Raw genomic sequence first — 115,343 nt, 5'->3', positions numbered from 1 at the left:
GAATACCTAATACAACAAAAGAAAGACTTCCTTTTTTTAGCTGTGAAATCCATTTGTCAATAAATTCTTTGTTCATGGAAGTAAATATATAACAAAATACATAGTAATACAATGTATTGTTTTAAATTTTTAATATACCTCCTTATGAAGGAAAGTGTCCTAATTAAAAAAGATGGGGAAGTGGATTTGATGTTACTTTGATTGAGTTTTTTCTAAAAAAAAAACACTTGAAGTGGGGAACTTCAAGTGTTTAACCTAACCAATTATTAACCTAAATTTATGAAAAGTATACTTTCTCAAGTATAACAAACTATGTTCAATATCTGTGCCATTCTATTTGTTAGTTTTATAATATTTTTCTTTGTGTTATTTTTGTTACGTATTATCTCCGGATTTGGTTGATGTTATATCTTATTTGGTAATATTTTTATGTTTTTAAAGATATTCAACAGCCTAAAAAGTGCTGAGTTAATTTTATATACTATTTTTGACTACTTTATTACCCAAATTGTCCTTTTGTGTATATAAAAGAAAACAGCGGCTGTCCGAAAATAGGGTAATTGTAGTTATGGAGCGTAATATTTGAAGAGGTCTTTCCACTCATCATCCAAATTACCTTTGTATACGTTTTGTTTGGCACGACGATACCAATATTCTGCATTCCATTGATCGCCTTCTTTGCGATGTAAATAAGCATGAACATGTGCTGCGTCAGTTCCGCCCAATTGATCGATCAGGTCATGCGCGGTTTTCCAATTTCCTTTTAGATCATACCAAAGTGACTTTTGTACCGCTGTCCAATGCTGAAGCGGAGCTTCAAGAGATTGAAATTCTTCTATTGTCATATTTTATTCTGTTATTTCTTTGCTCCAGATTTCATAAATATCGTCTCCTTTCGAACTTTTTCCTTTATGATGCCATGCGCCATTCAGGATTTCACCATCAAAGGCCAGTTCTTGCCCAACTCTATTATTGTCTCTCGAAAAGAACTGTATTTTTTCAGTATACCGATTATTAGTGTACTGATAGTCACCTCCGCCTGTACCATAGAAACCTTTTTGAGCAGGATTAATCGCTACCCATTGAAAATATCCATCAACCAATATTTTGATTGTTTTACGATCTGCTTTGGGAATATCTTGCATTTTGCCTTCTTGCTGGCGACCAGTGATCCGCCAAAGTGCATCAAGGTCTTGTGGAACTTTTTTCTGCTTGATATAGAGGTGGTAGCTATCGGCAGTTTTTAGTCGAAGGGAGTCTGCATCAATCCGATAAGGTAATTGGGTTGTTTTGCCAATGGCAGCCGAATCCTGTGAGTTATACTCGACAGCGATAGTGATCAGATTATGCTTCTTATCAAGTGCGCCGCCCCAGGTATGCTGAAAACGTTTTCTGACGTCATCGTAACTTATAAATGAAATATAATGGTCTTTAACGAGCATTAAATGTTTATTGATGCCATCCTGGTACAGGTAGGCCCCGTCGTGAAGTTGCTGCTGTGCCTGGATTTTAGAAAAATAGATTCCAAAAAACAGAAAGAATAGGAGGGTACAATTTTTCATAACGGGTCTAAACTTGTTTCCCTTAAAGATACAAAATAAAACAGCGACACGGACGACGAACATTGGATTTAATCGAATCAAAAAAAGCTGACCAAGCGATGCCTTGCCTCCAAAAAGTTAGACACTTTTCTTGGCAGTTCAGCGAACGGTCAGCTTTTTTGATTCGGAGCTAAATGTATCTATTTGAACTTACTCGCCAATGCAGCGAGCTTGCTGGCCATATCCGTTTGTGGTTCGGCCTGCTTTTTAAAATCATTTTTTTTGTTTTTGGGTAGCGCAGGCTTCTCATCTGTTTTCATTGACAATGCTATGCGACTACGTTTTTCGTCTACTTCTGTTACCGTTACCATGACGTGTTGCTGTACTTTGACGACTTCATGCGGATCGGATATATAGCGATTAGATAATTGGCTTAGGTGTACCAAGCCATCTTGATGTACGCCAATATCAACAAAGGCTCCGAAATTCGTAATATTGGTTACGATTCCCGGCAGTTTCATGCCAACCCGTAAGTCGCCAATACTGTTGACTCCATCCGTGAATGAGAATGCTTCGAATTTTTCCCTTGGATCTAATCCAGGTTTTGCTAATTCATGAAGAATATCATTCAATGTCGGTAATCCAACTTCCTCTGAGATATAATTTTTCAAAGGAATAGATTTTCTCAGGTCAGCGTCAGTTAGTAGGTCTTCTACTTTTTTGCCGAGGTCTTTAGCCATTTGCTCAACTAAAGTATAGCGCTCAGGATGCACAGCCGACGAATCGAGTGGATTGGCAGCATGTCGGATGCGTAGAAAGCCTGCTGCCTGTTCGAATGCTTTATCGCCAAGACGGGGAACTTTCTTTAGCTCGCGTCTGGAGGCGAAAGGACCGTTTTCATTTCTATATTTTATAATCTGTTGTGCTAGGGAAGGACCTAATCCAGATACATAGGCTAAAATTTGTTTGGAGGCAGTATTCAGTTCAACACCGACAGCATTTACACAGCTGATAACAGTGTCGTCCAGAGAAGTTTGGAGTTTATTTTGATCTACGTCATGTTGATATTGTCCGACACCGATCGATTTTGGATCAATCTTAACAAGCTCAGCCAATGGATCCATCAATCGTCTACCAATAGATACTGCACCACGTACCGTAACATCTTGATCTGGAAATTCTTCACGAGCAGTTTCGGAAGCCGAATAAATAGAGGCTCCACTTTCATTGACCATAACGATGGTAACGTTATTTAATCCGAGTTTCCGTACAAATTCTTCCGTTTCGCGACCAGCGGTTCCGTTGCCGATTGCGATGGCTTGGATATCGTATTTCGAGACTAAATACTGAATTGTTTTTTTTGCCTCTGCCAGTCCATTGGCACCCGTATGTGGAAAGATAGCCGTATTTTCTTTGAGCTGTCCCTGTTCATCCAGAACAACCGTTTTACAGCCTGTACGAAATCCTGGGTCGATCGCAAGCAGCCTTTTCTGCCCTAGTGGAGCGGCTAGAAGTAATTGGCGAACATTGTCGGCAAAAACTTTGATGGCCTCTTCATCGGCTTTTTGACGTGTCAATACACGAATTTCAGTCTCCATGGAAGGTTTTAACAGACGCTTGTAGCTATCGACCAAGGCGAGTTTTACCTGAGCTGCGGCATCGTTGGCACCCTTAACATAGATGGATTCGATACGGGGTAGAATTTCTTCTTCATTGATCGCTATATCTAAGTAGAGCAGCTCTTCTTTTTCCCCGCGGCGCATGGCCAGCACACGATGGGAAGGTGCATCCTTCAAAGATTCAGACCATTCGTAATAATCTTTATATTTTAGGGCAGCTTCTTCTTTTCCAGGAACTACTTTTGAAACAAATGCGCTTTTTTCGAGGAATATCGCTCTCGATTTGGCTCTCACTGTCGCATCTTCGGCAATGACCTCTGCAATGATATCGCGGGCACCTGCTAGTGCCTCCTCAGTATTTTTTACGCCTTTTTCTTCATCAATTAGACTGTCGGCAAGGGCGAGGAAATCGCCCGTTTCTTGCGCCAAAATAAGGTCCGCTAAAGGTTGCAGACCTTTTTCACGTGCCACACTTGCGCGAGTTTTACGCTTAGGTTTGTAAGGCAGATAGATATCTTCAAGACTGGCCATGGTTTCGGCATTCAAAAGCTGCTGTTCAAGCTCCGCTGTCAATTTCCCCTGATCGTTGATAGATTTAAGAACAGCTTCTTTACGTTTATCTAAATCGCGCAGCTGCTGGAAACGATCTCTGATATTGGTGATTTGAACTTCGTCCAAACTACCAGTCATTTCCTTGCGGTAGCGTGAGATAAACGGAACGGTAGCGCCTTCGTCTAATAGTGCTATAGTCGTGCGAACCTGTTTTTCGCTAATAGAAAGCTCGTTAGCAATAGTAATTTCGTGTGTTGATAAGCTCATTGTCGGTTTAATCTTAAAAAGTAGAGCTGTTGAATCACCATTCAACAGCTCTAAGTATATCTAATTATAAACTAAAGTAGTAAAATTAAGCAGGTTTATTGGTATTGTCCTGCTCAGGAACTTTTTTATCTTCTACCTCGTTGTTTTTAGTTTCAGCAAAATGATCGTTATATCCGTACGTGATGTGGGATGGCTCTTCGCCGTAATCGGGTTGTTTATGCGGATTATGTTCGACGACACCGGCAGGTGTTGTGAATTCATATTTTTTCTTAGGCTGCTCTGTTTCTGAACCTTCTACGGTTTCCTGCGGCTTAGCCTCTTCTTCGTGTGCTGCTTGAGCCTTCTCTTCAGCTAAACGCACATCATTAGGAACAGCTTCTTCTTTTACTTCTGTTTTAACGTCTATGTCTTTCTCGAAATTATTGATTTGATCTGAAATTTCACGCTTGATACCTTCTGATGCATCTTTGAACTCACGTATTCCTCTTCCTAAACCTCTCGCCAATTCAGGAAGTTTTTTGCCTCCAAAAAGTAACAAGATTGCAAAAACAATTAAGATCATCTCTTGTGTTCCGATGTTTAGAAATGCTATTACTGGATTGTACATACTCTTTTTCCTCTTCTTTTGATTACTAACTAGATGCTAAGGTACATTTATATTTCTATAGTTCTTAGACCCAAAAGTAAATTTAAGATAATTTTAAGGTATTTGAAACATAAAAATTACTTAACAAAGTGCGGTTATTTGATGGGTATAAATTGTTATATTTTTGCTAAATATTTTTTAATATGACGATAGGTTAGCAATATCTTCGTATTTTTGTGGCTATTTTTTTAGGGAAATCGATTATGTTGGGAAAATTTAAAACATTTAAACCGTATTACAAAAGTACGATGGTATTGGCGGGGCCAGTGGTGATCTCACAATTGGGACATACACTGGTGCATACCGCAGATAGTGTAATTGTTGGACATTTTGCAGGAACCATTCCATTGGCCGCAGTTTCGTTGGTACATGCTGTTTTTATGGTTGTTATGGTTATCGGCTTGGGAATTGCTTATGGCATCACGCCGTTGATTGCGCAGGAGAATGGCCGTGATAATAAAAAAGAATGTGCCATATTGTTGTCCAATAGCTTTTGGTTAAATATTATCGCAGGACTCTTGTTGTTCGCTTTAGTTTATTTTGGTTCGATGTTGGCTATCGATCACCTCAACCAAGATCCGGCCGTGGTAAAGGAGGCAAAGCCTTATTTACTTATTCTGAGTTTATCGATGCTTCCGTTGATGGTGTTTAGCACATTTAAGCAATTTGCCGAAGGCTTGGGCTTTACAAAGCAAGCCATGAATGTGACTATTTGGGGGAATGTACTGAACATTATTTTGGCGATCGTCTTTGTTAAAGGGATGTTTGGTATTAGCCCTATGGGGGTCAAGGGAGTCGGATACAGTACATTGATCGACCGTGTGTTAATGATGTCTGTGATGATGACCTATGTATTGCGATCGCAGAAATTTAAAGAATATATTCAATACTTTAAGGTGACATTGGTAGATCGGCAACGATTGCTTAAGATCGTGCGGATCGGGGCACCCGTGGCTATGCAATATGTATTTGAAATTGGGGCTTTTGCAGGGGCCTCCCTATTAGCCGGTACGATAAGTGCTACAGCGCAAGCTTCTCATCAAGTAGCCATCCAGCTGGCTGCGATGACGTATATGATGGCGAGTGGTATCGCTGCTGCTGCAACAATCAAGGTGGGTAATAGTTATGGTAATAGAAACCTTTTTCGCCTCGAACGATTTGCCATCACCTCGTATCAATTGGTGTTGATCTTTATGATGATTACAGCGTCTTTGTTTGCGTTGTTGAATAATTATTTACCTTATATCTTTACCTCAGATCATGCTGTGGTGATTATTGCTTCTCAGCTGTTGATTATTGCGGGACTTTTCCAATTGTTTGATGGTACGCAAGTTGTCGGTCTGGGTGTGTTACGTGGTATGGGGGATGTGAATATTCCAACCATTATCACATTTATTGCTTATTGGATTATAGGGCTACCAAGCGGCTACCTCATGGGAGTGGTATTTAACTGGGGTATCAAGGGGATTTGGTATGGGCTGACATTAGGTTTGTTAACCTCTTCGCTTTTACTTTATCTGCGGTTTCAATTGGTGATCAAGAAGAAGAAAATACAATTCGAACAAAGTATGTTTAAGTAACAAAAAATATATTTTAAATAATAAAAAAGGCTCGGTTATAAAAATGCCCCAAAAAGTTAGACACTTATTTGGGGCATTTTTATTATTTATCGATTTTGATTGTTAGATCACTCTATTGCTATCCCAATTTTCCAGGTAGTCCGCCACACGTTTTAAGAAGGTACCTCCGAGGGCACCATCGATTGCACGGTGGTCGTAAGAAAGTGAAAGATACATCATATGTCTAATACCAATCATATCACCATACTCTGTTTCTATGACTGCTGGTTTTTTCGTAATTGTACCTACAGCCAAGATTGCAGCTTGCGGTTGGTTAATGATAGGAGTTCCCATAATATTGCCAAAAGCGCCGATATTGGTGAATGTAAATGTGCCATCTTGTGTGTCGTCAGGTTTTAATTTATTTGCCCGTGACCGTTGTGCGAGGTCGTTGACACTTTTACTTAAGCCTACTAAGCTTAATTGATCTGCATTTTTGATAACAGGAACGATGAGATTGCCATTAGGCAATGCTGCCGCCATACCAATATTGATGTTTTTCTTCTTGATGATATTGTAACCGTCGATCGAGATATTGACCAATGGAAAATCTTTGAGCGCCTTGCTAATCGCCTCGATAAACAAAGGGGTGAACGTAATGTTTTCTCCCTCGCGTTTTTTATAGGCATCTTTAACTTTATTGCGCCACAAAACTAAATTGGTTACATCTGCCTCAACAAAAGAACATACATGGGGAGAGGTTTGTACACTTTTGACCATATGGTCTGCAATCAACCTTCGCATGCGGTCCATTTCAATGATTTCATCACTGCCATTGGCCACAGTGTGAACATGCGATGGAGCAGTGGAGATTATTTTCGGAGATTCTGTAGCCGTGTTCGTGTGCTCTGCCGGAATAGACTTTGGTGTTTTTGAGGATGAATCTCGATGTGTTACATACGTTAAAATATCTTCCTTTGTCACTCTTCCCTCTGCTCCAGTACCCTGGATACGGTCAAGTTCATCTTGGGACAATCCTTCGTGACGTGCGATATTCTTTACTAAAGGTGAATAGAAACGAAGGGTATTCTCGTAGGGAGAAGACGAAATTTCAGCCGCTACATTTGGCAGCTGGTCTACACCAGGGATATTCAACTCTATGATCTCTTCGTGAATTGTCGCTGAAGGAACTGTATTTTCTTGTGCTTGAATCGCAGGTTCTTCATTTTCGCCCTCAATTTCTATAATTGCAACGACTTCACCAACTTGGACAGTCTGGTCTACGGTATAGCAATGCTCTTTTAAAACACCTTTTACAGGGGAAGGTACCTCTGAATCAACTTTGTCCGTTGCGATTTCCAATAAAGTGTCATCTTCATCAATCAGGTCACCAGGTTGTTTTAACCATTTTGTGATTGTTGCCTCGGATACACTTTCTCCCATTTTTGGGAGCAAGAGTTTATATAAAGCCATATTTTTTAGCAATCTCGTTATAGAAAAACGAAGTTAAATAAATTGTGGTTTACTTTCAACAATTTAAAATATTATTCCTTAAATAACTTGTTTTTTGAAATATTATTTTACTTTATTGTGTATCTTGTTCTTTTTCTTTTACAAGCAACTTCCACAAAAGTAATAAAGCATTCATACGGGTACGTTCGATGTTGATCAGTCTTTCGTTATTAAACTGAAACTTCTTGGTTAAAATTTCTTTTTTTCCCGCAACAGCTACCCAGATAGTGCCAACTGGTTTCTCATTTGTTCCACCACCTGGCCCCGCTATCCCAGTTGTCGCAATTGCATAATCCGACGAAAATGCCTTTTTTGAACCGGAAGCCATTTCAATAGCAGTCTGCTCACTTACTGCGCCATATTGGATCAGTGTTTCTTCTTTGACGTTCAACAATTGTTGTTTTAAAGCGTCGGAGTAGGGGATAGTACCACCAAGGAATATAGCGCTGCTTCCTGCTACTGCGGTTATTGAAGCGGCAAGGCTACCACCTGTACAGCTTTCTGCGGTAGTCAATGTAGCACCTCGGCGGCTAAGCTCTTTAATTAAATAAGGTTCGATGCTGGTATCATAATCTGCAATGACATATTGTTGTAAACGATGGAGTAGCTTTGTTTTAAAAAGGGCAACCTGGAGCATAATGTCAGATTTATTCCTGCTTTTACCAGAGAGTCTCAATCGTATAAAGGCCAAGGTTGGTAGATAGGCCAATTTTATGCTTGACGGAAGTTCTGATTCGATATCCTTTATTTCTTCTGCCAAATAAGATTCTCCGATTCCGCCGACCAAAATTGTCTCATGACAGATAAATAAGTCAGGATCCTGTTTGGCTAATAAAGGCAGCACATGTTTTTCCATCAGAAATTTCATCTCAAATGGCACTCCAGGCATAAAAATAAACTTCTTTTGGTTCTGGTGTACCAGCATGCCGGGTGCAGTGCCATAGTCGTTAAATAGGACTTCACAATTTGCCAAAACATCGGCCTGCTGCAGATTGATGTCGAGCATTTTTAGATTGCGCGATTCAAATATGTTGGTCACGTGCCGAAGTACATGCTCATCCCGTATCAAGGTGGTTCCAAAATACGCTGCAGCAGTTTTTTTTGTCACATCATCTTTCGTCGGGCCCAGACCTCCGGTGATTAAAATAAGATCTGCTCGAGCAGAGGCCTCTTTCAATGTCGTTGAAATAGCCTCTTCAGTATCAGGGATCGATGTCATTTGAACGATATCGACTTCGAATTGGAGCAGTTGCTTGGCAATCCAGCCTGAATTGGTATCAATGATCTGCCCGATGAGGATCTCATCGCCTATGGTAATAATCTCTGCTTTCATCTTTAAAATAATTATGCAACCACCTCCCTACTTTGAAAAATGCATCTGTGGGGGATAGTGTTGGATTTTCTCAATCTTTTGGTGTTAAAATTTCCATGCGCTAGCGCCTAAAAAATGAAAATTCAATACCAGAAGATTCAGGATATAAACTTACATAAAATTGCGGCACAGCGAAATGGTAAAAATGTATTTGATGGAAGAAGTTTTTTGAAAAGAAACTGAGGGTTCTGCTGACCAATACAAGTACGGCATTTCAAAAAAAAGCAGTTATTTTAAAAATAACTGCCTCCTGAACTGGCTCTTTTTGTGAGCTTAAGATCTTGTAAGATCGATGCCTTTGCGCGAATGGTGACGTTATAGCTTCGGAACCGCCCAAAAGGCATCCAGCCAAATGACATATCCCAACAATGCAGATCTCGATAGATATTGAAAGAGGTCATGACCACTTCCTTCTGTTTGAAATCGTATCCCGATTGAAAGGTGACTTTCCATTTTGGTGTAACACTGAAGTCGCCATGCAAGTTCAAGGTGCTCGTGATCTGGCTCTGCATTCTTCGTGTACTGGAGTTGAACGATTTTGCCATATTGAAACTGAACGATGCCGCAAGGTTCCATGGGATATTAAAGTCCACAAATGCGTTTGGATCTGAGCTGATTCGAGCCAAGGCCTGTGCTTGCTCAGGAGTCATACCTGCTCCAGACATTTCTTTTCTTAAAGAATCGATATTGTTATTACGTGATTTCGCAGCCTTAGGATTCAGACTATAGTCAAAGGAAAGACCAAAGTTTGTCAGACGAGCAAGGCTACCGTCTTTAATGGCATAGCGATTTACGCGGACACCATTTTCATTGACCGAATAGGGATCAAATGTACCGTTGAAGTTTACATTCATCTTTTGGTCGAAGAAAGCTGTACGGCCAGAGAAAGTAATTGGGGACAACTTTAACGAGTCGGCAACAAAGTTGTAATTTCCGCTGAACGTCAGACCTTGAAGAATAGGGATTTTCTTCATACCGCCATCCGTGGTATCGGATTTACTTTTGACCTTTGCTTCGATGTTATTGTCAATGGAAAAGCCTATCCCCGCAGATTTTCCTGCAGAAGGAGATCCGTAGACACCCTGACTAAAGATTGAGTATACATTTCTGTTTCCATATTGATCGTTATAATGCTGATAGAAGCCATATCTTGGATCTGAAAAATCGGGTCTATAGTTTAGGTTGATCGACGGTGTAACGACGTGTCTGATCTGCTTAAGATTACCTATTTTAGGGAAATAATTACCATAAACCTTGGTCGAAAGTCCGGTCGAAACAGAGTAATCGTATGCACGATTGAATCCCTGAACGGTATCGATACGTTGTTTATAACCTGCTGCAGTATTGTCGATGCTTTGTCGTGTACTTTGTAAATACCAACGCTCGGTATAATTTACACTGGTATTGAACTGAAAATATTTAAAAGCATTGAGTGATAAACTGATTGGAATATTGTGTTGGAAGCCATTTTGGAATTTCTTGAACCCTCCTGGTTTAAATAACAATGTATCAATGGTGCTTACCGAGTTTTGTGCTTGGAAACTATAACCGACATTGATTCGTTGATACCATTTTTGTTCACCGACACGGTCTTTGCTGTCAAATGGATTGAAAGAGGATACGTTTAAGCTGATATTTGGTAAACTCATCTGTATACTGCGCGTAGCCATATCCTGATTATGCGTTAAGCTGGCCGTGAGGTTTACCTTGCCATCGGCAAATACTTTTCCATAACTGATGGACGATCCCATACGGTTACGTGCAAGATTTTCATAGGTGTTTTGTGTACTTCCGGTTCCGGTATTTTGAAAGAAAGAACTTGTACCAAAGTTAACACTTGCTGAGAAAGATGTTCCTGGATTGGCTTCCTGGCGCTGGGTATGGTTCCAAGTGACATTAAAATCCTTATTGGAGCCATAATTAGATGTTCCTTCAATACCCGTTTTGGTATTGGCGTAACGGATATTAAAACCACCGTTAAATTTATAGTTGACGGTATAGCGCGTATTGATGGAAGCTTCCCATGAACCTTTTGAATACAAGGAACCTCTAATCTCACTATCCCAATAATCGTTGAAGGCCAAATACCAACCGATATCCCGCATCGAAAATCCTCTGGTATAATCTTCCCCAAAAGATGGGAAGAGAAATCCAGATGCTCTTTTATCTGGTTTTGGGAAAAATGCAAATGGAAATGCCACGGGCATAGGCACACCCATCACCACAAGATAAGCCGGACCAGAAATAATCTGGTTTTTAGTAACAATTCCTTTGGTGATATGAATGCCAAAATGGGTATGCGGATAGGGTAGATTACAGGTACTATATAATCCCTTGTATATCGACATTTCGTCGTAGATATTCTTTCGCACAATATTGGCCTGGATAAATCCACCATCAACTTCGGTCATAATACCATAGGTATTTCCCTCTTGTTTCTCGTAATCGTAATAGAGTGAGTCTACCGTTTTCGGTGATTCACCATTTCCCATAATGACGATCGGACGCCCCACATACTTCCCCGTTTTGTCATAGATCCCCGAAGCAAAAATCTTTTTCTTGTTTCGGTCCAGACGGATATAATCGGCAGAAAGTTCAAAATCTTGATACTTTACCTTCGCTCCGCGATAAAGGTGACTGATATTCTTGGCAACTTCAGATTTCTGCGAGTCAACCGCAATAATACTCACTTCGGCCTGTAAGCCACTTCCTTTTTTCTTGGTCGTATCGCTTACAGATTTGGTCGTATCTACAGTTTTGGATTTACTCGTATCTTGCGATTTATTGGTCGCCGAAATAGGATCTTTACCTTGAAGTCCGTTCTGTTTTAATGGAATATTACTTTGAGCAAAGCTAGAATTGCTCATTGCAAGAATGATAAATAGTGTTAAAATGTTGATTAACGACTTCAAAATTAAAGACAAATGTTATTTTTGTGAAATAATGTTAAACTTTGAGAGACAAAATTAGTCAAAAAAGCAATAGAAAATATGTTAAATATCGTTATCTATTAAAGAAATAATATAGACTCATTTTGATTCGTTTATAGTAGAGCAAATAATTATTCAATGAAATCAGATTTAAGAATTAGAAAATGGTGTAGCGTTGTGTTTGCTACTTTGGGATTTTTTTTATTGAATTCTTTCAAATTAAACAATGGACAGCCCGAGCCTCCAGACTATCAAATAAGGACAATTGTAATTGACGCTGGCCACGGTGGTAAAGATACCGGAGCACAGGGAAGACGATCTTTAGAAAAAAATGTAGCCTTGGATGTTGCTTTAAAATTGGGAAAGCAGATTCAGAAAGATATTCCAGGTATCAAGATCATCTACACAAGAACGACGGATGAATTTGTTGAGCTTTATAAACGGATCCGTTTAGCGAATGCCAATAAGGCAGACTTATTTATTTCGATACACTGTAATTCAAGTGGCGCTAGTGCACATGGTACCGAAACACTGGTTTCTGGTTCGCATCGTTTGGGACAGCAGGATGCTGCAGTTCGTGAAAATGCTTCCTTGTTATTGGAATCAAACTATAAAGAGAATTACCAGGGATTTGATCCAAAAGATCCTGAAAGTGCGATCATCTTCTCCTTGATGAAAAACCGATTCCGTGAAAAAAGTATTCGTCTGGCGCAAATGATCGAAGGCGAGTATGTGAAAGCAGGTCGATACAGTAGAGGGTTCTGGGAGAAAGGTTTAGCTGTACTAGCAGAAGCAGGTATGCCTGCTGTATTGACAGAAATTGGCTTTATTAGTAATAGAGAAGAAGAGAGCTATCTATTGTCCGATGAAGGACAACAGGAGATTGTTGATAATTTGGTTTCAGCTCTAAAAATTTATAAAAATTCTGTAGAACGCTAAACAGATTTGCTTTTATGCTGTTTTAAACTTAAATTAATGATCATTACTAAATAGATTATTTGTGAAAATTTCAAACGAGACAAAAGTCGGCATATTAGCAACAGTTGCAATAGTTTTATTATTTATAGGATATAGCTTTCTAAAAGGAAATGATGTTTTTAGTAGCGATAATACTTTTTATACGACCTATACGGCTGTAGATGGTTTAACTCCCTCCAAGCCTGTCCTAGTCAACGGCTATCAGATTGGGCGTGTTTCAAAAATGATTTTACAAGCAGATGGGAAGATCAAAACCGAGTTCAAGATCCATTCTCATTACGATATACCAAAAAATACAGTAGCGAGAATTTCTAGTACAGATTTATTGGGCGGTAAAGCGATTGTTTTCGAAATGGGCAATAGTAAGGAATTGGCAAAGGATGGTGATTTTTTAGCTTCAGGTGTTCAACCGAATATTATGGATAAGGTCGAACCCATTCAAAAAAGGATCGAAACCATTACTATTAAACTAGACTCGACGCTATCAGTCGTTAATAGTGTCTTAGACAAACAGTTTCAGGACGACTTTAAAAAGAGTATCCATAGTATCTCCACTTCTTTGAAAAATGTGGAAGGCATCACCAAAGACGTCGAAGGTCTGGTCGGGGATGAAAAGGGAAGACTGAATAGAATCATGGCTAATCTGGAATCAATCACTTCCAATTTTTCACAAAATGGTGAAAAAATCAATGCGATTATGTCTAATCTGAATAATATAACCGATAAGGCTGCACGATTGGATTTTGAACACACCATGAACAAAGTAAATGCTGCAGTCAATGATTTTCAGGAGATCACTGGAAAAATTAATAGTGGTAAGGGATCTATCGGTTTATTGCTCAATGATGAAGCTTTATACAATAATCTCAATAATGCTTCGAAGGAAATGGATAATTTGATGAAGGACGTTAAAGAGAAGCCAGGGAAATATATCAAACTTTCCATCTTTGGGAAAAAAGGCGAGAAATAGATTTTAGAAATCAGATCCAATGATATACATAAAAAGCCTGCATATAGCAGGCTTTTTTGTTTTCATAAGATAACCTTTGGACGTTGGAATTTGTCGGCGGTCCAATACCTTAAATTTGCTCCCTTGGTCTATGCTTTACCGACCAGTACTTTCCTGTAACCAAGTTTATACGATGTTCTAAATTAGCAGCGTTTTAACTGCCTTTTAACAGGGGTTTTACAAGGGGTTAATAGGGGTCTACCCCTGTTGACCCCTTGTTATACCCCTGTTAACCCCCTGTAAAACCCTAGTAAAACTAGAACTTGATATTAATCATTGGTTAATAGGAGCATGATACGGTCAATTATGAGTTGAAATAGAAACGCCACTCATGGAGTGGCGTTTCTAATCTGCTAAATTCAGCACTTTACGAGCGACTTTATTAGTCGCGAAAGTAGATGATCTTCCAATCCGATTTCACCGTATTTTCTATAAGGTTTCTTTAAGCCAGGTAAAGAATTCTCTTTGCCAAACCTGTGCGTTTTGTCCGGACAGAACCCAGTGATTTTCATCCGGTAGGTAGACCAGACGGCTCTTAATTTTTTTGAGCTGGGCCAATTGGAATGCCGCCAGTCCTTGTCCGATTGGAACACGATAATCTCTTCCACCCTGAAAGATCAAAATTGGTGTGTGCCAATTATTTGCTTTTTCAATCGGGTTGAATGCGGTATAGGATTTCTCATTTTTGCTATCCCAGTACGCTCCGCCCAGTTCGTGGTTGGCGAAAAAGAGTTCTTCTGTGGTACTATACCAGCTTCTCATGTCGAATAAACCATTGTGCGCAATGAAAGTTTTGAAACGGTTTTGATGCACGCCAGCTAGCTGATAAACAGAGTATCCACCATAACTTGCTCCAATCGCCGCGCGGCGTGTTGTATCTACATAAGATTCTTTGGAGATATCGTCTATGGCTGTTAAGTAATCACGGATTGGCTGACCGCCCCAGTCTTGGGAAATAGCTTCATTCCATTTTACCCCCCAGCCAGGCATACCTCTACGGTTTGGGGCGATGACAATATAACCTTGTGATGCAATCAATTGTAAATTCCAACGGAACGAGTAAAATTGTGTCAGAGCGGATTGAGGGCCGCCTTCACAGTAAAGTATGGTTGGATATTTTTTTGCAGGGTCAAAGTTTGGCGGATAGATTACCCATGAAAAAAGATCTGCTCCATCGGATGCCTTTGTAATACGCTTCTCAATTTTGTTTTCGCTGATGCTTGCATATTTTGCATCGTTGACTTTGGTGACCGGAGTTAAAGATTTGTTTTTTAGATCAAAGCTGAAGATCTCTGTTGCACGGGTAAACTTTGTCGAGCTAACGATTAATTTGTCCGCTACTTGGCCTACAATACCGGTGATGTCAAAGTCACCTTCAGAAATTTGATGTATTTTTGGTAAACTTTTAGCTTTGATATTGGTCGGTACTTCAAGTTCAAATAGTTGAACGGTACCCTTCGTAGCAGCTGTAAAATAGATTTTGCGATTGTCACTGCTCCAGATAAAACTATTGACCGTACCATCCCAATGTGCTGTTAGATTTAAACGAATTGAGCTGTTTTTGTCAAATAGCATGATGTCATTTTTGTCCGATTCATAACCATCGGTCTTCATGCTGAGCCAAGTTAGGCTTTTTCCATCGGGAGAGTAGGTTGGAGTTGTATCATACCCATTCATGCCTTCTGTCAGGTTAGAAGTCGTTCCGGTAGCGATATCATAGCGATAAATATCGGTATTGGTACTGACGGCATAGTCTGTTCCGAATTTCTTTTTACAGACATACAGCACTGCTTTGCTATCTGGAGACCATGCAAAATCTTCGGCGCCACCAAATGGTGCCTGAGGGCTATAGAAGGCTTGGTCCTTCAATAGGTCTACCGGCTCACCAACTTTACCGTCAATAAAACTCGCCACAAAAGGATGACTGAACTTACCATCATTGAAGGTATCCCAGTGCCTATAATCTAAGTTGTCATAGATATAAGCGTCTGACTTTGGCAATTCGGGGTATTTATCTGTACTGTGATATTTTTTTACCAAAACGGACTGGCTGAAGAGTATTTGCTTACCATCGGGCGAAAATTTAACATTTTCTAAGGCGATATCGCCATTTGTCAATTGAAGTGCTTCACCCTTAGATAGGTTCTTCTTCCATAACTGCCCCTTTAACAAATAAATTACGTCGCCGTTGGGTTCGATCTGAACGACTGTTTCACCGCCTTTTTGGTCGGTGAACTGATGGTTGGTGCCATTGGCCAGTGAAATCGTATATAGATTTTTTTCACTTGAATTGCTTTCCAAATTATAATTGGAAACACCATATACCAATGTTTTGCCATCTGCAGAAAGTCCTTCGGCCGAAACACGACCAAGATCCCAAAGTGTACTTGGGTTGATCGGTTGTGGCGATTCCGACACTAATTTAAAATTGCTTTTTCCACCTTTGCTTTCTTGCGCATTGCTTAGGTTGCACGCCATAATCGCTAATGTAAGTATTGTAAGTTTTTTCATCTGTTTAAACATATCTATGCCGCTGAAAAATTTCTTCGCAAGTTACAGAATTTGGTCATAAATGCTAAGTCAAGTCAAAAAAATAGCCATCTCTTTCATTTAGAAATGGCTTATGAGAATTGTAAATCCCTATTTTTTAAGTAATATCTGAATCAATACCCAATAAAGTCGAAGATGTTGTCTATTGATCCACATGGCTATTGTCAAATTGATACCAGTTTATTTTTGTCGAAACGCGCATCAAAATCGCCAAAATGATAAAGATGCCAATTGTTCCAGCGACAAGGGAATAATCCCGAAGTTGCATAAGGATATAGATAAAGAGATAAAATAAAGCCAGAATTGAACTGAGCAACAGCGCCGATTTCTGATCTTTGGTAATAGATTTAATAAAACTGCCAATCAGCATAACTGTCGCCACGGAAGCGGTTAAATAAGCTAGATTAAATCCAATATGCTCGGATAGCGCGAGTAGCAATGTGTAAAAAAGAACCATCGCTGCTCCAATTAGAATATATTGAATGATATGGATCCGTTTTTTCTTGATCACCTCGGTGAATAGGAGCGAAGTAAAGGTCAGGAGAATGACTAAAATACCATATTTGGCAACCCGTGTTGTTTTTTGATAGTTGTTGATATCTGGTAAGAAGTTAATTGTAATCATGTCCGTGTTATCCAATAGGTTATTTGCAGAGGCAAGTGTAGTGGTGGCGGTTTGAGCCGCTTTGTGCTCATTGCCCTCATTTCCATTTTCGAGGTTGTTATCGAACTGATAGATTGAACGGGCATCGCCAGTCCATTGTTGTGGCAGCTTCCGACTGAAAGATGGGATTTCCCATGAAGCCGAAAAATTGGATGTTTCGGTATTACGTTTGCTCGGTAAAAATGCACCAGTGAAACTTGGATTAGCCCAGTTACCCTTAGCCTGGATGTTTGTCTGGTCACCAAGAGGGAGGAAATTCAATGATTTGGATCCTTTTAGATTTAGTTTTATCTTGAAACGATTGTCCGTTTTCTGCGGATCCAAAGATACCGGACAGACTAAATTTTGAGTAAATAATTTGAGATTATTAAAGTCTGGATCGAAAGTTAACTCGTTTCCATCCCAATTCAAGGATGGGCGCTTGCCTAAGCCTTTAAAATCCTGGATACCGAAAATAAGCTTGCTGCCTTTCCAGTCAATTTGCTCATGAGGGATCTCGAGTTTTTCTAGGGATATTTTGTCAAAAGAACCTTCTAATGTTATGTTGCTGTTGTAAACTACCGCATTATAAATACCTCTGGAGAGATGTTGTGGCGTTACATCTGTTGCGATATTGGAAGTTTTGGGTAAGACAAATATCCATTTCAGCTCTTCTCTAAGGTTAGATTTTTCGGCTTTTTCGGCAGAAAGTGGGATAGTCTCGCGATAGGGGATGGCGAGAACAGGGCTTGAAATAACCTGATCCTTTCCCCAATTTAATGTAATTCCATCGGATACTTCCTGTTCGCGGTTTTTCCGCTCTTCAATCAAATCGCTGATTAAGGCTAGCGGAATAAGTAGTATGAGGGAAAGAAAGAAAATGACAAATAGCTTTAGGACAGTAGAATTACTGATTTTCTCAAAAATTGAGGATTGCTCTGTCGGAGGTAAATTGTTGTAGTCCATTGTTTTAGCGGTTTAAGTTTAGCTGAATGTTTTTGCTGTATAAGGCAATTTGAAGCTCCGTTAATTGCCAGTGAAGGATTTCTTTAAATTCTAAATGATGAAAACTTTGGAGCGATCGGCCCTTTTGAAAATGTTTTTTGTAATAACCGAAGTATTCAGGAAATAAGGTGCCGCCAATAAAAATCATTGCCATGAGATACAGGCTTATCTTTCCATTACCAAGCAAAAGGAATTGCATGGCAATTTCATCTTGTATCTCTGTTCCGGTTTCAGTCAGGATATGAAAGACATCGTGATTTTCCAGTTTGGGCATGACATCGAAACCTTTACTTTCATAAAAGAGCCCCAAATTATGGCCGATGCTTCCAATGGGGTAGGTCATGAAATCTGCTTTAGAGATTCCCCAGGCTTTTTTGTTCCATTTAAAGATGTTTGCATACACTTTGGAGGACCAATTGTAGAGGTGCAGCATCAGTTTCAGTCTAATTCCTTTCATTTAATTATGTTTTAAAAGTACTTTGGTTTTCAAAGTGAATAGATAAAAAAATTATTTGTATTGCTGTTTTATTAAATTTTCAAGTGCAATAAGATGGTTTTCAAAGGCTTTAAGTCCTTTTGTCGTTCTTTTGTATCTGGTGTTCGGCTTCCGGTCAACAAAGCTTTTTTCGACAATAATGTATTCCTCTTTTTCCAATGTTTTTAGGTTGGAAGCAAGGTTACCATCGGTTACATCCAACAATTCTTTCAATGAATTAAAATCATATTCTTCATTGGCAGCGAGAACACTCATAATTTGGAGGCGAACTCTGTTTTCAAATATTTTGTCATATAAGGAAAGATCTAATTTCACGATTCGTACTTTTTGTAAACGATAAAACCATAGATGATGTGTAGCACACCAAATCCCAATCCCCACAATAGTAATCCGTTGTCCGGGAAACATATACCAATCAAACCCAGACAGATTTCCAGTATACCCAAGCCTTTTGCTTCGGCAAAGGTATAGATACTACCCGCAGTCAGTGCCAGTCCATAAAAGATCAGCAGCATAGCAGCAATCAGCTGGTAGTAGCCTTGGACAAAAAACAACAAGGATATCATGCCACCTGTTAGTAAAGGGATTGAAACTGCAAATAAAAGAGATTTGCTTGTAATGTTCCAAATCGACTGCTTATTTTTTCTCGCCTTTTTACGTGCCATTAGCCAGCCGGTCACTAGGGATGATAACAGGACGATCAGCGCAATCATTAAAAACAGTAGGGGCTCATTCAGATTTTTGCCCAATAGTAGAGCGATGCTTTCGGGTTGATGTATAATATAGTATCCCAATAGCGTTCCGACCAAAGCATAACAGCCCATGAGTACACCTGATAATCCGCTTATTGAAACAAATTTGGACGATTTTTCCATTAATGATCTGATCTGCCCAAGTTCTCTAAATAAATCTTTCTGTTCCATAAAAGTACTTTGATATTCAAAGTAAATGAATAATAATGAATTATGCAAGGGGTTGGGAGAATATTGAAAAAAAATAAAAAAAAGAGTAGAAAATACTTGCAGGATATAGGTTTGGTTTCTATCTTTGTGGCATCAAAAGAAATCCTAATGCGGAAGTGGCGTAATTGGTAGCCGCACCAGACTTAGGATCTGGCGCCGCGAGGCGTGGGGGTTCGAGTCCCTTCTTCCGCACTTGATGTCCTCCCGAACTTAAAACCTCGGGAGGATTTTTTTATGAATGCGATATAGCTAAAAAGAGTATGAATATTTCACACGAGAATGTAGATGCAATCAATGCGGTAGTCAACGTCGCATTAGCACCTGAAGATTATAATCCTCAAGTCGACAAAGAGATTAAAGCGCAAGCTAAAAAAGCAAAATTACCAGGGTTCCGTCCAGGTCAAGTTCCAGTGGGACATATCAGACGTACTTATGGTAAATCTATTTTATTTGATGAGATCAATAAATTAGTGAATGAGAAAATCACCAATTATATTGCTGAAAATAAATTAGAAGTTTTAGGTCAACCACTTCCTTTGGAAGATGATGCACAATACAGCTGGGATTATAAAGACAATTTCAACTTCAAATATGAAATTGGTCTTGCTCCTGCTTTTGAATTACCTTTTACCGCTGAGACTGAATTTACTTCGTACGAAATCAAAGCTGATGAAGAGACATTGGCAGATCGTATCAAGAACTTGCGTCGTAGCTATGGAAAAATGACTAATCCAGAAGTATCTGAAGAAGGTGATGTATTGTATGCAACATTGAAACAAGATAAAGAGGAAGGTCTAGAAAAAACAACTTCTATCCGTACAGATATCGTAGAAGATGCTAAGATTAAAAAATCATTAGTTGGTCTTAAAAAAGACGATGTTGTTAAGATTGATGTTAAAAAAGCATTCAAAACTGAAGATTTAGCACGTATCTTAGGTATCACTGAGGAAGAAGCAACTGCTTTAGACGTCACTAAATTTGAATTGACTGTTAAGAATATCAACCGCTTAGAAGAAGCTGATCTTAACCAAGAATTTTTCGATAAATTATTCGCGGAAGGTGAAGTAACAGAAGAAGCTCAATTCACAGAAAAAGTGAAAGAAGAAGTTGAGAATTTATTCAAACAAAATTCAGATCAAAGATTACGTAATGATATGTATACTTTTGGTATGGAGAAGGTTGATGTATCTTTCCCTGAAGAATTCTTGAAAAGATGGTTGAAAGCAACTAACCCAAGCATTTCTGAAGAAGAATTGAACGAAGGTTTTGCTGATTTCTTGAATAACTTGAAATGGACAATTATCGAAAATCGCGTTGTTACTGAAAATGGTCTTGAAGTTAAATATGATGAAGTTATCAATTTAGCAAAAGAACGTATCTACGCGCAAATTAAGATGTACAACATCAACGAAGAGCCTTCTGATGAGCAGTTGAACCAATTTGCAATTCAATTGTTGCAAGATAGAGAACAAGGTAATCGTTTGTTCGAAGAAGCTAAAGCTTTAAAAGTATTTGATCACTTGAAAGGTTTAGTGAAATTGAATGCTAGTGACATTGAATACAAAGAATTCGAGAAATTAGCATAAGCGATTTTTAAAATAAAAAGAAAGTCCCTTCAATCTATTTGGAGGGACTTTTTTATTTTCAGCGCAGTGTGGTCGCAGCTTTTACACTATTCTTTTTTTTGTTGTTCATATCATCCAAAGATCGCCTGTGTCGGCCGTTATATGGAGCTGAAAAAAAGCTCTGCTGGTGGAATCGAAGCGGACTCCCAGAATAGGGACAATGCGGTTGGAATAGGAGTTGGGCTGCCAGAATTGAAAGAGGTCTGCTGGAGTTGGAAGAGGCCTGTTGAAATAGCAAAGGGACTATTCCGAAAGGTCAATTGACCTTGCTTTTCTTTGTTTCAGCAGGAGCTGTCGTAGTCGTCTTCTTGCCAAAAGGGAATAGCCTTTTCAAGAACTCCGAGAAGGTGTTGAATTCCTGCCGATAGAGTAATCCGAAAGCACTAATATATTCGCCGTCATTGGGGCTAAGAAGAAAGTTACGTGTATTTAGGCGATTGGAAGCACGTAGGACCAAACGTCCGTCTTTTCTTAAATAAAACATAGCCTCGGCATCGGTTGAGACCCGATCTGAAAATACATTCAAATCCGTTAGAGCCTGACTTCTACGGTCGGAGATACCTCCTGTCAAAACAAGCCTGTCGTTGAATAGACGCAGTGAGGCAGATGCATCATTTAAAGATTTGATATTAATATCAAAGAAATTGATGTTTAGCGATTGGGCTATGATGTTGTTGATTTGGTTGAATGCTATTTCTGTGCCTGCGGATAGCAAGGTGTTATTTACTTCTTTACCGAAGTCTGTCTGTGTACCAGGTGTAAAACTTCGTCTCACGATTAGGCTAAGCGCTTGTTGATTGACATTGTTGGCATCTGAAAAGTATCCTTGCAGTTCATCCTTAACCCCGGGGTTTTGTGGAAAGTTGATATCAAACGTGATTTCCGGCTGACTTAACTGCCCTTTTAGGATCATGTCGGCCTGTGCCAATACACGCTCGGGATTTTCTTCCCGGCCTGCTGCATTATACAAAGGCGCTAAGCTTGTTCTTTGTTGATAGATGGCATTGATATTGATATTCGCTTCGGTTGGGTTTCCTGCCCATCGCACTGTTCCGCCCTCTTTGAGATCAAAAATCTTGTTGATATAGTCTTGGGCAGTGAAATTGAATTTTCCACTGTTTATGATAAAATCCCCAAACATTTCAAAATCCCCCAATGAAGATATCCGCATGTTGAGATTGCTATTTCCCCTTCCTGATAATTCGCCCATACTGGAGAATAGATTTATTTCTGCATTCGGGTTGATCAAGAGGTCCATATTCATCGTCAGACCGTTGAAATCTCGTTTTTTAGTGTTTTTCTTCGTTTTGGTCGAGTCTTTCTCAATAAAGTAGATAAAGTCGGTATCTGAGATTGTACTGGCACTATTGAAGGGAATATTGATAATCGTATTTTCTTCGGATTTAGCACGGATATTGATGTTCATGGCCGAAGTTAGTCCTTTAAACTGAAAGGTGCCTGAAGCGTAAGCAGTGCCATAATATACATTATTGTCCTTTATTGTGGTATTTAATACCATGAAATTCTTGGTTTCGGCAGTTACATCGATATCGGGATCACTCAATTTGTTGAGATCTACAACGCCATCAATGGTTGCTACATTGTTTTTGGGATCGTATACTTTTAGCCCTGTGAGAAAAATTCGGTTATTGGTAACCGCAATTTCGTCGGAAAGGCGGTATGGCGTTTTTAGGTAATTGATGACCATCGAAGCGTTATCCAATTTTCCAGAACCCGTAATTTTGGGATTCAGGATGTCTCCTTCAATAGCAAGATCTGCAGTGACCTTGCCCTGCATATTGGATACTAAGCTTCGTAAAAATGGCTGAAAAACAAATACATCTGTATTTTCCAGTTTAGCTTTCAGATTAAGCTTATTGTTTTCGCTTAGGTGGTTATAGGAACCTTGTAACTGAATTAATTTATTTCCTTCCTCTATCTTGCTGTCTAGTTTAACCAATTGATTTTCGGGATCGTAGTTGGCATTCAGTGCTAATGAGCCGATCGGAATATTGTTATACAGGATAGGAGATGTTTTTATATTGGCGACAATAAAGGGTGCTTTGAATACGGAATTAACTTCAATATTTCCATTTAAATTTCCGGAGAGATTGATGCCATGGGGTTTGGTGATCCCATTTAAGGATGTAAGATTAAAGTCCTGAAATTTGAGATTGATCTGATCACTGACTTCGTTGGACAGGATGCCATCGATATGAACTTTTTGTTCGTCGTGACTCAGTGTTAGTTTTTCAAAGTACCATTTTCCTTTCGATATTTTCAATTGTGCATCATTATTGACAAGCCATCGCTCTCTATTGATTAAGATATTCGATGGATAGAAATTGATATAGGCAGGTTTGGCATGGGCAAAGCGTATGACGCCATTAAGATCCAGACTATTGCTTGCTTCAAGTTCCGACATTTTGATGTTGAATTGTAAACTATCGTTTGCCAAGGTGTTTGAAATATTGACGTTTTTAATATAGGTACTGTCGGTAAAATTTATGCGATCGATGGAGGTCTGCAATTCCATATTCTTCAAGTTGGCATTTTGATCGACAATCAGGTGAGTTAGCCGAATGCCATTGTACTTGAATTCGGGTGCGTAAAAATTAAAACTGGCAGTTTGTTTTTCACTTTCAAATTTTGCATTGAGCGTTGCACCGCTGTCTAACGCAATGTCCTTTCGAAAGAATGTTGCGATCGGCTTAAAAGAAGTTATATTAATATTCAGGTCAAAGTCCTGGCGATTAAAAATGTTGTTTTCAAACCCGATTGCCGGAGCGTAGCGCATGGCTAAAGCTTTAAAATAAGGAACAATTGTATTGAGGTCTATTCTTCCTTTGAGATCAATGTGTCCGATAGCCGACTGCAAGGTTAGGGAGCGTGCATTTTCATCTCCTTCGGCAAGGAAATTGATGTTGCGGATGACGAATTGGCCCTTAGAGGAAGTGAAATTGACACTGTCTGATTTAAATTCGCCGGTAATATTATTGATGTTGTCCCCAATTAAACTGGTGTGGAATTTCGTGTTAATAATGTTGATGGAATCCCCTTGAAAGAAGTTGAGTTTTTTTAGATTGGCTTGTTGGATATCAGCATCCAGGTGATAGTTGGGTTTGACAGACCAATCGATATCTGTGGTAAACTGTAGTTTTAAATTTGGATCATATATTTGCCCTGAAGCAAGAATTAACTGTTTCTCTGTATTTCCTTCAATTTGTATACGTTGATAACTGTAATTCTTGTAATTGAAATTACTAAGATCTCCTTTTATCTTTAGGCTCATTTTCTTAGGATCGGTACCTGTTCCGTCAACCTGTAAATTGAAGCCTGTTGCTCCCAGATCTTTTAATTTTGTTATCGTACCTACATCGAATTTTTTAGATTGAAAATTGCCCGCATATTTTATTTCCTTCTGGATATCCAGTAAGGCATCAGCCTCAACATTACCGATCGCAGTCGTGAAAACTCCCTTTGTCTTAAATTTATTGTATAATCCATTTAGGCTGCCTTTGAATGAAAATTTGTCGAAGATCTGGACAATTTCAGGGAGTTTGAAATTTTTTAGATTTCCGAGATCTGTAATAACTGCATTTAAGTCTTTGTGCTCAGAAGAAATTGCTATGCTGGGAACAATAAATTTAGTTTTGTCGATATCTGGTAGACCGATAATCTGGAGGTCGCCTGCTAAACTAGTTTTTTTTCCAATTGTTAAATCGACCTGTGATGCGTTGATGGAAGATACAGTTCCTTCTAGATTTGCCCGCTTGATATTGACGTCAAATTTGACTTGGTGCATAGGCGAGGAAAAGAAAGCAATATCCTCGGAGTGAATACGGGAGTCCCGTGCAAGAAGTTTTACATGAACTTTATTGATGAAGTCCGAAAAATCGTCAAAGTTGTTGTAGCTAAGTTTGATGTAATTTTTGAATGTAGAACGGTTGGTGGCTAGCATAAGCTCACTGAGCTCGATACTTGTATTGCTTACCTTCGTTTGGGCAAGAAGGCCCTTGATCTCTAAACCCTTCTTTTCGCGAAGATTGAATGTCTTGATGTTCGCTGAAATTTGATTAGAATCGATTTTTATCTTATCAAAATGGGCGTTAAGTTTGGAAATCCCTAAATCTCCAAAATCGACGACTTTATTGTAATGTTTACGTCTATGGTTAACATAGTTAAACGCATTGTTCTTAATAACAAGTTCCTTTAAATCGAAGATGATTTTTTTTGAACTTTTCTTTTTCTCTTTCTTAGGTGGGTTGAAATAACGAATTAAAAATGAGATGTTTGAGCTGTCCTGAAATTGCTCAAAAGTAGCTTGGGTATCCTCAATGGTTAGTTTGTTGATCACAATCTTGTTCAGTTCAATGAACTGAGAAAGGTTGACGTTGGCTTCTAACCTTCCTGATTTTAATATTTCTTTTCCCTGTGGACTATAGAGTTGAAAATCTTCTACTACAATAGATTTAAAAGGTTTGAAATAGATACTTTTGAGGCTTATTTTGGTGTTTAGTTCGTTGGATAAATAGTCGACAGCTTTTTGGGCAACATAATTTTGTACCGGTTTCAACTGTAGGGATAACGCCAATGCAAGCAGTATAATGAATATACTACCAAGGACTATTGACACTATTTTAATTATTTTTTTGATACTTTTGTATTAAAATTTATTACCTCAAGCTATGGCTATTATTTTAGGGATTGAATCCTCTTGTGATGAAACCTCCGCTTCTATCTGTATTAACGGTGAAATACGTTCAAATGTTATTGCAACTCAGGCAATCCACGCAAAATATGGTGGAGTGATTCCCGAGCTCGCTTCACGTGCTCATCAACAAAATATTATTCCAACGGTGGAAGAAGCCATTCGCCAAGCAAAAGTAAGCAAAAATCAAATAGATGCAGTGAGTTTTACGCGGGGACCTGGATTATTAGGTGCACTTTTGGTGGGAACATCTTTTGCTAAATCATTTGCACTCGCACAGAATATCCCTTTAATTGATATAAACCATATGCAGGCGCATATTCTGGCTCATTTTATTGAGGATCCGAAGCCTAGTTTTCCATTTTTATGTCTTACTGTTTCTGGTGGTCATACACAAATTGTGTTGGTAAAGGATTATTTTGAAATGGAACTTTTGGGAGAAACATTGGATGACGCGGCAGGGGAGGCTTTTGATAAAACAGCTAAAATCCTGAATCTTCCTTATCCTGGTGGACCGCTTATTGATAAATTTGCAAAAGAAGGTAATCCTGCAGCTTATCGGCTTCCTGAACCCCAGATCCCTGGTTTAAATTTCAGCTTTTCAGGATTGAAAACCGCGATATTATATTTGGTTCAAGATCAATTGAAACAGAACCCGGATTTTCTGATCCACAATATGGCCGACTTATGTGCTAGTGTACAATCGCGTATTGTATCCATCCTGTTGAATAAACTAAAGAAAGCGGCAAAGGAGACAGGGGTAAAGGATATTGCCATCGCGGGCGGCGTTTCGGCTAATTCTGGCCTGAGACAAAGCTTAATTGAAATGGGTGAGAAATACAATTGGAGAGTGTTTATTCCAAAATTTGAATACTGCACCGACAATGCCGCGATGATTGCTATTGCAGGTTATCACAAATTTTTAAAGAAAGATTTCGTAGGACAGGACGTCGCTCCTATGGCTAGGATGCATCTGTAGTTAATACGGGTATTTGAGTTTCCCCGGGCACTATCCTTTTGTACTGGGGAAACTTAAAATGGTTTATTTTATAAGGGGGAACTGTACCCATAGGCCTGTGCCGTAGAGGTAAATAAGTTTTTCTTTGGCTGGTAAAAGTTCAGTTCATAACCCTCAGCACCCCAAAAGATACTGATAAAACTAATTCCTTGCTCAGAACGTAATACTGTTAGTATCTGAAAAGCCTCGTTGTCAAACTGACCGCCATCATCAACACGCCAAGTGCTGATATCATCGTATAAAGCCGGGAAATCCAAATTGATCAGCTGTTCATCCTTTGCGTAGGAAAATACAGCTAAAGCAGAGTCTTGTTGATTTTCAAACACAGTAAGATTAAACTCGGACTGATCACTGAGGATGGCAACTGTTGTACTTTTATTAATCTTCCTATTGTATTTCTTCTCAAGCTGCTCCCTAATTTCTGGAGAAGTTTCTTTTTGAATTTTTGTAAACTTCTCAATTTTATACTGGTCTATAAAAGCTTTATTGACAAGCATACCAAATTCGCCAGATTTAATCGCATCGCTAATTTTAAATAATGAACCTTCGCTATTCGCGAAGTTCTGAGCGGTCTGTCTTCCGTTACTCTCTTTATTATCCATTTTATTTTGAACAAATTCAAGCGGACTGACCTGATTTTCCACAATGACATAATTATATTTTTCGGGACCCTCCATTGCTTGATCCATAGGAAGAGCGATTAGTGAGTCCTTTTGCTGGTTTAAAAAACCAAAATATGGCGAAATTGTCTCTTCCTTATTTTCATGCTTAATTGCAGTCTTGGATTGATTTTGATTGTTACCACAAGCATATAATGTAAGTAGAAAAATAGCTGAAAAAAGTGACTTCATAAGTATTTTGAATTTTTTTGTGAAATATAAGGCTTTCCCTCATCATAATGAAAAGATTTAAACTTTAATGTTATGATGAACTCTAAATTGAATATCTACCGCAAAGAATGGCTGGACGTTATTTTTGCTGGTCGCAACAAAATGTACGGTGCTTATGAGTTGCGAAATCTCTCTGATAAAGCAACAAATGTGGGTTTGGGAATTGTTGTTTCTTTTGCAGTTTTGCTGATCGCAGGATCCTATGCATATAATAAATATTTTAAGCAAACTGTTCCGGCCGTGATTTATACGGTACAAGATATTGGGCCCGACATGCTGGAAGAAATTCAAAAGAAGGTAGAGGAAAAAGAGGAGGTTCCTGAAGAACCTGTCATGCTGCAGGAGAAAGCCCCGCAGCAGGTTGCTCAAGATGTGTCCAAATTTGATTTGGTTAGAATGCCCGATATAAAAGTGGCCAAAGCAAATCAAGTTACGGAAGAACTTGTGAGTCAGGATGAGTTGAAAAATCCCAATACAATGACCTCAAGGATCACATTGAAGGCAAGTCCATCGGGTACATATATTGCGCGTGGTGAATTTGGTTCTTCAAAAAGGGATGGTGATATTACAGGTTCTAAAGATGGTTCATTATCCGGAGGTGGAACTGATGATAATTCTAACAATACATTTACATCAGTAGAAATTATGCCAACACCTGTAGGGGGACTACCTGCGTTTATGAAGTGGATCGCCGAGAATTATAACTTTCCACAACAGGCTTTGGATCAAGGGGTATCTGGTGTTATAGAGGTTTCTTTTGTCGTTGAAAAAGATGGGTCACTAACAGATATTGCTGTTAAACGTGATATGAAATTTGGTACGGGAGATGCTGCGATAAACTTATTGAAGAAAGCGAAAAAATGGAAACCTGGAGTACAAAATGGACTTAAAGTGCGTGTAGCGTATACATTACCGATCCGTTTAAGTGCTGTCTCACAATAAATGCTTCTTAACTTTATTTAACAGATCATCAATTAAACTTTCGATAGCCAAGAGGACTCTTACTGATAAATAAGTTGAAAAAGAGTACTTATTAAAAAGAATGATTGTTGGTTTTATAAAAAATAAAGAAATGAAAAAGTTGATGTTAAGTTTGGCGTTATCTGGATTGATGTTAGCCGGTTTCGCTCAAGAAAAAAAAGATGTTAAACCAGAAATGAAAGAAATGCAAACTTCTGTGCATAAACATAAAATGGGAAGAATGCACGATGGTTTTAAAAATAAAACTCCAGAGGAAGTTGCTAAGATGAAAACTGATCGCATGGATCAAAAGCTGAAGTTTACTGATAAACAGCGTAATGATATCTATGCCTTTAATTTGAAGCAAGCAAAAGACCATCAAAAAATGGCTGCCGAACATCAGGAACATCGATCAAAAATGAAAAAGCAACGTGTGGCAGAACATGAAAAAATGATGGGAATGTTAACTCCAGAGCAACAAAAAACGTTAAAGGATTCGTACGCTGAAAATCGTAAAATGCACAAAGAACATTGGAAAAAAGACAGACAGCTAAAAAGAAAGGACTTTAAAAAAGGTGAAGTAACTAAAACAAATGATGCAGAGGTAAAAGCATCATAAAAATTAAACAAGGATAGTTTTCATATTAAATATTGGTGAGTGTTAGTAGAGGAGGGAACCATTGGTTCCCTCTTTCTTATTATGTAAGCTCATCCTTATTACCTAAGCTCGTCATTTATTCGAAGTGTTTTGTCTAGCTCAAGGTTACATGATTGCAAAATGCTTCGGTACTCCCATCAGGATACGCTTATTTGATAAACCTTCTTGTTATTGAATTACTATCCATCAGCTTGGTGATCAGAAAACTTAAGCTAAAACCTAGGAGCGCTATGGAGAGGATTTTCAGTGTGGCTGGAAGATTAGGAATAGTCAAGAAGATGTCTGTCAATGCTTGAACAATGATAAAATGCGCTAAGTAAATACCAAACGTGGCTGATGAAAGGCGTTTTATCCATTTATATTCGGGTATCTTCAGTTTTTGAACGACAAGAAAAATAGAAATGGTCATCAGCGCTACGTTGATATTACAGAAATACCAAATAACCTCGAGATTGGCATAATTCCCAGGATAGTACTTCTGGGTCACCAAAAAGCCAAAAAATGTGGCTAGAAATCCAACGATAAATAAAGGTAAGGCAATCGCTATGGTCTTGGTGATAGACCATTGAAAAGGATAGTTGACCAGATAATAAGCTAGCACAATATAGCCCAGAAAACCTGAAAAATAATAGAAGGTGCCAAATTCATTCCAGTTACAGACACCCCAGATTCCCATCTGCTCATAGTTGCCAGCATATCCCAATGTTGGAGCAATCATTTTTATGTATGGAATGAGGAGTGTGACCATCCAGAACGCAAGAAAATATTGAATGTCTTTTTTTGTTGCCTGATTCAACCAGCTGCCAATGATAGGTATGATTAGGTATAGACCAATTAACATGTACATATACCAAAGGGGGGTAGTATCGTAGTTAAAATTAAATATTGCTGTATAAATTTTTGTAATTGTTGCCTGCATCGTAAAATTATTCATATCGATCAAAGCACTGGGACTACTTTTAATAAAGTTCAGGTATACAAAAAAAGCTATTGGCAATACAATTGACCAAAAGATCAGTGGGACAATTATTCTTCCGATTCTCTTTTTATAAAATGTGGCCAGATCGGTTTTGACAGGAAATAGGAGTATACCTGACATCATTGCAAATAAGGGGACACAGGCGCGAACAATACTTCCCCAGAACACACCTTGGTGGAAGGTGCTGCTGTTGTCAAATGTTCCGACAAAGGCGTCGCAGCTATGGGATATGAGTACCATGAAGCAGGCAAGAATACGTAAGAAATCAATCCAGGGAAGATAAGTTTTTGTATTTTCAGAAGTCATTTGTAATGAGGTTTGGGAGCGAAGCTAACAAAAAAAGTGGCATTAGTTTGATCGACTAATGCCACTTTTTTGTTATTCTTTATTTTTTTGATGTTCTTTCCATTGTTTGGAGAAAGATTTGTCAGCCAATTTGGGTAGTTCCCGTTGATCTCCCCAGGTTTTCTGAAAGAGTTTTTTGAGAAAGAAATTTTTGAATTTCCCACCAAAGAAATCGATCAGTTTTCTGCGCATTATCCCGTAGGTGAACCATTGCCAGACTTTTTGTTCTGTTTTTGTTGCCAGACCTTGATCAACTGAATCTTTTCTGTTGACGAGAAGCATGCGCTGTATGTCAATACCAACGGGGCAGACCTCTGTACATTTTCCACAGAGTGTGGAAGCGTAGCTTAGGTGTTTAAATTCCTTCATGCCATTCAAATGTGGCGATATGAGCGATCCAATTGGGCCTTGATATGTCGTTTCATAGGTATGTCCACCGATGTTCTGATAGATTGGACATACATTCAGACAGGCGCCACAACGGATGCAGTATAAACCTTGACGTTGTTCTTTTTGCGCTAAGAGCTTGCTGCGGCCATTGTCAAGCAGTATAACATACATTTCTTCGGGGCCATCTGATTCATAAGGCTGTTTCGGCCCAGTGAGTAGTGTGTTGTATACCGTTAGATTTTGGCCCGTGCCATGTGTGGATAGGAGTGGCCAAAAGACTTCTAAATCTTGTAGGTTGGGAATGATTTTTTCTATTCCAACAACGGCAATATGTGTTTTGGGGAAGGTCGATGTCAATCGGGCGTTTCCTTCATTTTCGGTAATTGCTATACTTCCAGTTTCAGCAATTAAGAAATTGGCTCCAGTAATTCCAACTTCTGCCGATAGGTAGCGATCTCGAAGTAATTCACGGGCCTTCATTGTAAGTTGCTCCGCAGATGCATCTAGCGGTGTGTCAAATTTCTCGTGAAAAAGCTTGGCAATATCTTCCAGGCTCAAATGCATGGCCGGCGTAACAAAATGATAAGGTTTTTGATCCAGAAGCTGAATGATATACTCGCCAAGATCAGTTTCTATGGCTTCAATATTTTTGGAGGCCAGAAAATGATTAAGCTCGATCTCTTCTGTCGCCATCGATTTTGACTTTACTACAGATTTTGCTTTTTTACGCGCAATGATCGAATAGATTTCGTCCAAGGCTTCCGTCGCGTCATTGGCCCAGATTACTTTTCCGCCTCGAGCCGTGAAGTTTGCTTCAAATTGCAACAAATAGCGATCGAGATTTTCCATGACCTTCCATTTGATCAGGTTCGCTTTTATCTTGCTATTTTCAAGGTCCGCAAATTTACTCTTGCCTTTTTCGAAAGCCATGCTGTATTTGTCGATATTGTAATTGATAATATCGCGGTGTTTGGTGTCAAATGCTTTTTGCGCACTTTCCTTAATAAACGTATTAGCGGTACTCTCTGCCATCTAATCTGCTAATTTTTCACAAAAAAAGTTGGTAAAAATTACCAACTTTTAAATATACTGTTAATAAATTGTTTCTCGAAAATCGAGTTAAATAATTTATGCTTTTATTGCAATATTCAAGCTTAGCTCGTCCAGCTGCTCTTGGTGAATGGTTGACGGTGCGTCAATCATAACATCTCTTCCCGAATTGTTTTTTGGGAATGCAATGACGTCGCGGATGGAATCTAAACCTGCCAATAAGGATACTAGTCGGTCAAAACCAAAAGCCAATCCGCCATGTGGAGGAGCACCGAAGGTGAAGGCCTCCATAAGGAACCCAAATTGTTTTTTTGCTTCTTCAGGGCTGAATCCTAAATGTTTGAACATGAGCGATTGAAGCTCTCTGTCATGGATACGGATTGATCCACCACCTACTTCTACACCGTTTAAAACAAAGTCATAGGCATTTGCTCTTACTTCTCCTGGATTGGTATCTAAAAGTGGGATATCTTCCGGTTTTGGTGAAGTGAATGGGTGGTGCATTGCATGGAAACGGCCATTTTCTTCGTCCCATTCCAATAGTGGGAAATCAACGACCCATAATGGTGCAAAGGTTTCTTTGTTGCGGAAACCAAGTTGCGACGCAACTTCGAGGCGTAATTCATTGAGTTGTTTGCGAACTCTGTCTGTTCCACCAGCCATAATTAACAATAAGTCGCCAGGTTTCGCGTGAAACGCTACTGCAATTGCCGACAGTTGTTCTGGCGTGAAAAATTTATCAACGGACGACTTCACTGAACCATCTTCATTCACGCGCGCATACACCAACCCTGTTGCACCGATCTGTGGACGTTTGATAAAATCTGTCAATGCATCCAGTTGTTTTCGGGTATAATGTGCACAATTTTCCGCGTTGATACCAACTACTAATTCCGCTGCATCAAATACAGGGAAACCTTTTCCTTTGGCAACATCGTTTAGTTCAACAAACTGCATTCCGAAACGGATATCTGGTTTGTCTGATCCATAAAGGCGCATCGCATCTGCGTAAGTCATACGCGGAACAGTACCTAAGTCGATACCTTTGATTGTTTTGAAGATATGTTTTGCAAGCCCTTCAAAGATATTTAAAACATCTTCCTGTTCTACAAAAGACATTTCACAGTCTATTTGCGTGAATTCTGGTTGACGGTCTGCACGCAAATCTTCATCACGAAAACATTTTACAATTTGAAAATAGCGATCAAAACCTGAAACCATCAATAATTGTTTGAAGGTTTGTGGGGATTGTGGTAACGCATAAAATTCTCCAGGATTCATACGGGAAGGTACGACAAAGTCGCGTGCTCCCTCTGGAGTTGATTTAATCAGATATGGGGTTTCTACTTCCAGGAAGTTTTGGGAATCAAGATAACGGCGTACCTCTTGTGAGGTCTTATGACGTAAAATAAGGTTTTCACGTACGGGGTTACGACGTAAATCGAGGTATCTGAACTTCATTCTGATGTCATCACCACCATCTGTTTCATCTTCTATTGTAAAAGGGGGTAATTTAGCGGCATTTAATATTTCAAGATTTGAAACCTTGATTTCAATATCTCCAGTGGAGATTTTAGCATTTTTATTAGAGCGTTCGATAACTTCTCCAGTTACCTTGATGACATATTCTCTTCCGAGTTCACGGGCACTTGCGCGCAAGGAAGCATCATCATCTGCATTGAACGTTAATTGTGTGATACCATATCGGTCTCTAACATCGATGAAAGTCATACCGCCCAAATCGCGCGATTTTTGAACCCATCCACTTAGGGTAACCGTTTTCCCTAAGTCAGCTAGTGTTAATTCTCCACAAGTGTGTGTTCTGTGCATATCGTTATGAAAATTATATTTGACGCAAAATTATTGGTTTTACTCGACAATAACGAATTCTGTTCAGGTTATTTGAGTAGCATTCTCCCACTTTCTTCCACATCTTTTGTTTCTGTTTTTGGTGCCTCCCACTTTGCCCCCTTTTTGGTAGAAAAATTGGGTAAAATTAAATTTCTAAAGAGGAAATTTTTACAATTCATTTCTGATTTTGATAAAAAAAAGAGCGAAAAATCGCGTCTCATGCAATAGCTTGTTTTACAGATAAATTGGTGTTTAACTGCTTGTAAATAAGGTTTTATGTGTATTTTTTTTAAAGTCGACTTCTGTTTGTTGTAGCTATTTGTCGATGTGGAAAACTTTTTTATGTGATAAAGTGGGGGAAAGTGGGAGAAAGTGTATACTTTTACATTTAAATTAGAATAGGATAATTGACTATATGACTCAGTTGATCGGAGAATTCGAATGCAAGCTAGACGCCAAAGGAAGGATGGTGTTGCCAGCTGCGCTCAAGAGGCAAATGCCTCATGTAGAGCGGGATGGCCTTGTAGTGAATCGCGGTTTTGAGAAACATCTGGTATTTTATCCAAGGGAAGAGTGGGATTTGATGACAGCCAAGCTGGCTAAATTGAATCAATTCGATCCCAAGGTTCGTGCGTTTGTTCGTGCTTTTACACGCGGTGCTACGGAATTGACATTGGATGCTGCGGGTCGTGTTTTGTTACCAAAAAGTTTGTTGGAATTTGCAGGTATAAGCACTGAGCTGGTTTTGGCTTGTCAGTTTAACAAGATTGAGGTTTGGTCAAAAGAAGGGTATGAGGAATTGATGGGTGAAGGCGGTGTAGAAGATATATCATCTTTGGCGGCAGAGGTAATGGGAGATATTAATTTTGGACTATAAGTGTATGGAGAATGTATATCATGTTCCGGTAATGTTACAAGAATGTATGGATGCTTTGGCTATTAAGCCGGATGGTGTCTATGTGGATGTAACTTTTGGTGGTGGTGGTCATTCTCGGGAGATTTTGAAGAGATTGGGGCCAAAAGGGAAGTTGTTTGCTTTTGATCAGGATCCGGATGCATTGGAGAATGCAATCGACGATCCTCGTTTTACATTGATACATCAAAACTTTAGATTTTTAAAGAATAGCCTTCGTTTGGAGGGGGTGCGTACTGTAGACGGTATTTTGGCGGATTTAGGTGTTTCTTCGCATCAATTTGATGCTGCTGATCGCGGGTTTTCTATCCGCTTTGACGCGGATCTTGATATGCGTATGGATCAGGTTGGTGATTTGGATGCGAAGTCGCTTTTGGCGACTTATTCGGAGGAAGATCTTCACCGCATTTTTGGGATGTATGGTGAAATCATGAATGCCAAGTCGCTTGCAAAAACAATTGTTACTGCGCGTTTGGCACAGCCGATTCAGACTGTTGCCGAATTGAAAGAGGTGATTCAACGGATGGTTCCGAAAGGTAAAGAACATAAGTATCATGCGCAGGTGTTTCAGGCGCTTCGTATAGAAGTGAATCGTGAGCTGGAAGCTTTACAGGAATTTTTGTTGCAAACAGTTGATGTGCTGCATGTTGAAGGTCGATTGGCGGTGATGTCCTATCACTCTCTGGAGGATCGTTTGGTTAAAAATTTTATGGCCAAAGGAAAATTCAAAGGGGAAGTTGAAAAGGATTTTTTTGGAAATGAAATTAAGCCATTTCATGTGTTGAGCCGTAAAGCAATTACGGCATCTGCGCAGGAGTTGGCGGTAAATAATAGATCGCGCAGTGCGAAACTGCGTATTGCTGAAAAGTTGGATTTGTCTTAAAAATGGAGCGAGAGGATGAGCAGAAATACGATAAGACAGAAAGAGTTGAGTGAGGAAGTTCAAGAGGAACTACAAGAAACTGTCGAAGAAAAGGCGGAACAAACAGAAGCGTTTATTAAAACGCTTTTTACCGTTGGAGACCTTTCGTTAAATAAAATATTGCAGTACTTGCCTTTTGGAGCTTTTATCGCCTTTCTGATGTTGTTGTATATTTCCAATCGTCATTTTGCAGAGCGAACTATTCGGAGCATCGATAAAGTGAGTAAAGAGGTGAAGGAATTGGGCTGGGATCATAAATCGCTCTCTGCTGAACTGATGAAAATGTCTACACAGACAGAAATTGCCAAACGTGTAGATTCTTTGGGATTGAAAGAGCGTGTAGAACCACCGATCAAGGTTGAAGTTATAGAGAATAAGGAAGATAAATAGGAAGAGTTATGAGTATCAGAAATACGATTCTTGTTCGTGTCTACTTTGCTTTTGGGCTTATTGTACTACTTGCGTTTTTGGTATTTGGAAAAATGACAAAGTTGCAGTATGTCGATGGAGAGCATTGGAAAGCTTTAGCGGATAGCCTTTCTATTCAGGAACGGGAGGTGGAGGCTGCTCGTGGTAATATTTATTCAAATGACGGAAGCTTATTGGCTACCTCAGTACCCGAATATGAGCTTCGTTTTGATGCAATGGCTATTCCGGAAGAGGGTGAAGAGTATTTCAATTTGAAAGTTGACTCCTTGGCTATTAAACTTGCTGATTTTTTTAAAGATAAATCATCTCGGCAGTATTTGACATTATTAAAACAGGCGCGGAATAAAAAACAGCGCTACTTGTTGCTGAAACGTAATGTGTCGCATCAGGATTTAAAACGGATAAAACAATTTCCCCTACTTAAATCTGCCCGTGTCAACAAGGAGCGTTTTCCAAGTTGTTTGATCACAGATAGGCAGAACAAACGTATTTTACCTTTTGTCAATCTCGCTGCTCGAACCATCGGTTATAAAAATGTGAAGGAAAATATTCATGTTGGACTGGAGGGAGCCTATGGTGAGTTTATCGACGGGAAAAGCGGAAAAAGATTAATGCAGCGTATTGCCGGCGGGGTATGGATTCCCGTTAACAAAGATATCGAGGTCGCTCCGGTAGATGGGTCTGATATTATCTCGACCATTGATGTGAATATGCAAGATATGGCGCAAAGGGCGCTGGAGAAGCAGATGATAACGAGTAACGCGGATGAGGGCTGTGTTGTGATGATGGAGGTGAAAACAGGAGAGGTGCGTGCGGTGGCCAATTTTATGCGTGATAAAGATGGGGTCTATCGTGAAAAGTTCAATCTTGCGATTGCGCAAAGTGCAGATCCAGGTTCAACGTTTAAGTTGGCTTCTTATTTGGCTTTGATTGATGATAAGAAAATAGACTCGAGTACAACAGTAAATATTGGTAATGGTAATTGGCCAATTTACAAGCATACCATTCGTGATTCACATGCGCCTAAGAAGTCTATAATTTCTGCGAAAAGGGCCTTTGAGGAATCGTCGAATGTGGGTGTTACTAAGTTTGTTTATCAGGCCTACAAAGATAACCCAGATCAGTTTACATCAAAACTGCATTCTTTTGGTTTTGGTAAGGCACTCGATCTACAGATTCCAGGGGAAGGTATACCCTTGGTGAAATCTTCGAAAAGTAAAAGCTGGAGTGGGTTGTCGCTGGTACAGATGGCTTACGGCTATGAAATGAAAATTACGCCATTGCAAACGTTGACATTTTATAATGCTGTCGCAAATAACGGTAAGTTGATAGCGCCGCTATTTGTTAAAGAAATTCGGCATTTAGGAAATACAATTCAAACGTTTCAAGCGAAAGTCATTAACGAAAAGATCGCCTCGGATCATGCTTTAGCAGAGGTGCGGGGAATGATGGAAGGTGTTATGACTGAAGGGACAGGTAGAAGTGTTGCCAGTCCATTGTATAGTTCTGGTGGTAAAACAGGTACAGCACAGATGGCTGATGGCTCGAGAGGGTACGGTGCTAGACGATATCAATCTTCATTCGCCGGGTATTTTCCGGCAGAAGATCCAAAATATTCCATTATTGTGGTGATTCGTAACCCGAGAAATGGATATTATGGTGGATCTGTTGCCGGACCTGTATTTAAAGAACTTGCCGATATGGTTTATGCTAATGATATGGAGATGGAGGGGAAAAAGACGTTTAAAGCGGTGAATGTGGGTGGGCGAATGCCATTGACTTTACAGGGATCGAAAGAAGCAAGTAAAAAGGTCTACGATAGGTTGGGGATTAATACCGTGAATTGGGATACGATTGCGCGGGGAGAGGTGGATACCTCGACACGAGGCGTGCCATTCATAGATTTAAAATATAAAGAAGGAATTGTTCCGAATGTTGTCGGAATGGGATTGATGGATGCTTTATATGTTGTGGAGAATGCAGGATTTAAAGCGCACGTGACAGGAAAAGGAAGAGTAGGAATACAGTCGTTAGCTGCAGGACAGAAACTGGCTTTTGGAACGGCGATAAATTTAGAACTTAAGTAATGATGGATTTAAAAAAAGTATTGCATGCTATCCCTGTACAACAGGTTGTAGGGAACCTTGAAGAGGTCGATGTGCACTCTTTGTGCTTTGATTCCAGAAAAGTGGAGTTGGGAAGTTTGTTTATCGCAGTGCGGGGTGTTCAAACAGATGGTCACTTGTTTGTAGACAAGGCAATTACTTCCGGAGCAAGAGCCGTTATTGTAGAAGAGTTACCAAAAGAGACATTAGACTCTGTCGCCTATATCTTAGTGGCCGATTCTGCTTATGCTTTGGGTGTAGCTGCTGCTAATTTCTACGGAAACCCTTCGGAACAGCTGAAACTGGTTGGTGTGACTGGAACAAATGGTAAAACGACAGTAGCTACATTGTTGTTTCAGCTGTTTACTGAGTTGGGCTACCATGTAGGCCTATTATCTACGGTGCAAAACCAGATTGGGACAAAGATTATACCAGCCACACACACAACACCAGACCCTATTCAATTGAATAAATTGTTACGGGATATGGTTGATGATGGCTGTGACTATGCATTTATGGAGGTTAGTTCACATGCTGTCGTTCAGGAACGTATTGCAGGCTTGGTGTTTGCGGGCGCAATATTCACGAATATTACGCATGATCACCTGGATTTTCATAAAACTTTTGATAACTATATTAAAGCGAAAAAGAAGTTTTTTGATGATTTAGATGCGAATGCTTTTGCTTTGACGAATGCTGACGATAGAAATGGTCAGGTTATGCTTCAAAATACAGTGGCACACCGGAAAAGCTATGGCTTACGTTCCGGTGCAGATTTTAAAGCAAAGGTGATCGAAAGCCATTTCGATGGTATGTTGATGAGTGTTGACGGACAGGAAGTATGGGTGAAATTGATCGGCGATTTCAATGCATATAACCTTTTGGCGGTTTATGCTACCGCTATCTTGCTTGAGCAGGAAACGGTGAAAGTGTTGACCGCACTCAGTAACTTGAAGGGGGCAGAGGGACGATTTGAAACGATGAAATCGGCTTCGGGTGTTTTTGGGATCGTAGACTACGCGCATACACCTGATGCGGTTGAAAATGTGTTGAAGACCATAAGTTCATTGCGACGTCCAGAGCAAAAAATCATCACGGTGTTAGGATGCGGAGGCGATCGGGATAAGACCAAGAGACCTGAAATGGCAGAGGCGGCTCTGCGTTATAGTGATCGTTTTTTAATTACATCTGATAATCCGCGTACGGAAGATCCTTATCAGATTATTAGAGATATTGAGGCTGGTGTGGCAGCAGACCAGAAGGCGAAGACGCTTTCTATTGCTGATCGTAAGGAAGCTATACGGACGGCATATCAGCTGGCTAATCCCGGGGATATTATCCTAGTGGCAGGAAAAGGGCATGAGAAATATCAGGATGTAAATGGTGTAAAGCATCATTTTGATGATAAAGAAGTTTTAGAGAATACATTTAACGAACAATAGAAATATGTTGTACCATCTTTTTACGTGGCTTAGCGAATATATTCATATACCTGGAGGAGGTTTGTTTCAATACATCTCTTTTCGGACATCTATGGCTGTAATCGCTTCATTGATTATTACCACGGTTTTTGGGGGAAAATTGATTCAATTCTTGCATAATAAGCAAGTCGGAGAGACAATTCGTGATTTGGGGCTTGAAGGTGAAAAAAAGAAAGCTGGTACGCCGACAATGGGTGGGATCATCATTATAGCAGGTATCCTTATCCCTACCTTGTTATTTGCGAAATTGACAAATATATATGTGATTATCATGATTGTGACAACACTTTGGATGGGCGCAATTGGATTTTTAGATGATTATATAAAGGTTTTTAGACATAATAAAGAGGGCTTAGCTGGTAAGTTTAAAGTTGTTGGACAAGTTGGCTTGGGAGCCATAATTGCTTGTACGATGTACTTTCATCCAGATATCGTTGTTCGAAAAGGGGTGGATAAACCAACCTCTACCAAGCCCGTTGAAGTGGTTATCAATGAAGGTACAGGTGAGAAGACCTATGCTGAAAATGTGAAATCATCTAAGACAAATATTCCATTTTATAAAAACAACGAGTTTGACTACGCTAAAGTGTTCAAAATATTTGGTTTACAGAGTGATTATCTAACTTTTGTTGTCTTTTTAGTTGTCGTTATTTTTATCGTTACGGCAGTTTCAAACGGCGCAAATATTACGGACGGTATCGATGGTTTAGCCACGAGTACATCCGCTATCATTGGTGTTACTTTAGCCATTTTGGCGTACGTGTCAGGTAACGTAATCTTTTCAGATTACCTCAATATTATGTATATCCCCAATTCCGGAGAACTCGTGATTTTCGCCGGGGCATTTGTGGGGGCTTGCGTAGGTTTCTTATGGTATAACACATATCCTGCCCAAGTTTTTATGGGTGATACGGGTAGTTTGGCAATAGGAGGTATAATTGCTGCTTTTGCTATTCTGATCCGGAAAGAATTGTTGATTCCGATTTTGTGTGGTGTATTTCTGTTGGAAAACCTTTCGGTTATTCTTCAAGTGTCTTATTTCAAATACACTAAAAAGAAATATGGTGAGGGTAGACGGATCTTTTTGATGTCGCCATTACATCATCATTTTCAGAAGAAGGGGTATCACGAAGCAAAAATTGTAACTCGTTTTGTCATTGTAGGAATCATATTGGCCATTCTTACTATTGTAACATTGAAAATTAGATAATGATGTCAAATATTGCAACAACATATTATCCTCAATCTGGAAGTTTGGTCGTTCTAGGCGCCGGCGAAAGCGGTGTTGGAACGGCGATCCTTGGGAAAGAAAAGGGATTTGATGTATTTGTATCAGATAAAGGACTGATTGCGGACCATTATAAGGAACAATTGAAAGCCGAGGGAATAGCTTTTGAAGAAGGTAATCACGATGAAGAACGAATTTTGAGTGCCGCTTTGGTCGTGAAAAGCCCCGGCATTCCAGAAACGGTGCCTTTGGTAGTCGCATTGAAAGCAAAGAATATACCCGTGATTGCAGAAATTGAATTTGCGGCACAATATACCGATGCAAAGTTAATCTGTATTACAGGATCAAATGGGAAGTCTACGACAACCATGTTGACCTACGAGATGCTCAAGCATGGGGGCCTAAATGTCGGGTTGGCCGGTAATATCGGAAAAAGTTTTGCGCTGCAGGTGGCCAAAGAACAGTTTGACTGCTATGTATTGGAAATATCAAGCTTTATGTTGGATGATATGTATCATTTTAGAGCCGATGTTGCTGTTATACTGAATATTACACCTGATCATTTGGATCGATACGACCATAAAATGGAAAATTATGTGGATTCAAAATTCAGGATGATACAAAATCAAACCGAAAAGGATTATTTTATTTATTGCCTGGACGATCCCGAGACTATCAAAGGATTAGAAAGACATCATAGTAAAGGGACTTATTTGCCTTTTACACAAGAACAACTTGTTGAATTGGGCGCTTATTTGAATGCCAATAAGACAATAATTATTAATACACCAAATAACGATACATTCACTATGAGAGCTGAGGAATTGTCATTGCAGGGGAAGCATAATATTTATAATAGCATGGCTTCTGGGTTAATTGCGAAAGTGCAGGAATTGAGAAATCAAGTGATGAAAGAGAGTATGGGGTCGTATGTGAATATTCCACATCGCCTGGAACATGTAGCCTGTATCGGCGGTGTAAATTACATTAACGATTCAAAGGCGACAAATGTAAATTCGGTATGGTATGCTTTGGAAAGTTTCTCTACACCAATCGTATTGTTATTAGGTGGTGTCGATAAAGGAAATGATTACAGTATGCTTGCTGATTTGGTTAAAGACAAGGTGCGTGCTATTGTTTGTTTGGGAAAAGATACGGCTGCGATTCATACGGCATTTGAACAAGATGTGGAGATTATTGTCAATAGCACTTCTATGCAAGATGCAGTGGTATTGGCTTCGCACTTGGCGCAAAAAGGTGATACCGTATTGTTGTCCCCTGCATGTGCCAGTTTTGATTGGTTCAAGAACTATGAAGATCGTGGCGATAAATTTAAAGCGGCTGTAATGGAATTATAAATGATATAACCCAATAAGAGGAGGAAGGATATGCTACAGAACATAATGTCTAAATTGAAGGGTGATCGATGGATATGGATCATTGTGATTATCTTATCGGGATGGTCACTTTTGGCTGTGTACAGTTCGGTGGGTACGTTGGCGTATAAAGAAGGAAAGGGTACAGAAATGTATTTGTTGAAGCACTTTTCTATTATCGCCATTGGGTTTATCCTCATGTATCTTTCCCATAAATTGGATTATCGGTATTATGCTGGTATATCCAAAATCTTAATGGGAATTACAATTCCTTTATTGCTATTCACCTTAGCATTTGGAAGTAGCGTAAACCAGGCCAGTCGTTGGTTGACTATTCCAGGTATTGGGATGACTTTCCAAACGTCAGATTTAGCAAAACTGTCATTGATTGTTTTTCTTGCACGGATGTTATCCCGGAAACAGGAGGAGATCAAAGATGTGAAAAAGTCATTTTTACCCATCATGGGATCCGTATGTGGGGTTTTCGTATTAATTGCATGGGCCAACATGTCCACCGCGATTATGCTATTTGGAGTGAGTGTTTTATTGCTTTTGATCGGTCGGATATCCTTTAAACAGATTGCTATTGTATCTGCTGGGGTTGTTTTGCTAGGAATTATAGTCGTTTCTATTGGTCCTCGGCGTGCAACCTATTATAGTCGTGTGAAGTCTTTTTTTGGTGTCGAGAAGAAAGATGAAGCGACGCCGGTATCCTTCCAGGATGATAAAAATTATCAGGCAAACAATGCGAAAATTGCTATAGCAACTGGTGGGCTTTTTGGAAAAGGACCCGGAAATAGTGTGCAACGCAACGTATTGCCACACCCTTATTCCGATTTTATTTACGCGATTATCATTGAAGAATATGGGACAGTCGGTGGTGTAATTCTGCTATTTCTGTATCTGGCATTTATGTATCGATGTATACGTATTGTCACGATGAGTCCCAAAGCTTTCGGTACTTTTTTGGCTGCGGGTTTGGGATTTAGTTTGACGATTCAGGCTTTGGCCAATATGGCTGTTGCTGTAGGATTAGGGCCAGTTACTGGCGTTCCACTACCGTTGGTAAGTATGGGAGGAACCTCGATTTTATTTACGAGTGTCGCCTTGGGAATTATCCTGAGTGTGAGTAGAAATATTGAAGAATTAAAAGGTAAAGAAGAGCTGGATGAAAAGCCTAAACCGAAAAAAGTGGTTATAGGATCTATTCCTGCATAATAATAAATTAAGCATGGCAATTCGCGTAATTATCAGTGGTGGTGGGACCGGAGGACATATCTTTCCGGCGATTTCAATCGCAAATGCGTTGAAGGCAATGGATCCTGCAAATGAAATTCTATTTGTGGGTGCCAATGGCCGGATGGAAATGGATAAAGTGCCGGCTGCAGGATATAAGATTGTTGGGCTTGATATTCAGGGAATAAATAGAAAGCAGCTGTGGAAGAATATCTTTTTGCCGTTTAAGCTTATGAAAAGTTTAAATAAAGCAAAAAGCATAATTAAAGATTTTAGACCAGATGTGGCTGTAGGTGTAGGTGGTTTTGCTTCTGGTCCATTATTAATGATGGCCAATAAGCTAGGGGTGCCTACAGTCGTGCAGGAACAAAATTCCTATGCGGGTGTAACCAACAAAAAAGTTGGCGCTAAGGCAGCAAAAATATGTGTGGCTTATGAGGGGATGGAGCAATTTTTTCCTGCTGAGAAAGTATTGCTCACGGGCAATCCAATAAGACGCGAGTCCATTGCGATAGCGGGAAAAAGAGAGGAGGCCGTAGCGTTCTTTGAGTTAGATACACATAAAAAGACAATTTTGGTGCTCGGAGGTAGTTTGGGGGCTAAAACATTAAATGAAAGTGTCGTTGCTTACCTCAATGAGCTGAAGGAAGAAGTGCAGGTGATTTGGCAATGCGGTAGTTTCTACGTTGAAAAGTTACGGGAAGAGTTAACAGGTCAGCTGCCCGACAATATTAAGATGTTGGCCTTTCTACAGCGTATGGACTATGCTTATGCTGCGGCAGATTTAATTATTAGCCGAGCTGGAGCTGGTACAATTTCCGAGCTCTGTGTAGTCGGGAAGCCTGTTATTCTTGTGCCTTCGCCTAATGTGGCCGAAGACCATCAGACCAAAAATGCTATGGCATTGGTCAATAAGGGGGCTGCGTTATTGGTTAAGGATAGTGATGCAAAAAAAGACCTGGTGCCTGCTGCTTTAACTTTATTAAAAGACGCAGCTCATGTCGCACAATTAAGTGAAAATATTAAAAAACTCGGTAAGTTGAATGCGGACGTGCAGATTGCCGAGGAGGTGTATAAATTGGTTAATAAAAAATAGACGAAGTATGAATCTAGATGCAATAAAACAAGTTTACTTGATCGGTATAGGTGGTATAGGCATGAGTGGTCTTGCGCGCTATTTTAAGCATTTGGGCTGTGAGGTGAATGGATATGACCGTACAGAAACTGAGCTGACTAAAACCTTAGTCAAGGAAGGAATCGCGATCTCATATCAGGATGATATCAATACGATTGATGCTATTTTTCACGTACCTACAGCGGAGACATTAGTCATTTTTACACCAGCCATTCCTAAAGATTCGAAGATTAAAGCTTTTTTGGAATCTCAAGGACATATACTATATAAGAGATCACAGGTTTTGGGGATCATTAGTGAGAGTAGATTTACGGTCGCTGTTGCCGGTACACATGGTAAAACGACAACTTCTACAATGGTTGCACATGTATTGAAAGATTCGGGTTACGACTGCTCTGCCTTCTTGGGCGGAATCAGTTCTAATTACGGTACCAATGTGTTTTATGGAAATAATAATACAGTTGTGGTGGAGGCTGACGAATTTGATCGTTCATTTCTGACACTTCACCCCAATATTGCAATAGTAACTTCTTCGGATGCTGATCATTTGGACATTTATGGAGATCGCAGCCATCTGCTCGAATCATTCCAATTGTTCTTGGATAAAGTAGTTGAAGGGGGAACACGTATTATAAAAAAAGGCCTCGAGTTTGCGGGGCAAATAAGTTATTCAGGCCATGAAATCGCTGATGCATATGCTTCCAATGTGCATGTACGCGACGGAGAGTTCTTTTTTGACTACCAAGATACCAACGGACGGATAGACGATATCCATTTAGGTATTCCTGGTACCCATAATGTTGAAAATGCGGTAGCTGCGATTGCAGTAGCCCGTTTACTTGGGATTGAAAATGAAGCGATCAAGAAAGCATTGACAACATTCAAAGGAGTGAAAAGAAGGTTTGAATATATTGTCCGTAAACCTGGAGCGGTGTATATTGATGACTATGCGCACCATCCAGAGGAACTGCGTGCATTTTTAACTTCGATGCGCAAATTGTATCCTACAAAAAAACTAAATGTGGTCTTTCAGCCGCATTTATTTACCCGTACGCGGGATTTTGTGGATGGTTTCGCAGAGGTATTGTCCATGGCAGACAATCTGTTGTTAATGGAAATTTATCCAGCACGGGAGCTTCCTATTGAAGGGATCAATTCGAGTTGGTTATTGGATAAAATTACGGCAGAGAAAAAACAGCTTGTAACAGCAGAAGAAGTCTTGGAATTCGCGCGCGATGAAAAGCCAGAACTGATTGTTACAGTTGGGGCAGGTGATATTGACAAATTGGTTAAACCGTTACAGACAATTTTAGAGCATGCTTAAAAAATTACGTAACATACAATGGAATCGTGTACTCTACTTTACGCTGTTTTTTATCGGCGTAATAGTTGTCGTCGTGATTATGACTATTGTGGGGAAACGTGATGAGCAGCAGGTTTGTAAAGATATCAAAATTGTCATTGAAGGCACGGAAGCTTTTATTGATCAGGCTGATATCTCCAAACTGATAGAACAAAACTATGGTAGTTTTGCGGGAAAGAAAGTCAATGGAATTCCCTTTCAAAAGATTGAAAAAACCTTGCGTAAATTACCTTATGTTTCCGATGCCAGTATACATGCCGATATGGATGGTACGATCAGAATTAATATTAGTCAGCGCGAGGCTGTCATGCGGGTCATCAACAAAAATGGAAAAGAATTTTATGTGGACCCCAATGGGTTGAAGATACCGACAACGTTGAAGTATATACCGCATATCATGGTTGCAACGGGTAACATCGCAGAAGGATATAATGAAGCACTGGATACCATATCAACGCCCTTGGTTAAAGATTTGGTGAAGGTTATTGAGTTTATCAAAAACGATGAATTATGGAGTAATCAAGTTGTGCAGATCTATGTCAACGGGGATAAGGATATTGAACTTGTGCCTCGTATAGGTACACAGCAGTTGATTGTTGGATCGGCAGATTCATTGGAACAAAAATTTGAATTATTAAAGACCTTTTATACGCAGATCATGCCAAAAGTGGGTATAAATGCTTACGGTGTTGTCAACGTAAAATATGGAGGTCAGATTATCTGTGAAAAGAGGGGAAACTGGAGTTTTTCAGATGATCAAACAAAAAAAGTAGCAAATAATACATTATAGTAATACAGCAACAATACAGGAAATTATGAACTCAAAGGCAGCAGAAATTGAAAGAGAAAACCCAATTATCGTGGGACTCGATATTGGTACTACCAAAATTTGTGTTACGGTTGGGAGACGTAGCTCAGGAAACAAAATTGAATTATTAGGTGTGGGCAAAGCTGACTCTGCAGGTGTAAGCAGGGGGGTGGTTGCTAATATCCAGAAAACTGTGGGGAGTATTTTAGAGGCTGTTGAGATAGCCGAAGCACAGTCCAATGTGGATATTAAAGTGGTGAATGTGGGAATTGCTGGCCAACACATCAAAAGTATTCAACACCGTGGAATATTTACCAAAACTGATGGTGATGATGAAATCATTCGACGCGATATCGAACGACTGATTTCGGATATGTATAAACTGGTACTGCCTCCAGGAGAAGAAATTATACATGTTTTACCACAGGAGTTTACGGTAGATAACGAACCCGGTATTCGCGAACCAATCGGTATGGCTGGTCGCCGTATTGAAGCAAACTTCCATATTATATCGGGACGTGTAACAGATATTAAAAATATCAAGAAATGTATTGATAATTCCAATCTGGAAGTTGCTGAATTGATTCTCGAACCTTTAGCGTCTTCTGAAGCTGTATTGGATGAAGACGAAAAAAATGCTGGCGTTGTATTAGTGGATATCGGTGGTGGAACCACAGATGTTGCCATCTTCCATGAAGGAATTATTCGTCACACTGCTGTGATTCCTTTAGGCGGTAATATTGTAACGGAAGATATCCGTCAGGGATGTTCTGTTTTGCGTTCTCAGGCTGAATTGTTGAAAACTCGTTTCGGATCGGCTCTAGCTGATGAAAATAAAGAAAATGAGGTGATTTGTGTGCCAGGATTGAAAGGTCGTGAACCAAAGGAAATTTCCGTGAAAAATTTGGCTTATATTATTCAAGCTAGAATGGAAGAAATTATTGAGCACGTGTACTATGAAATCAAATCTTCAGGATATGAAAATAAACTGATCGGTGGTATTGTTATTACCGGTGGTGGTGCTCAATTAAAGCATTTGGTACAACTTGTTGAGTATATTACTGGAATAGATTGCCGTATCGGATTTCCGAATGAATATCTTTCTAAGAATGAGGTTTTACCAAAACCGTTGTTTGAAGAATTGAAAAGTCCTTTGTATGCAACAAGTATTGGCTTGTTGATTAAGGGAATTCAATCCCATGAGGAAGAAGAAGATAGCCGTAGAGAAATGCACGCCCCATCGAAAAAAGTGCAGGCTGCTACGGTGACAACAAAAGAGGTTTCTGAACAACAACAAAAAGAGCAAGGATTATTGTCATGGTTCAAACGTTTTATCAAAGACGGTAACGAAATCGATGACGCAAGTTTTTTAGATAAGAAGTAAGTTTTCCACAATAGTTGAAGTTTTCCACAATTTAACAAATGTGGAAAACTTTTGTTGAAATTATATTATTATTACATTACATATAGTGGGTTTGATTCGTTTTGATATCATCTTCATTGTAAGTTAAATAGGGATAAGTTATGTCAATACAGTTTGAAATGTTAAAAGAACAATCTTCAATAATCAAGGTTATTGGGGTTGGTGGTGGTGGCGGCAATGCCGTAAACCACATGTATAAACAAGGAATTAGTGGGGTAGATTTTATCGTGTGTAATACTGATGCGCAAGCATTGGAATTGAGCCCGATCCCAAATAAAGTTCAATTGGGAATAAGTCTAACCGAAGGTATGGGAGCAGGAGCAGATCCTGATGTAGGTGAAAATTCAGCGATCGAAAGTATTGAAGATATCAAACGCATGTTGGGTACCAATACGAAGATGTTGTTTATTACCGCTGGTATGGGGGGTGGTACCGGTACTGGAGCGAGCCCCGTTTTGGCTAAAGCCGCTAAGGAATTGGGTATTCTTACTGTTGCAATCATAACTACACCGTTTACATTCGAAGGTAAACGCCGTCGTTCTCAAGCGGAGGAAGGGCTTTCGGAATTACGTAAATATGTAGACTCTTATCTTGTTATTTCTAACGATCGTTTGCGTGAAATCTTCGGAAATTTAACCATGACCGCGGCTTTCGCAAAAGCAGATGATATTTTGACTACTGCTGCAAAAGGTATTGCCGAAATTATTACTATCCCTGGTTATGTAAACGTCGATTTTAAAGATGTGCGTACCGTTATGAATGATAGCGGTGTTGCTATTATGGGTAACGCAATAGCTGAAGGTGAAGATCGTGCATTACGTGCTGTAGAGGGAGCCTTGGCTTCACCATTGTTGAAAGACAATGAGATTGAAGGCGCTCGTTATATCTTGTTAAATATTACTTCTGGAACGAAAGAAGTAACCATGGATGAGGTAGCGATCATTACGGATTACATTCAGGAAAAAGCTGGTCTATCAGCAGATTTGATCTGGGGTAACTGTATTGACGAGAACTTTGAGGATGAGCTGTCAGTAACAATTATTGCAACTGGTTTTCAAACTTCTGAAGAACGCGATAAAGAACGTGAAAATACAAAGGTGTCTATGCCCTTAACAGCTGAACCGGCTAATTCTTTTATTAAACCTGTTTCTCAGGTAGCACCAAGAGAAGTTCCAGCTACGAATAGTTTCGTAACTCCGGTTCAACGTGTGGATACACCAGTCCCTTCTTCAAATACGCCAACTCCGAATAATTTGCAATCTGATTTGTTCACTTCACCAAGAAATGCTGTGCAACAACAGGTGGCTGTTGAGGAACCTCAAGTTATACGTCATGATTTAGGTTTTGATGGTGGTTATGAAGAGGAAACTTCATTTGGAGACAGTGATTTTCAATTGAAAACCTCACCATCTGTGTTTCAATTCCAGATGCCAACAGTTTTTGATTCTTATGCAGCCCCTTCTGCATCGGGATATGAGGAGAAACCTACCTTTTCATCAAGTACAACAAATGAGCAAGTAGAAGTTCCTCAGGTGGAAGAAGAGCAGGTTTCGTTTGAAGATCAGCTGGTTCGTACGAAAGAGCGTATCTTGCGTCTTAAAGAATTGAGCATGAAACTAAAATCTTCTAATGGTCTACATGAGTTGGAAAATGAGCCTGCTTATAAGAGAAAACAAATGTCATTGGAAGATACACCGCATTCTTCACAATCTCAGGTGTCTCGTTTTACACTTTCTTTTGAAGATGGAAATACTGAAATCAGACCGAACAATTCTTTTCTACATGATAATGTAGACTAGTTGATTCACCATAAAATAACAAAAAGCCATCCAATCGGATGGCTTTTTTAGTATCTTTAAATACCGAAATAAGACAATTATACAAGCTATGACGACAAAATTAAATAACCCTGTATGGGTAATGAGTTCTGCATTTGATAAATTATCCTTACCGGAGTTGATTCAGACAACCAAAAGAATCGGAGCGGGGGGGATAGACCTTTGTGTGTTTAGAAAAGATGGTACCCGAGAAGATCATACCGCAACACATTTGGATTATGATGATTTCACTCCTGCAAAAGCAAGGGAAATCATTGAGCTGTTCAATCAGGCTGATTTAAAACTTTCGCTTGGTGCTTTTGAAAATATGATTGGTGGTGATCCTGAGCAACGTGTGAAGAATCAAAATCATTTATTGAAATTGATCCGTATTGCACATTTGCTTGGTGGTGATGCAAATAACGTCAAGGTAGGAACATTCGTTGGGTATAATCACGAATTGGGTAATCAAATTGATGGATTTCAAAAAAATCTTGAAGAATATAAGCGTGTATTTGCCCCCATTGTTAATTATGCAGAGAGTTTAGGCGTAACCATCCTCTATGAGAACTGCCCAATGGAAGGATGGCGCTCATCACGTTATAGCTCTACCTATAACAATCTTCCCGCTGTGCTGGCCGCTCGTAAATTAATGTATGCGATGATTCCGAGTAAAGCTCATGGTGAGATTTATGATCCTTCACATGATGTTTGGCAAAATACAAATCCGATTGAGGTTATTCGTAATACAGACATCAGCCGCTTACAGCGTATACATGTGAAGACTACACGTAATTTACAGACCGCTGCACGTATTGATTGGGGTGGAATGTACCCTATGCAGCATGTTGATGCTGAATTGGCTAAAAAGGCCAACGTAAGTATTCCTGGGCATGACTGGGATAGACATCACTATGAAGCAATGTTACCGGGCTTTGGTGGATCCGATAGTATGGATTGGCGCGGCTTTGTTGACTTATTGCAAGAACGTGGTTTCAGTGGTCCCTTTGAGATCGAAAACGAAGCTAAGAATTCGAAAGATACAGGTGATTTTTCTGCAACGGTTCAGGGATTTACGACGTGCCTCAACTTTTTAGCGCCGATGTTATGGGATTTAGAAGCAGAGGTGGGGTATTCTTATAAGAAATCTCAACCTTTAAAAGACCTGAACGTAAAAGATGTTCCAGTTGTTACTATTGATGAGTTAATTTAGTAGGATAAAAATGCACTCCAACAAAATGACTAGTTGTTGGAGTGTATTCTGAAGAGTTCAATAAGTTCAGGAATATTAGAAACATTGAGCTTTTCAAAGATTCTGCTTTTATAGGTGCTCACTGTTGAAGGGCTTAACTCCAACAAGCTAGATACTTCAATAATCCCCAGTCCCTTTATCAATTGCTTAGCAACGTCCACCTCTCTATTTGACAAACGTGCCAAGGGATTTAGTTTCGTCAGTTCAGACTTGCTCTGTGTCAATTTCTGAATATATAGATCCTGTACATTGCTCGACATGTACTTCCCTCTATCCTGAATAGCCAGAATAGCATTGGAAAGTTCAGCCATAGCTGTTGTTTTGTTGAGGTAGCCTACTGCTCCTGCTTCGATATAGCGTAGCGCATATAGTGATTCGTCATAAGACGAGAAAATCAAAATTTTGATGCTCGGTCGAATTTGAAGGATCTCCTCAACGACGCGTATATTATTTCCTCCCGGCATATTAATGTCCAGCAATAATAGGTCAAAATCCTCTACCTTTATTTTTTCAAGAACCTCGTCAAAGGTTTCAGCTTGGAATATTTCTGCCTTTTGAAGAGTTTCTTTAATAATAACGGAGGCTCCTAACCGTACAATACCGTGGTCGTCTGCTATAAGAATCTTTTTCATAGATATGCTATCTGATGCTGGGCTTTAATTACCGTATGAAATAAAGTACTAACAATATACAATATATCTTGATATTTTACTAGTTAACGCGCAAATATAAGAAATTAAGTTAATAAAAATTGGGGTGGGGCGAGTTGCGTGTTTTTTTTATATAAATAGGATATATGCTAGAAAATATAGCACAATATGAGTTTAACGATAAAAAATTAGCATATTTTAATTAGATTTATGTGACAATTATTAGTTTTGTCATAATTCATGGACTAAAAAAATTAAATATGGGATTTTTAAAAGAGTTTAAAGAGTTTGCAATGCGCGGTAGCGTAGTAGATCTAGCTGTCGGTGTTGTCATTGGTGGAGCTTTTGGTAAAATTGTCACCTCATTGGTTGATGATATTATCATGCCACCCATTGGTTATTTAACAGGTGGTGTTGATTTTTCCTCCAAAAAATTGATCTTGAAGGCTGCTGATGAAGCTACTAAACAAGCTGAAGTATCTATTAATTATGGAAACTTTATTAATGTGGTTATTCAATTTTTAATTGTAGCATTCTGTATTTTTTGTGTTATTAAGGCTTTAAATTCATTGAAACGTAAAGAGGAGGCAGCTCCGGCGGCACCTGCAGCACCAACCAAAGAAGAAACGCTTTTGACTGAGATCAGGGATATTCTGAAAAATAAATAGTGTAAGGTATATACTTTATTTATAAAAAACAGCACAGTCGAACTGTGCTGTTTTTTTATTTTGTGGTAATTGAAAAATTGTTTTTTGAAGCTGTAGCTGAATAAATTAGCTTGTCCGCGTCACATTAACTTTAAATGTTCGTAATATTGTTTGTTTTTGTCTAAAATAAACTTTACTTTTGCATTCCTCTTGGGGAGTTTTGTATTAATTGAAGTAAGAACAAATTAGCATAATAGCGTCATGAAAAGAACATTTCAGCCATCGCAAAGAAAGAGAAGAAACAAACACGGTTTTAGAGAGCGTATGAGCTCTGCAAACGGTAGAAGAGTATTAGCTTCACGTAGAGCTAAAGGTAGAAAACGTCTTACAGTGTCTGACGAATACCGTCACAAAGGTTAATCTTTGACAAGGATCGGTGGCCGCTTATAAGAACTTTTTCTAATAAGATTAAGTCATCGTATGAGAAATACATTTACAAAAGAAGAACGGTTATGTGCGAAAAGGCGTATTGATGCGCTTTTTAAAAGCGGTTCTTCTTTTGTCTTGTATCCGTTTAGAGTTGTTTTTATCTTCGAGAAAAACAACTTGACTGACGATATTCCCTCCAGTCAGTCTATCATTTCCGTATCCAAACGTAGGTTCAAAAGAGCAGTTGATCGCAATTCAATTAAGCGAATGATGCGTGAAAGTTACCGTTTACAAAAATCGAATGATTTGATTCCGTTTTTGTTGAAACATAATGTAACTTTGTATTTAGCTATTCAATATGTAGGCAAGCAGATCTTAGCGTATGATGTGTTTAGCACCGCAATGAATAAAATGCTGAAAAAATTGCAGAATGAATGTGCTGAAGCTTATTTGGAAAAAGGGGATTAGACCCTTGTTTAGTTTTATTTTCTTGGCTATTATTCGTTTCTATCAAGTTTTTATCTCACCATTTTTAGGCGCCAATTGTAGATATACGCCTACCTGTTCTCAGTATGGTAAGGAAGCTATTCTGAAATATGGTCCTTTTAAAGGTGGCTGGATGGCTTTGAAACGAATTGGGCGTTGCAACCCTTGGGGTGGCCATGGGCATGATCCTGTACCTTGATTTCTATAACGACGATGAATAATTTAATTTTACAAATTGATACGTCAACCACTGTATGTTCGGTTGCCTTGAGTGAAAATGGTCAAACGTTGCAAGTTATCGATCTCGATGAACAGAATGCTCATGCGGCTAAATTGACTATTTTGATTGAGGAAATTCTCAAACAGACAGGCCGAAAGATGCAGGATTTGAGCGCTGTTGCGGTGAGTATGGGGCCTGGCTCGTATACTGGCTTGCGTATAGGGGTATCTACGGCCAAAGGTCTTTGTTATGCCTTAGATATACCTTTAATCGCTATTAATACGTTAGAAGCGTTGTTTTTAGGGTATAAAGGGCAATTCGGTTTAACAGAAGATGAAGCTTATCTTCCTATGCTCGATGCCCGTCGGATGGAAGTCTATACAGCAGTTTATAATCATGATGCTACGTTGGTGAGAGCAACATCTGCAGAGATCATCGATGTTGATTATTTCAATGAATTATTGCTGAACTACCATCGTGTCCATTTGTTTGGTTCGGGAGCCGATAAATTCGAAGATTTGTTCAGCACAACGGATCACGTGGATGTGTTGAGCGGATTTAATGTTTCCGCGGCTTTTCTATCGACGTTGGCTTTTGATAAATTTCAGCGCAGAGAGTTTGAGGATGTCGCTTATTTCGAGCCATTCTATCTTAAAGATTTTGTGGTTACCACGGCAAAGAAAAAGGTTGGCTTATTATAGCCAGCCTTTTCTTTTGAACCACAAATAAATCGCAAGGGATATGGCGACCATGATCCCCATGGCTACCGGATATCCATAGTACCATTCTAATTCGGGCATATTTTTGAAATTCATTCCATAAATTCCTGCCACAAAAGTGATTGGCATAAAAAATACGGAGAAAATTGTCAGGATACGCATAATCTCATTGGTGTGATTAGACGAGATGTTGAAATACACATTAAGCAGCTGTGCTACATTTTCCGATAAGTTTTCGTACAAGGTTGATGTCCGGACCTGCAGATCTTTTAAATCCCGGGTGTACACATCCTTTTTGGAGGATGAATGAAAATGCTCAACAACCTCCTTGTAGAGAAAGATGACCTTTCGTGCAACATCAATCTGCCTTTTTATAAAATAGAGATTTTTCAGTATTGGCTGTTGCTTCATGCGTTTCAGAAAAATCAATTCTTCGTATGCATCGATGCGTGTTGAAAGTTGCTCTAACGTTTGGCTAAAGGTAAATACAGCTGCAGTCGTGATAAATACAGCCAGTTTACGGCTGTTTTTTGTCTTGATGGACGTAAATTCAATGTTCTTAAGTTTTTCTAAAAATTCAATACGACGTTTGTGTACAGTAATCACAAAATCGCTTCCGTAGAAGATGGTCAGGCGGTCGGTGATTTCTCCGATGCTGTCTGAATTTTCCTTGAAATTGTCCGACATGACACGAAGAATAACAAAGGTATAATTCTCAAATTCTTCAATTTTCGGTAGATGTTCTGGTTCTTTGGAATCCTTGATCGAAGCTTCATTCAAATTGAAGCGCTCTTTAATGAAGGTGAAGTCTTCTGAGGTTGGCTCAGCTATATCTATCCATTCGTAGTTTGCGATTTCCTTTTCAACAATCGTTCTGACCATAAATCTAATTTTAGTAAGGACAAGATAAGAAAGAAAATAAAAAAAGCCATCAACGGAGTCGATGGCTTTCCTAAATTATTATGATCTTCTATTTGTTTGAAGATTTATATTCTTCGTTTAACTGTTTGATTACTTCATTAGTGATTTCCAAAGATGGGTCAGCATACAATACAGTTGGGTTGCTTTTTGAATAGGTAAGCACCAGTTTGTAGCCATTTTCTGCAGCATGTTTTTTCAGGAATTCGGTAATTTTATTATAAACATTGTTGAACTCTTCAGACTCGTCTTTTGCAATAGAGGAAGAAGCTGTTTGGTCTAAACGTGCAAGCTCATCTTGTTTACGCGCTAGTTTTTGTTCAGTAGCTTGTCGATCAGGAGCAGACATTGTAGCTGCATTTTTTTGATATTCGGCAACTTCACGTTGGAATGCAGTACTTTTAGATTGCAGATCCGTTTGTGCTTTCTTTACTTTGTTTTCAAGCTTCGATTTAATGTCCTTAAAATATTGATATTTTTCAGAAAGTGAATCCGAGTTTAAATAGACGATTTTATCTTTGTTACTTCCCTGGCTCTCCTTGCTTACGGTATTGGAATCATTTTTTGCAGGTTCGTTTGTTGTTTTTGCACCTTGGTTACATGATGCAATAGTTCCAACCAATAAAAGGCCAAAGGAAACTTTCGATACAATTGAAAATATAGTGTTCATTTTTTTGTTATTTGCAAATTATTACTGAAAACAAACCTAACATAAAAAAATCGAAATTCTAGTTTTTAGTAATAAAAAAGTAAAATTATCCTGTGTATTATAATTCGGAATATAGGTGCAATACTTGTTCACGGACTTGATAAATCGGCCAAAATTTCGTATTTTTGAATATTACATTTAAGAGGTTTTCAATGAGCGAAGAAAATAAGAATGCATCCACCTATTCGGCCGATAATATTCAGGTATTAGAGGGTTTAGAGGCGGTTCGTAAGCGTCCATCCATGTATATCGGTGACACCGGTGTAAAAGGATTGCACCATTTGGTATACGAGGTTGTTGATAATTCAATCGATGAAGCTGTAGCGGGATATTGTACAGATATCTTTGTTACTATCCATAAAGATAACTCGATTTCTGTCCGCGATAACGGTCGGGGTATTCCTACAGGGATCAACAAAAAAGAGAATAAATCAGCCTTAGAGCTTGTAATGACAGTATTGCACGCCGGAGGTAAATTTGATAAAGATACATACAAGGTTTCTGGTGGTCTGCATGGTGTTGGGGTTTCCTGTGTGAATGCGCTGTCTACCCTTTTGAAGGCCGAGGTTCATCGTGATGGAAAGATCTATCAGCAGGAGTACCAAATTGGTAAGCCCTTGTATGATGTGAAAGAAGTTGGTGTTTCGGATAAGACGGGTACTATTGTAACGTTCCATCCAGATGCGACGATTTTCACGCAGACTACGGTTTATAATTACGATACATTGGCAAATCGTCTTCGTGAGCTTGCATTTTTAAATAAAGGTGTAAACTTGACCTTGAATGATGAGCGTGATACAAATGAGGACGGTTCTGAAAAGAAAGAAACATTCTATTCGGAAGGTGGTCTGAAAGAGTTTGTGAAATTTTTAGATGGTAACCGTCAGTCGTTGATTCCTGAACCTATCTATGTTGAAGGCGTAAAACAAGGTATCCCTGTTGAACTGGCTTTACAATATAACGATACGTATTCGGAGAATGTCCATTCATATGTGAATAACATCAATACGATTGAAGGTGGCGCTCACGTTGCAGGATTCCGTCGTGGTTTGACACGTACCTTGAAAGCGTATGCGGACAAGTCTGGTTTGCTTAAAAACTTGAAAGTGGAAATTACTGGCGATGACTTCCGTGAAGGATTGACAGCCGTAATTTCGGTGAAGGTTGCAGAACCTCAATTTGAGGGACAAACCAAAACTAAATTAGGTAACTCTGAGGTGATGGGGGCTGTAGATGTTGCTGTTGGTGAGATCTTAGGTGTTTATCTGGAAGAGAATCCACGCGAAGCAAAATCTATTGTTCAAAAGGTTGTCATTGCAGCTCAAGCACGTGCTGCTGCACGTAAAGCCCGTGATTTGGTCCAACGTAAAACCGTTATGGGTGGCTCTGGACTTCCAGGTAAATTAGCCGACTGTCAAGACAACGATCCTACGAAATGTGAGATCTATTTTGTCGAGGGGGATTCTGCGGGTGGTACTGCCAAGTCTGGTCGTGATAGAAAGTATCAAGCAATCATGCCTTTACGAGGTAAGATTCTGAACGTCGAAAAAGCGATGGAACATAAGATCTACGAAAATGAGGAGATCAAAAATATGTTTACAGCTTTGGGGGTGAGTGTAGGTACTGCCGAAGATGCTAAGGCACTGAATATTGAAAAATTACGTTATCACCGCATCATCATCATGACCGATGCCGATGTGGATGGGTCCCACATTACAACATTGATCTTGACGTTCTATTTCAGATACATGAAGGAACTGATCGAGAGAGGATATGTATATATCGCTACACCGCCGCTATACTTAGTGAAAAAAGGAAAAGAGCATGAGTACGCTTGGAATGAAGACCAACGTATCAATGCGATTCAACGTTTGAAAGGATCAGGTAAAGAGGATAGCGTACACGTACAACGGTATAAAGGTCTTGGAGAGATGAATGCTGAACAGTTATGGGATACAACCATGAACCCTGAAACGCGTACTTTAAGACAGGTGACGATTGAAAACGCTGCGGAATGTGACCGTATCTTCTCGATGTTGATGGGGGATGAAGTTGCTCCGCGTCGTGAATTTATCGAGAAAAATGCACGCTATGCTAAAATTGATATTTAATTGATCTGATCATAAAAGAATAAAAAAGCCTGATGAAATTTTTCATCAGGCTTTTTTTATTCTTTTATATTTCCTAATTTCATACCAGTGAACCGCTTTCTGCCGGGAAAAAGGTTCATCGCCTAGCATTTAGCCAATATTAATTAAAACCTATTATGAAATATTGTAGCAAAATTTTGCTCTTTATAGGTTGTTTTATTGGACTAACCTGTATGGCGCAAACAAATGAAAAAATCGATCTCCAAGATTTATTTGAAAGCTTATCGGAAGAACTTCCTGAGGATGCTGATTTGAGCGAATTGACTGAAAAGTGGTATTATTATCTCAAACACCCCATCGATCTCAATAAGACTGATGGCAGAGAGCTCTCTGAATTACAATTTTTAAATCCTTTATTGATCGGACGCCTACTGGACCATAGGGCCATTTCAGGAGATTTTATCAACGCACTCGAATTACAGTCCATTGAAGGATTTAATGAACCGATAATCAGTTTGCTGTTACCTTTCGTAAGTGTAGGCGCCGGGTCTCCCCTTGAAACTCTGAAATCGAGAAATTTTAAACAGGAATTTATAATACGATACGCCCGGGCACTCGAAAAAGCAAAAGGCTATCGTATAATGGATACGGCGAGATCCCATTATCTCGGCGATGCGAATCGCTATGCGATAAGATATCGAGCCCAATTGAATGATGCGATTCATCTCGCGCTTAACATGGAGAAAGATGCCGGAGAACCATTTTTTAGAGACAGACAAAAAATGGGATTTGATTTCTATAGCCTAAGTATATCGATAAAGTCTTTAGGCCGTTTCAAGAATATCGTGATCGGCGATTATGCTTTGCAATTTGGCCAGGGACTCAGTATGTGGAACGGTTTGAATTTTGGAAAAGGGGGATTGGTACAGCATACTGCAAGACAAGGGATCGGTGTAAAGTCATATACGTCATTAAATGAGGCTAATTTTATGCGTGGCATTGCAGGAACATTACAGATTAGGCAGGTTGAAATTACACCTTATTTCTCCTACCAATCCATTGATGGAAAAGTTGACCGTACAACTTCTCCGCCTACGATTTCAACGATTGCAAGCTCAGGCTTGCATCGAACTGCAACCGAACAGCAATACCGTCATGCCGCATCTCAACTGGCCTATGGATTGAATCTATTGTGGCGCTATAAGCGGTTCAAAATGGGTGTTCATTTCAATCAGACGCAATTGAATGTCTTCAAAATAAAAGGGAAGGCAATACGGCAAGAAGCTGACTTTGAAGGTGATTTTTTACGAAATATAAGTCTATATGCAAACTATACAATTCGAAATGCTTATTTATTTGGCGAATATGCCAACAGCATGGATGGTGGTTCAGCACTGTTAGCAGGATCTATCATAAGTTTGCATCCACGTTTATCGTCGGTTATATTGCTTCGGGACTATAAGAAGAATTTTCATACTTTTTATGGACAGGGATTTGGTGAATCGGATAACACCTCCAACGAGCAGGGGGCTTATTTGGGACTAACGTATCAATTGGGTAGAAAATTACTCTGGTCAAATTATGCCGATATATTTCGTTTTCCGGGAGCAAAGTATCAGGCTGATACGCTATCTACAGGTGCTGATTTCTTTAGCCAGCTGAGTTACATGTGGTACAAAAAAGGCCAACTTTCGTTGCGCTATCGCAACCGATTGAAACAAGTTAACTACCAAGGAGAGGGACAAACCGAGAATGGGCTTGTGAATACCAGCAAACAGCAGTTCAGGGTAGAATTTCAATACCGCCTAAGTTCAATATGGACTATTCGCTCCCGTGTGGAAGCCAATTTATTCCAAAAAGAGTATCAGGGAAATAGTTTCGGATATATGTGTTATCAGGATATATTTTGGAAGTCTAGCGCTGGAAAATTCCAGTCGAATATACGCGTTGCGTATTTCGATGCGGCAAGTTATGATAATCGGATCTATGCTTATGAGCAGGATGTATTATATGCATCTGGTTTTGGAATGTACAATACAAGGGGATGGAGAATGTATTTAAATCTGCAGTATCGGTTAAGCCGCCATGTTCAGGTATGGGCCAAATATGCGATCTATTACTATCCCGAAAGGGGGAGTATTGGGACTGGACTGGATCAAATTGAGGGCAATAAAAAATCGGAGGTTAAGGTGCAGTTGAGGTGGCAGTTATGAAAAAGTTGAGTTTTCTGCAAAGATTGGAGCGACTTCCTACGCTGAAGCTTGCTGTTCCATATCTTGTGACGCTTCTTCTGGCACCTGGATTGCCGATGTCGCTCTATATTTTCCAATGCGTTCAACAGTTATTGGTTGTGCTGGTTTTGATAACGTTTTGTTGTTATTTATTAAAGGGAAGAATTCGCCGATATGGCTATAGCTACGGGTATTATGTGTCTGTTGTATTATTTGGAATTTTCCAATTTTGGCGCGAGGACCCTTTGGTTACAATCAGTCATTTTTCCCATATAATGACGGATAGTTATGTAGTCAAAATTATTGAAGAGCCAAAAATGAAGCGGGATATCATTCGTTTTTCGGCAGAAGTAGTAGGAGCTTACCAAAAAGGTGAATTTGTTGAAACTACAGGTAGACTAATGTTATCGCTAAAATCTAGCCAGAAGAATTCACTGCAGTTTGGTGATCTATTGTGGTTAAAAGGTCAAGTAAAGGAAATAGCTCCGCCATTCAATCCAATGGAATTTGACTACAGACAGTATTTGAAAAGACAGCATATCTATCATGAAATTTTCGCAGTCTTTGGTCGGTATAAGCTGATCAACAGGAAAGAAACAACGGCTTTTTCATTAACTGGGCTCGCTTTACAAACGAGGAGATATTTTTTGGTTAAGCTTCGTCCCCATATCAAAAGGGATGAGCACTTTGCTATTGCGTCAGCTTTATTATATGGTTCTCGGAGCGATATCAGTGCCGAAAGCATCCAGGTGTTCACCAATACAGGAACGATACATGTGTTAAGTGTATCGGGAATGCATGTTGCTGTTTTATTCGGTTTTTTATCTCTTATTTTCAAGCGAATTGCCTGGCCTTCCTATCTCAGATGGCTGCCACTAATTTTGTTATGGAGTATGATCTGGATATATGCTTTTATTGCAGGACTTGATCCGCCCATTACGCGGGCAGCTATTATGATTAGTTTTGTGCTGTGTGCACAGCATTTTAAACGAAGCTTTTCAACACTGAATTCGCTTATTATTGCCGCATTATTGATTTTGCTGGTCGTTCCCCGGGCTGTTGTTGATGTGGGTTTTCAGCTGTCCTTTCTCGCCGTTTTGGGTATGACGATATGTTCGCCGCTTGTCGAGGGATTCCTTCCGGTCAAAAGACCAATATTACGACTTTTGAGAGATGCATTGGCTGTTTCTATTGCTGCGCAGATACTGACAACGCCACTGAGCCTTTACTATTTTGGTCAATTCCCAACTTATTTTCTGATAGCCAATGTATTAGTCGATTTGCCTTCAACCTTAGTGATGTACCTTGGTTTTATCATGACAATCAATCCAATGCAGGGGCTTAACGATTTATTGGGTTTCCTTTTGGAGCATCTCATTGCTTTCATCTTATACTGTTTGAAATTTATTGACCATTTGGCTTTTTCAACAATAAAAGTTGAACCTATGGGGCTGGAGCTTCTATTTTTGACCTATTTTGCACTATTTTCTTTTTTATATGCTTTTCAATGGAAAGATAAAAAATACGTTTGGTTAGGGGGATGCTGTACAATTGGAATACTATTGATCACTGCGCAAAAATGCTTAGAAAATAAAGATGTAGAACGGTTTCGGGTCTATAATACGAAGCATGAGTTGACGATCGGGTATTTCAAAGGTGGGCGCGGTATCGTTTACAGTACATTTGATTCTTTGCAAGCCTCAGGCTTGCAATATTCATGTGGAAGAGAAATCCAATTATTGACGAGTGAAAAAGTTCAGTTTGTAGCTTTGAATGGTCGGGAGCGGAAAAACTATCTTGTTACGCTCCCCTTGGGTAATATCGCTATTCTGTGCCATGCCGTTGAAACTATGCCACAAGCTGACCTCGTTATTGTCAGGAAAAATTTACTAAATGGTTTACCCCATTTATTGAAGCAAATTAGACCAAAACTTGTTATACTGGATGGATCCAATTCGATGGAGAAATCCAGGCATATACAACGTATGTTAGATAGTTTGGGGATACAGAATTATCTCATGAAGGATAATTTTGCGTATGTTTGGGATAAGGAGAACTTATGACGCAAGATAGTATATCAATCTTAAGGCAATACTGGGGATTCGATTCATTTAGACCCCTGCAGGAAGAAATTATTCAATCGGTCATTTCAGGTAAAGATACACTGGCTTTATTGCCGACTGGCGGTGGAAAGTCGATTTGTTTTCAAGTACCTGCCTTGATGCGAGAAGGGATTTGTATTGTCGTTACACCGCTTATAGCATTGATGAAAGATCAGGTTGAGCATTTGAAAAAAAATGGAATTCAAGCGGTCGCAATTTATGCTGGAATGCGGAAGAGGGAGGTGGATATTACATTGGATAATTGCGTCTATGGGCAAATAAAATTTCTCTATCTTTCTCCCGAAAGATTGTACAATGATATAGTAAGGGAGCGCATACGATTTATGAATGTAAATCTGTTTGCCATAGACGAAGCGCATTGTATTTCTCAATGGGGATATGATTTTAGACCGCCCTATTTAGAACTCGCTAAGTTACGGGAACTGCATCCCAAGGTTCCTTTTCTGGCTCTTACAGCGACCGCAACTGAGCGTGTCATCAGCGATATACAACAGAAACTGAATTTTCCGAAAGAAAATGTATTTGTCAAAAGCTTTCTCCGCGACAATTTGGCTTATATGGCCATTGAAGAAGAGGATAAGATGGGGCGCATGGTACGGATTATACATAAGTTGGGTGGATCCGGTATTGTCTATGTCAGAAATCGGCGAGAAACGCAGGAGATAGCCCGTATTTTGGTCAATAACGGCATTTCAGCAGATTATTATCATGCTGGGCTTTCGGGGCAGGAACGGGATCAGAAACAGCAGGGATGGATGACAAATGTTGTTCGCGTTATTGTAGCTACAAATGCGTTTGGGATGGGAATTGATAAACCCGATGTACGGTTTGTGATTCATCTCGATTTGCCCGATTCGCTGGAGGCCTATTATCAAGAAGCCGGTAGGGCAGGAAGAGATGGCAAGAAGGCCTATCCCGTTATTCTTTATCAAAAGGCAGATGAGCAGAAGCTTGTCGATAATTTGCAAGCTAGCTTTCCTGATATTCCATTTATTCAACAGACCTATCATTACCTTTGTAATCATTTTCAGATTCCCTATGGTTCTGGAGAAGGAGTGACTGTAGATTTTGATGTTGTTGCATTTGCCAAAAAATATCAACTGCCATTGGTTCCTGTTATGAATGCGCTGAAGTTTCTGGAGCGCGACACTTGGTTGGTTTTGTCAGAAGCTGTCACAATACCCTCACGCTTTAAGTTTGAAATTGATAGCGCCGAATTGTATAAAGTTCAGGTGCAGTATGTAAAATATGATAAGCTCATTAAAGCTATTTTGCGCAGCTATGGAGGTGTATTTGAAAACTATATCCTCATCAATGAATATGAATTTGCACGTAAGTTAGGGCTGCCTTATGATCGTGTCGTCGAGCTGTTGAAATCGTTGGAGACATTGGAAATAGCGAGCTATCTGCCTTCTACAGATGCGCCACAACTGACCTTTTTGCAGAACCGCGTCGATTACAAACACCTGCATATCGATCATATTTTTATTCGTGATCGACATCAGGTGAAGGAAGAGGAAGTCAATGGCATGATCGGTTATATTGAACATAGCAATTGCCGTAGTCAGTCGCTGTTGTTATATTTTGGAGAGAAAAATGCGGGGTTCTGTGAAGTATGCGATTTATGTCTGATCCGCAATCATCAGGAAAAGCAGCGGGCAAATATAAAAGCAGAAATCAAAAACAGTTTGCTTGCTGGAGCAAAAAATATTCATGATTTGGTGGCAAGTTTGACGATAGGTACAGAAAAGAAAAGAATAGAGATTATCCGTGATCTCCTAGATGCCGAAAAAATTCGCTTGGAGGATAATCTCTATTCTTGGAATACCTTGTTTTAAACTATTTTTCGATGGGTAGATTGAGCTCCTCACGGCCCCATTCCGACCAAGAACCATCGTATACACGGATTTGCTCGTGACCAGCAAGATGACAAGCAAATGCTAAGATTGAGGCCGTGATACCCGATCCACAGGAGAATACATATTCATTTCCGGTCGCATTAAAATGATCAAATTGCTGTTTCAATTCATCAACGGGTTTATAAACGATTCCGTCAAATAATTCTTCGAAAGGGAAATTTTTGGAGTGGGGAATATGCCCACCATGAAGGCCTTTCCGGGGTTCAGCTACTAAACCACTAAATCGACCTTTACTTCTGGCGTCAAAAATATTCACTTGAGCATCCCGATAATGTGTTAAGATATACTCTTTATCGGCATACAGGTTTGCTTGAAATTGGGCTTTAAAGTTACTGGGTCTTGCAGTGGTTGTATACTGGTCTACGAGTGGCAGTTTGTTATTTTTCCAAGCGGGAACACCGCCATTTAGAATAAAGACCTGTTCAAATCCCATGACCTTAAACATCCACCATGCCCTTGGGCTTGAATAAACGCCCCATCTGTCATATAAGACGACCGTACTATCCTGATTAATTCCCAGGCTTTGCATTTCGTGTTCGAATACTTCTGCCGACACGAGGGTATGCGGTAATTTAGAAGTTGGATCCGATAGCTTTCCTTCGATGTCAAAAAATTGAGAATGGGGAAGTATTTCGAGCTTGGTATCCTTGATGGATTGGCCTACTTTGTCGATCGTACAATCGAGAAGGACAATGTCTGTATGCTGTCCCAATAATTCCTGAAGTTCGGTGGGGTTAATTAAGGCTGATTTGAATGACATAACAATAACGTTTATTGATACAAAATTACAAAAGCATCCCTATAAAAACAAAGCGGCTGTCCTTTTGGAACAGCCGCTTTTTATGGATTGAAATTGCTAATTACTTAGCGTTTTTATCATTTTCCATTTGCTCTTTCAATTGAGCTAACACGTCTAAGTCGCCTAAAGTAGATTTTTCAACAGAATCTTTTACTTTTTTAACAGCTGAAGATTCAGCTTTAGCGTCTTTTTTACGGTTGTTAGACTCTTCTTTGCGAGCTTCTTCTTTCTCTTCTTCCCAGATACGAGAGTGAGAAATTACCAAACGTTTGTTCTCTTTGTTGAACTCGATGATTTTGAATGAAGTAACTTCATCAACTTTCAATGAAGAACCGTCTTCTTTAACAGAGTGTTTAGAAGGACAGAAACCTTCAACACCGTATTGTAAAGCTACGATATCACCTTTGTCACCAACTTTGATCACAGTACCTTCGTGGATAGAACCTTCAGTAAAGATCGTTTCGAAAGTATCCCAAGGGTTTTCTTCCAATTGTTTGTGACCTAAAGATAATTTACGGTTTTCTTCATCTAATTCTAAAACAACTACATCTAATGTTTCACCAACTTTAGTGAATTCGTTAGGGTGGTTGATTTTTTTAGACCAAGATAAATCAGAGATGTGGATCAAACCATCGATACCTTCTTCTAACTCAACAAATACACCGAAGTTAGTCATGTTTTTAACAACAGCTGTTTGTTTAGAACCTACAGGGTAACGCTCAGTGATATTTTTCCAAGGATCTGGAGTCAATTGTTTGATACCTAAGCTCATTTTACGCTCATCGCGGTCTAGCGTTAAGATTTGTGCTTCGATCTCATCACCAACTTTCAAGAACTCTTGTGGAGAACGTAAGTTTTGTGACCAAGACATTTCAGAAACGTGGATCAAACCTTCAACACCAGGGATGATTTCTAAGAAAGCACCGTAATCAGCAACTGTTACGATTTTACCTTTAACTTTAGAACCAATTTCTAATGCAGTATCTAAAGATTCCCAAGGATGCTCAGATAATTGTTTCAAGCCTAAAGCGATACGTTTTTTCTCATCATCAAAGTCTAATACAACAACGTTGATTGTTTGATCTAGCGATAAAACTTCTTTTGGATGCTCGATACGACCCCAAGAGATGTCTGTGATATGCAATAAACCGTCAACACCACCTAAGTCGATGAACACACCGAAGTCAGTGATATTTTTAACTGTTCCTTCTAATACTTGACCTTTTTCTAATTTAGCAACGATTTCAGATTTTTGGTTTTCTAAGTCGTTTTCAATTAATACTTTGTGTGATACGACAACGTTTTTGAATTCGTGGTTGATTTTCACAACTTTGAATTCCATTGTTTTACCTACGTATATATCGTAGTCACGGATAGGTTTGATATCGATTTGAGATCCAGGTAAGAATGCTTCAACACCTTTGATATCAACGATAAGACCACCTTTAGTACGGCTCTTAACGAAACCAGTAATGATTGCATCATTTTCCAATGCCTCATTGATAGCTTCCCAAGATTTTTGAGTTTTAGCACGTTTGCGAGAAAGTACTAATTGACCGTTAGCATCTTCTTGAGATTCAACGAATACGTCAACTTTGTCACCAACTTTTAATTCTGGTAAGTCACGGAATTCTGATAAAGAAACTAAACCGTCAGATTTGAAACCAACATTTAAGACTACGTCTTTGTTGTTGATAGAAACTACAGTACCTTCAATAATTTCACCTTGGTTAACTTGGTTGAAAGTATCTGCGTATTGTGCTTCAAGTTTAGCGCGTTCAGCTTCGCTATAATTTCCGAAACCTTTATCATTTGCATCCCAGTCAAATTCACCTTCTGGTGTGATCCAAGTGTTTGATTTGATTTCATCGATTAAGTTTGAATCAGCTTCTGATTCAATTTTTTCAGTGTCTTTCACTACTTTAGTGTCAGCACCTTGTAGCTCTGCGTTTTTCGCTGCTAATTCTTTTTCTGCTTCTTGTTTTTTTGCCATTAATTAATTTTCTCCTTTTTCCTACTTTGTAGGAGTTGCAAAGGTACAAAAAAACTTTAAATGCAAAATTTTATTTTTCTTATTTTATTGAAAGACTTTCAGTTATAGGGCACTTTTTAAATGCCAATCTTACAACGGATGGTATTTGAATTGTACTATTGCTAATTCTCGACTTTATTTGTGGAAATCCTTTTCCGATAAAATAGATTTTAAGAGGCTTAAAACGACTAGTCTTCTCTCTTAAAAGAGTTGAAAATGCGTGGCTTGGCAATAACAATGGTTTGTTTAGACAGCGCTATTGCCGCATTCAGTTCATAACCCAATAATAAAATAAGCGTATTCAAGTAAATCCAGAGCATGATAACGATTAATGTCCCGATGGATCCGTACAATTTGTTATATGCGCCGAAATGATTGATATAAAATGTAAATATTGAAAACGTCAATATCGCTAGAATGGTAGCCATAGATGCTCCGGGACTAAAGAGTTTCCATTTATTGGAGGTAGAAGGGCCAAATTTATAAATACAGCTTACCGTGAAAAAGTAAATAGCGAATATAATCAACCATCGGGCGATTTTAAGTAGAATAGCCCAGAAGCTGGATTTAATACCTGTCGTTTCCTTGAGGTAGTCTATCGTAACACCGGCGATGGTGAATATCGTCATTCCCACGGTTAACGCAAAAATAATCAGGATAGCCAAAGCTAAAGCAAGCAATCGCTTTCTGATCCACGGTCTTCTTTCCGTCATCAATGAAGCCTTATTGAACGCATTCATGAGGGAGGCCATACCATTGGTCGCGAAATAGGCCGCAAACACAAAACCGAAGGATAGCAACCCGCCATTTTGATTCTTGATAATATCCTCCAAAGTCGTTTCAACAACGAGAAATGCATTTTTAGGAATAACTACGGCAAGGAAATCCAACAACTGTTCCTGAAAATTATTAATCGGAATATAAGGGATTAATGTAAATAGAAAAATGATTCCCGGAAAAATGGCCAATAGAAAGCTATAGGAGAGGGAAGAAGCCTTGCTGGCTATGGAATCTCTGGAAAGCTCCTGAAAAAAAAATACGGCCACAGTGTAAAGTGGTAGTGAGCCAAAGCCAGGTAGTACGACGCGTTTACTCCATTCGATTAATCTAAAATAAGGTTCAAAATTTAATAGCCATTGGTGGATTTTCCCCATATCAATTAAAATATTTACTCATCTTATCCAGGAAAACCTGTGGCGGCATACAAGGCCTATTTTTCTCCATATTGACAAAGACCAATGTTGTTTCTCCCTGGTTGAGTAGTTCCCCACTCTCATTGAAAAGCTCATATTCGAAAATGATGCGAACGGCGGGTTTCTGACGAATTGTTACACGTATTGTGATCAAGTCATCATATTTGCCTGGTTTCAGATATTTCGTTTTCATCTCCGCAACGGGGAGCATGACCCCCATTTCTTCCAGTTCCCGGTAGGATATCCCTGTGCTCCGCAACATTTCAGTTCTCGCTATTTCATAAAACGCAGCATAGTTTCCATAATAGACATAGCCCATTTGGTCTGTTTCTGCATAGCGGACGCGAATCTGATGGTCAAATACAAACATTATTTTTTAATATTTCTAGCGTCCAGAGCCTGTTGAAATTTACGTGCATTGATTAAATGCTCAGCTTCTGTTTTTGCAAAATTATGGTAACCCGAAAAATCATCTTTGGCACACATGTAGATATAATCATGTTGCTTAAAGTTTAAGACTGCATCAATTGCAGCGATACTTGGAATTGATATAGGGCCTGGAGGCAATCCTCTATAGATGTAAGTATTGTAAGGATTGTCTGTTCTGAGGTGCTTATTCAATACCCTTCTAATTGTAAAGTCATTATTAGCAAAGATCACCGTAGGATCTGCTTGCAATAACATCCCTTTTTTGAGACGATTTAAATATAAGCCGGCTATCATGGGCATTTCATCCTGGTGTAAGGCTTCACCTTTCACAATCGATGCCAATGTGCTAACCTGTTGTGGTGTCAGATTAAGCGCTTTTGCTTTTGCCGTACGATCCGCATTCCAAAACTTTTTCCACTCATCATCAAAACGAGCGATTACCTTTTCAGGATCCGTATTCCAGTAGATTTCGTAGGTATTAGGGATGAACATAGAAATCAGATTTTCTTTTGTAAATCCATACTTCTGTGCGGTAGCCTCATCATTCAATACAGCGATAAATTGTGCAGAATCTGCCTCGAAACTTTTTCCAAGGAGTGCGGCCATATGCTCTTTCAGTCGCACATTGGAAAATCTGAATTTTACCGGTTCTTGGTAGCCACCAATCAAATTGCCGACTAAGCGTCTATTGTTCATTCCTGGGGTTAACAGATAACGTCCGGGTTTTACGCTTTCTTCATATTTTTTATATTGGGCTGCACGCTCAAAGGAAGCGATATCATCCACGAGATTTGAATCCTTGATTGATTTCAATACATCTTCATATTTTTCACCCTCGTGTATGTACAGGTACTTTTTCTCTCCCGATACATTCGAAGCATAAAATGCTTTATAAAATGTCCAGGCAAAATAACCTCCAACAACGATAACGATTAGCGCAATGATTTTTAACCAACTTGGTATTCCTTTTTTATTTTCCATTCTAAAATTTTTTATTCATCTGTTGTTCGCTATTCATGGCGTTTATATAGCCCTTAGCAGTCAATGGTTGATGAATCTGCCAAGAACTCTAATCCATTATTATGGAGATCATTCAATGCAGCTTCATTTTTAAGTCAGTGGGCTTAAAAGCCTAGACTATTCCCTTTATTTTCTTTTTCCTTTTTTTGCCCTGCTGCAGGATTTGTCGTTGTCGTTTTAGCTGCAGGGCTATTTGTTGTGTTACTTTTTGCTGGAGCAACAGGCTTTGACTGAACCGGAGGTTTTGCCGCAGGCGGAGTAACCTGTGTTTGGTTTGCCTGTGGTTTAGGTGTTGTCGTACCACCAATTGGAGCTCCTGTAGTTGTTGTTGGTGCTGTGAGTGAAAGTGTTACGTCAATTTTAGCGCCTAAACTGGTCAGGCCCTTTTCTATTCCTGGTGATTGCACACTGATTACTGCAGTGGCTGTATCCGTTACGCTTGGATCATAGGTTACAGTACCTAGACCTAAGCCAGCTCCAGACAAGGCGAACTTTGCTTCGTTTAATGGAAGCCCAACTAAATTAGGTATCTCCACTTCATTTGCTCCCAGTCCATTTCCCAAAACTAGATCTATACGTGAACCTTTAGGAATCATGCGTCCGTTGCGGATAGATTGTCCCGCAAATTGAGCATCCAATACGATATCCCTGGCGATGTCTGCGACATAAGAAGTGTCACCGATTCGAAGGTTATGGTTTTTCAAGATGGCTGTTGCTTCGATCAATGTTTTATCTTTTATATTCGGAAAAGCAACTTCAGGTGCAACCTGTGTGATAATGGTCAAATAAATAGTCCGACCCGATTTTACATGAAATCCTTGTTCGGGATCCTGCTCTATGACCATGCCAGGTTTGGCATCCATCTGATAGACGGAGTCAATTTGATATTCCAGCCCGGCGTCCTCCAAAGCTTGGATGGCAGCACTGATATGAAGGCCTTTCACTTTAGGAACGGCGATAGATTCATCATGTTTGGTATATATTTTCAGTCCAATATAAACGAAAAGGAATAGACATACTATCGCAATAAGAGCGGCAATAAGATTTTTCCTAAAAGTGGGGGTCTGAAGATATTGTACGACTTTGGACATTTCTCTGTTTGATAAAAATTAATTCTGCATAGAACCGCAATATTAAAGCCAAGTTTGCAGAATGATTAAATAAAATTATTCCTCACAAAATTATTCGTTTTTCCGTGTATAGCAAATTATATTTGCTATTCGAATCGCTAAAATTTATGAAAGCAAAAATAGCATTAATAACTGGAGGTTATACAGGAGAAGCTGAAGTTTCTTTTAAAAGTTCTGCCTTCGTCAATTCTCAACTTGATCACGACAAATACGATATATATTTGATTACAGTGACCAAAGAAGCATGGTACTATGAAGATTTAGACGGAAAGCGTCATCCGATTTCAAAAGCTGATTTTACCCTTCCATTGCATGGGGATATCTTGACTTTTGACTTAGCTTTTATTATGGTGCATGGTGTGCCTGGAGAAGATGGAAGACTTCAGAGCTATTTTGATTTATTAGATATTCCATATACCTCATGTGATGCTTTGACGTCCGCATTAACTATGAATAAAGGGTATACAAAAGCGATCTTATCGGATATTCCCGAGTTGCATTTGGCAAAATCGGTCCTACTGTTTGAATCGCAACGCCCGGAGGCACTCAAAATCGTTGAAAGTAATCTTTCACTCCCTTATTTTGTGAAACCTAATGCCGGTGGAAGTAGTATCGGAATGACCAAAGTAAAGGAATCGGCACAACTGCAGGAAGCGATTGACAAAGCTTTTGATGCGGAAAATACAGGAAAACAGGTTATTGTTGAAGAATTTGTGACTGGACGAGAATTTTCCGAGGGAATTTTTCGGAATTCAAAAGGTGAGCTTGTTGTTTTGCCTGCCACAGAAGTTCGGACTACACGCGAATTTTTTGATTATGAAGCCAAGTATGTACCTGGATTGACCGAGGAGATTACGCCGGCAGACCTGACGGTCGAACAGCAGGAGCGTGCTGCGCGTATTTTAAGAGAAATCTATGTTAGATTGAACTGTAAAGGTATGGTTCGCGTGGACTTCTTTTTGGAAAACGATACCGATAAATTTTATTTTATCGAAATTAATACCATTCCCGGGCAGACTCCACAAAGTTTTATTCCGCAGCAGGTACGGGCTTTTGGAATGAAGGAGGGCGATTTTTACGGCGAGTTGATCGAAACAGCCTTACAATCGAAATAGTTCTATTTCAAAAATACCGTGAAGCAAGCAGCCTTCTACCCAAAGTGGATAAAAATATGCCGCAATAGCGACACACAAAAACGGCTTTCATACATTGAAAGCCGTTTTTGTGTGTTTTATTTTCTGAAATCAAATTTGGATAGATCGGGTTTGAACTTTTTAACCCTTTTCAGTTCCTCCTGATAAATTACCTGCCCGATATTCTTTAAAAAGGGGTAGGTTACTGTGTCGTATTCATAGCGTCCATCGTTGTAGATGCCATTTTCATTGGACTGCACAACAACGGCGAGCATAAATTCTACCCCATGTTCAAAGTCGACGATATAAGCATTATCAATATTATAGCCATAAGAATCTCCATACTTGTTGAAGATCCGGATGTTGGGATTTAAGGTCGCATTTTTTTCACGGCCATAGAAAAGGAGCTTGCTATACGTTGGCCAAAATTCTGTTGGATCATATTTCGGGAAATCCGATTCAAAGGGATAGCGCGACATATAGTCATAGAGTAGGTCATAATCCTCCTTTTTTAGATTAAATCGTTCTTTAGGCTGAAATGCTTCCGGAAATAGTAATTTCTTCAATATGAACTGTTGATCTTCATGAACTGTTGATCTTCGAGTGCGTAGACATTAAGCCCCTCAAAACTCCAGGGCTCATGAATAAGTTCATCTTTATCGTTCATGTAACCTTTCCCCTGAAGAGTATTGGCCAGCTTCATCGTGTAGTCTTTTGGGTCGAATTGGGCCGCTTGTTGGTAGATGACATCTTTTCCATTGTAAAAGGTAATGGGATTGGTGTGTTTGGCCCATATTCCTTTGTCGCCAATGGCAAGACGGTTGACGATACGGCTGTATTTGGTGCCGTGTTTTTTTAGTTTCGCATTCAGTTCGGCACGGCCAATAAATTCAAACAGTCTATTTTGTGCATCATTGTCGCTGGTCAATAGTATTTTTTTTACGTATTGTGCAACAGAGGGAAGACCATTGGCTGCCGACTCGTCCACAAGAACCTTAGTCTGCTTTTCAAATGCAGAATCAATGCGGAGGGGAGTGTCTTTGGTTAAATCGGCAAGATGGAGGTCGTTGATTTTTTCTAAGGCCAAAATTGCTGTCGGCAACTTCACGGTACTTGCGGGATAAAAATACCAGTTCGGATTCAGGCGATAGCTATAGGACCTGAAATGTGGCCTATTGGATTTGTCACGATCAATTTGCGTATACAGAATCTGCACCTCATTTTTCGTCGGATGACTTAATATTTTCTGAAATAGATCAGGATGACTTTGGAGTAATTTTTCCAGGTAAACAGTATCTATCTGCTGAGCGTATGCGTCTGACATGAATAGGGTGAAAATTAAGATGAAGTATTTGTGCATGTGCTTTAAATCAAAGTGCCGTGCCTGTTTAGTCTTGTCGATTAAGCTCTTCTATAGCTTTTAATAATTTGTTTTTTGAAAGGAGTTTTTTTGCTTTTTCATTTCCCTCTACATAAGGCTCCAAGGTTTCTTTTTTCAGTGGTAAAATTTCCTTCGCCTTTTCCATCTTGAAATGCGATATGGCAGGCTGATTGATATCAGCGGTCATGCTATAGCGGCGGATTCGCTTTTCATGACTGACAGTGTCGACCAAAAATAACCAGCAGCTATCCTGTGGAATGCCTTTTATTTTCTTGTTCCAATAATCTATCCGATAGATTTCTTTCGTCTGATCGGGCGTTACTGTATATTTCTTGCCTTTTTCCCGCCAGGATATTTCACTGGGTGCTGTTGCGGTTCTCAATTTTATTTTTGTTTTTGCAACAACAGTGCTGTCATTTTTCAAAACAATATAAAATTTATACCTACTGCTTATCGGTTCGCTATTGAAAGAATAGAGTGGAGGGGTATACAACCCTGGTAAAGTAATGTTCCCGCCAGGAGTTCGTATTGTGGTGGGCGGGCGAAATTGTGCGAGAGCTTGGGTCGAGGTACCCAGTAGAAAAAAACTGAAATTTAATGTCAATAGGATCATGGAGCTTTTTGCCCCATGATATTGCGTTTTGATATTCGTAAACATGGAATTATTTTCTCGAATAAACTTCAAAGGTATAAGCAAATGCATGTTTCTCATCTGCCTGATGCGAATCTGAGGAAATTAATTCCCATTCTTCGGAAGGTAATTCAGGGAAGAAAGCATCTCCTTTTAGGGTTGTATGTACCCGTGTCAAAAGCACTTTGTTTGCCAAGGGTAGTGCTTGCTGATAAATGTTTGCGCCACCAATGATAAACACTTCACGTTCATCCCGGCAATATAAAAGTGCCTCTTGAATACTATTGGCTACATCAATATCTTCTCCCTGGAAATTCGCATTACGCGTGATGACAATATTCCTTCTGTCCGGTAAAGCTTTGCCTATGGCCTCAAAAGTCTTTCTGCCCATTAGGACAGAATGCGCAATGGTATTTCTCTTAAAATATTTAAAGTCGTTGGGTAAATGCCAAGGCATCTGGTTGTCGATTCCGATGGCATTGTTTTCCGACGCAGCTACGATTAATGTGATCGTTGGGTTGCTCATTTTTGATATAATGTGATTATTCGTCCGCTAAAATAATGTTGTTACAAAATTAGGTGCCTTCATTGTTAAACGGCAACCGGAGCTTTGATATGTGGATGTGATTCGTAGTTTAACAATTCAAAATCTTCAAACTTGAACTCAAAGATATCTTTTACTTCAGGGTTTATTTTCATCTGTGGTAGCGCTTTTGGCTCGCGGCTCAATTGGAGCTCCGTTTGCTCGAAGTGATTACTGTAGATGTGTGCATCGCCCAGAGTATGGATAAACTCTGCGGCTTCCATGTCGCAAACCTGTGCGACCATCATCGTTAACAAAGCATAAGAGGCAATGTTGAAAGGTACGCCAAGGAATATATCCGCACTGCGTTGATACAGTTGACAGGACAATTGTGGTTTCATGATGCCTTTTTCGGGCTGTGCTGGCGCCACATAAAATTGGAAAAAAGCATGGCAAGGAGGGAGTGCCATATGCTCTATTTCGGCAACATTCCATGCCGATACAATAATGCGGCGTGAATCCGGTGAATTTTTTAGCTGGTTGATTACCTGTGTGATCTGGTCGATATGGCGGCCATCAGGTGTTGGCCAGGAGCGCCATTGTGATCCGTATACAGGGCCTAAATTCCCTTGTTCGTCAGCCCACTCGTCCCAAATGCTTACGCCATTTTCTTTAAGATACTGAATATTGGTTTCACCTTTAAGGAACCAGATCAGCTCATGAATAATGGATCGCAAGTGTAATTTCTTCGTCGTTACCAAAGGGAAACCTTCCTGAAGGTTGAAACGCATCTGATATCCAAAGACACTTTTGGTACCCGTGCCAGTACGATCTGTCTTTACAACACCATTCGTATATACATGTCTGAGTAAATCTAAATATTGTTTCATCTGTAAAAAAGTAATTATTAAATACTAAATATCAATGCTATAATCGAACTGGATAGGGACGAATAGCGCTATTTTATGTGTCTGATTCTCAATCGGGGAATATTTGAATACATCATGTTCGGACTAATTTCGTTTGCCTGTAATAAGCCGCCGGTGCATTCAGCCTTTCAAGATAGTCAAAACTAAGGAAAATCCTTATAACGAGAAAGTCAAAACTTAAAATGATAAGAGCGGTTACTGAAAAAAAATGTAATTTTGCAAAATATTATGGAGAATAAAAAAGTAGCTTTTTATACACTTGGATGTAAACTGAATTATTCAGAGACATCATCCATTGGTCGTTTATTTAAAGATGCGGGCTATGATACCACAGCGTTCAATAGCCGTGCAGACGTTTATGTAATCAATACATGCTCGGTAACGGATAATGCTGACAAGAAGTGTAGAAAAGTAGTGAAGGAAGCATTAAAGCACTCTCCCAACGCCTATATTACGATTGTTGGCTGTTATGCGCAGCTAAAACCAAAAGAGATTGCAGAGATTCCCGGAGTGGATATGGTCTTAGGTGCAGCTGAAAAGTTTAATATTATTGAGCATATCAATGATTTGACGAAACAGGAAAAAACGATCGTTTATAATGGTCCAATCGATGAGACCAATCAATTTGTCTCGGCTTATTCGATTGGCGATCGTACGCGTACCTTCCTAAAAGTACAGGACGGGTGCGATTATTCATGTACATTTTGTACGATTCCTTTGGCACGTGGCGGAAGCCGCTCGGGTAAGATCGAAGATATTGTGCGTCAAGCGGAAGAAATTGCAGCTTCAGGCGTAAAAGAAATTGTGTTAACGGGAGTTAATATTGGTGATTTTGGTATTCGGGATGGTAAGCGTGAAGACCGATTCTTGGATTTGGTAAAGGCTTTGGATGAAGTCGAAGGTATCGACAGGATTCGGATTTCTTCGATAGAACCTAATCTTCTTTCCAACGATATTATTGAGTTTGTGGCACAATCAAAACGTTTTGTTCCACATTTCCATATGCCACTGCAGTCTGGAAGCAATAAAATTCTGAGTTTAATGCGCAGAAGGTACAAAAGAGAACTTTACACAGAGCGCGTCGCATTTATCAAGTCATTGATGCCTAATTGCTGTATTGGTGTTGACGTTATTGTCGGATTTCCGGGAGAAACACGTGAAGACTTTATCGATACGTACAATTTCTTGAATGATTTGGATATTTCTTATCTGCATGTCTTTACCTATTCAGAAAGAGAGAATACGATTGCAGCTCAAATGGACGGCGCTGTACCGGGAGCTCAACGTAGTGACCGTAGCAAAATGTTGCATATCCTTTCGGAGAAGAAGCGCCGTGCTTTTTATGAGTCACAGCTTGGCGAGACTGGTGATGTCTTGTTTGAGGCTGATGAGAAAGATGGATATATGCATGGTTTTTCTAAAAACTATGTCAAAGTAAGGACCTTGTACGATCCATTATTGGTGAATGAGGTTGTGCCGGTTAAATTTATGGACGTAACGGATTCCTGTGAAGTGGAGGTAGAAGAAATTCCGGAGACACTGACACATTAATCTTTTTAAGGGGGATATCATATTAAGATTTATAACATATAAAAAGGCAATCTTCTCTAGTAAGATTGCCTTTTTTCGTTAAAGGGAATTTCCTAATTTCCCTATTGATTGCACCCCTAATGTGCACTGCTCTTTGCTGCGTTCAACCAGATGACGGTACCCAAGATCAAAAGCACCCCGAGCCATTGTATCGTGGATACACTTTCATGAAGTATAAAAAATGACATACAGGTGGCTACAGGTAGCTCCGCCGAACTCAATATTCCGCCTAAGGAGAAGCCCGTTTTAGGTAAGCCGTAGGCAAATAATAAAGGTGGGATGACTGTGCCAAATAGAGAAAGGATCAAGCCGAAATAGAGGAAGTTACCATCAAATTGACCATTCAATAAATAAGCAGGTGGAAATAACGTAAAGACCATGATACAGGCCCCCGTTACCATAATAGCGCTTTTTTGAATGGGGTGATAGTCATTGCCGACACGGCCATTCACGATCATGAAGACCGAATAGGCGGTTGCCGCTAAAAGACCAAATAAGACACCTGTTAAGTTGAGGTGTTGTAAGCCTTTTTCAATAAGTCCAGTCGCTAATAATGTTGCAATGAGTACAATGCCGATGCCAATCAGGTTGTTTTTTGAAGGTTTTGTCTTGAAAAAGATAAATTCAATCAGCACACCGATCCAGATATACTGCATCAACAGTACAATGGCCAACGAAGCCGGAACAAGCTGCACACATTTGTAATAGAGGATACTCACCAAACCTGTAGAGGTACCACTGATTAATATCTTGATCCATGAAGATTTCTTGCTTGAAGAGTGAAATGACTTTGCAGAAAAGAGTTTGATGACAATATAGATAAGCCACAGTATAAGCATGCCAAACAATACCTGAATTCCCGTTACCTCTCCTAAAGTCAACCCTTTACCATAGGCTTTTTTAACAAATGTTGAAAGTATCCCAAAACTACTCGCACCTAAAAAGACAGCTAATGCACCTTTTAATTTTTCCATTCTCAAATAAATTAGGCGTCAAAGTTACGATTTCTGAACAATTCTTTTTCTTATCTGACGTTCTTATCAAGAAAAGCAATCTTCGGAGACAAACTTAACAGTAAGGAGTGAGTGCATCCAACAAGTGAAATTCTCTGGCTGGAAACGTTGCTGTTCGTCGTAGCATGTTGCAGGGGACGGCTTTATAGCAGCGGTCATAGGAGTAAATTGTTTTTTTAGCAGTGGGCAAATTTATTGGATATAAACAGCAATTTAATTAAGTTTGTTAGGCAAGTAAGTTTGTTAAGCAAGAACGTAAATCGAACAGCATGAGTGTCAGATCTTATTTTATCTTTTTGTTAGGTGCGGTTCTACTTTTGAGCAGTTGTTCAACGAAGAAAAAGGTACTTAGCTCCAATACACATTCTTCCAATGGTGCGGTTTTGACAGATGCAAGCTCAGCGCGCGGAAAAACCTTTTCCGGATCCCGACTTGATAATTATGCAGACTTACTCAATGTGAGTACAAAAAAACTAAATCCGCACCTTTATTCATTTATTGACGATTGGATGGGCATACCGCATCGTATGGGTGGACAGACCAAATCGGGGGTAGATTGCTCGGGATTTGTTAATTTGCTCTATATTGAAGTATACAAAGGGAATTTGCCCCGGACTTCGCGTGACATGGAAGGAATAGTAAAAAGAAAAAAGGTCGATAAACTTGAAGAAGGAGATCTCGTGTTTTTTTCTTTCGGACGAAATGGGATAGATCATGTAGGTGTATACCTGCATAATAATAAGTTTGTTCATGTTTCGACACGGAAAGGTGTTATTATCTCTGATCTTTCTGACAGTTGGTATGCTAAGACCTTTGTCGACGCAGGCTCTCCGAATATCTAAATGCGTGAATTTCATGTAGGTTTTATGTCATATCTTGATATAAACTTTTATACCCTATATAAATCCTTATTTTTGTCAAAATTTTATAGAAATGACAATCAAGAGTAAGAAGATTTTTTTGGGCCTTTGTATTATTGTGCCGTTTTTGATGTATTGTGTTTATTACTATAGTAATATGATCAAAAATGCCCCTTTTCGTTTTGCTGATTTTGAATCCATTGAATTCAAATACGGCGAGCCGAATCACATGGTCAACGAATACAATTCAAAAACACGCATCTATAAGTATTTAGACAAAAAAGATTCTTTAATTACCGATACTGTAAAATTTACAAAAGACGATTTATTGTACCTGCACCGCAAAGCAATGGAGCTCGGCTTTTGGAACTTGGACACGGATATGACTGGACCTGAATGGCAGCAGGATTCAACAAATTCTAAAGTCCCACGCTTTTATTTAGAGTACAACTATAAAGATAAGTCCAAGCATATTACTTTAGATGCAGATTTTGCAGGCAACCCGCGTATGCACGACGCAGCAAAATCAATGATCGATGAAGTCAACCGTATGTTGGCAACCGCGCAAGCCAGATAGTTAAGAAATAAACCCTAAGGGTAAGAGAGAAATTAAGCAATTGGTTTCTCTTTTTTTTTGCCAAATACCTGTCTGAAAACAAAGGGAGAAGGATTTAAGTAGCTAACAATATTATTTCTAATAGGGATTTTATAGGGAGCTAATAGGGACCTCATTCGGATGAATACGAATAAAACACGGATAAAGTCCCTATAACGATACTATTAAATATGCGTTAATTAATACGGAAGTCTTAAATTGTTACCTTTGTTTTTTGATAAATTCTTTATATTCTCTTTATACTCCTTTAACCTGAATCGAATACTTTAGCGCCAAAACAAAATTTCATATGAAAGCATTTTTGGCATTAGCAATTTCCTGGGCATTCGTAAATGCGGTGCAGGCCCAAGATTTTGCGAAAGGAAAAGTTTATCTAGACATAAACAAAAACGGAAAATTGGATAAAAACGAAAGAGGCGTTGCCTCCGTTGCTGTTAGTAACGGGCGCGAGGTGACGACAACCGATAAAGATGGCAATTATCAGTTGCCTGTTGGAAATGACAACATCATTTTCGTGGTTAAACCGACAGGCTACGCTTTGCCTTTGGATGAAAATAACCATCCAAAATTCTACTATATCCATAAGTTAAACGGTAGTCCAGCTTCAAAATATCCTGCAGTTGCTGCTACAGGGAAAATCCCGGCTGCTGTAAATTTTGCATTGTACCAACAAGATGAAGATCCTAACTTTTCAGCTTTTGTTTTTGGTGATCCACAAGCCTACACGGAGGAAGAACTAGCCTATTTCAAAAATGGTGTGATCAATGAAATTTCAGATAAGACAATTGCGAAATTTGGAATAAGCTTAGGCGACTTAGTGGGAGATGATCTTTCACTACAGCCAAAGTATAAATCGGTGATTTCCACGATGGGATTACCGTGGTATAATGTCATGGGAAACCACGATATGAACTATGATGCTAAAGTGGATAGCCTCTCCGATGAATCGTTCGAGCAGACTTTTGGCCCCAATAACTTTGCGTTCAATTATGGAAACACGCATTTTATCATTCTTGATAATATCATTTACCCGAATCCGCGGACAGGTAAAGGTTATTTAGGTGGATTTCGTAAAGATCAGCTTGATTTTGTGGAAAATGACTTAAAAAACGTAGCTAAAGATAAATTGATTGTATTGGCATTTCATATTCCTTTATATCATCAAAACTCGGATGTCTTTCGTAATGAAGATAGACAACGTCTGTTCGATATTTTGGCTCCATTTAAGCATACCTTGTCTTTGTCTGCGCATACACACTTTCAGCGCCAATATTTTTATGGACAAAAGGACGGATGGAAACAAGAAAAGCCACATCACGAATATAATGTAGGTACAACCTCTGGTGACTGGTATTCGGGCGAGTTGAATGAAAAGGGAATTCCTGTTTCTACAATGCGGGACGGTACACCAAAAGGGTATGCCATTTTAAAAATCGAGGGCAACCAATACAGTTTTGATTATAAGGTTGTAGGTAAGCCGGCAACGTATCAGATCGATTTATATGGAGCTTCGGTCGTTCCAGAAAAATACACAAAGAGATATCCGATATACGCTAATTTTTTTATTGGAAAGGAAGGTGACAAGGTAACGTATAGAATCAATGAGGGCGAATGGAAGGAAATGGATTTTGTCAATGAAAACGATCCAGCATTTCTAAATTCTTTGGCTAAGTACGATACAGCAACTGAATTAAAGAATACGCGTAGACCTTCAAACCCCGAAAAATCCAGTCATCTGTGGACGGCTAATTTGCCTAAATTAAAAGCTGGTAAATATCAGATTGAGGTTCAGGCTGTTGATCTTTTCAATAGAGTACACCTAGCAACGAAGACTATTGAGGTGAGATAAATAACCGATTGTAGAGTTGTTTTAAGTTTAAAGATAGCTTAAGATGCACTTAACATTACCATCCTATATTTGTGTAGAGTAATTTTTGATTCATAAAGAGTTAGGGTTAATGTGTAGATCTGTTGTGAAACACGTCTGAAAATTTAGTTTGTTTTTAAAGTGAAGGTAATCTCCCCAGATTACCTTTCACTGTTTTTAGACCTTTCACTTTAAATTATGCTGCCAAAATTTAAGTCCTTCTACTACGATCTATATCTACACTTTATCCGGTTTGCAGCTACAAACTTTGTTAAGCCGTTAACCTGGTATATGAATGTTAGTGCGGTAGCGGCTTTTTTTTCTGAAAGCGACTGATGTTATTGGCCGGAAAGAACTTTCAGTTCGCTCCTACTGCCGTTGGTCTGCGAAGTCATGAAGGTTTTGTTGTTGGATAACCTGCCGGAAATCATCTGATGCCGGATTTTCAAAGATCTCCAGGTCGAAGTATTTTGTTGCAGCAAATAAGTGGTCGAATACATCTGAAACAATTCCTTCGTAATATTCCCAGCGGATATCATTTACAAAGAAATAAAGTTCGACCGGAACACCGTGTTCGGTTGAAGCAAGCTGACGTACCATCAAGGGCATGGTCTTGTGAATATTGGGATTTTGACGTAGATAGGTGAGTGTATAAGCTCTGAACATTCCTAAATTGGTCATTTTGCGACCGTTTATGGGACTTGATTGATCTATCTGCTGTTCCGTATTGAATTGGTCAATTGTCTTGGCACGCTCCTCGATATAAGGCCGCAGAATCTGTATATTTTTGAGCCTTTCAATTTCTTCATTTTCCAAAAAACGGATCGTGGAAATTTTGATGTTTATGGCTCGTTTTAAGCGCCTCCCGCCCGATTGCTGCATGCCCCTGTAATTTTTGAAAGAATCCGACAATAGTGTATGCGTCGGTATCGTCGTAATGGTCTTATCAAAGTTCTGCACTTTCACATTGTTGAGGTTAATCTCTTTGACAGTTCCATCGGCGCCATATTTAGGCATTTCTATCCAATCGCCTACACGGATGGAGTCATTGGCCGAAACTTGTATACTGGCAACAAATCCCAAAATAGTGTCTTTGAACACCAACATCAAGATTGCTGACGCGGCACCCAAGGATAATAAGAAGGACCAAGGGGATTTTCCTGTCAATATCGAAAAGCAGATCGTTCCACCGATAAATAATAGGATAATCTGGCAGACCTGTAAATAACTTTCCAGGGGCTTGTCGGCAAAAGATTTTTTCATGCGCAGCATGTCCCGTAAACTTTTCAGAAGCGAGTGAATAATCAGTAAACTGACGACGGTCGTTGCTATGTCAAGTACTTTATTGCTGTTTTCTTTCCAGGTTGGAAAACCCATGAAGATAATGGGCATGATATATTGTGCCACTAATATCGGAACAAAATGAGCAATAAGTTTCAGCGTTTTATTGCGGATCAATAGATCGTCAAAGCGATTTGTGCTTCGCCTGATGGCTTTGATTGTTAACAGGAGTAATGTTCTTTTGGTGAAATAGTCAATGACGATCAAAAACAGGATAACCAGTAAGAGTAAAAGGATCGAGTTAACAAAATGGCTCCCCTGATTATCAAGGCCAAGTTGTTTAATCCATTGAAATGTCCAGTTATAGATGTAGGATTGGGAATCTTTGAATAATTCCGTTGCTGTGCTTTGCATGTTACAAATATACAAAAAGCCGCAATTAGCGGCTTTCGGTTATTTTGAGTTTAGCGGTTCACGCTCGTGTTTATGTCTAAAGAATACAGCAAAGAAGATTGCTATAACCAAGGTGTAAATGGCAAATGCAAGCCAGATATCATGCCAGTCTTTTAGCATGAGGTTACCACTTAACATACCGTCAGGTAATATTGAAATACTCTTTTCCTGTAGAAAATGTAGAAAATGGGTATTATCGATTGTTGTATCCAGATATTGTGCGAGATCCTTGCTGTTTTGGAAACTTTTGGTAAAGTAATGGTCAATGATCCAACCCGATGCAAAACTGCCTACAACGGCACCGAAACCATTTGTCATCATCATAAATAAGCCTTGTGCTGAGCTGCGTATACGTGATGTTGTCGAGGTTTCGACAAATAGAGAACCTGAGATATTAAAGAAGTCAAATGCCATACCATAGACGATGCAGGATAATACAATCATCCAAAGTCCGCCTGCAGGGTCACCAAATGAGAATAATCCAAAACGTAATACCCAGGCAAACATCGAAATCAGCATGACCTTTTTTATACCGAATCTTTTGAGGAAAAATGGAATAGCAAGAATAAAAAGTGTCTCGGATATCTGCGAAATCGACATAATGATGGTCGAATATTTCACAACGAAAGATTCTGCAAATTTAGGGTAGAATTTAAATTCATCCAAAAATACATCACCGTAGGCATTGGTCAATTGGAGTGCGGCACCTAAGAACATGGAAAAAATAAAGAATAAAGCCATTTTATAATTTCCAAAAAGTTTAAATGCTTCCAAGCCTAATAGTTGTGTCCAGGAAGCATCTTCCTGTTGTAACTTCTTCGGTGGACATTTAGGTAATGTAAAAGCATAGAGACTTAAAGCCAAAGCTGCGGTTCCGGCGATATAAAATTGATAAGCTGTAGCCTTGTTGCCTGTTAAATTGGTGATCCACATGGCAACGATAAAGCCTATCGTTCCGAAAACTCGGATAGGCGGGAATGCCTTGACCAAATCGTAGTTATTTTCATTCAATGCCGTATACGCAATGGAATTGGATAGGGCCAAAGTCGGCATATAAAAACACATTGCCGCAAGCATTGCATAAAAAAAGGTGTTTGGATCATTTACCTGCGGTAAATAGAATAAAACACCCGCATAACATAAGTGAAGAATAAAATATAATCTTTCGGCATTTATCCAACGATCGGCGATAATTCCCATCAGGGTAGGCATAAATAAAGAAGCGATCCCCATGGTTGCAAAAATAGCTCCAAATTGTGTACCATCCCATTGTTTTGTGCCAAACCAATAGTTTGCTATTGTAATCAACCATGCTCCCCAGACAAAAAACTGAAAGAAGCTCATAATGGTCAATCTTAATTTAATAGACATAAATCGATGTTATTTAAAATTTTTGTTTCGCTTTAATGAAAGGAGTTATTTTCTTTTGGAAATCTCATCCCTAATCAATGCAGCCTGCTCGTAGTTTTCTTCGGTCAATGCCTGATTAAGTGCTTGCTCCAGTTGCTCATCTGTCAACGAGGAGAAAGGATTTTGTGGGGATTTTGAAGGTGTTTTTTCTTCGACCTCAACAACACTTGGATCCTGAACTTTATTGGATTTGTCTAGGTTTTCCAAAAATGCAAACTCATGTCCTTCAATGATAATTCCAGCAGAGGACATAATAAATTCGTAGGCATAGATCGGAGCTTCAAACCGTACAGCCAGTGCAACGGCATCGGATGTGCGGGCATCAATCTCGACAATCTTGTTGCCGTCGGAACAGATAATTTTAGCATAAAATATCCCTTCAATCAAATTATAGATCAGTACTTCAATGAGTTTAATACCAAAAGAATCTGCAAAAGATTGAAATAGGTCGTGTGTCAGCGGACGACTAGGAATCATTTTCTCTATCCGAATAGCAATAGCTTGAGCCTCGTGGCTGCCGATAATGATGGGCAATCTTCTGTTGCCCTCCACTTCTCCCAATACAAGAGCATAAGCCCCAGATTGCGTTTGACTATAGGATAAACCAACGATATCTAATCTGATTTTCTTCATTTTAATTCCAAAGCGGTCTACAAACTTAGATAAATTTGCTTTTATATGCAATTATAACAAATAAAAACTCCCCATTCATTTTGGATAAATGGGGAGAATATATCGGATGAAAGCTTTAAATACCTTTGTAAGCCTTCAATGCCTGCGTTAATTTCGGAACGACCTCGAAAGCATCGCCTACAATTCCATAATCGGCCACTTTGAAAAAGGGCGCTTCTGGATCTTTGTTGATGACAACGATTGTTTTAGAAGAGCTTACTCCCGCCAAATGCTGTATTGCTCCGGAGATACCGATAGCAATGTAGAGATTGGGGCTAACAACAATACCTGTCTGGCCTACGTGCTCCGAATGCGGGCGCCAGCCTGCATCAGATACGGGTTTTGAACATGCTGTAGCTGCACCAAGGACGTCTGCAAGTTCTTCCACCATACCCCAGTTTTCGGGGCCTTTTAAACCACGGCCTGCGGAGACGACGATTTCAGCTTCCGGTAAGGAAACTTTGTCTGTTGCTCGGACAATCTCTTTGACCATCGTTGTGAAATCTGTTTGGTCAATATTCGGAGCAAAAGTTTCGACAGTTGCGCTACCACCGGTCTCTTTTGTTTCATATGCATTTGGACTTAATGCGATGACCTTTATATCCGAAGATAGTTCGAGCGTAGCGAACGCTTTATTGGAGAACGCTGTTTTTTTGACAGTCAGTTTGTCGCCATTGATTTTCGGCAATTCGAGTGCGCCATCGGCCAGACCAGCCTCTAATTTGGCTGCGATACGTGGTGCGAGTCCCTTACCTGAGAATGAGTTGGACAGCACAAGTATTTTTGAACCGGTACTTTTTACGGCCTCAGCAATGATGCTTGCATACGCTTGGTTTACAAAAGAAGCGAGTCGTTCATTGTCGACATTTAATACTTTGGAAGCACCGTACTTGCCTAAGCCAGCAAGTTCGTCTCCGGCGACATTTCCAATTGAAATCGCAACAAGATCAGTCTGTATGTTATCGGCGATGGATTTTGCATAAGAAACAACTTCAAAAGCAGATTTCTTGAATTTTCCATCGGTATTTTCTACATATACGAGTATAGACATGGTGTTTTAGCGTTTAAAGATTAAATAACTTTAGCTTCGTCGTGAAGAAGAGAAACTAATTTTTCTACCTCGGCAGCGTCAACAAGTTTGACCGTACCGCGCGGCGCTGGTGTCTCATAGCTGACAATGTGTTCAAGAACGTCTATAGCGGAAGGTTCGAGCACATCCAATGGTTTCGTCCGCGCACTCATAATACCACGCATATTAGGTATTTTTGGCTCGGCAACACCTTCTGCTGTACCAATGACGATCGGTAGCTTTGCTGTCAATACTTCTTTTCCACCTTCAATCTCGCGCTCAACTGTGACTGCGTCGCCCGCAATGTCAACTTTTTTGGCAATGGAAACAGAAGGAATATGCAGCAGCTCTCCTAGGATTGCTCCCACTTGAGCACCGTTATAGTCGATTGATTCGCGGCCAGTTAAAATTAAGTCAAATGCATTGTCTTTGGCATACTTTGCTATCTGATTAGCAACAAACCAAGCATCGCGTGGAGCGGCGTTAATCCGTACAGCATTGTCTGCGCCAATTGCCAATGCTTTTCGAATGGTTGCATCTGTAGATGCATCGCCCACATTGATGACAGTTACGCTTCCTTTTCCACCTTCAGCCAACTCAACTGCCTTGGATAAAGCAATTTCATCATAAGGGTTTATAATGAATTGTACACCAGCTGTATTAAATGCAGTGTTGTCATTTGTAAAAGTGATTTTAGATGTAGTGTCAGGGACATTACTTATACAAACTAATATTTTCATATACGATTGGTTTTACTCAAACTTACCATATTTTCTTTCAATTAAAAAGCGCTAAGGCCTTTTAAATTCTGTTAAAGGGTCGTCTTGTGATTTTGATGAATTTTTAATTTTACCAGTTATTTTTGTTTATTTTTTTTGATATGATGTGATATTTAGGTGTTTTGTTGTCTTTTTTGTAATTTTTTATTTTAAATAGCCGGTTCTTGATAATGGATTTATTGCGTCAGTAAATTGTCATTTTATATGCTAGCATAGTAATTTTAGAAAGCATCGCAGCTCATTCGGGGTTCCTGTTTATAAAAAGCTTTCGTGTGATATGGAGAGATGCGGAATTGTTTGAGGGGGATACACAATTAAATTGCATATAAAATGCAATTTGTCTAAGTTTGAAATAAAAAAGATATGTCGACACGATTGGATCAACTGAATGAATTTTTGAAAGAGAGCCCCGAAGATCCTTTTTTAAAATATGCAATTGCAGCTGAATATCTCAAGCAGGAAGATGAACAAGAGGCCATGTTAAGATTCGAGAATTTAGTACATACGAATCCAGATTATGTAGGAACTTATTATCATTTGGGTAAATTGTACGAAAAATTAAATAAACAGGAGTCCGCGATTGCTACCTATAGATCCGGAATAGAGATCGCCCGCAAGACACGTAATTTCCATGCTTTGGGCGAGTTACAAGGTGCATTGTCATTCTTGACAGACGACGATGAAGATGATTTTTAATCTTTTCTAAATTTTTGGTATTTAATTTGTTATGAATTTATTGGTGTAACTGTTAGATGCTGATTTTTTTGAATTTGGAATGAGATGAAAAGGTTTATTTGGATTGTGGGTTTGTTGTTGACAATTGGAATGGTGGGATGTGATAATCCCAAACAAAGTGTTGCGGTCTATAAAGATAATTTACAGGACCTAAAAGGTAGGGATAAGGCGGAAGTAGTGATTGGTGAATACAAAGGTGTAATGCCTTGTGCGGATTGTGATGGTATAGAAACACTTATTTCATTGCATGCTGACAACACCTACCAATATTCATCTAAATACCTTAATAAAAGTGATGATGTGTTTATGCGTGAAGGAAAATGGAAATTGGATGGCAACATCATTACACTGGATGGGGTCGACTATAAGTTCAAATTAGGGAATCGGATACTCAGTCAGTTGGATCTTTCCGGAAATGACATTACGGGAGATATTTCCAAATATTATGTCTTGACAAAAAATTGAATCTAGCATAAAAGATGTATGAAGAATGAAAAAGCCGAATCTATTTTCGGCTTTTTTATTTTTTTGAAATTATTCACTTTTCCCAGTATTGCAATCCTTAATTGGGATTATACTGAAAGTTTTCTTCCCTTCTTCTCTTTAATTTTTAATCGCAGCAAGTTCGGATCAAATAGGCTCTTTTAACAGTGCTTGTTCAGTGATTGTTCAGTGCTCGTTCAGTGCTTACTCAGTATGAACTGAATAAGGAGTGACTGATCACTGTCTAAAAACTGATTGAAAATTGTTCTTAGGCTTAAGTTGGTATGATGCTGTATAAGTTCAGGACATATAAGTTCAGTTAATTATGTAATTGTCGAAAATGGGGGGTACGTATCCAGAACGGTTTAGCGAATACAAATATGCAGTGTAACTTGCTGTTGGATGGGGAAGTCCTCTTACTCCAGCTTGCCGCTCTGATAGCGCGCTGGAGCAAGATTAAACTTATCTAACTCAATGTAGCGCTGATTAAGAATTCTTGCTTGAATTTTTAATTGCGATACATTGAGCGATCTTATTCGTTGTCTATTGTCAACTATTAAAATATTAGTTGTTTTTAGTACAAAGTTCTTTTAACGTTGCTACGACGAAGTCAACTTCTTCTTTGGTGTTATGCTTGCAGAATGAAAAACGAACTGAAGGTCGTTCCGAACTGGATTTTATTGCTCCCAATACATGCGAGCCTATATCTGTTCCTGAACTGCAGGCACTGCCACCAGAGCAAGATATACCCCCAATATCCAGGTTGAATAAAAGCATGTCGGCAAGGTCACTACATGGGAAAGAAACATTTAGTACGGTATACAGTGATTTATCAGCTTCGATTACACCATTAAAATCAATCTCAGGGATTGCTTTTTGCAACTCGTCGATCATATAAGATTTGAGTCCTTGAATATAAGCGTGGTGTTCTTCCATGTGCTCATAGGCAAGTTCTAAAGCTTTGGCAAGACCCGCTATTCCATAGACATTTTCTGTTCCACCACGCATGTTGCGTTCTTGTGCTCCACCATAGATTAACGGTTTAATCTTGTTATTCGCATTGATGTAAAGAAAACCCACCCCTTTTGGGCCATGGAATTTATGTGCAGCCCCTGTTATAAAATCTATTTTAAGTTTACCAAGATCATGTGGATAATGCCCCATGGTCTGTACCGTGTCCGAATGGAATATCGCATTATACTTTTGGCATAACTCGGAGATACGTTGAATATCGTTGAGATTTCCGATCTCATTATTGGCATGCATAATGGAAACAAAAGTACGCGGATTGGTACTTAAAAGTTCTTCCAGCTGGTTGAGATTTAAATTACCTTTTTCGTCAACTTCTAATAAGTCGAGGTGCACCTTACCGGCTTTTTCAAGTTCTTCTAACGTATGTAATACGGCATGGTGCTCTATCGGTGAGGTGATGGCATGGGTTATCCCAAAGTCGGCGATTGACCTAACGATGGCCATATTGTCGGCCTCGGTTCCACCCGATGTGAAGAATATCTCTGCTGGAGATACATGAAGTAGATTGGCAATCGTTTTACGTGCTTTTTCTACAATTGTTTTTACTTGTCGTCCGTGACTATGGATAGAAGATGGATTTCCAAAGTTATTGTTCATCACATCCACCATTACTTTTATTACTTCAGGATCTAAGGCTGTAGTCGCTGCATTATCAAAATATACTTGCATGCTGCAAAATTACAAATCTCCAAAGTAAATTAAAGGTATTAAATGACTTATTTTTATCATTTTATTTTCCTAATTATAGCTGATAGGCGTTGGCGTGCCGGGGGCTCATCAGAATTAGGTTCTTTTTGCCGAGGAAGGTATAGGATTGGTGCTTTCCCATTCTGATACTGAAAAAATAGCGCCAAATTACTATTTCAGTTTGGCGCTACTGTTCAATTTAGATAAGTTCTTTTTTTCGTCGGACCACGATGAGTATCACAAGTCCTCCCATTGCGAGCACCAAGCCCAAATAGGCAGCAATATCACCTGCTTGCGTGTAGAAAGTAATTTCTTCATTTAAATTAATTTCCTGATTTAGGGCCGCAGGCTGCCACCATTTAGTCTGTTGTACAATATCGCCTCGTTGATTGATAAAGCCTGAAATCCCTGTATTTGCGGATCGAGCAACCCAGCGCCTGTTTTCAATCGCACGCAGTTTTGCATACTGTAAATGCTGGTCTTTACCCGAAGTATTGCCCCACCAGCCATCGTTGGTGATGATCGCAATAAACTGAGCGCCTTTTTTGACATATTGGGAAACATAATTGCCCCAAATGGATTCATAACAGATTACGGGTGCGGCACCAATACCGCTTTGGGCATAGAATACCGAAGGTTCGGCCTGTTTCCCGTAGCCACCTGTCGTACCGCCGAACGCTTTAAATAAAGGTTTCAGGAAATTCATCGCTGCGCCAAAAGGCATTTGCTCTACGCCCGGCACGAGTTTAGACTTATGGTAAAACTGAAGTTTGGAGGAATAATCGATCAATGTCGCAGCATTGAAATTATCCTGGTATACATTAGGAGCTATTTCACGCGCAGTAGGTGTTTTTGCATAGTTGTACAACTGATAGCTTTCAATACCTGAAAGTACATTACCATTTTTATATTGATCTAAAAATTTTAAAATGCGCTGGTAAGAATAGGTTTCCCTAAAGTTTTCCTCGTCAAAATCGCCGTTCTGTGAAAGTGCAGTTTCAGGCCAGATGAAAAACTCCGTATTGGGTTTGGCGACTGAATTTGATAAGGCGAATAAGGTGTTTAATTGTTCCTCGGGACTTAAATTGAATTTAATATAAGGGTCAATATTCGGTTGAACAACAACAATCTGTGCAGGATTCTGATGTTCTTCGTAGTTGAAATAACGTAGGAGCGAGTAGGCGCTGGGAACCAACAATATAGTCGCCAAAGAGGCAATCGGGACAATCTTACGTTTGATGGGATAAAGTCCTTTTCCATTGAGGTAAAGTGTAAATACCAAGATATTGACCAGCCAGATCCATATTGTTCCGCCATAGACCCCTGTGATGTCGTACCATTGGATCAATTGGTGGAAACTTGCGAAACCATTGCCTAAAGTCATCCACGGGAAGGCTAAATCCCAGGATTCGTGTAGAAATTCATAGCTTATCCAGAATCCCATTAATCCGAAAAGGGATAACAGGATGTTCGTTTTGCCTCGTAATTGCCCATATAACCTGAAAGCCAACGCCATTAAAGCGGCGCCAAGACAAAAAGGTATCAGACTGATAACAACAGCTGCAAAAGGCGGCATAACTGCCGAAATGGAGTTGTATACCCAGTAAATGGAAGCCGTGTTCCAAACAACAGCCGTGAGTCCCGCTGTAAGAAATACTTTACGGCCTTTTCTTTGGAGTGTTTCACTGCGGATAATATTTTCTACTGCAATCAGCAAAGGCACAAACCCAATAAATAACAATGGACTGGAATAGGGGATTGGAGGCCAGCCCAACCACAATAAAAAGGCACTTAAAAGTGCCAGTAAATAGTTATTTTTCACTATATATTTTCTCCCATTTATGATTATAAACTGGATAAAACTTCTCTCTTTTTACTCTCGTATTCCTCTTGGGTAATCAATTGTTTGTCGAAGAGTGTTTTTAATTTTTTGAGCTTTAAGGTAATTTCATCATCTTCCTCTTCTTTAACGAGTGGAGCGGGCGGGATGTTTGATACCGTTGGCGCTGGCGGAGTTACTGGTGCCGATACAACAGGTTGAGGTGCCGCCGGAGCTGTAACTGCTGGCTGAACTGGTATATTATTTTCTGGTCGTTCGATAATCACTTCCTTAGCAACTGTTGGAGCAATGACTATTTTTTCTTTTTCGGCCGCCAATTCCGCTTTTTTATAGTTTTCAAGGGCGGCTTTAATATATTGATACAATTTTCTAGCCTGAACTTTAGGGATATAGTCTATGCTTAAATTCTCGCCCGTAAATGGTATAACCGTAACTTTTGAACCGAAGATTTCTTCCTTAAAGGCAATATCCTTGATATCTTGCCAACCGAAGATTTCAAAATCAGTAGCCAGACCCAGTTTAGTAAATTCGCACATAAATATGCGCTTATTACTGATGGTGATACTATCTGGTAAAATAGTAACTGCAGGTTTCTTTTGAACTGCAATATAATCTATTTTTTCCCCTGGAGTAAGCATATCTTGGACTTTAGTAACCAATTTTTCAATGATTTTTATGTCCTGCCCGTCCTGTGCAAATTGTTCCATGTTCATGTCAAATACTTTTTAATACCTAAAGATTGTCAAAATTTATTCCAATCCTGCTACACAAAATACAAATTCTCCTTTAATCGGATTGTTTTCAAAGTGTAATTTTAAATCAGTTAATGTTCCGCGAACATTTTCTTCATAGAGTTTGCTCAGTTCACGCGATATCGAAGCTTGTCTTTCTGCGCCAAAAACGGTGATAAATTCTTCTATGGTTTTGAGAATACGATGTGGCGACTCGTAGAAGATCATCGTTCTTTTTTCCTCTGCCAAAGCTTTTAAGCGCGTTTGCCTTCCTTTTTTGACGGGTAGAAAACCTTCAAAGCAAAAACGGTCGTTGGGAAGACCCGAATTGACAAGCGCTGGCACGAAAGCTGTTGCGCCTGGTAAGCACTGCACTTCGAGTCCTTCTTTGATGGCCTCACGTACCAGTAAAAATCCCGGATCTGAGATCGCCGGTGTGCCTGCGTCTGAAATCAATGCAATGTTTTGCCCTTCTTTCAGGAATTTAATGATTTCAGATACCGCTTTATGTTCATTGTGCTGATGATGCGCAAATACTTTTTTGTCGATTCCAAAATGCTTCAAAAGCGGAGCGCTGGTCCTTGTATCCTCTGCTAAGATGAGGTCCACTTCTTTCAGGACATTGATCGCACGGAACGTCATGTCCTCCAGATTGCCAATAGGTGTTGGAACTAAATATAACATGGTCAAAGTTAAGTTTTTTTTACTATATAATATGCGCTAAAACATTCTGTGCTTTTTGGAGTTTTATTTTAAAGATAATGGTAAACTCCATCACTTTATTTTAAATAAATTATGCAATACATTGAAAAAATACAGGCACATCTGGGTGCAGAAGCGAGTTATTTATTAGAATTTGATCAACCCGCAGTTTCCAAAACAATACTTCATCTTCCACAAGCAGGATTTATTGACCAAGTATATAGTTCGAGTGACCGTAGCCCGCAGGTCTTGCGGAGTTTGGGGCAGCTTTTTGGAACGGGTCGGTTAGCCAATACTGGCTATCTTTCGATATTGCCTGTAGATCAGGGAATCGAACACAGTGCAGGAGCTTCTTTTGCTCCAAATCCACAGTATTTTGATCCGGAAAATATTGTCAAGCTAGCTTTGGAAGGAAATTGCAATGCCGTGGCATCTACCTTTGGTGTTTTAGGAGCCGTTGCCCGAAAGTATGCGCACAAGATTCCGTTTCTGGTTAAAATCAATCATAATGAACTATTGACTTATCCCAATCGAGCCGACCAGATCCTGTACGGAACAATTCGCGAAGCATGGAATATGGGGGCAGTTGCGGTAGGGGCGACCATATATTTTGGATCTGAGGAATCAGACCGTCAGATTATCGAAGTTGCAAAAGCATTTGAAGAAGCACATTCTTTGGGGATGGCGACGGTATTATGGTGTTATCTGCGCAACTCGGCGTTTAAAGTAGGTGATAAAGATTATCATTTAGCAGCGGATCTTACCGGACAGGCCAATCATTTGGGCGTAACGATCAAAGCGGATATTATTAAGCAAAAACTACCCGAATTGAACGGTGGCTTTAAAGCATTAAATATGGGGAAAAGTAGTTATGGAAAGCTGGATGAACGCATGTATACGCAGCTTTCTTCCGATCATCCTATTGATTTATGCCGCTACCAGGTGCTTAATTGCTTTGCCGGTCGGGCTGGCTTGATCAATTCTGGTGGAGCTTCGGGACAGAATGATATACAGGAAGCTGTAAAAACTGCGGTTATCAACAAGCGTGCAGGTGGCACAGGGTTGATATCTGGCCGTAAGGCTTTCCAAAAGCCAATGAATGAAGGCGTCGCACTATTACATGCCATTCAGGATGTTTATTTATGCGATGAGGTAAGCATTGTTTAGCAAATGCGCATCACATGAGTTCATCAGGTTGAATCTCACGACAGGGCTTTGCGTATAGATCGAATTATAGAGCGTATCGATTAGCAGTCTAATGGATACGCTCTTTCTATGGATCATAGTTTGTAAATACCGATCCCTTTGAAGATCAGTATTCAATGAGTTGGTGGATGCTAACTGGTGCGGTGCGATGAAAATAGAGGACCGTAAAGCAGTTAAAAAGCCTTTTGGATGGTGGTTTAGGAATAAAATTGCTTGTAAATAAAGGCAAATTTATCTAAGTTTGTTCACTATTTTAAATAACACATTTATATTATGTTGCAATTAAATTATATCCGTGAGAACAGGGATACGGTAATCGAAAGATTGGCTGTCAAGCATTTCAAGGAAATTGGATTGGTCGACGAAATCATCAGTTTAGATGAGGATCGCCGTAAGATCCAATCGGAATCAGACGCACTTTCGGCAGAAGCTAATGCGGCAGCAAAACAGATTGGAGATCTGATGCGCCAAGGTAAAAAAGAAGAAGCTGAAACCGTTAAATCCAAATCCTCGGGATATAAGGAGCAAGTTAAGCAACTTTTGGATCAATTGGGTACAATTGAGGCCGAATTGAATGAGAAGATCGTACAATTACCTAATTTACCGCATCAATCCGTTCCTGCAGGTGTAAGTGCTGAGGACAACGAAGTTGTTTTGAGCCATGGCGAAATCCCGGCTTTGTCGGAGGATGCATTGCCGCATTGGGAATTGTTGAACAAATATGATATTGTTGATTTAGAGCTTGGCGTAAAAGTTGCCGGTGCGGGTTTTCCTATCTATAAAGGTAAAGGCGCTAAATTGCAACGCGCATTGATCAATTTCTTTTTGGATCAGGCAGCAGAAGAAGGATACGAAGAAGTACAGGTGCCCATTTTGGTCAATGAAGATTCTGCATTTGCTACGGGACAATTACCGGATAAAGAAGGACAGATGTACTATGTGGGTAACGACAATCTGTATTTGATCCCTACAGCTGAAGTTCCGGTCACCAACATTTATAGAGACGAGATTGTAAAAGAAGCACAGTTTCCAATTAAACATTGTGCTTATACGCCCTGTTTCCGTCGTGAAGCAGGTTCTTATGGTGCACATGTGCGTGGATTAAACCGACTGCACCAATTTGACAAAGTGGAGACGGTGCAGCTTGTACATCCTGAAAAGTCTTATGAAGTGCTTGAGGAAATGAGTTTATACGTACAGGGGCTGTTGCAGAAATTAGAGCTTCCTTACCGTGTATTGCGCCTTTGCGGTGGAGATATGAGTTTTACTTCTGCATTGACCTATGACATGGAAGTGTATAGTTCTGCTCAGAAACGTTGGTTAGAGGTATCTTCCGTTTCCAATTTTGAAACTTATCAAGCGAATCGTTTGAAAGTCCGTTTTAAAAATGCTGATGGCAAGATGCAACTGGCACATACCTTGAACGGTTCGGCGTTAGCTTTACCACGTATTGTCGCAGCGATATTGGAGAATAATCAAACGGAAAAAGGAATTAAGATTCCTGCAGTTTTGGTGCCGTATACTAAATTTGAGTATATCGATTAAATATCAATAAATAAGTTGCTTTTGCGCTTGTTTAATATAAAAACGAAAGACGCTCAGCCTGAGAAGGTAGAGCGTCTTTTTTGTTATAATTCGATTTTTAAATGTTTAGAATCATTATAAATTAATCTTCTTTTTGATACAAAAATTTAATAAATTAATATGTTAACGATTTCTTATAGCATTGTTAATGTTTTGTTAAATATAGTTGATTCCGTATAAAATTCTGTTTGTAAATAGTTTGATGAGTTTTTATTCTAAATTGAATCTTTTGTAACAATTTGTAAAATTGTGAACTTATTATTGCGGTATTTCCTGTTTTCTGGAGATTATGTTAAAAAACTTGTAAAAACAACTTTGGCTTTCTATATTTGACACCGCTAATAAAAATCGCACTAACTATTATTAACTGTAAATGCTGAAAAGAGCAAATTTACAGCTGGATATTTATCTAAGAACTGACCCTGCATCTACCTAGGGCCCGCTTTTCCACAAATATTTTCAACTGTTACTGAATAAACTGCAATAGCAATTATGCTTTTTGCTGTTTATTGTCTAGGCAATTTATGTTTGGACGGTTATGATAACGGATATAATTTATATCACTATATAGGATTAGAAAAAATAATAAAATTAACTAACTAAAACATGAAACAAACATTACTAAGTTTTCTTGTTGGCGGTATGATTCTGACTTCGGTTGCATTCGCTCAAGAAAAAAAGATTAGTGGTCGTGTTACATCTGCTGACGGTAAAGCAATACCAGGGGTGACAGTAGTTGTACAAGGTACTAATCAGGCTACTCAGACTGATACTGATGGTAATTATTCATTGAATGTGCCTGCAGGCAAAGTTGTGGTATTCCGTTCAGTTGGTTTTGATGATAAAACCATTATTGTTAACAACAACAGTGCGGTATTTAATGTCTCTTTAGTAAATCATGACAATGCCTTGGAAGAGGTTGTTGTCACTGCAAATGCAATTAAACGTGAAAAAAGAACGTTAGGTTACTCTGCGCCGACATTGAATAATGAAGAATTACGATCAGGTCAAAATTCGAGTGCTATTAATGCATTGGCTGGTAAGGTAGCTGGTGTGAATATTACATCAACATCGAATTCACCAGGTAGCTCATCTCGTGTAGTATTACGTGGTGGTTCATCAATTTCAGGGAACAACCAAGCATTAATCGTTGTTGATGGTGTTCCTATTGACAATTCCAGCGTGATTGGTGGTGGCTCATCGCTGTCTAGTGTTGATTTTGGTAACCGTGGTAATGATATTAACCCTGATGATATCGCATCGATGACCGTATTGAAAGGTCCTGCTGCAGCTGCATTGTATGGATCGCGGGCATCTAATGGAGCCTTGATCATTACAACTAAGACCGGTAAAAAAGGTGGGGGTAAAACAGATATTACTTTTAATACAACAAATACTTTTTCTTCCATTTTGAAATTGCCTGAGTTTCAAAATGAATATGGTCAAGGTTATCCTGACTATGACGATGATGGAAATCTAGTTTTTGTCAATGATCCAAAGGAAAATTGGTCATGGGGAGCGCCTTTTACAGGAAAAATGCAAGAATGGGGCCAAGCTATTAATGGAGTAAGACAGACAAAACCATATTCGGCCGTAAAAAACAATATTAAAGATTTTTTTAATACTGGATTTGCAACAGATAATAATTTAGGTTTCTCGGGCGGTAGTGAAAAATCATCTTTCTATTTGGGTCTAAATTCTTTGAACTCAAACGGTGTTTATCCTGGGAGCAAAGATAACTACAATAAATATGGTGTTCGATTCAATGGTCAAACTGAATTCTCTAATAAATTTTATGCAGGAATTTCAGCTAACTATAGTCAGATTAACTCGAACAACGTAGGTGGAGGACAAGGAAATTCGTCTGTATACAATAACTTGTTACAAACTCCCCGTGATATTCCTGTTGCTGATCTGAAAGATTTAAATAATCCATATAATGGGTATGGTTATGTTGACGCAAATGGTCTAAACCATAGTAATGAGTATGGTTATTATGGGGCATATTCAAGGAATCCATATTGGACATTGGCAAATTATAACAACTACAATAATGTAAATCGCATTATGGGTAATTTTAACGTAGGTTATAAGCCATTTGAGTGGTTGGACTTCAAAGAACGTGTAGGGGTAGATCATTATACAGACCGCAGACGTTCAGAATCTCCTAAATATAGTTTTACACCAATCGATAAGACGTCAGGAAATTATTCGAGTGCTAATGATCTTATTAACAATGGAGAGTATCGTATCGATCAATATAATGTAACAGAGGTTATTCATGATTTCATGGTGACTGCTTCACATGAATTTAATCAAGATTTTAAAGGATCATTAATGTTGGGTAACAACATTCGTCAGCGTAATGTTTCTAATCTAAGTACAGCAACCAACGAAAGCGGAGGTTTGGTACAGCCTGGCTATTACAACTTAGCTAATTCTAATGGTCCATTGAACTTGATCGAAGATTCATGGTCAAAACGTCGTTTGGTTGGTATATATGCAGACTTGAACTTGTCATATAAAAACTTCTTGTACTTACAAGCTACAGCACGTAATGACTGGTCATCTACATTGCCTAAGAAAAACAACTCATTCTTTTATCCAAGTGTGAGTGGGTCATTTGTATTTTCTGAGTTGTTGAGCACGGAAGTTAAGAACATTCTTTCTTATGGTAAATTGCGTGCTAACTACGCAAAAGTGGGGTCGGATACTGATCCATATCAATTGTTGACAACATTCTCTAGAGGTGAAATCAATGGTGGATTCGGAACTACAACCTTCCCATTTGGTAATGTTTCTGCATTCATGTCTGGTTCTACATTAGGAAATGCAGAGTTGAAACCAGAAATTACCACATCAGCTGAAGTAGGTGCTGAATTAGGTTTCTTTAGAAATCGTTTGACTGTTGATTTTAGCTATTACAACAATAACTCAAAAAATCAAATCTTAGCAATTCCTATTGCGAATTCTACAGGCTACGGATTCAATGTTGTCAATGCAGGTAAAATCAAGAACTCGGGAATCGAACTTGCATTACGTGGAACTCCGGTGAAAACAGAAAACTTCAGCTGGGAATTGATGGGTACTTTCACCAAAAACAACAATAAAGTTGTGGAATTGATGGATGGAATTGATCAAGTTTCTCTAGGCGGTTTTTCGGGTATGTCTATCGTTGCGGCAAAAGGTCGCCCTTATGGAGAATTTTATGCAGTAACGAATGCAACCGATGCTGAAGGTAGAACGATTGTAAACCAAAAAACAGGTTTACCTGTGCCGACTTCGGATGCAAAATACTTAGGAAGTTACAATCCTAAATTCCAAGCATCATTAGGAACGACTGTCAATTACAAGAGCTGGTCACTGACGGCGTTGTTTGATATGAAACACGGCGGTGTATTCTATTCACGTACCAAAGATATCATGGCATTCACAGGTACATCTGCTGAAACAGGAGGTGAGCGTTTTGGTCAAATCTTCCCGAACTCTGTTTACTTAGATGCAAATGGTAATTCTGTTGTAAATACGACAGCTACTTATGACAAAGTGGATTACTACCCATATTTGGAGGCGGGTATGAATGTGGTCGATGCTTCTTATGTGAAGTTGCGCAACTTGGCTATCTCTTATAAATTCAAGAAAGATATGCTAAAAAATACACCTTTTGGTGATGTAACTGTTGGTGTGTTCGGTAATAACCTATTTATCTGGACTCCAAGTGAAAATAAATATGCAGATCCAGAAGTGAACTCTGCTGGTGCTGGAAATGCACAAGGTTTTGACTATACTGCTCAACCGTCTTTACGTAACTATGGTGTCAATGTGAAGGTATCCTTCTAAACTATAAAGAATAATAAAATGAACAAGAATATAAAGAAGTTTGTTTTTGCTGCATTGGTTGGATCCGTAGCATTTACAAGTTGTAATAAGTATTTGGATGTTAACGACAATCCAAATAATCCAGAAAAAGTTGAACCAAACCTGTTGCTACCTACAGTTGAAGCCTCTTTAAGTCAGATTGTTGGTAATCAACTTCAAGTGTATGGTGGTTTATGGGCGCAATATTGGACACAGGCTCCATCCTCATCACAGTATCAAACTATTGATCAGTATAATCTTAAAAATACGGCTTCGGATCGTATTTGGTCAACAATCTATAGAAGTGCTTTAAATAATGCTGAAATAATCATTAATTCAGAGAGAGGTGCTAATAACTATACAATTGGTATGGCGTATTTGTTGAAAGCTTATACATTACAAGTAGCTACTGACGCTTTTGGAGATATTCCGTTGGATGAAGCTTTGCAAGGAGCGACGAACTTAAGTCCAAAATATCAAACACAGAAAGAGGTATACAACAGTATTTTCGAGAGTATTGATAAAGGCGTCGAGTTATTGAAAGGCGATCTTGGTACCACACCTGGTGAACAAGATATGCTGTTTGGCGGTGATAAAGCTTCTTGGATTGCGTTCGCAAATACCTTGAAATTGAAGGCTTATTTACGTATTTCAAATGTGGATGCGGCGACTGCACAAGCAGGTATCAAAGCATTATATGCTACAAATCCAACATTTTTAAATAAAGACGTTTCCATCACGTTTACGACAACTGGTGGTAACCAGAACCCATTCTATACAGAAATGGTAGGTTTAGATTACGTTCAGAACGTGGTTGCAAGCGGAACTGCTGTTAAAGCATTTGAAGCAAATAAGGATAAAAGATCTTTTGCATTGTACAACAGATTGTTCAAAGCTGACAACATTACTCTACAGGATACAGTAGCCTATTTAATACAAGGCGACTTTAGAGGACAAAATATGAAGAAAGTTTCTGCTCCTTCTCCAGCGACTGGCGCAAATGCGAAAAATACAGCTTCTGCAATCGCTCCTGTAAAATTATTCTCTATTGCCGAAAGCAAATTCTTGCAAGCTGAAGCTGCTTTGAAAGGATGGGGAACAGGGACGGTTTCAACGTTGTACAATGAAGGTATTACAGCTTCATTTGACTATTTGGGTACGGAAGGACTGTCTTCTTATTTAGCTGCTGCGGGTAAATTTCCAACTGATGCTTCAAAACAATTAGAAGCAATCATTACGCAGAAATACTATGCAATGAATGGTTTTCAAAACTTTGAAGCATGGACCGAATATAGAAGAACAGGTTATCCTACATTCTTGATTCAATCAAAAGCATCAATCTTGGCTAATGGTGAAATGCCGCAACGTTTGTTGTATCCAAATACTGAGTTGACAACTAACTTAAACTATCCAGGTACGAAAGCGATTACCGTACCGGTTTGGTGGGACGTTAAATAATCTTTTAGATTATATGCTTATAAAAGCGGCAATTTCGAAAGAAATTGCCGCTTTTTTTTCTTTGTTTAGTGTAATAATTTCTGTTATGCAACATTTTTTTTACTAAATCGTTGTTTTTGAAACTAATTTATGTATGTATATTGTGCTTACGAAATCACATTATTTAATACTTTAAATTTAAATGAAAAAATCAATTTATTTTGCTCTTGCAATTGTCGCATTAACTAGTTCATGTAATAAAGAACTAGTTAATGACCAAACATTAAACGGAACCTTGAAGAATGTCTCACTGAAAGCAAATACACCATCCCCAGCTTTGGACTGGAGTAATGCATCTTTTTTTAATAACGGCCCAAATGATGTTGTGCCTGCACCGTGGGCGGGAGGTGCATCGCGTTCTTTCCCTACAGATTATCTAAATGATTATAAGCTTGAGGACGGTTGGGAGATGTATTTTAATACTTTTAATTCTAGTGTTAAGGTTGATGCGCCTTATTTTGTCCTATACAATAGGTATAGAGGTACAATGAGGATTTATTATTATTTTTTACCAAAATCCGGTGTTGAGACTACACAGGTTACTTTTCAACTCGATTTAAAGGGAACGGAAAATAAATCGAATATATTGAGCTTCGATAACCAAGAAGCCATAGATCTTGCGGATTTACCAACGACAGTTTCTAAAGTTCAGCAAGAGAAAATTTTTCAAAGTGGCTCGTGGTACTCGGAAGAATTTCAATTGGCTTATGATCCAAGTCTGATAAATAAAAGTTACACAAGCAACCAGTTGCGATGGAATATGTTTTCGGCAAGTGTTGATCAAGTTAATTTGGATGGTATTCAGAAGGGGGAAATTAATGGCACAGTTCAAACTCCAAAGCCAACCACAAGTCTTTTTGGGCAATTAGTGTCTGGGGCTATTAATGTTGGATCAGGTGGGCTAGGTTTATATGCAACTGGTGCAAAAGTTTTGGGTAACTTCTTTTCTAAAAGTTTTGGTCCTGTCAAACTTGAAAATGTTAAAAAAGGTATCGATGAAGCCGCAAATAAAAATTTGAAAACAGGAGGATCTAGTATATTTAATGCCGTTAGTTCATTAGTTACTGGTGGAAGTGGCGGGGGATTTTCGGAACAAAAGGTTAATTTGATTATGGATACGAAAATGCAGTTAAACGGTTCTATTAGCCATGATCCTAATGGACTTTTCTCTACAACGTTATTTATATCAGGTACACAAGGGCTGTCAGGAGCGCCTGGAAATATACCAAACTACAATGGACGCTTGGGGATTTTTAATCTTTCTGCAAAGCCAAAAGTTGTCTTACGCGATGTAACTCCAGTTGTTTTACCGCCTGATGATATCAGATTAAAATATTATCAGGCGGAATACTTTATTGATAAGGAATCTTTTCAGATGGTTATAAATCCTGATATTATTAATACTTCATTAAATGGAGCTTCAATTCAAAATTATCGTCAAGAGGTCGTGACAGATGATTTAAGAAGCCGGGCATCGTATGATTTTGATGAGTATCCGATGTTTGAAGAGTATATGGGTATTGATAGAAAGGTAGTGACAGGGGTCGGAAGTCTTAGTTTCGGTTTCTGGACTAGATCTAATCGTCCTATCGTTGTTAATAATCTGCAACTTGGTACTTTTGTAAGAATTTCTTTTGACGTTGTACCCAATAATGGTAAGCCTAAAACCACAATTGTTAAAACGTTTGCTGCTGATCTTGTTAATAATTTTTAAAGTTTAAAATATTAGGGAGCTATGAGGTATATATAGCTCCCGAAATATTATTTTATATTAACGAAAACCTATTTTAGAATAAAATAGCTGGTTTAGGAAAAAACATCTACTCCGTTATCAATGGTAAGCGTAAAGCTGTTAATCAAACATCTGGAGTTGCTCCAGTGAAATTGTTTTAAATAATTGATTATAAATTATTTTTAATATTGAATCTAAGTAATTGTATTCGATAGGTAGTTGATGATTTACACTTTATATTAATTGTAAAAATAATTAAACTTTCTTCAAAATGGCCAATTCAGTCTTCAATTCCTCCACTTGCCTTTTAAAATCCTCAATTCTTTCATACCTTTCTTGAAGCAGCTCATCTTTTGATTTAATCTGAGTTTCATATAACCCCTTGATAAATTCTATGTTGTTATCATTATAATCGGAGTTAAATAACTGATTTACCTTTTGGTTATGAGAGATGTAGTTATTAACTTTTGAATCGAAAAAATATTCTGGATCAACCTCAAATAATTCGCCAAGAGTGACTGCATTATCCCAGGATAATTTATTCTGATCAGACTCTAATTTTGATATAGCGGGTTGAGAGATGTTTAATTTCGCTGCTAGAACGTCTTGCCCCCAGCCTTTTTGCTCCCTCAATAATCGTATTTTAGTACCTGTTGTCATATCACTAATTTTTATAACTAATTATAACTCATAGTTATGTTTTTATAACTGATTGCTATTTGATTGTAGTGCAGAAATTTAAATCTTTGTAAAGTTAATTACCAAATATACTAAAAAAAGCAAAAAGTCGGATTGTAAAATAAGATAAAATATAATACTTTTGCTCCATCTCATATAGGTGGATGCGCTTATGAGTCTTGTCAATGAAACCTGAGAAATTTCAATTTGGAACAAGGCGATAAGTGGATCAAAACGCCCGTCAGCAATGGCGTGGCGTCCGCTTACTCGTTCCAGGGCTTCTCAGGGCCTCATTGACAGTAGGTTGGATGTCACGCCATTGTTGGTTTCTAACACTGCAACAAGACTCGTTACCAATAAAACGAGTTATGAACAAAAAACAACAATCAAAGAACATCATCGCTGCCCCCGAGTAGCTCGGCTGGTTTGGCCAAATAAGATTTGGCTTCTCTTGCCATGGACTGCGTAAAGCCAATATTATACACCTTTGTGACCCCTCAATCAAACGCGCTCTGGTTCCAAGAATGAATTAATTATTACAAATGTGAACTGATGAGTAACATCAGGCTCCCAATAAAAAGCTGATTTCGATCGGGGAGGGGATACTATGTACTTTCGGTTACGAAGATTTACTGAAAAATGAACAGGATTTTAGCGCTACAACTTGCTTTTGACTTGATAATCTTTGATGTCCATAAGGACGACTATGACCCTATTAAGGATATTGAAGCATTCTGGAATCACTATGCGCTAGAGGTTATTTCTGCTAATATGCTGCAGCTATTGAGTACGCATCTTGATGGTGGCACGGTAGAAAATAGGCTCCTGAAGGATGAGGAAATGCAGGAATTTGCAACTGCATTGAATCGCGTATTGATCGCCTATTGCATCGCCAACCATCGCCATATAGACCTGAGTGAAATTCAGCTGGCAGCAGAAGCAAAAGACCGCATAGGAAAAGAGCTGGAATTGAGCAAAAAAATCGTTGATTTTTTCGGTAGGTTATCGGAATAACCACTAACAAACAAATTATGAATACCCTAAAATTACTAGCCTTTGTAAGGCTATATATAACCTATATATTTCAAGTACCTGTTAAGCACTACTTAAGCACAGATATAGTACTATTTACACAACTGCTGCGCAAGAAAATTAGACAAGGAAAAACGTACTTTAAAGGTACTTTGATCGTGCAAAAAAAGCGATACACGAGCGACTTTCAAAACCTAACAAAGATGGAGACTTCTTCGGACTTTTGTCTGCCCAACTTCGCCCCAGCTTCTGCCTTTCATGCTATTGGCATCGAGTTTTCATCGGGATTTCATCGGGCCATACCGATCAAAATCCGATGCCGACCCGATGAAAATCCGATGAAATGTAGAAATTTGACGGGTATTGGTCAAATAATGCTCCACTATAGGTCGACACAAGAAACACACAAGCTTGACTATAGCGCGACCCTAGGTTCGCCCTTCCTAAGCCCTTGTTATACACAAGAACGACTAAAGGATTGCACAAGCCACACGCAGAAAAATGAAGCTTTTCAGCGTACGAAAGATTTCGAATTGATAGATGAATTGAGATTGAAGCCACTGCTTTTAGCGTGTTTTAATCTGATATGTGAGGTTAAAGTAACACGGGCCAGTACTCAGCTTGCTTTGGTGCGACAAGTCGCTCAGCGGGCTTTAAATTGTTTTTCAATAGTGACAAGTTTTAAGAGTGCGTATCGTATGGTTTTGTCGTGCGTATGCTTAAGGATAGTTTTTCAATCATCTAATTTTTCTTTTAAGGTATTGAAGAGCATCAGAGCTCTTATGGTATTAGCTCTTATGGTTTCTATGTTTAGTTTATCAGCTCAGACGCCCTGCAAGAACAGCGGGGCTGATGGGCTGGATAAAATAAAAGGGCTCCAGGTTGGTGATAGGTTACCGGATAAATTTTGGTCTACTTCGTATCTCGGACTTAAAGATGGTAATACTGCTGAATTTAACTTTCATCAATCAAAAGGGAAATTTATCCTACTTGATTTTTGGGCGACCTGGTGTACCGTCTGTGTTAAGGGATTCCCAAAAATTGACAGCTTGCATCGAGCCTTGAAAGACAATATAGCCATTGTCCTAGTTAATCAAAAAGGCAATAGGGATACCAAAGAAAGTATTGCAGCTTTCTTTGAACGCTATCATAATCGTTTTCCCTACGCAATGGATATGCCTCAGATTTATCAAGACACTATTTTGAATCAATATTTTCAACATCGAAGCATTCCCCATTATGTCCTGATTTCTCCAAAGGGCAGGGTCTTGTCTTTAGGTTCTATTCGCGAATTTAACGCGATGATAGAAATATTGGATCTCTCTTTTTATAAAAATAACGCAAAAGCATTAAAAGAAAGGAGTGGAAAATGAAATATATGCTAAAAGTCTTTTGTTATATTCTTATCCTCCTTCATTTTGCCGCAGGCCAAACTCGCGAAAGATTATGGAAAGGTAAGATTCTGAATTCCAGTGGCACATCGCTGGCAAATGTAAATGTGGTTTCGAAAAGTAGCTCTGTGCGCTCGGACAATGCCGGGAAGTTTACTGTAAAGGCCGGACTAAATGATTCGATACGCTTTTCCCTGATCGGATACCAGCCGGAAACTATAATAGCTCGCGGAAACGATGATAACCTCGTTGTGGTGCTAAAAGAGCTAACAAATCAATTGGCGGAAGTTGAGATAAGTACAGGCTATCAGAAACTGAAGGTCAACCAGATCAATGGCTCAGTAACTGTACTGAAAAAAGATCTGCTGGAAAAGCAGGTTGGAATGAATATCCTGGATCGCTTAGAAGGGGTAACAAATGGACTTGTTTTCCAAAAAGGAAAAACCAATCTCAATCCGCAGAATAAACTGGGGATCACCGTGCGTGGATATGGTACCATAAACGGTCCACTGGATCCCTTAATCGTATTGGATGAATTTGTCTATGAAGGGGATATCAATAATATCAATCCGAACGATATTGAATCCGTGACAGTCCTGAAAGATGCTGAGGCGACTTCGATCTATGGGGCCCGGGGTGGAAATGGAGTGATTGTACTAACTACAAAAAGGTCAAAAATGGATGGAAAGACACGCATTGATCTAAATTTCAACACCAGTGTTAAGGAAAAGCCTGATCTTTCTCCATTGGCTATAGTGGGCAATAAGGATTATATTGACCTAGAGGAAATGCTATTTGCCGCTGGCCAGTTTGATAGTCGGCTGGACAGCTGGGATGGGCCACCTGTTTCGCCTATCGTTTATTGGTTGGATAAAAGGCGTAAAAATGAAATCTCGGATGATGTATATCAGTCTCATAAAGCGTTTTACCTAAAGTCTGACCTGAGGCAGCAGTATAGCAACTATTTTTATAAACCTGCACAGACGCAGCAATTAGGTGTAAATATCTCAGGAGGGGGCGCATCCAATAGCTGGACTCTTTCGCTGGGGCAGGACTGGCAGAAAGATAATTATAGCCGGCCCGCTGCACGTACAACCATTAGGCTTGCCAATACGATGACCTTGAATAAATGGTTGAACGTTAATGTGTCAGCATCTTATTCCAATAAAAAAAATAGGAATAGCAATATTCCTTCTTATGCTGCATTGGCAAGTGTGGGCAACCAGTATGTGGTACCCTATCTGTCTTTGTTTGATGAGGACGGCAGTCCGGCAGCATTTTATGAAAACTATGGAAAAACAGTGCTGGATACAGTAGGAAAAGGACGGTTATTCGACTGGAATTACTATCCTGTCGAGGATTTTAAATACAATACAGAAACGAATACGATCCAAGAATATATCGCAAATATTGGTATCAGTATTAAGCTTTTTTCCGGTGGCATGTTTAAAGCCAATTACCAGCGTCAGCGTCAAGACGGACTGATCGATAATCATTATATGAAAGAAAGTTATTTTGTGCGCGATATGGTGAATACGTTCAGTCAGATCAATCAAACCACAGGAAAGGTAACTTACATCGTACCTTATGGGGATATTTTATGGAAAACAGGCAATAACCAAGAATCTTATGCTTTTAGAAGTCAATTTGATTTTAATAAAAAGGTAGGCCAGCATGCTTTCATTGCGATGGCCGGACTGGAGATGCGGCAAACAAAGGCATGGGGCAATAGCATGGTCTATTATGGTTATCGTGAAGATCCGCTATCAATGGTTCCAGTCGATTTTACAACGAGTTATCTCAAGAAACCTTTCGGAAGTTCGGGTACAATAATGGGAAGTCCAAATTTGTCTCCAACCAGACTGAATAGATTTGTAAGTGTTTACGGAAATTTTCATTATACCTGGAAAGATCGTTATATGCTCAGTGGAAATATAAGAAGAGATGGCTCGAATATTTATGGCGTAGCGACGAATGACAAATGGATGCCGCTTTGGTCTTTAGGCGCGGGCTATGTGCTGTCCAAAGAATCGTTTTTTGAGAAACTTCCTTTAAATTATCTAAAGCTTAAAGCAACATTGGGTTATAGTGGAAATGTTGATTTGAGCCGGTCGGCCTTACCGATTAGCGGTTCGGCGACAAATTCAGCCATCAATGGTTCGTTGCCTTACGGAAGGATCGGAACAATCAACAACCCTTCTTTGCGCTGGGAAGAAGTGATGCAGCTGAATACGGGACTGGAGTTCGCGCTAAAAGATTTCCCGCTTTCTGGTTCGATAGAATACTATATTAAAAATGGATCCGATCTCTATGGCGAGACCAATTATGATTATACGAGCTGGGGCGCTAGGGGAACGATCATCCAGAATGTAGCGGCAATGAAAGGAAAAGGATTGGATGTACAGCTAAATTATGACCTAAAATCAGGTGTATTGGGATGGCAGTCGTCGCTGATCTATAATTACAATAATAACAAGACAACTGCTTATTACTACCCCAATGACCAAAGTCAGCTCTATCGTATGGTAAATACTTCTGGCACTCAGATCAATCCGGTTATTGGCTATCCACTGTATGGTCTTGCGGCATTTATCTGGAAAGGACTTGACGATAAGGGAAATCCGCAGGGAGTATGGAATGGGGAAATATCGACGGACTATACTGCAATTAGTGAAGGTTCAATAGGAAGTGCGGGGGAGGGTGGTTCAGCCCATTTTATTGGTTCTGCCATACCTGTTCATTATGGTGGCTGGTTGAATACATTTTCCTATAAGAATCTGAGTCTGTCTTTCAATTTGAGTTATCGCATGGGCTATTACTTTCGGAGATCTTCGTTCACTTCAAGTGCTCTTATCAATTATGGAACGGTTCATCCCGATTATTATGATCGTTGGCAGCAAAAAGGAGACCATACCAACGTGCCATCTTTTGAATTTCCATTGACTATGCCCGGGCGGGATGCGTTTTATGGCGCTAGTGAGATCCTTGTTGAAAAGGGCGACCATATCCGACTCCAGTTTATCAACCTGACCTATAATTTGCCCAAAATAAGCAGTGGGATCAATAATATACAATTATTTGCCAATGCGGCCAATCTAGGAATTATCTGGCGTGCAAACCGGCGCGGGCTTGATCCAGATAATCCCGAAGCGATTCCTTTGCAGAAAAATTATTCACTTGGCCTTCGTGCCAGCTTTTAACCATTTGCTGTATGAAATTGACGATATATTTTATTTTATGCTGTCTGGTTGCATGTACTTCCTGCAGCCATTACCTTGATCCAAAGAATAGCAATGCCTATCAGGTTCCGGCATCGATACGGGACCTGCAGGAGATACTGGATGATTTTGGCTATATGAATGAGCGGAGAACACCTTCATATGCTGAATCGGCAGCTGATGATTATTTTCTGCTGGACAACAATTATAAGGCTCTTTTACCGGAAATGAAGTTGCTGTACAAATGGGAAGCTTTCGATTATGCATATCCCAATGATTGGTCTTCTGCCTACCTACCTATATATAATGCCAACTTTTGCCTGGAAATATTGGACAAAATTGAAAGGACCGATGTCAACAACAGTGACTGGAAAAATGTCTACGGCTCGGCCCATTTTTACAGGGCTTACTATTTACTTCAGTTATTATGGACTTACGCTCCAGCGTTTGATCCGGAGGGACAGAATGGGGAGAAAGGCATTGTCTTGCGTTTTAAATCTGATTTCAATGTGAAGAGTGAATTTTCTACGGTAGGTGAATGCTATCAGCAAGTATTGAAAGATGCTCAAACGGCCGCAGAAAATTTAGATGATGTACCATTGCTGAAATCACGGCCTTCAAAAGCAGGAGCATATGCACTATTAGCCCGGGCTTACCTGTCCATGGGCCTTTACGAACAAGCAGGAAATGCCGCCGACGAATCGTTGAAGCTGTTCAATGTGCTAATGGATTATAATCAGCCTGAAGACGGAGTAAAGATTAGCGCTTCGGTGCCCTTTTCGAAGTTTACGAAGGAAACGATCTTTTATTCTGAAATGGGTCAAAAGTTTCAGAACTATATCCCAACGCGCGCTTTAATCGATTCTAATTTAATGAATAGCTATGAGAGCGCCGACCTGAGACGGATAGCTTTCTTTAGTGCTTCGGGCAAGTATTTTAAATTTAAAGGGACTTATTCCCATTCCATACAGTGGATGTTCTCGGGGTTAACAACGGCAGAGATGCTTCTGATACGCGCGGAAAGCAATGCACGAAAAGGTGCTTTGAAAGCGAGCATGCAGGATGTTAATCTCCTATTAAAAAATCGGTGGGATCGTACGAAGGTATTTGTGCCAAAAGCAGCACAGGATAGCAACGAAGCTTTGGAGATTGTATTGCTGGAAAGACGAAAAGAACTGTTGATGAGGGGAATTCGTTTATCAGATATTAAACGCTTGAACCTCGAAGGAACAGCCATTAAAATGGTTCGTATGATAGAAGGAGAGCGGGTGGAGCTTAGTCCGAATTCATCAAAGCTAATTTTAAATACTCCTACAGACTTAGATGCTTTTCTAAGATAAGAACTGAATCAATCCAATGTATCATTGTGCTGAAAGCCCATAGCCGAAATTAGGGGCTATGGGCTTTTCGATTTATGGATCCAAAGGTTTGTTCAATGGATCATTGTACTCCGGTGTGGACGCCGAAGAAGGAGACACACCATAGTTGTTGGTGCTGTGCTGAAATGTCTCGATCGTTACTTTGGAAGGATCGATATTATTTCCACTATTCATCGTGCTGGTAGATGGTACGGCAATTGAACAAGCGACATCCTGGTCTTCCGAATCTGAGCAGCTGGTAGAACTCCTCTGCCAATTTGCAGTATTTTTTACGTTAGTATCCGAATAGGGGGCTGGAGAACCAGCTGGCGGAACATACGTAAATATTAAGTCAGTATCTTTATTTTCGTTATTTAGTTTAATTACTTTAAAAGAACTGAATCCAATTATTGCAGCTCCGGCTAACATCACCGTTGCATGCTTTTTGATGAAAGATATTGCTTTCATACCGAGGCCTTTTTTATAAGAGCAAAAAAAGTTTACCTCCACAAAAAACTCAAATTTTTTATTGATGACTGATACCTTGCTTTAACGAGGTGTTTCAGTTTGTTTTATACCTCGGGATCGATTTTTACGGGCTGTCCATCACGTATCATAATTTATTTCTATACCGGCTAAGCCGGGAATAGTGCAAATTTTCGCGGAAAGCGTTTTTGAGAAGTGTGATAATGAAAGAGTATGACAATACCTAAATGAATGTGCGGTGTAAAGGTAAAGCCAATTGATAGGTTCCTTTTCTCGTGCCTTTCCATGGGGCTGGTTGGGCCAGTCAAGTACCATCCCAATATGGATAACGTAAAAAGGACCATATTTACCACCAAATGCCATTCCCACGACAAACTTTCAAATACGGATGCGCAGCCACACGGTTTCTGCGGATATAGATTGAGTAGTCCCAATGCAATATAGACGCTGAAAGAGGATAATAAAGCTATAGATAGCAGTAATCCTATTTTTTTATACCGACCGGCTAAAAGGATTCCGGTAGTGAACTCAAAAGTAGGAAGTGCAAGAGAAAGAGGTTTTGCCCAGCTGCTTGGTAACGGTTGCCGGAGAAGAGCATCCTGGAATGCACTGGGTTCTATGAGCTTGTCTATAGCCACATAGATCCAAAAGACCATAAATCCGATTCGGATGCTTTCCATTGTGATATGTGCTGTTCTTGCGTTCATTTTTGGTTGTTACTGTCTTTTCTAATCTATAAAAGAAGCATAAGAGTATTGGGTTGAATTTTTAATTCAACTATTTGTAAATCAGTGTTTTGTGAGTTATTTTTTTTGGTTTGTTATATAGCTTTTATTATCTTTGTTTTATTAATGATTTAAAATCTAATCTTCTAATTCTTCTATATACTACTAGCAATAAAGGCTAGTTCGTACCTGCTAATACGTTGTGTTTTTTATAAGTATCTGATTTTTAAGTTTTTAATTTATTGAAAATGATGTTAGAGAGGATAGACGAATGGCAAAAGAAACAAATATGTACGATCGTTACTTTTTTCAATTATTAGACTCAAAGCCTAATGCAGCGCTTGAGCAGATTTTTGCGCATTATGGCGGGAGTCTGGAAAAGTATATCCGTCGTTTTATTTATGATGATGACGATCTAGTCAAGGATGTATTGAATGAGACATTAATCGTAATCTGGGAAAAAAGGCAATTGGTCGCGAAGCTGGAAGCACCTGTATATTGGATGCAACGCGTAGCCAAAAATAAAGCTCTTTATTACATTAGAGATAAGGCAAAATATAATAAGATTTCGCTCGATAATGGTCTGGACATGGCTAGTGGTCAATGCGCAGACGATAGATTTGCCTATAACGAACTTGAGATGCTGATCTTGGAGGCTTGTGAAGAATTGCCTCCCCAGGATCGGGAGCTCGTCATTAAATCGAAGTTTGAAGGCAGGAGTAATAAAGAATTAATGGCAGCCTATGGAATGGCAGAACAGACGGAGAAAAATAAACTGTCGAGGGCACTTAAGGTGATCCGAAAAAAGCTGAAAGATCTTATGGGCTTATTTGTTTAATACATGGTGAAATGATTTACAACAGAACATATGTAAAAGAACTGATCAGAAAGCGTATGGACGCGAGTATCAGTTTGACAGAATCCGATCAATTAGAAGCAGCGGAGAAAATTTTTAGTGAAGAGGAATTTGATGCAATGATTGCCGAGGTGATCGAAGAAATGTCTAATGATCGGTCAAACGAACTGTCATTCGATTGGCGGCCTGATTTTGAACAGATCCGGGCTGCGGGAGATCGGTTAGCTAGGAAAAAGAAAAGGCAATTATGGTGGGGGTGTGCTGCAGCAGCGGTTTTATTTGTTTTAGTGTCGAGTGTAATTTTGATTTCAAAACACAGGAATTATAGGGCTGAAATCGGTCTGGAATGTGCTAGTATGTCCTCTGGTACGGAAATACCATTGTCTGAATCTGCAGGTACAATAATGCTTGCTGATTCATCTATCATTCGATTGGATACGAATGCAACCGGAGTATTGCTTGATTTAAACGGTATTTCGCTCGCCAAGACCGCCGAGGGGGTATTGGAATTTGATAAATCATCCAGTGGGCGGGAAATAAATGCCAACGAGACGGATATCGTGATCAGAACAGCTGCTCGTCAGCAATGTGTTATAGAATTTCCGTACGGTATGCGGGTCCGGCTAAATGCCCAATCAACTCTTCGTTATCCGTTGACGCAAGGAGATAGTACACATCTGTTTATCGAGGGCGAGGCGCTTATAGATATTCCTGGACAACTGTTTGGGGGCGTGATGGTAATACAAACTAGCAATGGGAAAATTTTGAGTGATTACGGGAGGTTTGAATTAGCTTCTTATGCCCAGTTTACGCGAGCAACGGTATCATATGGAGAAGTTTTAGTTTCTGATCGCAGATCAAGCAAAAGACAGGTGCTTCAATGTTTGGATGAAGTTGCGGTTATCAAATCCTATTTACCGAAGGGTGAAGAAATACGAAGGGATAGTTTATTTTATTTAACGAACGGGGATTTTGAACAAGCTTCGCAATGGGCGAATGCTGTACGTGAATACAAAGATGTCCCACTGACAGAGTTTGTCTGGCAGATGAGCCGCTGGCATGGATTTACGGTCAAAAATATGAACTGCATACCGAATAAGCTCATAAGTACGACTGTGTGCTACAGGACCAATCGGGAAAAGGTCTATGCTATGATACGCGACGCTGGGGTGTTAATGTATGAGAAAAAAGGGATGATAAGTTTTTGCCCTGAAGATCATAAGGAAAGTCGTACGGCGATGAAATAAGGGAGTTTATCTTAACTTTTAGTTCAGACGGGCATATTCAAATGAGTTTTTTAAGATTGTAGTTATTACAAAGGTACCAATTCTATGATAGCACAGTTGGGCTTTAAGAGCAAGTTTGATCTGCCTGCCACTATAGCTATACTATATTGGAATTATTGATGTAGTATTATTTTAGTATTATACTATACCGAATAGGGGACGTTATTGATGCTTAAGCAAGTCGAAAAATTGGCTTCCTTGTTGGTTTATTGGATGGGAATGTTAGGATATTAATGGTATATTCGTCTACCATTTAGTAACCAATTTAATTTATGAAAAATTTCATCTTTCTTCTGTTAGTATGGAGTTCTTTCCGGGTTTTTGCACAAGATATAAAGATAAAAACCGAAGGTCAGATTATTCATATTGGCACTTCTAAGGATACAATTATTCGTTTTTTTGATGCAGAAAGTGATTTCTTAGCAACAAAAGACAAATCTTATTATTATAGACAAGTTTATCCTGTTGAAAATGAGCCAAGAAGACTCTATCGTGTACAAGCCTTTTATACCGATACGAATCTTCCGAAGTTTTATGGACATAGGTACTATAATAAAAAGCAAATATTATTTCATTTATTTTTCTCTAATTCTTTGCTAACTTTGTTCTTCATGAGGAAGCATATTGTGATTGTTCACTTGTTATGTTTACCTTGTGTAGTGCTGGCAA

General features: G+C 39.3%; 94 protein-coding genes and 1 tRNA gene (1 of these 95 running past the window's edge). 50 read left to right on the top strand and 45 right to left on the bottom strand.

The window, feature by feature from the left end:
• The 5 genes from GVK91_RS24935 to GVK91_RS27715 form a co-directional block, all read right to left on the bottom strand.
• Positions 1-76 carry the start of a PadR family transcriptional regulator gene (locus tag GVK91_RS24935; protein WP_159731860.1) on the bottom strand. It extends 269 nt beyond the left edge of the window, so only the first 76 of its 345 coding nucleotides appear in the window; its start codon is at positions 74-76; its stop codon lies off the left edge, out of view.
• Between the two features lie 490 nt (positions 77-566).
• A complete protein-coding gene (locus tag GVK91_RS24930) occupies positions 567-845 on the bottom strand; it encodes a hypothetical protein (RefSeq protein ID WP_075991259.1) in 279 nt (92 codons plus the stop codon).
• 3 nt (positions 846-848) lie between these two features.
• A complete protein-coding gene (locus GVK91_RS24925; RefSeq protein ID WP_153846523.1) occupies positions 849-1,562 on the bottom strand; it encodes a hypothetical protein in 714 nt (237 codons plus the stop codon).
• A gap of 179 nt (positions 1,563-1,741) precedes the next feature.
• Positions 1,742-3,979 carry a Tex family protein gene (locus tag GVK91_RS24920; RefSeq protein WP_153846524.1) on the bottom strand — a complete coding sequence of 746 codons (2,238 nt, stop codon included), beginning with the start codon at positions 3,977-3,979 and terminating at the stop codon, positions 1,742-1,744.
• A gap of 85 nt (positions 3,980-4,064) precedes the next feature.
• Positions 4,065-4,586, bottom strand: coding sequence for a twin-arginine translocase TatA/TatE family subunit (locus GVK91_RS27715; protein ID WP_083663500.1), 522 nt, complete (start codon positions 4,584-4,586; stop codon positions 4,065-4,067).
• A 242-nt stretch (positions 4,587-4,828) separates the two neighbouring features.
• Between GVK91_RS27715 and GVK91_RS24910 the strand changes: the two genes are divergently transcribed.
• On the top strand, positions 4,829-6,205 hold the full coding sequence (locus tag GVK91_RS24910; protein ID WP_159731858.1) for an MATE family efflux transporter: 1,377 nt from the start codon (positions 4,829-4,831) through the stop codon (positions 6,203-6,205).
• A 102-nt stretch (positions 6,206-6,307) separates the two neighbouring features.
• Here GVK91_RS24910 and GVK91_RS24905 read toward each other — a convergent pair whose 3' ends face one another.
• From GVK91_RS24905 to GVK91_RS24895, 3 genes are all read right to left on the bottom strand, one after another.
• A complete protein-coding gene (locus GVK91_RS24905) occupies positions 6,308-7,657 on the bottom strand; it encodes a dihydrolipoamide acetyltransferase family protein (protein ID WP_159731856.1) in 1,350 nt (449 codons plus the stop codon).
• 112 nt (positions 7,658-7,769) lie between these two features.
• Positions 7,770-9,029, bottom strand: a complete 1,260-nt coding sequence (locus GVK91_RS24900; RefSeq protein WP_159731854.1) for a competence/damage-inducible protein A — start codon at positions 9,027-9,029, stop codon at positions 7,770-7,772.
• 272 nt (positions 9,030-9,301) lie between these two features.
• Positions 9,302-11,935, bottom strand: a complete 2,634-nt coding sequence (locus tag GVK91_RS24895; protein WP_235032990.1) for a putative LPS assembly protein LptD — start codon at positions 11,933-11,935, stop codon at positions 9,302-9,304.
• A gap of 201 nt (positions 11,936-12,136) precedes the next feature.
• On the opposite strand from GVK91_RS24895, the gene GVK91_RS24890 reads away from it, so the two are divergent.
• On the top strand, positions 12,137-12,937 hold the full coding sequence (locus GVK91_RS24890) for an N-acetylmuramoyl-L-alanine amidase (protein ID WP_153846529.1): 801 nt from the start codon (positions 12,137-12,139) through the stop codon (positions 12,935-12,937).
• 61 nt (positions 12,938-12,998) lie between these two features.
• Positions 12,999-13,946 carry an MlaD family protein gene (locus GVK91_RS24885; RefSeq protein ID WP_159731852.1) on the top strand — a complete coding sequence of 316 codons (948 nt, stop codon included), beginning with the start codon at positions 12,999-13,001 and terminating at the stop codon, positions 13,944-13,946.
• Positions 13,947-14,414: 468 nt separating this feature from the next.
• On the opposite strand, the gene GVK91_RS24880 is transcribed toward GVK91_RS24885, so the two are convergent.
• The 5 genes from GVK91_RS24880 to GVK91_RS24860 all read right to left on the bottom strand — a co-directional run bounded on the left by GVK91_RS24880 (position 14,415) and on the right by GVK91_RS24860 (position 19,602).
• Complete coding sequence (locus GVK91_RS24880) at positions 14,415-16,496, bottom strand: S9 family peptidase (protein ID WP_159731850.1); 2,082 nt, start codon at positions 16,494-16,496, stop codon at positions 14,415-14,417.
• A gap of 181 nt (positions 16,497-16,677) precedes the next feature.
• Entirely contained in the window at positions 16,678-18,144 is a 1,467-nt protein-coding gene (creD, locus tag GVK91_RS24875) for a cell envelope integrity protein CreD (protein ID WP_159731848.1), read from the bottom strand.
• A gap of 4 nt (positions 18,145-18,148) precedes the next feature.
• Complete coding sequence (locus GVK91_RS24870) at positions 18,149-18,640, bottom strand: hypothetical protein (RefSeq protein ID WP_088160404.1); 492 nt, start codon at positions 18,638-18,640, stop codon at positions 18,149-18,151.
• A gap of 51 nt (positions 18,641-18,691) precedes the next feature.
• Positions 18,692-18,994, bottom strand: coding sequence for a transcriptional regulator (locus GVK91_RS24865; protein ID WP_075991269.1), 303 nt, complete (start codon positions 18,992-18,994; stop codon positions 18,692-18,694).
• Entirely contained in the window at positions 18,991-19,602 is a 612-nt protein-coding gene (locus tag GVK91_RS24860; RefSeq protein WP_153846534.1) for a hypothetical protein, read from the bottom strand. The genes GVK91_RS24865 and GVK91_RS24860 overlap by 4 nt, the downstream gene beginning before the upstream one ends.
• 149 nt (positions 19,603-19,751) lie before the next feature.
• Between GVK91_RS24860 and GVK91_RS24855 the strand changes: the two genes are divergently transcribed.
• Positions 19,752-19,833, top strand: a tRNA-Leu gene (locus GVK91_RS24855).
• 68 nt (positions 19,834-19,901) lie between these two features.
• Entirely contained in the window at positions 19,902-21,227 is a 1,326-nt protein-coding gene (locus tag GVK91_RS24850) for a trigger factor (protein ID WP_153846535.1), read from the top strand.
• Between the two features lie 295 nt (positions 21,228-21,522).
• On the opposite strand, the gene GVK91_RS24845 is transcribed toward GVK91_RS24850, so the two are convergent.
• Positions 21,523-25,902, bottom strand: coding sequence for a translocation/assembly module TamB domain-containing protein (locus GVK91_RS24845; protein ID WP_159731846.1), 4,380 nt, complete (start codon positions 25,900-25,902; stop codon positions 21,523-21,525).
• A gap of 52 nt (positions 25,903-25,954) precedes the next feature.
• On the opposite strand from GVK91_RS24845, the gene tsaD reads away from it, so the two are divergent.
• Positions 25,955-26,956 (top strand): tRNA (adenosine(37)-N6)-threonylcarbamoyltransferase complex transferase subunit TsaD, encoded by a 1,002-nt coding sequence (gene tsaD, locus GVK91_RS24840; RefSeq protein ID WP_159731844.1) that lies wholly within the window; start codon positions 25,955-25,957, stop codon positions 26,954-26,956.
• A gap of 68 nt (positions 26,957-27,024) precedes the next feature.
• Here tsaD and GVK91_RS24835 read toward each other — a convergent pair whose 3' ends face one another.
• A complete protein-coding gene (locus GVK91_RS24835) occupies positions 27,025-27,846 on the bottom strand; it encodes a hypothetical protein (RefSeq protein WP_088160410.1) in 822 nt (273 codons plus the stop codon).
• A 72-nt stretch (positions 27,847-27,918) separates the two neighbouring features.
• On the opposite strand from GVK91_RS24835, the gene GVK91_RS24830 reads away from it, so the two are divergent.
• Positions 27,919-28,827: an energy transducer TonB gene (locus tag GVK91_RS24830; RefSeq protein WP_159731842.1), complete on the top strand. Its 909-nt coding sequence runs from the start codon at positions 27,919-27,921 to the stop codon at positions 28,825-28,827.
• Between the two features lie 100 nt (positions 28,828-28,927).
• Positions 28,928-29,464, top strand: coding sequence for a hypothetical protein (locus GVK91_RS24825; RefSeq protein WP_159731840.1), 537 nt, complete (start codon positions 28,928-28,930; stop codon positions 29,462-29,464).
• A gap of 187 nt (positions 29,465-29,651) precedes the next feature.
• Here GVK91_RS24825 and GVK91_RS24820 read toward each other — a convergent pair whose 3' ends face one another.
• The 3 genes from GVK91_RS24820 to aspS all read right to left on the bottom strand — a co-directional run bounded on the left by GVK91_RS24820 (position 29,652) and on the right by aspS (position 34,097).
• Positions 29,652-30,788 carry an acyltransferase gene (locus GVK91_RS24820; protein ID WP_159731838.1) on the bottom strand — a complete coding sequence of 379 codons (1,137 nt, stop codon included), beginning with the start codon at positions 30,786-30,788 and terminating at the stop codon, positions 29,652-29,654.
• A gap of 72 nt (positions 30,789-30,860) precedes the next feature.
• Positions 30,861-32,249: a LutB/LldF family L-lactate oxidation iron-sulfur protein gene (locus GVK91_RS24815; protein ID WP_153846541.1), complete on the bottom strand. Its 1,389-nt coding sequence runs from the start codon at positions 32,247-32,249 to the stop codon at positions 30,861-30,863.
• 96 nt (positions 32,250-32,345) lie between these two features.
• A complete protein-coding gene (aspS, locus tag GVK91_RS24810; RefSeq protein ID WP_153846542.1) occupies positions 32,346-34,097 on the bottom strand; it encodes an aspartate--tRNA ligase in 1,752 nt (583 codons plus the stop codon).
• 436 nt (positions 34,098-34,533) lie between these two features.
• Here aspS and mraZ point away from each other — a divergent pair, with 436 nt between their 5' ends.
• From mraZ to GVK91_RS24740, 14 genes are all read left to right on the top strand, one after another.
• A complete protein-coding gene (gene mraZ, locus GVK91_RS24805; RefSeq protein WP_159731836.1) occupies positions 34,534-34,995 on the top strand; it encodes a division/cell wall cluster transcriptional repressor MraZ in 462 nt (153 codons plus the stop codon).
• A 4-nt stretch (positions 34,996-34,999) separates the two neighbouring features.
• Entirely contained in the window at positions 35,000-35,914 is a 915-nt protein-coding gene (gene rsmH, locus GVK91_RS24800) for a 16S rRNA (cytosine(1402)-N(4))-methyltransferase RsmH (protein WP_153846544.1), read from the top strand.
• 15 nt (positions 35,915-35,929) lie between these two features.
• Positions 35,930-36,343, top strand: coding sequence for an FtsL-like putative cell division protein (locus tag GVK91_RS24795; protein ID WP_075991280.1), 414 nt, complete (start codon positions 35,930-35,932; stop codon positions 36,341-36,343).
• A gap of 8 nt (positions 36,344-36,351) precedes the next feature.
• Complete coding sequence (locus tag GVK91_RS24790; RefSeq protein WP_153846545.1) at positions 36,352-38,469, top strand: penicillin-binding protein; 2,118 nt, start codon at positions 36,352-36,354, stop codon at positions 38,467-38,469.
• Positions 38,469-39,929, top strand: a complete 1,461-nt coding sequence (locus GVK91_RS24785; RefSeq protein WP_153846546.1) for a UDP-N-acetylmuramoyl-L-alanyl-D-glutamate--2,6-diaminopimelate ligase — start codon at positions 38,469-38,471, stop codon at positions 39,927-39,929. Before GVK91_RS24790 ends, GVK91_RS24785 begins: the two co-directional genes overlap by 1 nt.
• Before the next feature lie 4 nt (positions 39,930-39,933).
• Positions 39,934-41,178 carry a phospho-N-acetylmuramoyl-pentapeptide-transferase gene (gene mraY / locus GVK91_RS24780; protein ID WP_075991283.1) on the top strand — a complete coding sequence of 415 codons (1,245 nt, stop codon included), beginning with the start codon at positions 39,934-39,936 and terminating at the stop codon, positions 41,176-41,178.
• A 2-nt stretch (positions 41,179-41,180) separates the two neighbouring features.
• A complete protein-coding gene (gene murD / locus GVK91_RS24775; RefSeq protein WP_153846590.1) occupies positions 41,181-42,554 on the top strand; it encodes a UDP-N-acetylmuramoyl-L-alanine--D-glutamate ligase in 1,374 nt (457 codons plus the stop codon).
• 30 nt (positions 42,555-42,584) lie between these two features.
• On the top strand, positions 42,585-43,790 hold the full coding sequence (locus GVK91_RS24770) for an FtsW/RodA/SpoVE family cell cycle protein (RefSeq protein ID WP_153846547.1): 1,206 nt from the start codon (positions 42,585-42,587) through the stop codon (positions 43,788-43,790).
• Between the two features lie 13 nt (positions 43,791-43,803).
• Positions 43,804-44,904, top strand: coding sequence for an undecaprenyldiphospho-muramoylpentapeptide beta-N-acetylglucosaminyltransferase (murG, locus tag GVK91_RS24765; RefSeq protein ID WP_153846548.1), 1,101 nt, complete (start codon positions 43,804-43,806; stop codon positions 44,902-44,904).
• Positions 44,905-44,911: 7 nt separating this feature from the next.
• Positions 44,912-46,267 (top strand): UDP-N-acetylmuramate--L-alanine ligase, encoded by a 1,356-nt coding sequence (gene murC, locus GVK91_RS24760; protein ID WP_159731834.1) that lies wholly within the window; start codon positions 44,912-44,914, stop codon positions 46,265-46,267.
• The gene (locus tag GVK91_RS24755; protein ID WP_153846550.1) at positions 46,260-47,096 is read left to right on the top strand and encodes a cell division protein FtsQ/DivIB; all 837 of its coding nucleotides are present in this window, start codon (positions 46,260-46,262) and stop codon (positions 47,094-47,096) included. Before murC ends, GVK91_RS24755 begins: the two co-directional genes overlap by 8 nt.
• Before the next feature lie 25 nt (positions 47,097-47,121).
• Complete coding sequence (gene ftsA, locus GVK91_RS24750; RefSeq protein WP_070564959.1) at positions 47,122-48,498, top strand: cell division protein FtsA; 1,377 nt, start codon at positions 47,122-47,124, stop codon at positions 48,496-48,498.
• 140 nt (positions 48,499-48,638) lie between these two features.
• Complete coding sequence (gene ftsZ / locus GVK91_RS24745) at positions 48,639-50,336, top strand: cell division protein FtsZ (RefSeq protein WP_153846551.1); 1,698 nt, start codon at positions 48,639-48,641, stop codon at positions 50,334-50,336.
• A gap of 88 nt (positions 50,337-50,424) precedes the next feature.
• On the top strand, positions 50,425-51,567 hold the full coding sequence (locus tag GVK91_RS24740) for a sugar phosphate isomerase/epimerase (protein WP_153846552.1): 1,143 nt from the start codon (positions 50,425-50,427) through the stop codon (positions 51,565-51,567).
• 29 nt (positions 51,568-51,596) lie between these two features.
• On the opposite strand, the gene GVK91_RS24735 is transcribed toward GVK91_RS24740, so the two are convergent.
• A complete protein-coding gene (locus tag GVK91_RS24735) occupies positions 51,597-52,238 on the bottom strand; it encodes a response regulator transcription factor (protein ID WP_120335355.1) in 642 nt (213 codons plus the stop codon).
• A gap of 278 nt (positions 52,239-52,516) precedes the next feature.
• On the opposite strand from GVK91_RS24735, the gene mscL reads away from it, so the two are divergent.
• The 5 genes from mscL to tsaB all read left to right on the top strand — a co-directional run bounded on the left by mscL (position 52,517) and on the right by tsaB (position 54,739).
• The gene (gene mscL / locus GVK91_RS24730; RefSeq protein WP_046673978.1) at positions 52,517-52,924 is read left to right on the top strand and encodes a large-conductance mechanosensitive channel protein MscL; all 408 of its coding nucleotides are present in this window, start codon (positions 52,517-52,519) and stop codon (positions 52,922-52,924) included.
• Between the two features lie 240 nt (positions 52,925-53,164).
• Positions 53,165-53,323 carry a 50S ribosomal protein L34 gene (rpmH, locus tag GVK91_RS24725; RefSeq protein WP_075991291.1) on the top strand — a complete coding sequence of 53 codons (159 nt, stop codon included), beginning with the start codon at positions 53,165-53,167 and terminating at the stop codon, positions 53,321-53,323.
• Positions 53,324-53,383: 60 nt separating this feature from the next.
• On the top strand, positions 53,384-53,800 hold the full coding sequence (locus tag GVK91_RS24720; RefSeq protein ID WP_159731832.1) for a ribonuclease P protein component: 417 nt from the start codon (positions 53,384-53,386) through the stop codon (positions 53,798-53,800).
• Positions 53,763-54,017, top strand: coding sequence for a membrane protein insertion efficiency factor YidD (gene yidD, locus GVK91_RS24715; RefSeq protein WP_159731830.1), 255 nt, complete (start codon positions 53,763-53,765; stop codon positions 54,015-54,017). Before GVK91_RS24720 ends, yidD begins: the two co-directional genes overlap by 38 nt.
• Before the next feature lie 14 nt (positions 54,018-54,031).
• The gene (gene tsaB / locus GVK91_RS24710; protein WP_159731828.1) at positions 54,032-54,739 is read left to right on the top strand and encodes a tRNA (adenosine(37)-N6)-threonylcarbamoyltransferase complex dimerization subunit type 1 TsaB; all 708 of its coding nucleotides are present in this window, start codon (positions 54,032-54,034) and stop codon (positions 54,737-54,739) included.
• Here tsaB and GVK91_RS24705 read toward each other — a convergent pair.
• Together GVK91_RS24705 and GVK91_RS24700 are read right to left on the bottom strand one after the other, a co-directional pair.
• Positions 54,734-55,639: a CorA family divalent cation transporter gene (locus GVK91_RS24705; protein WP_153846556.1), complete on the bottom strand. Its 906-nt coding sequence runs from the start codon at positions 55,637-55,639 to the stop codon at positions 54,734-54,736. The genes tsaB and GVK91_RS24705 overlap by 6 nt on opposite strands.
• Positions 55,640-55,727: 88 nt before the next feature.
• Positions 55,728-56,345, bottom strand: a complete 618-nt coding sequence (locus GVK91_RS24700; RefSeq protein ID WP_088160428.1) for an OmpH family outer membrane protein — start codon at positions 56,343-56,345, stop codon at positions 55,728-55,730.
• Between the two features lie 191 nt (positions 56,346-56,536).
• Between GVK91_RS24700 and gyrB the strand changes: the two genes are divergently transcribed.
• The 4 genes from gyrB (at position 56,537) to GVK91_RS24680 (ending at position 64,666) form a co-directional block, all read left to right on the top strand.
• Complete coding sequence (gene gyrB / locus GVK91_RS24695; RefSeq protein ID WP_153846557.1) at positions 56,537-58,495, top strand: DNA topoisomerase (ATP-hydrolyzing) subunit B; 1,959 nt, start codon at positions 56,537-56,539, stop codon at positions 58,493-58,495.
• 212 nt (positions 58,496-58,707) lie between these two features.
• Complete coding sequence (locus GVK91_RS24690) at positions 58,708-60,687, top strand: hypothetical protein (protein ID WP_159731826.1); 1,980 nt, start codon at positions 58,708-58,710, stop codon at positions 60,685-60,687.
• Positions 60,684-62,768 carry a ComEC/Rec2 family competence protein gene (locus tag GVK91_RS24685; protein ID WP_159731824.1) on the top strand — a complete coding sequence of 695 codons (2,085 nt, stop codon included), beginning with the start codon at positions 60,684-60,686 and terminating at the stop codon, positions 62,766-62,768. The genes GVK91_RS24690 and GVK91_RS24685 overlap by 4 nt, the downstream gene beginning before the upstream one ends.
• Positions 62,765-64,666, top strand: a complete 1,902-nt coding sequence (locus GVK91_RS24680) for an ATP-dependent DNA helicase RecQ (protein ID WP_153846560.1) — start codon at positions 62,765-62,767, stop codon at positions 64,664-64,666. The genes GVK91_RS24685 and GVK91_RS24680 overlap by 4 nt, the downstream gene beginning before the upstream one ends.
• Before the next feature lies 1 nt (position 64,667).
• On the opposite strand, the gene GVK91_RS24675 is transcribed toward GVK91_RS24680, so the two are convergent.
• The 6 genes from GVK91_RS24675 to GVK91_RS24650 form a co-directional block, all read right to left on the bottom strand.
• Positions 64,668-65,507: a sulfurtransferase gene (locus GVK91_RS24675; RefSeq protein WP_159731822.1), complete on the bottom strand. Its 840-nt coding sequence runs from the start codon at positions 65,505-65,507 to the stop codon at positions 64,668-64,670.
• A 100-nt stretch (positions 65,508-65,607) separates the two neighbouring features.
• Positions 65,608-67,539, bottom strand: coding sequence for a 30S ribosomal protein S1 (gene rpsA, locus GVK91_RS24670; protein WP_153846562.1), 1,932 nt, complete (start codon positions 67,537-67,539; stop codon positions 65,608-65,610).
• A 227-nt stretch (positions 67,540-67,766) separates the two neighbouring features.
• On the bottom strand, positions 67,767-68,732 hold the full coding sequence (locus tag GVK91_RS24665) for a YihY/virulence factor BrkB family protein (RefSeq protein WP_159731820.1): 966 nt from the start codon (positions 68,730-68,732) through the stop codon (positions 67,767-67,769).
• Between the two features lies 1 nt (position 68,733).
• Positions 68,734-69,141: a thioesterase family protein gene (locus GVK91_RS24660; RefSeq protein ID WP_153846564.1), complete on the bottom strand. Its 408-nt coding sequence runs from the start codon at positions 69,139-69,141 to the stop codon at positions 68,734-68,736.
• Positions 69,141-70,181 carry an endolytic transglycosylase MltG gene (mltG, locus tag GVK91_RS24655; protein ID WP_159731818.1) on the bottom strand — a complete coding sequence of 347 codons (1,041 nt, stop codon included), beginning with the start codon at positions 70,179-70,181 and terminating at the stop codon, positions 69,141-69,143. The genes GVK91_RS24660 and mltG overlap by 1 nt, the downstream gene beginning before the upstream one ends.
• A 143-nt stretch (positions 70,182-70,324) precedes the next feature.
• On the bottom strand, positions 70,325-71,311 hold the full coding sequence (locus tag GVK91_RS24650; RefSeq protein ID WP_159731816.1) for a PASTA domain-containing protein: 987 nt from the start codon (positions 71,309-71,311) through the stop codon (positions 70,325-70,327).
• 146 nt (positions 71,312-71,457) lie between these two features.
• Between GVK91_RS24650 and GVK91_RS24645 the strand changes: the two genes are divergently transcribed.
• Entirely contained in the window at positions 71,458-72,465 is a 1,008-nt protein-coding gene (locus tag GVK91_RS24645) for a D-alanine--D-alanine ligase family protein (protein WP_145330310.1), read from the top strand.
• Positions 72,466-72,581: 116 nt separating this feature from the next.
• On the opposite strand, the gene GVK91_RS27560 is transcribed toward GVK91_RS24645, so the two are convergent.
• The 5 genes from GVK91_RS27560 to GVK91_RS24625 all read right to left on the bottom strand — a co-directional run bounded on the left by GVK91_RS27560 (position 72,582) and on the right by GVK91_RS24625 (position 75,908).
• Positions 72,582-73,049, bottom strand: a complete 468-nt coding sequence (locus GVK91_RS27560; protein ID WP_235032989.1) for a hypothetical protein — start codon at positions 73,047-73,049, stop codon at positions 72,582-72,584.
• The gene (locus GVK91_RS27555; protein WP_235032988.1) at positions 73,046-73,807 is read right to left on the bottom strand and encodes a serine hydrolase; all 762 of its coding nucleotides are present in this window, start codon (positions 73,805-73,807) and stop codon (positions 73,046-73,048) included. Before GVK91_RS27555 ends, GVK91_RS27560 begins: the two co-directional genes overlap by 4 nt.
• Positions 73,808-73,871: 64 nt before the next feature.
• The gene (locus GVK91_RS24635; RefSeq protein ID WP_159731814.1) at positions 73,872-74,522 is read right to left on the bottom strand and encodes a hypothetical protein; all 651 of its coding nucleotides are present in this window, start codon (positions 74,520-74,522) and stop codon (positions 73,872-73,874) included.
• Between the two features lie 4 nt (positions 74,523-74,526).
• A complete protein-coding gene (locus tag GVK91_RS24630) occupies positions 74,527-75,021 on the bottom strand; it encodes a dihydrofolate reductase (RefSeq protein ID WP_153846570.1) in 495 nt (164 codons plus the stop codon).
• 65 nt (positions 75,022-75,086) lie between these two features.
• The gene (locus GVK91_RS24625) at positions 75,087-75,908 is read right to left on the bottom strand and encodes a thymidylate synthase (RefSeq protein WP_120335367.1); all 822 of its coding nucleotides are present in this window, start codon (positions 75,906-75,908) and stop codon (positions 75,087-75,089) included.
• Positions 75,909-76,175: 267 nt separating this feature from the next.
• Here GVK91_RS24625 and mtaB point away from each other — a divergent pair, with 267 nt between their 5' ends.
• Positions 76,176-77,498, top strand: a complete 1,323-nt coding sequence (gene mtaB / locus GVK91_RS24620; RefSeq protein ID WP_075991309.1) for a tRNA (N(6)-L-threonylcarbamoyladenosine(37)-C(2))-methylthiotransferase MtaB — start codon at positions 76,176-76,178, stop codon at positions 77,496-77,498.
• A gap of 116 nt (positions 77,499-77,614) precedes the next feature.
• Here mtaB and GVK91_RS24615 read toward each other — a convergent pair whose 3' ends face one another.
• Positions 77,615-78,511, bottom strand: a complete 897-nt coding sequence (locus GVK91_RS24615) for a DMT family transporter (protein WP_159731812.1) — start codon at positions 78,509-78,511, stop codon at positions 77,615-77,617.
• Positions 78,512-78,819: 308 nt separating this feature from the next.
• On the opposite strand from GVK91_RS24615, the gene GVK91_RS24610 reads away from it, so the two are divergent.
• From GVK91_RS24610 to GVK91_RS24600, 3 genes are all read left to right on the top strand, one after another.
• Complete coding sequence (locus tag GVK91_RS24610; protein WP_153846572.1) at positions 78,820-79,392, top strand: C40 family peptidase; 573 nt, start codon at positions 78,820-78,822, stop codon at positions 79,390-79,392.
• Between the two features lie 175 nt (positions 79,393-79,567).
• Positions 79,568-79,987: a hypothetical protein gene (locus GVK91_RS24605; RefSeq protein WP_159731810.1), complete on the top strand. Its 420-nt coding sequence runs from the start codon at positions 79,568-79,570 to the stop codon at positions 79,985-79,987.
• Positions 79,988-80,315: 328 nt separating this feature from the next.
• Positions 80,316-81,875: a calcineurin-like phosphoesterase family protein gene (locus GVK91_RS24600; RefSeq protein WP_159731808.1), complete on the top strand. Its 1,560-nt coding sequence runs from the start codon at positions 80,316-80,318 to the stop codon at positions 81,873-81,875.
• Between the two features lie 387 nt (positions 81,876-82,262).
• On the opposite strand, the gene GVK91_RS24595 is transcribed toward GVK91_RS24600, so the two are convergent.
• The 5 genes from GVK91_RS24595 to GVK91_RS24575 form a co-directional block, all read right to left on the bottom strand.
• Positions 82,263-83,588, bottom strand: coding sequence for a mechanosensitive ion channel family protein (locus tag GVK91_RS24595; RefSeq protein ID WP_159731806.1), 1,326 nt, complete (start codon positions 83,586-83,588; stop codon positions 82,263-82,265).
• A gap of 39 nt (positions 83,589-83,627) precedes the next feature.
• On the bottom strand, positions 83,628-84,998 hold the full coding sequence (locus GVK91_RS24590; protein WP_075991314.1) for a nucleoside permease: 1,371 nt from the start codon (positions 84,996-84,998) through the stop codon (positions 83,628-83,630).
• Positions 84,999-85,043: 45 nt separating this feature from the next.
• Complete coding sequence (locus GVK91_RS24585) at positions 85,044-85,670, bottom strand: bifunctional nuclease domain-containing protein (RefSeq protein WP_046674002.1); 627 nt, start codon at positions 85,668-85,670, stop codon at positions 85,044-85,046.
• A gap of 115 nt (positions 85,671-85,785) precedes the next feature.
• Positions 85,786-86,760 (bottom strand): electron transfer flavoprotein subunit alpha/FixB family protein, encoded by a 975-nt coding sequence (locus tag GVK91_RS24580; protein WP_159731804.1) that lies wholly within the window; start codon positions 86,758-86,760, stop codon positions 85,786-85,788.
• Positions 86,761-86,780: 20 nt separating this feature from the next.
• Positions 86,781-87,518, bottom strand: coding sequence for an electron transfer flavoprotein subunit beta/FixA family protein (locus GVK91_RS24575; RefSeq protein ID WP_159731802.1), 738 nt, complete (start codon positions 87,516-87,518; stop codon positions 86,781-86,783).
• A 402-nt stretch (positions 87,519-87,920) separates the two neighbouring features.
• Here GVK91_RS24575 and GVK91_RS24570 point away from each other — a divergent pair, with 402 nt between their 5' ends.
• Positions 87,921-88,253 (top strand): lipopolysaccharide assembly protein LapB, encoded by a 333-nt coding sequence (locus GVK91_RS24570; RefSeq protein ID WP_120335375.1) that lies wholly within the window; start codon positions 87,921-87,923, stop codon positions 88,251-88,253.
• Between the two features lie 84 nt (positions 88,254-88,337).
• The gene (locus GVK91_RS24565) at positions 88,338-88,757 is read left to right on the top strand and encodes a copper resistance protein NlpE (RefSeq protein WP_075991319.1); all 420 of its coding nucleotides are present in this window, start codon (positions 88,338-88,340) and stop codon (positions 88,755-88,757) included.
• Positions 88,758-89,339: 582 nt separating this feature from the next.
• Here the strand turns inward: GVK91_RS24565 and GVK91_RS24560 are convergent.
• The 4 genes from GVK91_RS24560 to rsmI all read right to left on the bottom strand — a co-directional run bounded on the left by GVK91_RS24560 (position 89,340) and on the right by rsmI (position 93,749).
• The gene (locus GVK91_RS24560; RefSeq protein WP_159731800.1) at positions 89,340-90,476 is read right to left on the bottom strand and encodes a cysteine desulfurase family protein; all 1,137 of its coding nucleotides are present in this window, start codon (positions 90,474-90,476) and stop codon (positions 89,340-89,342) included.
• A gap of 217 nt (positions 90,477-90,693) precedes the next feature.
• Positions 90,694-92,316, bottom strand: a complete 1,623-nt coding sequence (gene lnt, locus GVK91_RS24555; RefSeq protein WP_159731798.1) for an apolipoprotein N-acyltransferase — start codon at positions 92,314-92,316, stop codon at positions 90,694-90,696.
• A 23-nt stretch (positions 92,317-92,339) separates the two neighbouring features.
• Positions 92,340-93,047: a PH domain-containing protein gene (locus GVK91_RS24550; RefSeq protein ID WP_159731796.1), complete on the bottom strand. Its 708-nt coding sequence runs from the start codon at positions 93,045-93,047 to the stop codon at positions 92,340-92,342.
• A gap of 36 nt (positions 93,048-93,083) precedes the next feature.
• Complete coding sequence (rsmI, locus tag GVK91_RS24545) at positions 93,084-93,749, bottom strand: 16S rRNA (cytidine(1402)-2'-O)-methyltransferase (protein ID WP_083663502.1); 666 nt, start codon at positions 93,747-93,749, stop codon at positions 93,084-93,086.
• Positions 93,750-93,860: 111 nt separating this feature from the next.
• On the opposite strand from rsmI, the gene GVK91_RS24540 reads away from it, so the two are divergent.
• The 5 genes from GVK91_RS24540 (at position 93,861) to GVK91_RS24520 (ending at position 103,626) form a co-directional block, all read left to right on the top strand.
• Positions 93,861-94,934: a class I fructose-bisphosphate aldolase gene (locus GVK91_RS24540; RefSeq protein WP_159731794.1), complete on the top strand. Its 1,074-nt coding sequence runs from the start codon at positions 93,861-93,863 to the stop codon at positions 94,932-94,934.
• A 312-nt stretch (positions 94,935-95,246) separates the two neighbouring features.
• Positions 95,247-96,518 carry a serine--tRNA ligase gene (serS, locus tag GVK91_RS24535; RefSeq protein ID WP_159731792.1) on the top strand — a complete coding sequence of 424 codons (1,272 nt, stop codon included), beginning with the start codon at positions 95,247-95,249 and terminating at the stop codon, positions 96,516-96,518.
• Between the two features lie 645 nt (positions 96,519-97,163).
• The gene (locus tag GVK91_RS24530) at positions 97,164-100,397 is read left to right on the top strand and encodes a SusC/RagA family TonB-linked outer membrane protein (RefSeq protein WP_159731790.1); all 3,234 of its coding nucleotides are present in this window, start codon (positions 97,164-97,166) and stop codon (positions 100,395-100,397) included.
• Between the two features lie 18 nt (positions 100,398-100,415).
• On the top strand, positions 100,416-101,873 hold the full coding sequence (locus tag GVK91_RS24525; protein WP_159731788.1) for a SusD/RagB family nutrient-binding outer membrane lipoprotein: 1,458 nt from the start codon (positions 100,416-100,418) through the stop codon (positions 101,871-101,873).
• A gap of 181 nt (positions 101,874-102,054) precedes the next feature.
• Positions 102,055-103,626 (top strand): hypothetical protein, encoded by a 1,572-nt coding sequence (locus GVK91_RS24520; protein ID WP_159731786.1) that lies wholly within the window; start codon positions 102,055-102,057, stop codon positions 103,624-103,626.
• Positions 103,627-103,899: 273 nt separating this feature from the next.
• Here the strand turns inward: GVK91_RS24520 and GVK91_RS24515 are convergent, their stop codons facing one another.
• Entirely contained in the window at positions 103,900-104,304 is a 405-nt protein-coding gene (locus GVK91_RS24515; protein WP_159731784.1) for a helix-turn-helix domain-containing protein, read from the bottom strand.
• A 657-nt stretch (positions 104,305-104,961) separates the two neighbouring features.
• Between GVK91_RS24515 and GVK91_RS24510 the strand changes: the two genes are divergently transcribed.
• From GVK91_RS24510 to GVK91_RS24495, 4 genes are all read left to right on the top strand, one after another.
• Entirely contained in the window at positions 104,962-105,336 is a 375-nt protein-coding gene (locus GVK91_RS24510; RefSeq protein WP_159731782.1) for a hypothetical protein, read from the top strand.
• 356 nt (positions 105,337-105,692) lie between these two features.
• Positions 105,693-106,727 (top strand): TlpA disulfide reductase family protein, encoded by a 1,035-nt coding sequence (locus GVK91_RS24505; RefSeq protein ID WP_159731780.1) that lies wholly within the window; start codon positions 105,693-105,695, stop codon positions 106,725-106,727.
• Entirely contained in the window at positions 106,724-109,945 is a 3,222-nt protein-coding gene (locus GVK91_RS24500) for a SusC/RagA family TonB-linked outer membrane protein (protein WP_159731778.1), read from the top strand. Before GVK91_RS24505 ends, GVK91_RS24500 begins: the two co-directional genes overlap by 4 nt.
• Positions 109,946-109,956: 11 nt before the next feature.
• A complete protein-coding gene (locus GVK91_RS24495; RefSeq protein WP_159731776.1) occupies positions 109,957-111,303 on the top strand; it encodes a RagB/SusD family nutrient uptake outer membrane protein in 1,347 nt (448 codons plus the stop codon).
• A 72-nt stretch (positions 111,304-111,375) separates the two neighbouring features.
• Here GVK91_RS24495 and GVK91_RS24490 read toward each other — a convergent pair whose 3' ends face one another.
• Both GVK91_RS24490 and GVK91_RS24485 read right to left on the bottom strand, forming a co-directional pair.
• Entirely contained in the window at positions 111,376-111,789 is a 414-nt protein-coding gene (locus GVK91_RS24490; RefSeq protein WP_070565113.1) for a hypothetical protein, read from the bottom strand.
• Positions 111,790-111,956: 167 nt separating this feature from the next.
• Entirely contained in the window at positions 111,957-112,514 is a 558-nt protein-coding gene (locus tag GVK91_RS24485; RefSeq protein ID WP_159731774.1) for a MauE/DoxX family redox-associated membrane protein, read from the bottom strand.
• A 289-nt stretch (positions 112,515-112,803) separates the two neighbouring features.
• Here GVK91_RS24485 and GVK91_RS24480 point away from each other — a divergent pair, with 289 nt between their 5' ends.
• The 3 genes from GVK91_RS24480 to GVK91_RS27550 form a co-directional block, all read left to right on the top strand.
• Entirely contained in the window at positions 112,804-113,370 is a 567-nt protein-coding gene (locus tag GVK91_RS24480; RefSeq protein WP_159731772.1) for a sigma-70 family RNA polymerase sigma factor, read from the top strand.
• A gap of 11 nt (positions 113,371-113,381) precedes the next feature.
• Positions 113,382-114,635, top strand: a complete 1,254-nt coding sequence (locus tag GVK91_RS24475; protein WP_159731770.1) for a FecR domain-containing protein — start codon at positions 113,382-113,384, stop codon at positions 114,633-114,635.
• Between the two features lie 311 nt (positions 114,636-114,946).
• Positions 114,947-115,343: hypothetical protein (locus tag GVK91_RS27550; protein ID WP_235032987.1), on the top strand; the 397-nt coding region annotated here is incomplete at its 3' end.

This window comes from Sphingobacterium sp. 18053, assembly GCF_902706145.1.
GTDB lineage: Bacteria > Bacteroidota > Bacteroidia > Sphingobacteriales > Sphingobacteriaceae > Sphingobacterium > Sphingobacterium paramultivorum.
The sequence above is the reverse complement of the archived record's forward strand: the minus strand, read 5'-3'. Positions and strand labels throughout refer to the sequence as shown.

Bases quoted from the DNA above. Each gene is read 5' to 3' on its own strand.
- tsaD (WP_159731844.1), top strand. From the start codon at position 25,955: ATGGCTATTATTTTAGGGATTGAATCCTCTTGTGATGAAACCTCCGCT.
- GVK91_RS24790 (WP_153846545.1), top strand. From the start codon at position 36,352: ATGAGTATCAGAAATACGATTCTTGTTCGTGTCTACTTTGCTTTTGGG.
- GVK91_RS24500 (WP_159731778.1), top strand. From the start codon at position 106,724: ATGAAATATATGCTAAAAGTCTTTTGTTATATTCTTATCCTCCTTCAT.
- GVK91_RS24705 (WP_153846556.1), bottom strand. From the start codon at position 55,639: ATGGTCAGAACGATTGTTGAAAAGGAAATCGCAAACTACGAATGGATA.
- GVK91_RS24605 (WP_159731810.1), top strand. From the start codon at position 79,568: ATGATCAAAAATGCCCCTTTTCGTTTTGCTGATTTTGAATCCATTGAA.
- GVK91_RS24520 (WP_159731786.1), top strand. From the start codon at position 102,055: ATGAAAAAATCAATTTATTTTGCTCTTGCAATTGTCGCATTAACTAGT.
- GVK91_RS24580 (WP_159731804.1), bottom strand. From the start codon at position 86,760: ATGTCTATACTCGTATATGTAGAAAATACCGATGGAAAATTCAAGAAA.
- rsmH (WP_153846544.1), top strand. From the start codon at position 35,000: ATGGAGAATGTATATCATGTTCCGGTAATGTTACAAGAATGTATGGAT.
- GVK91_RS24860 (WP_153846534.1), bottom strand. From the start codon at position 19,602: ATGGAACAGAAAGATTTATTTAGAGAACTTGGGCAGATCAGATCATTA.
- GVK91_RS24505 (WP_159731780.1), top strand. From the start codon at position 105,693: ATGAAATGTAGAAATTTGACGGGTATTGGTCAAATAATGCTCCACTAT.
- GVK91_RS24530 (WP_159731790.1), top strand. From the start codon at position 97,164: ATGAAACAAACATTACTAAGTTTTCTTGTTGGCGGTATGATTCTGACT.
- GVK91_RS24910 (WP_159731858.1), top strand. From the start codon at position 4,829: ATGTTGGGAAAATTTAAAACATTTAAACCGTATTACAAAAGTACGATG.
- tsaB (WP_159731828.1), top strand. From the start codon at position 54,032: ATGAATAATTTAATTTTACAAATTGATACGTCAACCACTGTATGTTCG.
- GVK91_RS24785 (WP_153846546.1), top strand. From the start codon at position 38,469: ATGATGGATTTAAAAAAAGTATTGCATGCTATCCCTGTACAACAGGTT.
- GVK91_RS24600 (WP_159731808.1), top strand. From the start codon at position 80,316: ATGAAAGCATTTTTGGCATTAGCAATTTCCTGGGCATTCGTAAATGCG.
- GVK91_RS24735 (WP_120335355.1), bottom strand. From the start codon at position 52,238: ATGAAAAAGATTCTTATAGCAGACGACCACGGTATTGTACGGTTAGGA.
- GVK91_RS24740 (WP_153846552.1), top strand. From the start codon at position 50,425: ATGACGACAAAATTAAATAACCCTGTATGGGTAATGAGTTCTGCATTT.
- GVK91_RS24630 (WP_153846570.1), bottom strand. From the start codon at position 75,021: ATGAGCAACCCAACGATCACATTAATCGTAGCTGCGTCGGAAAACAAT.
- GVK91_RS24925 (WP_153846523.1), bottom strand. From the start codon at position 1,562: ATGAAAAATTGTACCCTCCTATTCTTTCTGTTTTTTGGAATCTATTTT.
- GVK91_RS24900 (WP_159731854.1), bottom strand. From the start codon at position 9,029: ATGAAAGCAGAGATTATTACCATAGGCGATGAGATCCTCATCGGGCAG.
- GVK91_RS27555 (WP_235032988.1), bottom strand. From the start codon at position 73,807: ATGTCAGACGCATACGCTCAGCAGATAGATACTGTTTACCTGGAAAAA.
- GVK91_RS24830 (WP_159731842.1), top strand. From the start codon at position 27,919: ATGATGAACTCTAAATTGAATATCTACCGCAAAGAATGGCTGGACGTT.
- mraZ (WP_159731836.1), top strand. From the start codon at position 34,534: ATGACTCAGTTGATCGGAGAATTCGAATGCAAGCTAGACGCCAAAGGA.
- GVK91_RS24625 (WP_120335367.1), bottom strand. From the start codon at position 75,908: ATGAAACAATATTTAGATTTACTCAGACATGTATATACGAATGGTGTT.
- GVK91_RS24835 (WP_088160410.1), bottom strand. From the start codon at position 27,846: ATGAAGTCACTTTTTTCAGCTATTTTTCTACTTACATTATATGCTTGT.
- GVK91_RS24825 (WP_159731840.1), top strand. From the start codon at position 28,928: ATGATTGTTGGTTTTATAAAAAATAAAGAAATGAAAAAGTTGATGTTA.
- GVK91_RS24495 (WP_159731776.1), top strand. From the start codon at position 109,957: ATGAAATTGACGATATATTTTATTTTATGCTGTCTGGTTGCATGTACT.
- mraY (WP_075991283.1), top strand. From the start codon at position 39,934: ATGTTGTACCATCTTTTTACGTGGCTTAGCGAATATATTCATATACCT.
- GVK91_RS24585 (WP_046674002.1), bottom strand. From the start codon at position 85,670: ATGAAGAAAATCAGATTAGATATCGTTGGTTTATCCTATAGTCAAACG.
- mtaB (WP_075991309.1), top strand. From the start codon at position 76,176: ATGGAGAATAAAAAAGTAGCTTTTTATACACTTGGATGTAAACTGAAT.
- GVK91_RS24590 (WP_075991314.1), bottom strand. From the start codon at position 84,998: ATGTCTATTAAATTAAGATTGACCATTATGAGCTTCTTTCAGTTTTTT.
- GVK91_RS24675 (WP_159731822.1), bottom strand. From the start codon at position 65,507: ATGTCATTCAAATCAGCCTTAATTAACCCCACCGAACTTCAGGAATTA.
- rsmI (WP_083663502.1), bottom strand. From the start codon at position 93,749: ATGTTATATTTAGTTCCAACACCTATTGGCAATCTGGAGGACATGACG.
- GVK91_RS24720 (WP_159731832.1), top strand. From the start codon at position 53,384: ATGAGAAATACATTTACAAAAGAAGAACGGTTATGTGCGAAAAGGCGT.
- GVK91_RS24870 (WP_088160404.1), bottom strand. From the start codon at position 18,640: ATGAAAGGAATTAGACTGAAACTGATGCTGCACCTCTACAATTGGTCC.
- GVK91_RS24795 (WP_075991280.1), top strand. From the start codon at position 35,930: ATGAGCAGAAATACGATAAGACAGAAAGAGTTGAGTGAGGAAGTTCAA.
- GVK91_RS27715 (WP_083663500.1), bottom strand. From the start codon at position 4,586: ATGTACAATCCAGTAATAGCATTTCTAAACATCGGAACACAAGAGATG.
- GVK91_RS24890 (WP_153846529.1), top strand. From the start codon at position 12,137: ATGAAATCAGATTTAAGAATTAGAAAATGGTGTAGCGTTGTGTTTGCT.
- GVK91_RS24515 (WP_159731784.1), bottom strand. From the start codon at position 104,304: ATGACAACAGGTACTAAAATACGATTATTGAGGGAGCAAAAAGGCTGG.
- GVK91_RS24570 (WP_120335375.1), top strand. From the start codon at position 87,921: ATGTCGACACGATTGGATCAACTGAATGAATTTTTGAAAGAGAGCCCC.
- GVK91_RS24525 (WP_159731788.1), top strand. From the start codon at position 100,416: ATGAACAAGAATATAAAGAAGTTTGTTTTTGCTGCATTGGTTGGATCC.
- GVK91_RS24560 (WP_159731800.1), bottom strand. From the start codon at position 90,476: ATGCAAGTATATTTTGATAATGCAGCGACTACAGCCTTAGATCCTGAA.
- mltG (WP_159731818.1), bottom strand. From the start codon at position 70,181: ATGGAAAATAAAAAAGGAATACCAAGTTGGTTAAAAATCATTGCGCTA.
- rpsA (WP_153846562.1), bottom strand. From the start codon at position 67,539: ATGGCAAAAAAACAAGAAGCAGAAAAAGAATTAGCAGCGAAAAACGCA.
- GVK91_RS24615 (WP_159731812.1), bottom strand. From the start codon at position 78,511: ATGGAAAAATTAAAAGGTGCATTAGCTGTCTTTTTAGGTGCGAGTAGT.
- GVK91_RS24770 (WP_153846547.1), top strand. From the start codon at position 42,585: ATGCTACAGAACATAATGTCTAAATTGAAGGGTGATCGATGGATATGG.
- GVK91_RS24930 (WP_075991259.1), bottom strand. From the start codon at position 845: ATGACAATAGAAGAATTTCAATCTCTTGAAGCTCCGCTTCAGCATTGG.
- GVK91_RS24595 (WP_159731806.1), bottom strand. From the start codon at position 83,588: ATGCAAAGCACAGCAACGGAATTATTCAAAGATTCCCAATCCTACATC.
- GVK91_RS24685 (WP_159731824.1), top strand. From the start codon at position 60,684: ATGAAAAAGTTGAGTTTTCTGCAAAGATTGGAGCGACTTCCTACGCTG.
- GVK91_RS24480 (WP_159731772.1), top strand. From the start codon at position 112,804: ATGGCAAAAGAAACAAATATGTACGATCGTTACTTTTTTCAATTATTA.
- murC (WP_159731834.1), top strand. From the start codon at position 44,912: ATGAATCTAGATGCAATAAAACAAGTTTACTTGATCGGTATAGGTGGT.
- GVK91_RS24665 (WP_159731820.1), bottom strand. From the start codon at position 68,732: ATGGGGAAAATCCACCAATGGCTATTAAATTTTGAACCTTATTTTAGA.
- murG (WP_153846548.1), top strand. From the start codon at position 43,804: ATGGCAATTCGCGTAATTATCAGTGGTGGTGGGACCGGAGGACATATC.
- GVK91_RS24755 (WP_153846550.1), top strand. From the start codon at position 46,260: ATGCTTAAAAAATTACGTAACATACAATGGAATCGTGTACTCTACTTT.
- GVK91_RS24610 (WP_153846572.1), top strand. From the start codon at position 78,820: ATGAGTGTCAGATCTTATTTTATCTTTTTGTTAGGTGCGGTTCTACTT.
- GVK91_RS24700 (WP_088160428.1), bottom strand. From the start codon at position 56,345: ATGAACACTATATTTTCAATTGTATCGAAAGTTTCCTTTGGCCTTTTA.
- murD (WP_153846590.1), top strand. From the start codon at position 41,181: ATGTCAAATATTGCAACAACATATTATCCTCAATCTGGAAGTTTGGTC.
- GVK91_RS24850 (WP_153846535.1), top strand. From the start codon at position 19,902: ATGAATATTTCACACGAGAATGTAGATGCAATCAATGCGGTAGTCAAC.
- GVK91_RS24485 (WP_159731774.1), bottom strand. From the start codon at position 112,514: ATGAACGCAAGAACAGCACATATCACAATGGAAAGCATCCGAATCGGA.
- GVK91_RS24475 (WP_159731770.1), top strand. From the start codon at position 113,382: ATGATTTACAACAGAACATATGTAAAAGAACTGATCAGAAAGCGTATG.
- GVK91_RS24690 (WP_159731826.1), top strand. From the start codon at position 58,708: ATGGCGCAAACAAATGAAAAAATCGATCTCCAAGATTTATTTGAAAGC.
- GVK91_RS24680 (WP_153846560.1), top strand. From the start codon at position 62,765: ATGACGCAAGATAGTATATCAATCTTAAGGCAATACTGGGGATTCGAT.
- ftsZ (WP_153846551.1), top strand. From the start codon at position 48,639: ATGTCAATACAGTTTGAAATGTTAAAAGAACAATCTTCAATAATCAAG.
- GVK91_RS24650 (WP_159731816.1), bottom strand. From the start codon at position 71,311: ATGTCCAAAGTCGTACAATATCTTCAGACCCCCACTTTTAGGAAAAAT.
- GVK91_RS24565 (WP_075991319.1), top strand. From the start codon at position 88,338: ATGAAAAGGTTTATTTGGATTGTGGGTTTGTTGTTGACAATTGGAATG.
- creD (WP_159731848.1), bottom strand. From the start codon at position 18,144: ATGGACTACAACAATTTACCTCCGACAGAGCAATCCTCAATTTTTGAG.
- mscL (WP_046673978.1), top strand. From the start codon at position 52,517: ATGGGATTTTTAAAAGAGTTTAAAGAGTTTGCAATGCGCGGTAGCGTA.
- GVK91_RS24550 (WP_159731796.1), bottom strand. From the start codon at position 93,047: ATGAACATGGAACAATTTGCACAGGACGGGCAGGACATAAAAATCATT.
- GVK91_RS24575 (WP_159731802.1), bottom strand. From the start codon at position 87,518: ATGAAAATATTAGTTTGTATAAGTAATGTCCCTGACACTACATCTAAA.
- yidD (WP_159731830.1), top strand. From the start codon at position 53,763: ATGAATGTGCTGAAGCTTATTTGGAAAAAGGGGATTAGACCCTTGTTT.
- aspS (WP_153846542.1), bottom strand. From the start codon at position 34,097: ATGCACAGAACACACACTTGTGGAGAATTAACACTAGCTGACTTAGGG.
- serS (WP_159731792.1), top strand. From the start codon at position 95,247: ATGTTGCAATTAAATTATATCCGTGAGAACAGGGATACGGTAATCGAA.
- GVK91_RS24880 (WP_159731850.1), bottom strand. From the start codon at position 16,496: ATGAAAAAACTTACAATACTTACATTAGCGATTATGGCGTGCAACCTA.
- GVK91_RS24905 (WP_159731856.1), bottom strand. From the start codon at position 7,657: ATGGCTTTATATAAACTCTTGCTCCCAAAAATGGGAGAAAGTGTATCC.
- GVK91_RS24510 (WP_159731782.1), top strand. From the start codon at position 104,962: ATGAACAGGATTTTAGCGCTACAACTTGCTTTTGACTTGATAATCTTT.
- GVK91_RS24815 (WP_153846541.1), bottom strand. From the start codon at position 32,249: ATGGCAGAGAGTACCGCTAATACGTTTATTAAGGAAAGTGCGCAAAAA.
- GVK91_RS24660 (WP_153846564.1), bottom strand. From the start codon at position 69,141: ATGTTTGTATTTGACCATCAGATTCGCGTCCGCTATGCAGAAACAGAC.
- GVK91_RS24645 (WP_145330310.1), top strand. From the start codon at position 71,458: ATGAAAGCAAAAATAGCATTAATAACTGGAGGTTATACAGGAGAAGCT.
- GVK91_RS24490 (WP_070565113.1), bottom strand. From the start codon at position 111,789: ATGAAAGCAATATCTTTCATCAAAAAGCATGCAACGGTGATGTTAGCC.
- ftsA (WP_070564959.1), top strand. From the start codon at position 47,122: ATGAACTCAAAGGCAGCAGAAATTGAAAGAGAAAACCCAATTATCGTG.
- rpmH (WP_075991291.1), top strand. From the start codon at position 53,165: ATGAAAAGAACATTTCAGCCATCGCAAAGAAAGAGAAGAAACAAACAC.
- GVK91_RS24540 (WP_159731794.1), top strand. From the start codon at position 93,861: ATGCAATACATTGAAAAAATACAGGCACATCTGGGTGCAGAAGCGAGT.
- GVK91_RS24895 (WP_235032990.1), bottom strand. From the start codon at position 11,935: ATGAGCAATTCTAGCTTTGCTCAAAGTAATATTCCATTAAAACAGAAC.
- GVK91_RS24820 (WP_159731838.1), bottom strand. From the start codon at position 30,788: ATGACTTCTGAAAATACAAAAACTTATCTTCCCTGGATTGATTTCTTA.
- GVK91_RS24635 (WP_159731814.1), bottom strand. From the start codon at position 74,522: ATGTTTACGAATATCAAAACGCAATATCATGGGGCAAAAAGCTCCATG.
- GVK91_RS24920 (WP_153846524.1), bottom strand. From the start codon at position 3,979: ATGAGCTTATCAACACACGAAATTACTATTGCTAACGAGCTTTCTATT.
- gyrB (WP_153846557.1), top strand. From the start codon at position 56,537: ATGAGCGAAGAAAATAAGAATGCATCCACCTATTCGGCCGATAATATT.